Consider the following 99,209-nt stretch of genomic DNA (forward strand, 5'->3'; position numbering starts at 1 on the left):
TGGTCGATCAGCTCTTGGGGAATGGATGGAAGGTCTCGCGGGGCCTCACGGGCCGGTTTCTTTTTGGTCGGCATACATGCACCTCTATCAACATGTTATGCCCGAACACAAAATTTATGACAGTCCCGGCGATATCCAACATCATTGCGGCAGCCACTCATTACAACAAACGGGATACATTCATCAAAAATCTCTACGCTTCGATGGTCCCTCCACTCAGTGCCGACGAAATAGCCAGGTTGCGCGTGACAGACCCCGCCAAAGCCGCACGAGAACAAAGAAGAGCGGTCAATACGGTCAAGTTCCGTCAACAGTTGGAGGACTATCAGGGCATACTCGGTTCACAGTTCCATCTCGGCATGGAGTCCCGGCAAGTGACTCACACCGCAATCATTTCAGAGCTGGCCAGTGCTCAGACCTCAAAAACATTGTTAATCAATGGCCCTGACCACGGCATCACAGCCGGCGTTGTCGTATCCGGTCAGCACAAGGAATGGTTTTATTTCGATCCCAATTTTGGATTGGCGCTCTTTGCCGATGAAGCCGCGATGCGCAAGGGATTGGACAGCTTCTTGAACAGCGGCCGCACGAAGAGCTTGCTGAACCACTTTGGCCCGTCCACGAGTGCGCCTCAATACAAAATATCGGCTTTTGAACCCGGTCATCTCAACGCGGCGGTCAAATCGGTGCCCGGCAAGGTTGACGATTTGTTCATAAACGAGCTGTAAGTCGCTCAACAGGCGCAACGGATAGCGGCTTCAAGCCGTTGCGCTGTTCCGGCAGCAACTCAAATCCCCCCACGCCCCCCTGCGCGCTCGCTTAAAGGCTGCGCGCCTGGCGCGACATTTCCCCTCATTCCCTTCACAATGCCGCGCCAACGGAACTTGCAGAGATTGAAGCGACTCATTAGAAAGCAGCCCTTCAACCGCTAAAGACCTGCCCTCTCAATCCTCGGGAACCTTCATTATGTCCGCTACCCCCTCCACCATCCTTGTAGTAGAAGACGACAACATCGTGCGCATGCTGATCGTCGATGTACTCGAAGAGTTGGAGTTCACTGTGCTGGAGGCCGCTGACGCCGAGCAGGCACTGGCATTCGTGAAGAATAGCCAAGAGGTCATCAGCCTGATGATGACCGACGTCGGCCTGCCGGACATGGACGGCAAGCAACTGGCAAACAAAGTACGTGAATTGCGCCCTCAATTGCCTATCCTGTTTGCCAGTGGCTACGCCGACAACATCGATGTGCCCGATGGTATGCAGGTCATTGCCAAGCCATTCTCGATTGACCAACTGCGCGACAAGGTCAAGTCAATGCTGCCCGCTGCCTGATACCTGCCCCCACTTGCCTATCCCCACTTGCTCAGTTCAGCGTCCTGCAGGGATTAACGTGACGTTTGCCCAATAAAACGGGAAACTCGTCGCCTTCATCTCCCGTCAGTCAAAAGAACTTTGGAAGGACGCAACAACATGATCGGAAAACCCGCGCGCCTGGTGCTGGCGAGCCTCTCCCTCCTCATGAGTACCGGCGCATGGGCGGACTTCACGGCGACGCCGGCCCAAGCACGAGCGATCGCCAAGGAAGCCTACCTGTACGGTTTTCCGGTGGTGCAGATGTACAGGACGCTCTACACCCAGGCGGTCGACAAAGGCGGTGTCAACTACAAGGCACCGTTCAACCAGATCGGCAATACCACGCAGGTCCTGACGCCCAAGGACACCGTGTTCCCCAGCCCCAACGCGGACACGCCCTACTCCTTCGTGTGGATGGACCTGCGCAGAGAGCCCCTGGTGTTGACCCTGCCGAAAATCGAAGACGACCGCTATTACTCGGTGCAGTTGATCGACCTGTATACCCAGAATATCGCCTACCTGGGCACCCGCAGCACGGGCAACAACGGCGGTCACTACATGATCGCAGGGCCCGACTGGAAAGGTCAGCAGCCGGTGGACGTCGACCGGGTGGTCTACAGCGAGAGCAATATTGCCTACGCCCTGTACCGCACGCAGCTGTTTGATGAGAAGGACCTGAACAAGGTCAGGCAGATCCAGGACGGCTACAAGGTGCAGCCGCTGAGCGGCTATGTGAAACAGGCCGCACCGCCCAAGGTGGCGAAGATCGAATGGCCCAAGCCGATGGCGACCATGACCGAGGGCCCGCAACTGTTTCGTTACCTGAACTTCATGCTGGCCTTTGCCGCGCCCCAGGACAGTGAAAAGGAGCTGCTCGCGCGCTTTGCCACAATCGGCATTGCCCCGGGCGCGCCGTTCAAGGTTAAACAATTGACGGCAGAGCAACGCAAGGCGCTGGAAGACGGCATCGCCGACGCCAAGGCCGAATTCGCTGCATTGAAGAAAGACCGGATCGACACCCGTCAGGTCACCAGCGCAGACCTTTACGGCAGCCGCGACCACCTGCAGAACAATTACCTGTACCGCTACGCCGGTGCCGAAACGGGCATGTTCGGCAACTCAAGTGATGAAGCGGCCTACTTCAAATACCTCGTCGACAGCGAAGGGAAACCGGCCAATGGTGCACGCCACAGCTACACCGTGCATTTTGCCAAGGATCAATTGCCGCCGGCCGATGCGTTCTGGTCGCTGACGATGTATGACGCCAGGACCCGCTTGCTGGTGCCCAACCACAAGAAGCGCTACCTGATCAATTCCCGCATGCTGCCCGCCCTCAAGCGCGACGCCGACGGTGGCCTGACCTTGGCGCTGCAGCACCACGAGCCGCCCAAGGCCGAGCAGAGCAACTGGCTGCCGGCGCCCCCTGGCCCGTTCTATGCCGTGCTGCGGGTGTATCTGCCCAAGCCCGAGGTGGGTAATGGGCAATGGAAACTGCCACCGTTGACGCCGTTGAAGTAACGATTGAGCGCGTGCGCGCCGGGCCAATCAAGCTGAAGGGCGAAGGCGCGCCATGCTCAATGTGTCAACGAATACACCGTCACGCAGGGCATAGTCGCGCAAGCGCCCTTCCACCTCGAAGCCGAACTTGCGGTACAGGCAATGCGCGGCTTCGTTGTCGGCGTACACCGTCAATTCCACCCGGTGCAGGTTCATCCAGTTGTCGGCCACGTCCAGGGCGGCCGCGAGCAGGCGGGAGCCCACCCCTTTGCCCTGCCAGGCGGTGGCTACGCCCATACCCAATGAGCCGACATGGCTCTGGCGCACCCGCAGGTACTGCTCCAGGCCAAGTTGGCCGACCACTTCGCCGCCGTGCAGCGCAACCAATTGGAGTCGGCGCTCGTTATCCAGCACCAGGCGTTTGCGCCAGGCTTCGACTGACTGAAAGGGCATCTGCAGCACCTGCCTGCACACGGCAGGCTCGTTATAAAGCGCGGTGACGCCTTCCAGATGGACCTCGGTAAAGCGCTGGATCACGATGGGGGTCTCAGGCGCATGCATGTGTTCATCCTTTGAAAGGCATAGTGGCCATCCAGTGTAGAGGCGACGGCGACGTAAAAGAAAGCAACGTGCTTTCCCGGAGACCGCCAGTAAAAAGCGTCGTACTTTCCTACATTCACGGCCAGGCCGGCCTTGTAATACTCCCGGCCATCCAACCACAGGCCAGGTCTTCAAACAGTGAACAAGCAACGAGCAGTATTGTGCAGCCTTCTTATCATGGCGCTATTGGCGAGCGGGGCCTGCTCCACCAGAAAACAGGCAGAACCTATTCGATGGCTCCCCAACTGTGACGGACGGCCTATCAGCGGTCTGGACCCGGAAGTCGTTGCCAGAACACAGTGCGGGATTGTCCGCGTGCCGTTGAATCACTTGAAGCCCTCGCTCGGCACCCTCGACCTGGATATCACCCGGGTGACTGCGCGCCAGCCCGGCAAGCGAGAAGGCGCGATATTCACCAATCCGGGCGGACCCGGCGCTGAAGCCGATGGCTTTGCGGTGCTGCTGGCTTCCATCTGGAAAAACTATGGCGACAGGACCGGAGGCGAGGCGTATCGGCATCTGATAGACACCTATGACGTCATCGGTCTGACGCCGCGAGGACTGGGCAGCACGAAGGATTCTCAACTGGTGTGCCAGTCCGATGAACTGATCGTCGCGCAGAACGACATCACCGAGGACCGCAGCCCTGCCAACCTCATGGCCCTGCAACACAACGCCGCCGTGCTGGCCCGTGGTTGCGCCAGTCAGCGCCTGGCGCCCTACATCAATACCGACCAAACCGCACGCGACATGGAGTTCGTGCGTGGTTTACTCAAGGAGAAAAAACTCAATTACGTTGGAAACTCCTACGGCACCTGGCTGGGTGCCTGGTATGCAGGACTGTTCCCGGAGCACGTTGGCCGCATGGTGCTTGACTCGAACACGGACTGGACATCGACTTTTCAGGAAGCCTCACTCATCCAGGCGCCAGAGAAGGAAAGAATCTTCGAGCGTTTTGTCGCGCAGCCAGCCGCCAGTCGTCCACATGTCTATCAGCTGGGTAGCGACCCCAAAGCAGTGCGCGACATATTCCTGGGCCTGGTCCCCGAGGTTCGGGTAGCCCTGCGGTCCGACAACGAGCTTTACAGCTCTGCGACCTATTTAATGGCAGCACGCCTGCTCAGCCAATGGTTGCGTGAAACGCCCGACGAGAACGACGCCGCATTGCTGTCCAGGGCGCGCGCTTATCGATTCAGTCCCGACGCAGGGGTGGATCAGTCGGCTAAAAGCGCGTTCATGCACGTGCTCACGCTCATCCGTAACCCTGAACCCTGGAATGGCTTGGTACCCGGTCCGCTGAAGCTGACGCCGGCAGATTCCGTACGCAGCACCGTTCTATGCAATGACACGCCGGCGGCGGGCCAGGCATTCTGGACTGACAGGGAAAACCGGTATGCCACTCACTATCCGGTGGGTGGCAGCTTTTTTCAGGTTGCGCACTGCGCTGGGTGGAGCGCTCGACCCTTAACCGGCGTACCGCTGAAAAAGCTGAAACAAGTGGACAGCATTCTGATGGTCCAGGCCGAGTTCGACGACCAGACACCCGCAGCGGGCGCGTTAAAAGCCTTCAAAAGCCTGCCCAACACTCACATGACGTTGCTCAAGGGCGGTTATCAGCATGGTGTGTCTTTTTCTGATAGCAGCGCCTGCGTCAATCAGAGCGTCGGTGATTACCTGGCATATGGTCGTAAACCAGAGCGCTATCGGATCTGCTTCGTCACCGATTGAACCGAGGCCCCCAGCCGCCACACCCGCGCAATATCCGATGCGCGCTCACGCAAAAGGCGTGGCGCCTCGCTGCAGGCCTGCTCCAAAGTCATGGGCCCTGAAGGCAAGGCAAAGGCAGCGTGAACGCCATGGGCATACATCTGCTCATAGCCTTCACCCAGCGTGCCGGCGATCACAACCACCGGCACGCTGTGCCGTTGGGCGATGCGTGCCACGCCAAACGGTGTTTTACCGCGCAGGGTCTGGGCGTCAAAGCGACCCTCTCCGGTGATGACCAGATCGGCGCCGCGAACGGCCGCGTCCAGGCCGACCAGTTCGGCGACCACGTCCACACCCGCCCGAAACTGTGCGCCCAGGAATGCCTTGGCGGCAAAGCCCAGGCCGCCGGCGGCGCCGCTGCCGGGCTCGTCGCGCACATCCGTAGCCAGCACGCTGGCGCAGTGGTCGGCGAAATGCCCGAGCGCGGTATCAAGTTGCTCCACCTGCCGGGGATTGGCGCCTTTCTGCGGGCCGAAAATTGCCGAGGCGCCATGGGGACCGCACAGTGGGTTATTCACGTCGGCGGCGATTTCAAAGCGCACCTGCGCCAAACGCGGGTCGATGCCTTCGAGGCTGATGCGCGCCAGGTTCGTCAACGCCAGGCCACCCGGCGCCAACACCTGGCCGGCGGCATCGAACAGTTGCACGCCGAGGGCCTGCATCGCCCCGGCACCGCCATCATTGGTCGCACTGCCACCGATGGCCAGGATGATGCGTCGGGCGCCGAGATCCAGGGCCGCGCGGATCAGTTCACCCGTACCGTAAGTGCTGCTGGAACAGGCATCGCGTTGTCCCGGCGCGACCAGTTGCAGGCCGCTGGCCTCGGCCATTTCGATGATCGCCGTGTGGCTGTCGGCCAACCAGCCCCAACGTGCTTGAACCGTAACGCCCAATGGCCCTCGAACCGGCTGGCGGCGCAACTCGCCGTTGCACGCCGCCAGCACGGCATCGACCGTCCCTTCACCGCCGTCCGCCATCGGGCATTGCACCAGCTCGGCAGTTGGCCAGACCTGCGCCAGCCCGTCGGCGATGGCCTGAGCCACACCGGCGGCACTCAGGCTGTCCTTGAACGAGTCAGGGGCGATGATGATTTTCATGGGCGTTCTCCTTTTTTATGACGTCCATGCTGCCAGTTGCCACCTTCGATGACGCCTGTCCGATGCACAAGTACGGCGCGGGTTTGTTGTTCATTGTGACAATGGCTGGGGCAACAGCTGCACGCCCAGATACAGCGCGAGCATGCCGTCCAGGGTCAGCGGGTCGACGCCGCTGAGCTCGGCGATACGCTCCATGCGGTAGCGCAGGCTGTTGCGGTGGATGCCCAGGGCATCGGCACAGGCCTGGCTCTGACCATCGTGCTCGCACCAACTGCGCAGTGTCACCAGCAGTTGGCCGTTGGTGTCCCTGGCCATCACCTGGCGCAGCGGGGTGAGCAGTTCATTCAGAGCGTCTTCGTGGCGATGGCGCCAGAGCATTACCGGCAGGCGGCAGCGGTTGAGGGTCAGCACGCGCGATTGCGGCAACACATCGCGGCCGTAGGCGAGCAAGTCGCCGACGCGGCGGTAGCAACGGCGCAATGCGCTCAGTCCCTCGGCCTGCCCGCCAATGGCCACGCGCAGGACGCTCCAGCCCAGGCCGTCGAGTTTTTCCAGCAGCCGTGGATTGTCCACCGGCACCGTGGCGGGCCGGCACCACAGCAGAGACGATGGCGCCGAACTCACGCACCAGCTGTCCGGATAGCGTGAGGCCAGCCAAGCGCTCAGGTCCTGTGCAGATTGCCCAGGCCCCAGCTCAAACAGGTACGGCGTGCGCGCCATTTGCGGCTTGAGCCCCAAGCGTTGCGCTTCATCCACCAGGCGCGGCGAGTCGCCGTTGTCGGCCAACAGCAGCGCCAGCAGGTCATCGCAACGCTGGCGCCGCCATTGCTGTTCGGTTTGCTGATGGCGGTGGCTCACCAGCATTTCGGCGGTCATGCGCACCAGTTCGGCGTAGGTGCGCAATTCTTGCGGCTCGCCGGTGATGCCGAGCACGCCGATCAGACGCTGATCATGCAGCAGTGGCAGGTTGATGCCCGGTTGCACCCCTTTGAGGTGTTTGGCGGTCTGGCTGTCAATCTCGACCACGCGCCCATTGGCCAGCACCAGTTGCGCGCCTTCGTGACGGGTGTTGATGCGTCCCGGCTCGCCACTGCCAAGGATCAGGCCCTGGCTGTCCATGACATTGACGTTATTGGGCAGGATCGCCATGGTGCGATTGACGATATCCTGCGCCAGGTCATGATCAAGCTCGAACATGGGGCGGTTTTCCTTGAAAGCGAGGTTGTTCATCGGCACAGCGCAACGCATGACCGACTGTGCGCGGGCACAAAGACAATGGGCTGCCGGTTGGCCGAGACTCGTTGGGCGATCAACGTTACCTGTGCATCGCAAAAAATCATAATAAAGAGAGACCGCCATGTCCCAGAGCGCCGCTGCAACACCGGCCACCGATGACGCAAAAAACGCCATCTACAAGCGCATCACCTTGCGCCTGATCCCCTTTATCTTCATCTGCTACCTGTTCAACTACCTCGACCGGGTCAACGTCGGCTTTGCCAAGTTGCAGATGCTCGACGCGCTGAAGTTCAGTGAAACCGTGTACGGCCTGGGGGCCGGGATCTTCTTTATCGGCTACGTGCTGTGCGGCGTGCCGAGCAACCTGGCGCTGACCCGCTTCGGCCCGCGGCGATGGATCGCCCTGATGATGATCGTGTGGGGCACGTTGTCGACCTGCCTGCTGTTCGTCACCACGCCCACGCATTTCTACACCCTGCGCCTGTTTACCGGCGCCGCCGAAGCGGGCTTCTTTCCAGGCGTGGTGCTGTACCTTTCGCAGTGGTTCCCGACCTTTCGCCGGGGACGCATCATGGCCTTGTTCATGTCGGCGATCCCCGTGTCCGGCCTGCTTGGCAGCCCGTTTTCCGGGTGGATCCTCAACCATTTCGCCGCAGGCCAGGGCGGCCTGGCCGGCTGGCAGTGGATGTTCCTGTTGCAAGGCATTCCCACCGTGATCCTCGGCGCCCTCGCCTACTTCCTGCTCAGCGACAGCTTCGCTCATGCGAAGTGGCTCAAGCCCCACGAGCGTGCGGTGCTGGAGGCCGACCAGGCCACGGACCTGGCGAACAAGCCTAAGACCAGCACCGATTCGCTCGCTGAAGTGTTCAAGAACCCGGCCATCTGGGCGTTCGGCCTGATCTACTTCTGCATCCAGAGCGGTGTTTACGCGATCAACTTCTGGCTGCCGTCGATCATCAAAAACCTGGGGTTCACTGACAATCTGGTGATTGGCTGGCTCAGCGCAATTCCGTACCTGCTGGCGGCGGTGTTCATGCTGCTGGTGGGTCGCTCTGCCGACCTGCGCAAGGAGCGGCGCTGGCACCTGGTGGTGCCGATGCTGATGGGCGCCGTTGGCCTGGTGATCGCAGTGAATTTCGCGACCACGCCGGCAATTGCCATCCTCGGCCTGACCATCGCCACCATGGGCGCCCTCACCGGCCTGCCGATGTTCTGGCCGGTGCCTACCGCCCTGCTCAGCGCGGGAGCTGCGGCAGGTGGATTGGCGTTGATCAACTCCATGGGACAAATGGCCGGCTTTCTCAGCCCCTACATTGTGGGTTTTGTGAAGGACACCACAGGGTCTACGGATATGGCGTTGTACCTGCTGGCGGCGGTGATTGTGGCCGGTAGTGTGCTGGCGTTGCGGATGACCCGCAGCCTGAAGGACTGAGGCGCGCCAAACGATCAATACGGTGATCGGGCCGGGAGCCGTCAAAAAACGCCCCAAAATAGCGCGACGCTGCTTCGCTAAAACCACCATAATCTGCGCTTGGAATTGGATTAAACGGTTTGCGCGAGGGCAGCGTGTCTAAAGGTGTTGTGTTATCCGTCTCGGCTTCGGTGTTGTTTGCCGTCATGTACTACTTCACGTCGTTGCTGACGCCGTTGAGCGGCCTGGAAATTTTCGGCTGGCGCATGCTGCTGACCATGCCGTGCATGACCGTGTTCATGCTCGTTACCGGCGAATGGCGGCGTGCCTGGGCGTTGCTGCGCAGGCTCGCGGCCGAGCCGAAGTTGATCCTCGGGGCGATGCTGTCCTCGACCTTTCTGGGCTTGCAGTTGTGGCTGTTCATGTGGGCGCCGCTCAACGGGCGCAGCCTGGACGTGTCGGTGGGCTACTTCCTGCTGCCGCTGACCATGGTGCTCACCGGGCGCCTGGTGTGGGGCGAGCAGTTGTCTTATCTGCAGAAAGTCGCAGTATTCTTCGCCGGTCTCGGGGTGCTCAACGAGGTGCTCCAGGCCGGAGGCTTCTCCTGGGCGACGCTGGTGGTGATCATCGGCTACCCGCTGTATTTCATCATTCGCAAGTACCTCAAGACTGACCACCTGGGCGGGCTGTGGCTGGACATGGCGCTGATGCTGCCGGTCGCCTGGTGGTTCGTGCAGAGCGGCGAACAGGGATTTGCGGTGATGGAGACTCACCCGAAACTTTATGCGCTGATCCCGATACTCGGCCTGATCAGTGCCTCGGCGCTGGTGAGCTACATCATTGCCAGTCGACTGCTGGCGTTCAGCCTGTTCGGGCTGCTCAGCTACGTTGAGCCGGTATTGTTGCTGCTAGTGGCACTGCTGCTTGGCGAGGGCATCAAACCGGGCGAATGGCTGACTTACATCCCAATCTGGATCGCGGTGATGGTGCTGGTGTTCGAAGGCTTCAAGCATCTGGTGCGCCAGCGCCGGCCCTGAATGGCAGGTAATAAAAAGCCCGGCCGAAGCCGGGCTTTTTATTGGTCAGTCGGCGGTCAGCACACCGCGACGCACCTGGTCGCGCTCGATCGACTCGAACAGCGCCTTGAAGTTGCCTTCGCCAAACCCATCGTCGCCCTTGCGCTGGATGAATTCGAAGAACACCGGCCCCATCAGGGTTTCCGAGAAAATCTGCAGCAGCAGGCGCTTGTCACCTTCGATCGATGAACCGTCCAGCAGGATACCCCGCGCTTGCAACTGATCGACCGGCTCACCGTGGCTGGGCAGGCGGCCTTCGAGCATTTCATAGTAGGTGTCCGGTGGCGCAGTCATGAAGCGCATGCCGATTCGCTTCAATGCGTCCCAGGTCTGGATCAGGTCGTCGGTGAGGAACGCGACGTGCTGGATGCCCTCGCCATTGAACTGCATCAGGAACTCTTCGATCTGCCCTGCGCCCTTGGACGATTCCTCGTTGAGCGGGATGCGGATCATGCCGTCCGGCGCGCTCATGGCCTTGGACGTCAGGCCGGTGTACTCACCCTTGATATCGAAGTAGCGCGCCTCACGGAAGTTGAACAGCTTCTCGTAGAAGTTCGCCCAGTAGGCCATGCGGCCGCGATACACGTTGTGCGTGAGGTGGTCGATGACCTTCAGGCCCGCACCAACCGGGTTGCGTTCCACGCCGTCGAGGTACACGAAGTCGATGTCGTAGATCGAACTGCCCTCGCCGAAGCGGTCGATCAGGTACAGCGGCGCGCCGCCGATACCCTTGATGGCCGGGAGGTTGAGTTCCATGGGCCCGGTCTGGATATGAATCGGCTGGGCGCCCAGTTCCAGCGCGCGGGTGTAGGCCTTTTGCGAGTCCTTGACGCGAAACGCCATGCCGCACACCGACGGGCCGTGCTCGGCCGCAAAATAAGAGGCCAGGCTGTCGGGTTCGTTGTTGAGGATCAGGTTGATCTCGCCCTGGCGGAACAGGTGCACGTCCTTGGAGCGGTGGGTGGCAACCTTGGTGAAGCCCATGATCTCGAAGATCGGCTCCAGGGTGCCCGGGGTGGGTGATGCGAACTCGATAAATTCAAAGCCCATCAGGCCCATCGGGTTTTCGTAGTGGTCTGCCATGGTCGGCGCCTCATCATGCAAATGGTTGACGGTTGGTCAGTTGCGAGCAGGGATGAGGGTTGAGGGCGGCGCGCAGGAAAGGCCTCGCACGCTGCGGGCAAGGAAGTCACCAAAGATGAGGGGGGAACCGAGTAGCTTCATGGTGTCATCAGTCTCTGACGGCAGAGGCTTGCGTGAGCGCAAGTCCATATTCTTGTATGCGTAAATCGATTCTACACAGCGTAACCCTGTTTGTCCGCAGTGTTATCAGATCGCCAATGCACTGCCCGGCGCAAGGTGTTTGTGAAGAAAATCGAGCGTGCGTTGATCTGCTGCATTGCAAGCATATTTAAGCCCGGGCATCTATCATCGCTGTATTCGCGCCGGCCACCGGCCCGCCCACTCGCCTGACAGGCCGCCCATGCCCTTAACCATCAAAGGCCCCCGCAAGCCCCTGGCCCGCCATTCGATCAGCGTTTTCTGCGCGCTGGTGCCCATCGCGCTGGGTGTGGCCATTCTGCACTGGCAAGCCGAGCGCACCCTGGACCACAACACGTTGCAAGCCGCCCAGGAAGCCGTGCGTCAAGTCGATCTGATGCTCGACCACACCGCACTCGCCACCCAGGCTCTGTTGCCGCTGGCCGGCCAACCCTGCGACCAGGCCGCGCAGTTGGCGCTGCGTGAACAGGTGACACGGGGGCCGTTTGTGCGGGCGACGACCTTGTCCTGGCAGAGAAACATGTACTGCACGTCGCTGTTCGGCAGCGATCATGTGTCGCATATCAATCCGGCGGACTACGTGGGCGGACATCTGCTGTTGATGAAGGGCAACCCGGTGACTCCCGACACGGCCTTATTGGTGTACCGCCAGGTCGACGGTGACCGGGGCGCCTTTGCCTCAATCGATGGCTATCACCTGACCAACACGCTGCGCCTGCTCAGCCGTCACGCGCAACTGGTGCTGCAAGTGGGCGTCAATTGGCTGGGGAACGACGGCAAAGTACACGACACTGCAGTTCCGACGTTTGCCGTGGCCCATCATCACCTCGCTTCCGAACGCTATCAGTTCAACGTCGACGCCGGTATGCCGGCGGGTGAAGTCTGGCGCTACATGCAGGCGCGCTACCCCGCCTTGTTCAGCCTGGTGCTGTTCTTTGGCGTACTGGCGGGCCTGCTCGCACATGGTCTGCAAAAACGCGTGTCGCCGCCCACCCATGAACTGCGGCGCGCCCTGGGCGCCAATGAGTTTCTTGCGTATTTCCAGCCGGTGGTACGCGGCGATACCTGCGAATGGGCTGGCTGCGAAGTGCTGATGCGCTGGCAGCACCCCAAGGAAGGCTTGGTGCGGCCCGACCTGTTTATCCCACTGGCCGAGGATTGCGGCCTGATCGTACCGATGACCCGTGCCCTGCTGCGCCAGACTGCCGAACAATTGGCACCGCACGCTGGGCTTCTCAAACCCGGCTTTCACATTGCGGTGAACATCACCGCCCGGCATTGCCGGAGTCTGGAACTGGTGGAGGATTGCCGGGCGTTTCTCGCCGCCTTTCCCCCAGGCCACGTCACGCTGGTGCTGGAGCTCACCGAGCGTGAGTTGATCGAACCCACCGACATCACCCGTCGACTATTCAACGCACTGCATGAGCTGGGGGTGATGATTGCCATAGACGACTTTGGCACCGGGCATTCCAGCCTGGGTTACTTGCGCAACTTCCATGTTGACTACTTGAAGATCGATCAGAGTTTCGTCGCCATGATCGGCGTCGATGCGCTCTCCCGCCATATCCTCGACAGCATTATCGAACTGTCCGCAAAGCTCGACCTGGCGATCGTTGCCGAAGGCGTGGAAACGGTCGAACAATGCGAATACCTGGCCGCACACGGCGTGGATTTCCTGCAGGGTTACCTGTTCGGACGGCCGTTACCCGGCCCCGAATTCATTAAATCCCTGGTTCGCCATTGAATAGCCAGCGACTAGCAATGTGAAATAGTAGAGTTCAGACAAAAGACTTGATTTACTCAAGACGGATTAACTACTACAATTTTTCCTGCCTGTGCAGCACCCGCAGACGCCATTTTACTTAAGTCGTTTTAACGCTTTTGGCTTATAGCTTTGTCTGCAGTTGATGTCAGCCACTTACACTATTGGAGTAAAGATCTTGTCCAGACTCGCCGAATTTCGCGCAGCAGAAAAAGCCCTTCAAGAGCAGCTCGCCCAGCTGGAATCCCTGAAGAACGACGCCGGCCTGAAGAAAGAAATCGAATTCGAAGAAAAACTTCAGGCACTCATGAAGCACTACGGCAAAGGCCTGCGCGACATTATCTCCATCCTTGATCCTAACCCGGGCAAGGCCGGCGCTGCAGTCGCCGCCGCTCCCAAGCAGCGCCGTGCACGCGTGGTCAAGGTGTACCACAACCCGCACACCGGCGAACTGATCGAAACCAAGGGCGGCAACCATCGCGGCCTTAAGGCCTGGAAAGAACAGTATGGCGCTGCCACTGTAGACTCCTGGTTGCGCGGCTGATCGTGCTGCACTAATAAAAAGCCCCGCTTATGCGGGGCTTTTTATTGAAGGGTTCGAAATCGAACTTAAATATTATTTCATTTTGTTCAAAATCGATAAGTACCCCACACTTAAAGTTTGAGCGTGTCGCGCACTGAACTGACTTCACCCTTGCTTGCTTCATAAGCCTCGGCCTGCCCCGCGAATGAAAATACGTAGGCTTTATCGGCATCGACGGCACCGACTAATGTTTGTGAGAGTACATGCCTGCCATTCTCGGTAATCACGCAGGTGGATTCCAGCGCATCGAGACGACTTAATGTGCTGGCGTGAATTTTGGTGCACACACTTTGATAACCACCCTGCGCGAAATCCTTCTGGATGGATTTGCGCATCTCCAGCAACACGCCTTGCAGATTGACTTTATGCCCCGCCTCGATGGGCGTGGCGGTCAGCTCCATGACCATCAAGGTCGCACCATTTTCGTCGTTCTTGATTGCCCGTTGGCGCGACACGCTTGCGGCGACCGAGGGCGCCTGGGCATCAGGCGCCACGGCCTCTACCTGCCAGCCACTGGGCCAGTGAACTTGCGGGTCAGCCGCCCATGCCAGCGGGCTGGCCAACAATAAACACAAAGCACTCAACAGCGGTTTACGTGACTGGATCATTGCAAAAACGCCCAAGGTTCAAGCATTAAAGTTTGAGCCCCCACACCCGCGACTCGCAAGGGCTGCGTGACCTTTTCTTTTGGCGCTACCGGCGGGCCTTGCGTATCATGACCGCGCAGCACGGATGCTTGCCGCAAGCCAAGGGACCGCTTTGCCCCATTTTTTCTGGAGGGCCCATGAGCCTGCACGAACTGAACACCTTGCCGGGCGTCACCGCCCAACCTGACACCGCTACTTCGAACTTCGTGTTCAACCACACCATGCTGCGGGTCAAGGACATCACTCGGTCGCTGGACTTCTATACGCGCGTGATGGGATTTTCCCTGGTAGAAAAACGCGATTTCGCGGAAGCCGAATTCAGCCTCTATTTCCTCGCCCTTGTCGATAAAGCGCAGATTCCAGCGGACGCGGCCGCGCGTACCCAGTGGATGAAGTCGATTCCGGGCATTCTGGAACTGACCCACAACCACGGCACTGAAAACGACGCGAATTTTGCTTACCACAACGGCAATACCGACCCTCGCGGTTTTGGCCATATCTGCATCTCGGTGCCGGATATCGTGGCTGCCTGCGAACGTTTCGAAGCCCTGGGCTGCGACTTTCAAAAGCGTCTGACGGATGGTCGCATGAAGAGCCTGGCCTTTATCAAGGACCCGGACGGGTACTGGGTCGAGATCATTCAGCCCGCACCGCTGTAACGAAAAAACCCCATGATCGCTCATGGGGTTTTTCATTTACGGACCCTGTATCAAGCCGGAGCCGAAGAGCGGATCAAGTGATCGAAAGCACTCAGGGAGGCCTTCGCGCCCTCGCCCACCGCAATCACGATCTGCTTGTACGGCACGGTCGTCACGTCGCCTGCAGCGAACACACCAGGCAGTGACGTTTCGCCACGGGCGTCGACGATGATCTCACCGCGCGGTGTCAGCTCCACAGTGCCTTTGAGCCAGTCAGTATTAGGCAGCAAGCCGATCTGCACAAAGATGCCTTCCAGGTCGAGGGTGTTGAACTCGCCACTGTCGCGATCCTTGTACACCAGGCCAGTGACTTTCTGACCGTCACCTTTGACTTCGCTGGTCAACGCACTGGTGATCACGTCCACGTTCGGCAGGCTGTGCAACTTGCGCTGCAACACGGCGTCAGCGCGCAGTTTGCTGTCAAACTCGAGCAAAGTGACGTGGCTGACAATCCCGGCCAGGTCGATGGCCGCTTCCACGCCGGAGTTACCGCCGCCGATCACCGCCACGCGCTTGCCCTTGAACAGCGGACCGTCGCAGTGGGGGCAGAAGCACACACCCTTGGCCTTGTATTGCTGCTCGCCCGGCACACCCATTTCACGCCAGCGGGCACCAGTGGCGAGAATCACGGTTTTGGATTTGAGGGTCGCACCGCTTTCGAAGCGAATTTCGTGCAGGTCGCCGGCATTTTTTGCCGGGATCAGGCTGCTGGCGCGCTGCAGATTCATGATGTCAACGTCGTACTGACGCACATGGGCTTCCAGGGCACTGACCAGCTTCGGCCCTTCGGTTTCCTGCACCGAGATGAAGTTCTCGATGGACATGGTGTCCAGCACCTGGCCGCCAAAACGCTCGGCAGCCACACCGGTACGAATGCCTTTGCGGGCAGCGTAGATGGCGGCCGAAGAACCGGCCGGGCCACCGCCAACCACTAGGACATCAAAGGCGTCCTTGGCGCTGATTTTTTCGGCGGCTTTTTCGATGCCGCTGGTGTCGAGTTTGGCGAGGATTTCTTCCAGACCCATGCGGCCCTGGCCGAAGTTCACGCCGTTCAAGTAGACGCTGGGCACTGCCATGACCTGGCGCTCATCGACTTCTGCCTGGAACAGCGCGCCGTCGATGGCGACGTGACGGATGTTCGGGTTGAGCACCGCCATCAGGTTCAGCGCCTGGACCACATCCGGGCAGTTCTGGCAGGACAGCGAGAAGTAAGTCTCGAAGCTGAACTCGCCTTTAAGGGCGCGAATCTGTTCAATCACTTCGACACTGGCTTTGGAGGGGTGACCGCCGACTTGCAGCAGGGCCAGCACCAACGAAGTAAATTCATGGCCCATGGGGATGCCGGCAAAACGCAGGCTGATGTCGGCACCCGGGCGGTTGATGGAGAACGACGGCTTGCGCGCATCATTGCCATCGGTGTTCAGGGTGATCAGCGTGGTGAGACTGGTCACGTCCTGCAAAAGGGCAAGCATTTCCTGGGATTTCGCGCCGTCATCGAGGGAGGCGACGATCTCAATCGGCTGGGTGACCCGTTCCAGGTATGACTTCAACTGAGCTTTAAGAGTGGCGTCCAACATGAGGGCGATTTCCTTTAATTCTGGGTATAAAAAAACGCCCGAGCGAATCTCGCCCGGGCGTTTTTTGAGGGCGGTTGCGGCTTACTGTGTAGGTGCGGATACCCGCCCTGGGTGTTTCACAGACTTAGATCTTGCCGACCAGGTCCAGGGACGGAGCCAGAGTGGCCTCGCCTTCTTTCCACTTGGCTGGGCACACTTCGCCCGGGTGGGCAGCGACGTACTGAGCAGCCTTGATTTTGCGCAGCAGCTCGGAAGCGTCACGGCCAACACCGCCGTCGTTGAGCTCGACGATCTTGATCTGGCCTTCAGGGTTGATCACGAAGGTGCCACGGTCAGCCAAACCTGCTTCTTCGATCAGCACGTCGAAGTTGCGGGAGATGGTCAGGGTCGGGTCGCCGATCATGGTGTACTGGATCTTGCCGATGGCTGGCGAAGTGTTGTGCCAGGCAGCGTGGGCGAAGTGGGTGTCGGTGGAAACGCTGTAGATCTCGACGCCCAGTTTCTGGAATTCGGCGTAGTTGTCAGCCAGGTCTTCCAGTTCGGTTGGGCAAACGAAGGTGAAGTCGGCTGGGTAGAAGAACACAACGGACCATTTGCCTTTCAGGTCAGCGTCGGTCACATCTACGAAGCTGCCGTTTTTGAATGCGGTGGCTTTGAACGGTTTTACTTGGCTGTTGATGATAGGCATCGTTGACTCTCCGTCAGGGGTTATGAAGTTGATGGGGTGAATCCTAACCACTCTTTACGTCGATGGCTCATTGGCAAACCTGATGCTGGCGATTGGTTTTCCCTATCAGGTCACTGTATTAATAGAAGAAATCTCACAGCAACGGTTGGCTGGCCAGGGTCATGCCAGTAAAGGGCGTCGCCTCAACATAGCGCATGGCCGATTTCATGTCGCGCCAGCCGACGTAACTCATCAGCGATTTCAAGTCCCAGCCACTGCGGTGGGCCCAGGTCGCAAAGCCCCGGCGCAATGAGTGGCTGGTGTATTGCTCGGCGGCTATCCCCGCGCGCTGGAGCGCCTGACGCAACAACGGAATCACGCTGTTGGGGTGCAAGCCCTCCTCGCCCAGATTGCCCCAGCGGTCAATGCCGCGAAACACCGGGCCGCGCACCAGAGCCGAGGCGCTGAGCCATTCGCCGTAGGCCTGTACCGGGCACAGCCTCAAGAGCGCAGGCGTTTGGTAGGTCTTGCCGAGATTGTCGCGATCACTTTTGCTGCGCGCCAGATACAGGCTGATACCCGCGCCGGGCGTGGCCTGTACATGTTCGATCTGCAGGCGACACAGCTCATCACTGCGAAACCCGCGCCAGAATCCCAGCAGGATCAACGCCGTGTCGCGCCTTGCGCGCAGTAATCGCGGCTGATCCTGCTGCTCACTCGCGTCTTGCGCCTCTGCCTGCAGAGAGGCCACCACCCGCTCCAGGTGAATGAGTTGCAACGGCTCTGCCTGCTTCTCCTGAAGCGGGTGCACGGCCCGAATGCCCTTGAGTACCTTGCGCACCACCGGCGCCTTCGTCGGGTCGGGAAAGCCCTGGCTGATGTGCCACTGCGCCAGCGCCGACAGCCGCAGCTTTAACGTATTCACCGCCAGCACGCCTGCGTGCGCCACCAGATAGCGCGCCACGCTGTCGCTGGTGGCGGGCAGGAACCCACCCCAATTCACCTCGAAATGCTCGACGGCCGCGCTATAGCTGCGGCGCGTGTTATCGCGGGTGGCCGCGTTGAGATACCGCTCCAGATCGCTCATGGCAGGCCTTTTCGTACTGATGGCAGGGGTGTTCGCGCTCACAATGCGCATGACACGGGATAATACGCCAATATCCCATCTGTTAAATCATGAATTTAAAGGATTTTCGATTTGTGATACGGTATGTAAATACATACCCTGTACCACGGTACGAAATCGACGGAGACCCCATGGCTCGTGGCGGCATCAATAAAGCAGTAGTCCAGACGGCGCGCATGGCGATCATTGCCCGTGGCGAAAACCCCAGCATCGACGCGGTACGCATCGAGATGGGCAATACCGGTTCGAAGACCACTATTCATCGGTATCTAAAGGAGTTGGACGAAAGCGAAACTCGGGCAACCATCACCCAGGCGCCCATCGACGACGAACTCGGCGAACTGGTGTCACGGCTGGCCCAGCGCCTCAAAGAGAAGGCCCAAGAACCGATCGACCTGGCCCAGGCGCAGTTCGAACAGGACAAGGCCGCCCTGCTCGGCCAGCTGGAAGCGCTTGAGCTTGCCCATAGCCAGCTCAAGCAGCAGTTCGATATCCAAGCCGCAGCGCTTGCAGAAGAAAGCGCTGCGCTGCAAACCGCCAGCACCAGCCTGCAAACCGAGCAGACGCGCAACGCCGGGCTCAGCCAGGCGTGCAGCGATTACGCGTTGAGGATCAACGACAAGGACGAACAGATTCGTTCGCTGGAAGACAAGCACCTGCATGCCCGCGACGCGCTTGAGCATTACCGCAACGCGATCAAGGAACAGCGCGAGCAGGAACAGCGCCGACATGAGGGTCAGTTGCAGCAACTGCAGGCTGAACTGCGCCAGGCCCAGCAAAGCGCGATGGTGCGTCAGGACGAGATCACCCAGCTGCACCGAGACAACGAGCGCCTGCTGATCGAGCACCGCGTCACGGCCAAGGAGTTGAATGCGCTGCAGGAACAGACGCGCAAGGACCAAGCCCAGCAACTCGCATTGAGCGAACAGGCAAACCGAATTGAAAGCGAACGCACGCTGCTGCAGGAGCGTTTGCGCGTGGCCATGCTGGACAACCAGTCACGCCAGGAGGCGCTGGCCGAGCATCAACAGCAGAACAAGACGCTGGAACTGGACCTGATCAAGGCCCAGGCCAGCATTGAAGCGCTGCGCCTGGCGGCTGTCATTGCGACGACGCCAGAGGCAGCGCCTGACACCTGATCAGTCGGCTACCGGCGTGCGCATGGTGACGAACTCTTCCGCCGCCGTCGGGTGCACGCCGATGGTTTCATCGAAATGCTGCTTGGTCGCGCCCGCTTTGAGCGCGATCGCCAGCCCTTGCACGATTTCGCCGGCATCGGGGCCGACCATGTGGCAGCCCAGCACCCTATCGGTGTCGGCGTCGACCACTAGCTTCATCAAGGTCTTTTCCTGGCATTCGGTGAGGGTGAGTTTCATCGGCCGGAAGCGGCTTTCAAATACCTTCACCGTGTGGCCTTGCTCTTTTGCGTCTTCTTCGGTCAGGCCAACAGTGCCGATATTCGGCAGGCTGAACACCGCCGTCGGAATCATCGCGTAATCCACCGGGCGATACTGCTCGGGCTTGAACAGACGACGCGCTACCGCCATGCCCTCGGCCAGGGCAACCGGGGTCAGCTGCACACGGCCGATCACATCGCCAATCGCCAGGATCGATGCTTCAGCGGTCTGGTACAGGTCGTCCACTTCGACAAAGCCGCGCTTGTCCAGTTTGACGCCAGTATTTTCCAGGCCGAGATTGTCCAGCATCGGCCTACGGCCAGTCGCGTAGAACACACAATCGGCTTCCAGCACACGTCCATCCTTGAGCGTCGCCTTGAGGCTGCCGTCAGCCTGCTTGTCGATACGCGCGATATCGGCATTGAACTGCAGGTCCATGCCGCGCTTGGTCAGCTCTTCTTTCAAGTGCGTGCGCACCGAGCCGTCGAATCCGCGCAGAAACAGGTCACCGCGATACAACAGCGAGGTATTGGCGCCCAGGCCATGGAAGATCCCGGCAAACTCGACCGCAATGTAGCCGCCACCCACCACCAGTACGCGCTTGGGCAGATCCTTGAGGAAGAACGCCTCATTGGAGCCGATCGCGTGTTCGCGCCCCGGAATCTCCGGAATCTGCGGCCAGCCACCGGTAGCGATCAGAATGTGCTTGGCGGTGAACCGCTCGCCATTGATTTCCACCTGATGAGGGTCGACCAACCGCGCATGCCCTTCGTGCAGCGTGACGCCACTGTCGACAAGCAACTTGCGGTAGATACCATTGAGGCGGTTGATCTCACGATCCTTGTTGGCAATCAACGTCGCCCAATCGAAGTTCGCTTCGCCCAGGGACCAGCCAAAACCGCTGGCCTGCTCGAAGTCTTCGGCAAAATGCGCGCCGTACACCAACAGCTTTTTCGGCACGCAACCGACATTGACGCAGGTACCGCCCAGGTAGCGGCTCTCGGCCACGGCCACTTTGGCACCAAAGCCCGCGGCAAAGCGGGCCGCGCGAACACCGCCGGAACCGGCGCCAATTACGTACAGGTCAAAATCGTAGGCCATTTCACTCTCCTCGGCAGCGCATCAGCATACCGACTTAGATGGGGCGGAAAAACGAAAAAGCCACCCTAAGGTGGCCTTCTCTTTAAACATGACGACGCAGGCGTGAATCAGTAGGCCTTGCCAGTCTTGTAGAAGTGCTCGTAGCAGAAGTTGGTGGCTTCGATGTAGCCTTCAGCGCCGCCGCAGTCAAAGCGTTGGCCCTTGAATTTGTAGGCAATCACGCAACCGTCTTTGGCTTGCTTGAGCAGAGCGTCGGTGATCTGGATTTCGCCACCTTTGCCTGGCTCGGTTTCTTCGATCAATTTGAAGATGTCCGGCGTCAGGATGTAACGACCGATAATCGCCAGGTTCGAGGGTGCGTCTTCCGGCGCAGGCTTCTCGACCATGTCGCGGACGCGGATCAGGCCATCACCAATGTCGTCGCCGGCGATAACGCCGTACTTGTTGGTCTCGGCCGGGTTGACCTCCATCACCGCCACGATGGTGCAACGGTATTTCTGATAGAGCTTGACCATCTGGGTCAGCACACCGTCGCCTTCCAGGTTGACGCACAGGTCATCAGCCAGGACCACGGCGAAGGGCTCGTCGCCGATCAGTGGGCGGCCGGTGAGGATGGCATGGCCAAGGCCTTTCATCTGGGTTTGACGGGTGTAGGAGAAAGAGCACTCGTCCAGCAGCTTGCGGATACCGACCAGGTATTTTTCCTTGTCGGTGCCCTTGATCTGATTTTCCAGCTCGTAGCTGATGTCGAAGTGGTCTTCCAGCGCGCGCTTGCCGCGACCGGTGACGATGGAAATTTCATTCAGACCGGCATCCAGTGCCTCTTCGACGCCATACTGGATCAGTGGCTTGTTTACCACCGGCAGCATCTCTTTGGGCATGGCCTTGGTCGCTGGCAAGAAGCGAGTGCCGTAACCGGCTGCTGGGAACAAGCATTTCTTGATCATATGAGTCCTTACAAAGGGCTGTGCGTACGGAATTCGGCGCAGTCTAATGAGGCAGCAGTCACCTTACAATGGGTCCTGCTGGCGTTGCGATAGCAACATAGAGAAAAAATTTCTGTGTAAGTTCCACTTATCTTGCGACAAATGCCCTCACCCACTCCATGGGTATGCAATAACTTGGGCCGCAGCGCAACATTTGGCGCTATCATTGCGGCCTTGAATCACATCACGAGACGGTTAATAGATGTCAGAACCCAAAGGCGTAAATGGCTATCTGATCACGAAGCGAGCAGACGGCTGGCACTTGATCAACTTCCACGGTGACAGCGTCGCAGGCGTATTTGCCAGCGAAAGCATGGCAATTGCGGTTGCCGAAGTGTTCGTGGATGAGGCAGGCCATGCGTCCAGCAAGCGGCCCAAAGGCAAATAAGCCTACTGCCCTGCTCACACAGCCCCGATAATCGGGGCTTTTTTGTGTTTGTCTGTACCAAGATGGCAGATCGCTATAATCTTGCGCAAACGCCCCACGACAGTGTCAGCGCCCTTACATCTCCTTTGACGACGATCCCACCATGAACAAGATCCTGACACTGACTGCCGTACTGGCGCTGGCCGGTTGCACCACCACCTCTGACGTGGTCCTCAAAAATGGCGAACAGGGCCTGACCATCGATTGCTCAGGCGAAGTCAACTCCTGGGCCAGTTGCTACGAGAAGGCCGATGCCTCCTGCGCCGGCACCGGTTACCGCATTATCGGCACCGAGGGCACGCCCGCATTGAGCGAGGAAGACAAGACGCTCGGTAAGGACGTTGGCAATTTCAAAGGCCGCAGCGTTGTGGTGGTCTGCAAATAGGCGCCGCGCGCCTAAAGCTGAATATCGGCAAAACGGATGCCCAGGCCCCGCAGCGTCTCGATCAAGCTATCCAGACTCGCGAAGGACTCCACTTCATCCTGATCATCCACCAGGAAAAAACTGCGCCCGCCGCTTTTTTTGAAGAAGACGATCCATTCACCCAGGTCGGCGGGGTTCTGGATAATGTGGGTGGCCGAAATCAGACCCTCGGCCTGGCAGCTTGTGACATGTTCACGTTTCATGACGGCGTTCCAAAAACACACAAATGCCGCTTGGCCTCAAAGGCCGAGCGGCATTTTTATCGGATTCAAAAGGTTAGGCCTGTTAAAGCGCTCAACCGGAAATGCAATCTTCCCCGGCTTTCTTCACGTCACCTGGCCGGATCGGCACATTGGACATGCTCTCGTAGAGCTTGATGCTGCTGCCGCTGGAGCGGTCTTCAATCTCGAAAATCGCCGAAGGATCAGCCGAGAATTTCTGTGGCACGATCACCTGCACCCCATTCTTGTGCGGCTCTATCTGCGACGGCCGACGCGTACTGGACAACTTCTGCACAATGCACGCCGCATAATCCTGCGGCTTCTTTCCAGAAATGACCGCCAGTGTGGGCGGGGTCTGCTTGATGTCTGCAACCGAAGCACACCCGCCGATCGCCAACGCCAGAACCAACACACTCCACTTCATACAAAAACCTCCGATAAAGACCCTACGACAGCGGGCGTAGGAATTTTCTCCCGCAAAGTAGGATTTATCTCTGATAACTGGGTAGATAAACTGTTTTAAATTGTCGAAGTCGTCGAAGACGGCCCGATAATAAACGCGCTGGGGCTGATAAACTCCATCTTAACCTACGTATCGTTCTGATTTTTCAGAAAAAGCCCTTCTGGAGACACCTCATGAAATTCATCCACCAGCGTGAGCACCTCAATGAAGGAGACATCGTCGTCATCGAATGCTCGCAAACTTGTAATATCCGTCTGATGAGCGATGCGAACTTTCGCAGCTTCAAGAACGGCGGTCGCCACACTTACCACGGCGGCGCGTTCGATCAATTCCCGGCCAAAATCACCGCGCCCAGCACCGGTTTCTGGAACATCACCCTGGACGTGGTCACCCGCCGTGCCATCAGCGTTACCCGCAAACCGGCGCTGTCCCACAAGATCCGCATCGTCCGCCGTACCAGCAGCAAGCTGAGCTGACCCTCGCCTCGACAGGAATAAAGCTGTGATCACCACCACCAAATACGTCATCAAGTACAAGCTCAACGGCGAACGCCGCTTTGAATTCGCCCAGCTTGAGTCCAACAGCATTGAAGAGGCCAGGCAAGCGCTGGCCAAAATTCACGATTCCAGCGATGAAATCAGCGACATCACCGTGAGTAAGGCGCTGTAAACCCATGGCCGGCCCTACTGCCGATCTGTTTGCCGACGAGGCCTTGCGACAACCGGCGAGCCGCGAGCAGATCGGTGAACAATCCTTTGTACTCAGAGGCTTTGCCTTGCCGTGGATTGATCGCCTGCTGCCCGAGCTGAGAAGCGTGCTGGCCCGGTCCCCCTTTCGCAGAATGGTCACCCCCGGCGGCTTTACGATGTCGGCGGCGCTGAGCAGTTGCGGCGCATTGGGCTGGACCACCGACAGCACCGGTTACCGCTACAGCCCGACTGATCCGAATAACCAACAACCCTGGCCTGCCCTGCCCGACGCCTTGCGCCAACTGGCGGAGCAGGCTGCGGCGAATGCGGGGTTCAGTGACTTCGCGCCGGATGCGTGCCTGATCAACCGCTACGTGCCCGGCGCCAAGATGTCCCTGCACCAGGACAAAAACGAACGCCACTACGCTGCGCCAGTGGTGTCAGTGTCCCTCGGGCTGCCGGCGATCTTTCTGTTCGGCGGCCACGCGCGCAGTGACAAGCCGCAAAAAGTTTCGCTATTCCATGGCGACGTGGTGGTGTGGGGCGGCGTTGATCGCTTGCGCTTTCATGGCGTGATGCCGATCAAGGACGGCGAGCACCCGATCATGGGGCCACAACGCATCAACCTCACCTTGCGTACCGCCGGCTGATTTGACCGCAAGCTTCAGAGTGCCACGGCTCAACCGTGCAGCTAATCTGCCCGTGAACCGTCAAGAGTCCAGGCCATGAACACTGAACAAGACCCACGCTGGGCGGCTGTCCTCGCTCGAGACCCGAAGGCCGACAGCCTGTTTGTCTATGGCGTCAGAACCACCGGCGTCTACTGCCGGCCCAGCAGTAGCGCACGCCGGCCGCGCCCGGAGAACGTCGAGTTTTTTGACACGCCTCAACAAGCCGAAGCGGCCGGTTATCGACCGAATAAACGCGCCGAGGGCACCACACAACAGGCGCGACTCGTGGCAAGCGCTTGTCGCCAGATCGAACAGGCCGAAACCGAACCCAGCCTTGAAACCCTGGCCATGCAGGCCGGGCTGAGCCCCTTCCATTTTCACCGGGTATTCAAATCGATCACAGGCCTCACGCCCAAGGGCTACGCCCGCGCCGAGCGCTCACGCAGGGTGCGCGATGGGCTCACGCAGCCAGGCACCGTAACGGACGCGCTGTACGACGCAGGCTTCAACTCCAACAGCCGCTTTTATGAGTCGGCCGGGCAAATGCTGGGCATGAAACCCAGTGACTACAAGGCCGGCGGCACCAACAGCGAAATCCGTTTTGCCGTGGGTGAATGCTCGTTGGGTGCGATTCTGGTGGCGCAAAGTCTGCGAGGTGTGTGCGCGATCCTGCTGGGCGACGATCCAAACGCACTGGTACACGACCTGCAGGACAAGTTCCCCAAGGCCGAACTGGTGGGCGCGGATCACGACTTCGAACAGCTGATCGCTCAGGTGGTGGGTTTTATCGAAGCGCCTGGCCTGGGCCTGAACCTGCCGCTGGACCTGCGCGGCACGGCGTTTCAGGAACGGGTGTGGCAGGCCCTGCGCGATATTCCTGCGGGCAGCACCGCCAGCTACGCGCAGATCGCCCAGCGCATCGGCGCGCCCACCTCATCCCGTGCGGTGGCGCAAGCCTGTGGCGCCAACAGCCTGGCGGTGGCGATTCCCTGTCACCGCGTGGTGCGCAGCAATGGTGATTTGAGCGGTTATCGCTGGGGCGTAGAACGCAAGCGGCAGTTGCTGGAGCGAGAACGCGAGGGCTGAACGGACTGGCCTGATGACCATGGGCCTGTTAAAACAGCGAACCGTCTTACCCTTGCTGGAGACCTGTCCCATGAGCACCTGGCCAGACACTCGCATTCTTGACCTGCTGGGCATTGAAGTGCCCATCATTCAGGCCCCCATGGCCGGCGCTACAACCACTGCCATGGTGATCGCCGCCAACGAGGCCGGCGCGCTTGGCTCAATGCCCGCCGCAGCGCTGAGCATCGAGCAACTTCGTGAAGCGCTGACCACGATTCGTCAGGCCAGCAACCGGCCAATCAACGTCAACTTTTTCTGCCATCAAACGCCGGCCCCGGATGAGGCACGCGATACCCATTGGAAAGCGTTGCTCGAACCCTACTACCGCGAACTGGGTGCCGACTTTGACGCGCCAACGCCCATGTCCAACCGCGCACCGTTCAACGACGAAGCGTGTCGGGTGGTCGAAGAATTTCGTCCCGAAGTGGTGAGCTTTCACTTTGGCTTGCCGGAAAAGTCCCTGCTCGACCGAGTAAAAGCCAGCGGTGCCAAGGTGCTGTCCTCGGCCACCACCGTTGAGGAAGCGCTGTGGCTGGAGCAACACGGCTGCGACGCTATCATCGCCATGGGCATTGAGGCCGGCGGGCACCGGGGGATGTTCCTGAGTGAGGATATCCATAGCCAGATCGGCCTGTTTGCGCTGTTGCCGCAAGTGGTCGACGCCGTCAGCGTGCCGGTGATTGCCGCCGGTGGCATCGCTGACGCGCGGGGCATCGTCGCGGCCTTCGCCCTCGGCGCGTCAGCGGTGCAGATCGGCACGGCCTACCTGTTTACGCCACAGGCCACGGTGACGGCCTCCCATCACCATGCGCTGCGCCATGCCCAGGCCAGCGAGACCGCTCTCACCAACCTGTTCACAGGGCGGCCGGCGCGCGGCATTGTCAACCGGGTCATGCGCGAACTCGGCGCAATGAACCCGGCGACACCGGCCTTTCCCAGGGCCGGTGGTGCGTTGATGCCGCTCAAGGCCAGGGATGAAGCCGGCTTCAGCAACTTGTGGGCCGGCCAGGCAGTGCGCCTGGGCAAAGACATTTCAACCTACGCACTCACCTGTGAGCTGGCCGAACACGCCCTGGCAAAACTGCAGTAGAGACTTCGCGCTGTACCGACAATAGCCAAGCGCTATATATTTGCGTACACAGCGATTGCGCCATGACGCGCCGTCCACCCTCAAAGGAGCTGCTGCATGAAGATTCACGCCCCGCGCCTGGCCGTCCTGGTCGCGGCCCTCGCCTTCGGCTCAGCCCAGGCTGATGAAGTCCAGGTGGCCGTGGCCGCCAACTTCACCGCGCCGATCCAGGCGATTGCCGCCGACTTCGAGAAAGACACCGGCCACAAGCTGGTGGCGTCCTACGGGGCAACCGGGCAGTTCTACACCCAGATCAAGAACGGCGCGCCGTTCGAAGTGTTCCTGAGCGCCGACGACACCACCGCCAAAAAACTCGAGAACGAAGGCGACACCGTCAAGGGGTCGCGCTTCACCTACGCCGTGGGCACCCTCGCGCTGTGGTCGGCCAAGGACGGTTATGTGGACGCCAAGGGCGAGGTGTTGAAGGGCAACCAATTCAAACACCTGTCCATCGCCAACCCGAAAGCTGCGCCCTACGGCCTGGCCGCTACCCAGGTGCTGGCCAGACAAGGCCTGACCGAGCAGGTCAAGGACAAGCTCGTTGAAGGCCAGAACATCACCCAGACCTATCAGTTCGTGTCCACCGGCAACGCCGAATTGGGGTTTGTCGCCTTGTCGCAGATCTATAAGGACGGCAAGGTCACGCACGGTTCGGCGTGGATCGTTCCTGCCTCACTGCATGATCCGATCAAACAGGACGCGGTGATCCTCAACAAGGGTAAAGACAATGCGGCGGCCAAGGCCTTCATTGACTACCTCAAAGGGCCAAAAGCCGCAGCGGTCATCAAGTCCTACGGTTACGAGCTGTAAATGCCGCTGTCGAGTGCCGATTTTTCCGCGATCTGGTTGACCGTCAAACTGGCGTCACTGACCACCGTGATCCTGCTGCTGATCGGCACGCCGATTGCCCTGTGGCTGTCGCGCACGCGCTCATGGTGGCGCGGGCCCATCGGCGCGATCGTCGCACTGCCGTTGGTGCTGCCGCCCACGGTGATCGGCTTCTACCTGCTGCTGACCATGGGGCCCAACGGTTATGTGGGTCAGTTCACCCAATGGCTGGGGCTGGGCACCCTGACCTTCAGCTTCGCCGGGCTGGTGATTGGCTCGGTCATCTATTCCATGCCCTTCGTGGTGCAGCCGTTGCAGAACGCCTTTGCTGCCATTGGCACGCGTCCACTGGAAGTTGCTGCCACCTTGCGCGCCAATCCCTGGGATACGTTTTTCACCGTGACCCTGCCCCTCGCACGCCCGGGATTCATCACTGCCGCCATCCTCGGCTTTGCCCATACCGTGGGTGAGTTCGGCGTGGTACTGATGATCGGCGGCAATATTCCGGACAAGACCCGGGTAGTGTCGGTGCAGATCTACGATCATGTCGAAGCCATGGAATATGCCCAGGCCCATTGGCTGGCAGGCGCCATGGTGGTGTTTGCGTTCGTTGTGCTGCTGGCGCTGTACTCCAGCCGTAAAACCCGCATGGGCTGGAGCTGATATCGATGATCCAGGTGCGCCTGCACAGAAAGTACTCGGGGTTTGCGCTGAAGGTGGACCTGCACCTGCCCGGGCGTGGTGTGACGGCACTGTACGGACACTCCGGCTCCGGCAAGACCACCTGCCTGCGCTGCATCGCCGGGCTGGAGCGCGCCGAGGACGGATTTATCCAGGTCAACGACGAGGTCTGGCAGGACAGCCGCATCGGGCTGTTCGTACCGCCCCATAAACGCGCATTGGGTTATGTGTTTCAAGAAGCCAGCCTGTTTCCTCACCTGTCGGTACGGGCCAATCTCGAATTCGGCCTCAAGCGCATTCCGCGCTCGGCGCGCCGTGTGGATATGGACCAGGCCACACAATTACTTGGCATCGGTCATCTGCTCGAGCGTAATCCCGAGCATCTTTCCGGTGGCGAACGCCAGCGCATCGGCATCGCCCGCGCCTTGCTCACCAGCCCGAAGTTGTTGCTGATGGACGAACCGCTGGCCGCCCTCGACAGCCAGCGCAAGGGCGAAATCCTGCCGTATCTGGAACGTTTGCACGACGAACTGGATATTCCGCTGCTCTACGTCAGCCACGCCCAGGATGAGGTTGCGCGCCTGGCCGATCACATCGTGTTGCTCAGCGACGGCACGGCGCTGGCCAGCGGCCCGATCGGCGAAACCCTGGCGCGTCTGGACCTGCCTCTGGCGCGGGGCGACGATGCTGGCGTGGTGATCCATGGCACCGTCAGCGCCTATGACGCGGCCTACCAGCTGCTCACCCTGCAACTGCCTGACAGCGCCCTGCACATGCGTGTCGCCCATGCGCCGCTGGCACTGGGCCGTGCGCTGCGGGTGAAAGTACAGGCACGGGATGTGAGCCTGAGCCTGCAGGCGCAGGAGCACAGCAGCATCCTCAACCGCCTGCCGGTGACAGTCACCGAGGAAATCCCCGCGGACAACAACGCCCACGTGCTGGTGCGCCTGGACGCTGGCGGCACACCGTTGCTGGCACGGATCACGCGGTACTCCCGCGACCAGTTGCAACTGCACACCGGGCAGGCGTTATGGGCGCAGATCAAGGCGGTCGCGGTGCTGGCGTAACCATTTGGCACGACCGACCATCGCTGCGGTCAATCAGACATACGGCCTGATCTGTTGCCAAGGAAGTTGCCCATGCCCGATTCCGACCTGCCCCGCGATTTGCACTACGTCGATGACACCCAACCCGGCATCACCCGCAAAAAGCTGCGCGGCAAATTCCATTATTTCGATGCCAAAGGCGAGCGCATCACCGACGCCGACGACATCAAGCGCCTGAATGCCCTGGCTGTGCCGCCGGCGTACACGGATGTCTGGATCTGCGCCGACCCGCGCGGCCATCTGCAAGCCACCGGCCGCGATGCGCGTGGGCGCAAGCAATACCGCTACCACACCCGCTGGCGCGAGGTACGCGACACCGACAAGTACTCACGCCTGCAGGCCTTCGGCAAGGCTCTGCCCAAGTTGCGCAAACAGCTGGAGGCGCAACTGGCCGAGCCTGGCTTCACCCGCGAGAAGGTGCTGGCGACCGTAGTGATGTTGCTCGATGCCACCTTGATTCGCGTCGGCAATACGCAGTACGCACGCGACAACAAATCCTACGGACTGACGACGTTGCGTAACCGCCACGTAGACGTCAAAGGCAGCGAAATTAAGTTCCAGTTCCGTGGCAAAAGCGGCGTTGAGCACCAGATCAGCGTGAAGGACCGGCGCCTGGCTACCGTGGTCAAGCGCTGCATGGAATTACCGGGGCAAGACCTGTTCCAGTACCTGGACGAGGACGGCGAGCGCCATACCGTCAGCTCCCACGATGTGAACGCCTACCTGCACAGCCTCACCGGCGCAGACTTCACCGCCAAGGACTATCGCACCTGGGCCGGCACCGCGATGGCGCTGGCGGTGCTGCGCGAACTGGAGTGGCAGCCCGAATCCGACGCCAAGCGCCATGTGGTGACCATGGTCAAAGACGTGGCCAGGCAGTTGGGCAACACCCCGGCGGTGTGCCGCAAGTGCTACATCCACCCGGCGGTGCTTGAGCATTTCAGCCTGGGCGAACTGTCCAAATTGCCCCCGCCACGACTGCGCAAAGGGCTCAAGGCCGAGGAAGTGGCGTTGGCCATGTTCCTTGAACAACTGGCCGAGGCGAGCTAGGCTCCTGCCCCTTGACCACTGACCGGACGACTGCCGACGTGAATAACTGAGCCTTTCAAAAATGTATCTGCAACAGGCCACCTTGCGTGCCTGTTGGCCTGTTCGACATTTTCTGGAGGTGCCTGTGACTCACGTCAAGCGGCTACCCGTATTGGTTTCCCTGCAACACCTGTGTTTCCAGTTCGCCAACGGCGAAACCCTGCTGGAAGACCTCAACCTGTCCATCGATCACACCCCGACCGGCATCGTCGGCCGCAATGGCTGCGGCAAAAGCCTGCTGGCCAAACTGCTCGCCGGGTTGCTGACGCCGTCTTCCGGCAGCGTGAAAAGGTCTGTCAGCGTGAAGTACGTTGCGCAGACGGTGGACATTCAAGCGGGAGACACCGTCGCCCATCTCACCGCAACCGTATCCATCCTGGCGGCGCTTGAGCGCATGACTGCCGGCACAGCCGACGGCGCCGATGTCGAGTTGATCGATGATCGCTGGGACCTGGCCGAGCGCTTGCGCGCTGCGCTTGATGCCGCCGGCTTGCCTGACGTCGACGCTCAGACGCCGGCCGAACATCTGAGCGGCGGTCAGTTGGCGCGGGTTGCGATTATCGGTGCGTTGCTGGCGGCGCCACACTTGCTGATTCTCGATGAGCCGAGCAACCACCTCGACAGCGCAGGACGCGCCTGGCTGCTGCACGCGCTCCACCTCTGGCGAGGTGGACTGGTGGTGGTCAGTCATGATCGGCAGTTGCTCAATGCCATGGGCCGCATCATTGAGCTGTCACCCCTCGGCGCCCGGCTGTATGGCGGCAACTATGATGACTATCGCCAACAGCGCGAGGCGCAGCAGCACGCGGCGGTGGCCGAGCTGGAGCGCATGCGCCTCGAACGCAGCCGCGAACGACAGCGCCTGCAACGCCAGAACGATGACCTGCAACGCCACGCCGCCCGCTCGCGCCAGCATGCGCAGAATGCCAACGTTGACCGGTTTACCCGGTCGCGCTGGAAAGGTGCCGCCACCGAGGTGGTCAGTAAGGTGCGCGGTGCGCAGCAGGCCCACAAGGGCCAACTCGATGCGCAGGTGCGCCAGGCGTCCCAACACGTGGCGTCCGAGATGCCCACCCTGCTCGTCTTGCCGGCCTCGACAGTGCCCAACGGCCGCCAGGTGATGAGCCTGGCGCACGCGCAACTGCCGTGGCTTGATCCACTGGCACCCTCAACGTGGCTCACGCTCAACCTCGCCGGGCCCGTACGCGTTGCCGTAAAGGGACCCAACGGCTGCGGCAAATCCACGTTGCTCAAGCTGCTGGCCGGCCAATTGCAGGTCGCCAGTGGGGTCTGCTCGGTGCCTCTGCCGACCGCGTATATCGACCAGCATCTGGCGCTGCTGGATAACGGGCGTTCCGTGGTCGAACAGCTCAACCTGCTCGCCACGCCGCTGGCCGAAGCCGAACTGCGCACCCGCCTGGCGTTGCTGCAACTGGATGCTGCGCGAGTGACGCAACCGGCCGGGCAACTCAGCGGCGGCGAACGCCTGAAAGCCGCGATGGCGATCGCCTTGTGGCGTGGGACGCCGGCACAATTGCTGCTGTTGGACGAGCCGACCAATCACCTGGACCTGGAGTCGGTCGTGGCGTTTGAGCAAGCCTTGAAGCACTTCACCGGGGCAATGGTGGTGGTTTCCCATGACGACGCCTTCCTGCAGGCGATCCAGCCGACTCATCTGTTGATCTGGCAAGAGGAACGTTGGCAGCTAGTGCGTAGCTGAGCCCCACACCGCCCCTGTGGCGAGCAGGCTTGTCCTGCGTTGGGCTGCGCAGCAGCCCCAAAACCAGGCGCTGAGCCGTATCAGGTACACCGCGTTTTGCTGGATTGGGGGCGCTCCGCACCCCAACGCGGGGCAAGTGCCGTTCAGTTAAGCGCAGATTCCCTGTGGCGAGCAGGCTTGTCCTGCGTTGGGCTGCGCAGCAGCCCCAAAACCAGGCGCTGAGCCGTGTCAGGTACACCGCGTTTTGCTGGAGTGGGGGCGCTTCGCACCCCAACGCGGGGCAAGCCCGCTCGCCACGAGGGCGTGTTCAGTTGGAATGGACTGTGGGCTACCCGTGCATTGCGCCGCCGTGCAAAGCGATCTACGGTAATGGCCGATTAATCTCACCCAGGAGCCTCGCGCCATGCTGCCCTCATCCCGCAAACCTTACGCCAGTGCTGCGCTCGCCCATCGGCGGCTGTGGCGCGGGCGTGTGGGCCTGATGCTGGTGGCCGGGCTGTCGGTGCTGGCGGGGATGACCGATGCCATTGGTTTTATGGCCAGCGGCGATTTTGTGTCGTTCATGAGCGGTAACACAACGCGGCTGGCAGTGGCGATCAGCGCGGGTGACCTGGGTTTGACTGCGCGCCTGTCGCTGCTGGTGGCCACCTTTATTCTGGGTAATGCCCTGGGCGTGGTCGTCAGCCGGCTGGGCAAACGCCGCGCACTGCCGTTGCTGCTGTGCATCGCCGCCCTGCTCTGCGCCGCTGCGCTCTGGCCGTTGGCCGATACGCTGCCCGCGCTGCTGGCGGCAATTGTGGCCATGGGCATGCTCAACGCGGCCGTCGAAGAAGTGAACGGACTGCCGGTGGGGCTCACTTATGTGACGGGAGCGCTCTCGCGATTTGGTCGAGGGCTGGGTCGCTGGGTGCTGGGGGAACGCCGCAATGGCTGGCGCGTACAATTGATCCCGTGGGCGGGCATGTTTGTCGGCGCGGTGATCGGTGCGTTGCTGGAACAGCAGATGGGCATGCGCGCATTGTGGGTCAGCGGCGCGCTGGCGGGAGTGTTGGGGCTGGTGTCGCTGAAGATTCCACGGCGCTGGCAATTGAGCTTCATGCCACGTTGAACAGCCGTGAGTGCGAGACCCGCTCGACGTTCAGGCCTCGACATCCCTGTACCGGTAAAGAGCCGTTACGCCGAGCGGGCGGGTGAATCATAGGTCAATGCCCACCGGACCGTCCCGCAGGGCATTTCCGAAAACCGCTGAGGCAAGGATTACAGGCAGGTCGCCAGTGCGGCCAGGCGACGCTTGGCAGGCATGCTGTCGGAGGCGGCGTAATACTTGACGCTGGAGCCGGCCCCTGCGCTTTGCACGTCCACGAAGTAATCCCCGCCGGTGGTGTAGACCGTGAAGCCGCCCGCCCCGCTCGGCTCCTTGAAGCCGCCGGCATCCACGCCGAACACGCTTTCATCCTGCCAGCCGTACTGGATGCATTGGGCAACTACCAGCGTGGCCTTGTCCGACGCCAGTGTCTTGTAAGGGCTGCCCGTGCGCGCCTCTTTCATCTTCGAACCGGCGCACCCCGTCAGGGCTGTCAGTACCAATGCAGCTGCTACCACCTTGCGCATGCCATCGCTTCCTTGGAAAAAAGGCGACTCTACCATTGCAGCGGGCTTTTTTCGCCTGATCGGAGCGTTGTGCTGAAGGATCCCGCTCAAGCGAGCTTGACCGACACCAGTTCCACCGAGTCGCGCGCCACCCGCAAGTCGCAGGCATCCTGATTAAGCCGGTGAATGGTGTTGAGCAGGCGCTGGCGCAGCACTTCATCGCCAAGCTGTTCGACGGCGCGCATCAGCTCGTACGCCGCCGTTTCGTTGTTATCGGCGACGGCATCGAGGGTCTTGCGCAGGTTACGAGTGGCACGGGTCACACGGATTTTTCCTTCTTCAGCAATGGGCAGGCACTGTAGGACATGGATGTTTCATTTTAATTTCAAACAGTTGTGGCCCATTCGCCGACCTTTGATCCAGATCAATCGCAACAGGCTTTGTCAGAAATATCTGGCAATATGCTAGCGGTTGACGGCGCCGGCGAACTTTATGTTGGCGAACTGATCCATGCTCTGCACGTCAGGCCGCCGCAGGCCTGCGCATTGGCTGTTGGTCCCCTGGAGCGTTCATACATGCTTGTCGCAATTGGCATTTTTATCTTCACCATCGTGCTCGTCATCTGGCAGCCCAAGGGCCTCGGGGTCGGCTGGAGCGCGACGCTGGGCGCGATCATGGCCCTGGCCTTTGGTGTGATCAGCCTGGCGGATATTCCGGTGGTGTGGCACATCATCTGGAATGCCACCGGCACCTTCGTTGCCTTGATCGTGATCAGCCTGCTGCTGGACGAGGCCGGGTTCTTCGCCTGGGCCGCGCTGCACGTGGCACGCTGGGGCCGTGGTCGTGGCCGGCGGTTGTTTGCCTACATGGTGCTGCTGGGTGCGCTGGTGTCGGCGCTGTTCGCCAATGATGGCGCGGCGTTGATCCTCACGCCCATCGTGATGTCGATGCTGCTGGCTCTACGCTTTTCGCCGGCGGCGACCTTGGCGTTCGTAATGGGCGCCGGCTTTATCGCCGACACGGCGAGCTTGCCGCTGGTGGTGTCGAACCTGGTCAACATCGTCTCCGCCGACTACTTCAAAATCGGCTTCAACGAATATGCCGCCGTGATGGTGCCGGTGAACCTCGTCAGCGTGGCCGCAACCCTGGCGGTGCTGCTGTGGTTTTTCCGCCGCGACATCCCGCAGACCTACGACCCCGCCGACCTGGACGACCCGGCCAGCGCGATCCGTGACCGTGGCACGTTCCGCGCAGGCTGGTGGGTGCTGGGTATTCTTCTGGTCGGCTGTTTTGCCCTGGAACCCCTGGGCATTCCCATCAGCGCGATTTCCGCCGTGTGCGCGGTGCTTCTGCTGGTGATTGCTGCCAAGGGCCACACGATTTCCACGCGCAAGGTGTTGAAGGACGCGCCGTGGCAGATCGTGATCTTTTCCCTGGGCATGTACCTGGTGGTCTACGGCCTGCGTAACGCCGGGTTGACCGACTACCTGGCCACCTGGCTCGACACCTTCGCCACCCACGGCGTGTGGGGCGCGGCCATGGGCACCGGCGTGCTCACGGCGCTGCTGTCGTCGGTGATGAACAACCTGCCGACCGTGCTGATCGGCGCGCTGTCCATCGAGTCCAGCCATGCCGTGGGCGTGGTCAAGGACGCGATGATCTACGCCAACGTCATCGGCAGCGACCTCGGCCCGAAGATCACGCCCATTGGCAGCCTGGCCACTCTGCTGTGGCTGCATATCCTTGCGCGCAAAGGCATCACCATCAGTTGGGGCTACTACTTCAAGGTCGGCATCGTGCTGACCCTGCCGGTGTTGTTGATCACCCTCGCCGCCCTCGCCTTGCGCCTGAGTCTCTGACCGCTCTATGCTCTGCGCCTTTGTCAAAAGGACCTGGGCATGCTGTCGATCTTTGTCTACGCGCTGGTATTCGGCTTCGTGTTTTGCCTCTCGCCCGGCGCCGTGCTGGCAGAAACCCTGCGCCGTGGCCTGCTCCACGGCTTCACCCCGGCGCTGCTGGTGCAAGTCGGCTCGCTGGTGGGCGACGCGGTATGGGCCGTCATCGGCCTGACCGGCATCGCGCTGCTCATCCAGCACGACACTGTCCGCATCCCGCTGACCGTGGTTTGCGCGCTTTACCTGGCCTGGCTTGGCGTACGCAGCCTGATCGATGCCTGGCACCTGCCGGCAGCCGATAACGCCCCCGCCAGCTCTCGGCAAAATGCGCTCGCGGTGGGCGCGGCAATTTCCCTGGCCAACCCCAAGAACATCGTTTACTGGGGCGCCCTGGGCAGCGCGTTGTCCGGCATCGTCGGCGCCACACCCAGCCACGGGCAGACCCTGATGTTTTTTGCAGGCTTCATGGTCGCGTCGGTGCTGTCGTGCTTTCTGGTGGCGGGACTGGTGAACCTGCTGCGCCAAAATGCTTCGCCCACCTGGCAGCGCGTCAGCTATGCAGTGTGCGGGCTGGTACTGATTTATCTGGCCGTGCTCGCGGCGCAGGGTATATGACGCGATGTATACCAATCGTTATCTGAATGGACGCTGACCCATGAACCGTATCGAACAGATTGCGCTGATGGCGAACTACAACCAATGGATGAACCGCAAGGTCTACCACGCGGCCGCCCAACTGACCGATGAAGCCCTGCGCAAGGACCGCCAGGCGTTCTTTGCCTCGATCTTCGGCACCTTGAACCACCTGGCCCTGGGCGACATCGTCTGGCTCAAACGCTTTGCCATGCATCCAGCCGGGTTCTCGGCACTGGCCCCCTTGAATACCCTCGCCACCCCCGCCAATCTGAAACAGCTCGCGTTCGCCGACCTGCAGGAACTGACCGCCCTACGCGTGTGGCTGGACCAGATGATCATCGACTGGGCTGCGACCTTGCACGACAACAACCTCAACCAGCAATTGAGCTACCACACCATGGCGGGTGACGCAGCCAGCAAGCCGTTCTTCAGCCTGCTGGTGCACTTTTTCAATCACCAGACTCACCACCGCGGCCAGGTGACAACGTTGTTGAGCCAGGCCGGACAGGATGTGGGTGATACAGACCTGCTGGCGCTCATGGATTGAATCGTCGGATTTTTCTGTAGATAACTGATCTACCAAGGTTTTTAGCCCGCGCAGAGGATCGATAAAAGCCCCCTTCGACCTTGCATCGAAACGCCTGGGACTATATATTCCCAACCCTGCTGCACCGCGCTACCGCCCGAATGGCGAAACTGGTAGACGCATGGGACTTAAAATCCCCCGCTCGTAAGGGCGTCCCGGTTCGATTCCGGGTTCGGGCACCATAGATATCAAGGGCTTGCCGGGGAAACCTGGGCGGGCCCTTATCGTTTTTGCTCCGCAATTTTAAAGTCTGCTCCGCAATTTCCTTCCTCTGGCGTCCTGCCGCACAAACACATTAACCATAACCGCTCCAACTGCTACGCTGTTCACTTCACGGAGAAACAGCAATGCCAAATTCAGATCTGATCCCTTCCCTGCTTTCAAAACTCTACGAAAACCAGCTTGCCTTGGAAGCCTCCATCATGGAGCTTTCGAACTGGGTAGAGCAGCGCGGCTCGTCCGATGTCGCCGAGAACATCCGAGGCGCCTTGCACACCATTGATCAGAACGAAGACTTCATCAAGCTGACCCTCGCTGTGCTGATGGCTCCTGACTGATCGTCGAGCAGCACTGCATTTCGTCGGCAATCACCTCTCGCAATGCGCCGCCTCGATTACTGTACGCACATACAGTATTTGAGATTCCACCATGACCGTTGACGCAGATACCGATGATTGGCTCGGATGCCCCACGCCACTGGAAATGTACCAGCATCAGTGCGCGCTGCTCGAGGATGAGCTGAACAGCGCCTATCAGCTACTGACCAGGGCAAGGGCAAACATTGCCGGGCTTGTCCAGATGAATGACCTGCTGCTGGCCGGCAAGAGCAAGGCCGAGGCATCGCTAAAGCGGGCTCAGGCTCGCCTGTTGGAAATTGGCGACGAAACATCTGGCAACCACAGCTTTCGCCCCATCGATACGATCACAGGGCAGCGAGACCACCTGTTCAGGGAGAATCAGCGGCTTCTGCTCGAACTGAAAGTGTACCGGGGGCCACCGTCCTGACGTACGCCTGACAGGCCCGCAGCGCGATCAGTCCTTGGTCGCCGGCGTCGGTGATGGCGATAATTCTTTGAGCATGCGCTGGGTTAAGTTGGGCTCGACGGGCTGCATGAACCACGCTGACGGCGCCGGGGGCGGCAGGCACGTCGCAGCCACTGGCTGAATCCGTGGCGTCGAGAAGGACTGACAACCGCACATCAGCAGTGGCAAGGCGATCACGCAGAGCAGCCTGATTACGTTGGGCATCGGATAATTCCTTGATGTGTTGTTGGTCCTGGGTGGCGATTTGTTTCTCGATGGCCAGGCGCTTGTCCTGCTCAGCTCGTACCTGCGCGGCGGCGGAATTGCTGATAGCGGCCAGGTCATCCTTGTGCAGGCCGGCCTGCTCGGAGAGCTTCTTGCCCAAGCGCCAGTCCTGCACCTGCCAGGTGACGCCGGCAGCGGCGGCCATCAGCAACATGATCAGCACCGCCAGTCCGGCCAGCTTCTGCACCGGCGTCATGCCAGCACCTTCAGCGCCTTTTCGTACAGCGCCTGGCGGTCGGCCAACCCGTTCACGCCCCCGTTGATGCGCCGAGTGATCTTCACGAACTCCCCTTGATCCGCAAGCGTGTTCAGTCCGCGCGTCGACCAGAACCAGGCAGCCGACATGGCCGCGTGCTGCGGCAACTCCAGCAGCTCCGGCTTGTTGATCAGGTCCAGGCCAAGGGCCTCGCCGCAGGCGTTGTAGTTCGCCCGGCCAGTGACCTGGATCAGACCCCGCCCACGGTACTTGGAGCCATCACCCTTCTCGGTATTGCCCAGGTCGGCACGGCCTTCGTACGTGAGCTGCTGCGCGGTGGGGCCCCAGATCTCGCGCACCCAGCGCAACTGCCCGGACTCATGACCGATCTGAGCGATGAACGCCGCAACGCGCGCGGCACCCACAATGCCGTAGTGGCTCATGGCCGTATTCAGGGCGGGAACAAAAACGCCGGCATTGCGGCCGGCGTTCGGGAGGATCTGCAGCAGTTGCTGCTCAGTGATGGGCATGGCTTTCTCCAGGCGAAAAAAAGCCCGCTCAGTGGCGGGCATCTGTATTCGGCGGGCTATCAGGCGTCAGTGACTGCTTCCGGCTCGGCTACAGGTGCAGGTGCAGGTGCAGGTGCAGGTATAGAAACCACCGGCGCATCCGGCACCAGGATGTGCAGAGTGATCATGTGCTTGAGGTCGTACGGCTTACCGTCCTTGGTCACCGTAACGGTCAGAACGCCGTCGGCAAAATCCACATCCACGTCGGCGCGACTGTCCACCCGGTTAACGGTGTAGCCCCAGCCATCATCCAACGGCGGAAAAGGAACCATGCCCAGGGATCCGACGATCAAATAAACGCCAGTAGACTTGCGCGAAGAGGTGACAGTACCTGCACCATTCGTTACAAAGTCGTAGGTGTCGCCAGTCGCGCCCAATACGTTAATTGCTGCTCTTGCCATGTTTAGATCGCCTTGAGGGTGCCGTCAGAAGCACGGGTGGTATTGCCTGTGTGGTAAAGCTCAATTTCAGGGGTTACAGCTCCGTTGTAGACGGATCGCATCTTGATGGTCCCCGTGTTACCAGTCAGGCCGTAAGGCCATGCAATCATGAGCCTGTTGCCAGTGGTGCCGAATTGAATGGTCTGCCGGTAATAAAGACCAGTGCCGCCTTGTGGATTCAGGCCAGACGCGGCCGATGAGAAAACCTTGTTATCAATTCCCGCGTAGTTTTCCGCTGTCCACGGAACCGTCGACTCGGAACTGGCGATGCCTATCATCTCCATAGTCGGCACATTTCCGGCTGAGCGGCCCGTATTCAGAGTGGCGGCGGTGCCCAAGCCGAGCGCCACCTGGGCCGCAGCTTGCGTCGAACCTCCAGTACCACCTCTATTCACCGGCAGCGCGGCAGGAATTGCCCCGCTTGAAGGAGCACCCAAGGCAGCATAGAGCTCAGCAGTCATGGCGTTGATTTTGAAACCAGTACTTCTTGTGGTATCGCCGCCAGCTCCTGTTGGAGCTGTGCCAAGGTTGATATCTTGCCTTGCCATAAAATGAACCTCTTAAGTCGTTTATATTTTAACTACGCTACAGGCTTAGCAAAAACAACCGGCATATAAAAAGCACTTGGAAGATCGGCGCCTACAGCCTGCATTACAACTCTGTCGTTTTGGTATTCCCAAACGGCGTACATATTCCCCTGCCTTGATACGACGCCAGCCATATCCATGGCTACATTATTCAGCATCATGTAATCGCCACTAGACAAACTTGACGGTGCGGTCCAACTGTATCTATATACCCCTTGACTGGTTTGTGCTGCGCCAAGATAAGTCCACGAAGTAATGGATCTTGTAAATTGTGCGCAGGGCGTACCATTATCGAATAAAAGCTTTGTAGAGCCATCCCACAATCGCATTCCATATGTCGCGGTAGGGAAAGACATGAACGCAGCGGAAAACCATGCTCCGGAAGTTGCAGTGCCTACAATTCCTCGAAAGGAAAACCCGGTCCAGCCACCTGGAGCGCCCTGTATTACACAGAAACACAAGGTGTTCGACTGAGCAGGCCTTACAAATACCAGGGGAGGCTCACTAGTTGTTACCGTTTTTGCAAACGCTACAGAAACTCCTGAGCCGGTTCCGTTCCAGCTTCCTTTCTCGAGAACAACTAGCCTTGAGAACTCCGTATCAATGGTCACGATATCGCTGTTATTTTTAAACGACGCTCCATAAGCCATTATCTGAACCTCATTACTAAAAGCCTCTGATTGCTAGTTCCTAATGGCCCTGTATTTGCTGCGGGGCTACCAAAATAAATGGTCACGCCTCCAGAGTTAACTATTGCAGTGTATTGAATAGAGGCGTAGTTCTGCCCGCCCGTGTCATATGCGGCGATTGGGACACATACTGCTGAGTGCGTTGCAGGATCTACCCCCGATATTGATATAAACTGAGTCCTGCCAGCCGAACCTGACCTTGAGACTATTGCCGAATAGGTAACGCCAACAGTGAAAGACGTTTCATCAAGTTCAAGCAGGCCGGTAGGTCCCCATATTCGGATACCCTCTGTCATTCAGTGAGATCTCCGATTTGAACTCGCTTGACCCCGTTCACGTCCCAGAAGCGCAATGATCGGTTTGTCATGACAGAGCGCCCCTGCCCTGGCACCACACCGTTCATCTCGAAGGTCCCGTCAAAGAACAACTTCCACCCCGTCTGGCCTGCGACATAATTGTTCGACTGGATGTAGTTGCCGATCTTGGCGTTTGTGATCGAGGCGTCCTGAATGAAGGCAGCCTTGATGAATGTTTGCCCGCCGGTGACAGCGAACGGCACGGTGCCGGCCTGCCCGATGGCGAACCTGTCGGCATCAATGATGAACTGCGATTGCAGGCCGCCCGGTCCATTCTCCAATCCAAGACCGATCCCAGCGTACTTGTAGAGGCCGGTGGCGGATTCGTACTGCATCCGCACAGACCAGTTCGCCGTGACCTTGCCATTCACCGTCTGGATCGCGGTGCTGTTGGTTTGGATGGCCAGCGAGTTCCCGCCCACCGTCGTTTGAACCGTGTCAATGCGCTGGCCGAGCGCCTGATCAGCATTCGTCCTTGCAGTGATTTCTCCCTGAACTGCTGAGGCATTGCTGGCAGTCTGCGCCGTGACGGTGTCGATCCGACTGGAAAGAGCCCCGTCAGCATTTACCCGCGCGGTCTGCTCTGCCACTACCGCTGCAGTGTTGCTGGCAACTTTGACCTCGACAAGGTCTGTACGCTGCCCCTGCACCAGGTCGCCCTCAATCAGGGCGGACTGGGTCGACCAAACACCGACGTAGCTCGCCTCCGATCCCATCAAAGCACTGTCGTCACCCTGAAGCGGCGGATTGACCTGCAGGTATATGCCGTCGACCCGCTGAGCTGTGGTGGTGACCTTGCCGTCGAGCGTGGTCACCGAGGCATTGAGCGTGCTGAGCACGTTGGCCGTAGCCGTAACGCCGGTGACAGGATCGTTCACCGTTGCCTTCACCGCGTTCAACTGCTGGGCCTGGGCAGAGATGTCCTGGCCGTGCTGGTTGATGGTGGCCGAGTTCTGTTGAACCTGAGTCACCAGCGCGTTGACCGTCTGCACCACTGTGCCGATGTCGGTCCAGTAGGTCGCGTTCGGAGGCGGGTTGTTCGCCGGTACCTGGCCGTTGGCCTGGTACAGGTGCTGCCCAACCCGCACTATCTCGCCCTGGGCATAGGCCTTGGTCGGCACGTACTCCAGCGCGTCGACAACCTCGCCGATCAGTTGCTCCAGCTCTTCCTTCGCGGCGTCGATACGGCCGTTTACCGAGCCAGGACCATTTCCGTCGATGAGATCAATGCGATCCTTCAGCAGTTGGCCCAGCGCGGTCTCGTCGATTTGCCCCTTGATCTGCTCGAGGATCGGGCCTGCATTGGAACTGGACTGACCCATCACCCCATTGACCACCGGATAGAACGGGCCGACGTTGCCGGTGCGGTCCACTAGACGCGCCCAGAAAAACAGGGTTGTGCCGGCCAGCAGCGACTGCATGCGGTAGTCGGCCTGCGGATAGGCCAGGTCGGCCAGCTTCGTCGCCGCACTCAGGTCGTTGACCGGGCCATACCACACCTCGGTGCGCTGCGTGTCTTCGGCGCCTGGCGGGAAGGCCCACTTGATGCTGATCCCAAACAGCTCGCCTGTGGTGGTCAGTGACGATACCGCCGGCGGCAGACCGGTTTTCCCTTCCAGGTTGGTCAGGTTCGAGCTTTTCCAGATAGACGAGATCTCGAAGGCGCTCACTGAGCGCACCCGTGCCAGGTAGGCGCCCGAATAGATCCCAGTGACGTCGACGCTGGTCGATCCAGTGCGCTGCACCTTGATCCAGTTGCCGCTGTCCTTGCGCCACTCCACGTCATAGGCGACGGCACCGTTCACGGCAGGCCATGAGATATTCATGGTGCTGATGGCCAGGCCCTGGTCGATCGACACGTTCGATGTGATCGTGACGCTGGCGGGTGCCGGAACCACGGTAATCGGGATAACGCTGATCGGCCGTTCTTCCAGGCGCGCGCCGGTGTCAATGTGCGCAAACTTGCTCGGGTCGTACTGAACGGCCGATATCTCAAACACGCCTGGCTCTGGCCGGGCCACACTCACCACGCGGTAAAGTGGAATGGCAAGGTCATCAGCATCCAGAGCCCACACCAGTTCACGCTCAGGCGGCACGGAATAGGCGACGGTCACGGTGACCTGCCGGCCGCTGACAAGCTGAACCGTGCGCCCCTCACACTTGCCGTCAGGCAGGTTGAGGATCAACCGGTCGCCGGGCTTGGCCTGGGTGTCGCGATCCAAAGTGATGACTTTGCCATTCACCGCCGAGATGCGCCCACCCACCGGACGACCGGCCAGCAGCTCGTCAGCGATCGGGATCACGTAGCCAGGCAGCGGAATGCGCCCGTCCAAGCCTACCTTGAAGGTGACGGCCCGATCCTTGGAGTTGGTGAGCAACGCCCACTTGCCGCGGCGCTGGGCCTCGGATTCGCGGGTACAGCCGATGGCACTGATCTCCAGCGGGTTGTCGCCGTAGCGCCGCTGCAGCTTCTGGTCGGTCACCGCAGTGACGTCAGTATCGTAGTTGTTCAGCGGGTTGTCGTAGCTGATCAGCGCCCGGGTGTACCGGGTGCGCTCCGACGCGCTCGAGTAGGTGAACTTGCCGTCGATGACGTTCGCCCGGGTGTAGGCAAAGTCAAAGTCGGCCGCGCGCGGCATATCCGCCAGCGTGAATACCTGGCCCTGAGCCCAGTAGGTCATGCCACGGTAGATGGTCGAGATATCCTGAAGCAGCGACCAGGCGTCAGCCTTGCTCTGCAGGTTCAGATTGCAGATGAAGCGCGGCTCCTGGCCCCCCTTCCCGTCCGGCACTAACTGATCGCAGTACTGGGAGATGCGGTAGAGCTCCCACTTGTCCACCATCCACGGCTTGATGCGACGGCCCAGGCCGAAGCGGTCGGCCGTGGTGATGTCGTAGGTCATCCAGACCGCATTATCGGTCCAAGCCAGCTTAAATGTGCCGTCCCAAATGCCCGAGTAGGTGCGAGACGCGGTGTCATAATTGCTCGGCACCTGCATCTTCTTCAGCTTGGTCTCGACGGTGACCGCTGGAATACTGCGGAACTGTTCAGCAGAAAACTCGATGTAAAGCAGCGCTGTGTTCGGGTAACGAATCTTGGCGTCAATCACCTCAGTGAAGCCGGCGATCTGCATGGTGTCGGAGATTTTGTTGTTGTTCTGATTGATGGTCAGCCGGGTGATTTTCATCAGCCAGCCAGTGGTGGCCTTTGGCAGATCGATACGGCGCGTGCGCTCGTAAAGGCTGGTGGTCTTGCCATCTACAGCCTCGCTCAGCACCTGCTGATAGGCGCCGCCATCGGTAGCTAGCTCAACCTTGTATTCGATCCGGTAGCCATTGACGTTGCCGCCAGAGTCCACGGACTGAAGCGACGGCCACGCGAAGCGAACGCGCACGGCGGAAAGCTGGGTATTGCTGATGGCCCGCACCCATGGCGTCCCGCTGCGCAGCTCGGTGCTGATGGTGGTCTCGTTCTCGACTGAAGGGATGCCCTGGATATAGCTTTGGTCAACTGCACCGGTGCGCCACTCCCACTTCACGTTCGGAAAGTTCATGTTGCCCTGCGGGTCTTGCAGCGGCGTGTTGTCGAGGTAGATATCCTTGGCGGTTGGCGTCCCTTCGAACTCGCCCTCACCAATGGCAATGAGCATCTTGGCAATGGCGACAGAACGAAGACTGTCTGGCGCTTCGGTCGGCGTTTTTGGTTTATCTTCGCCGCCCTTGGCGCCGTGGATGTCAATCTTGCGTGCTGCGCCCATGCTTTTCTCCAGGCAATAAAAAACCGCCTCATGGGCGGCAGCGGTGTTTCAGGTGTTCGCTACATCTGATCTTCGGCATAGATCGCGGCGCTGATGATCGCGCCGCCCACCCGGCGTTTGCCGTAGCAGAGCGGGACCGGATTACCCGACGCCGTGGTGTTCTTGGCGCTGCCGAAGGCGTAGCCGGGCGTGTTCTCTGGCGCGGCGCTGGTTTTTAGGCCGCCAGCCTGAGGGCTGAGCATCTGGATCACGCCGCCGGCGACAAGGCCGATGCCTGCCCCAATTAACGGGGTACCGAACGGTGTTGCCGAGAAAATAACCCCCACGACAATCAAGATCGCGCCGACGATGGTCTGAAGGATACCGCCGCGCTTGCTGCCTACGACCACGGGCGCAATGCGGATGTCTCCGACACCGTTGTAGCTCAGCTCCTTCTCCCCGATATTGCGCTTATCGCGAAACACCGCGAACTCAAGGCCGCGCGACTTGGCGTTCGAAAGAAACCGCTCGAATCCAGGGATCTGCACGCATAGTGCTTTGATCGCCTCCGCCGCCGATTTCACCGCGAGCCTGAAGGACTTTCCGAACTGTCGGAGTTGCCCATGCAGGCGAATTGTCGTCATGGGTTGGTAGTTGATCGCTGATGCCTGCATCACTTTCTCCGGGCAACAAAAAACCGCCCGGAGGCGGCTTCAAGGTTTTATTGATTCAGTTGTAATCGACATAAGGCCCTATGTAGAACCCAGCCATGTCGCCGCTGATACGGTACAGGCTTTCCTTGCCTGGCTGCACCGTCGCTGCGATGGTTCGAATTGCAGCGCCTGCGCACAAGCCAGAGCCTGCCAGGCCTGCGCCGAGATTGGGCGCCCCAGGCGGAAGGTAGAACGTCACCCGCTGACCAGTCCCGATTTTTGCTGCCCTGCGGCCGTCGACATAAACAACGATGTCGCAGCCAGAACCGACCGCGCCGGAGTCGCGCACCACGGTGATTTTCCCGCTCTCGCCAGCTGGTTTAGTCTGGAAGGCATACACCTCGTCCGACGGGACCGGATTCGCATCTCGCACCGAGATTGCCGATGAGGCACACCCCGCCAGCATCGCCACCGCTACCGCCGCTATCAAAATCCGCATGATCGATCCTCGTCCTGAAAGTAGCGACTGTACCCCGGACCTGTCCGGGCATCCAGCGTGGATGGAATGCCAGTAACGCCCAGGCCGCTATCAGTAGTAGCGTCTGGCCTCCAACCCAGAAGGAACTGTGCAATGGCCAAGCAACCACCAAAGGGCGGATCAGCCTGGAGTGCAGCGGATGTTGCACTGTTACGCAAGCTGGCCGCAGGTAACACCCCAACCCGCGTAATCGGCATCAAGCTTGGCCGTTCTGAGGCGTCAATCTACAGCAAGGCCGCCGAGCTGGGCATCAGCCTCAAGCCGACGAATCAGTCACCTTACAATCGCAAGCTTTGAGGATTTCCGTGGCGCGCTCGTAGGAAGCTCTCAGCTCATCACTCCAGATGTGCCCGTGATCAGCCAACGCTACCGCGAGCGCATCCATCGTGCGCGCGATGTCGCTACGTTCGATTTGAGTCATTTCAAATACTCGAATGAGTGAAGAAAGGATTTCCCAGTCCTACGCCTGCAAGCCCAAGGACTGGGGTAGCGCCAATATCGGCGCGTTTATGAACTGGAGGTCAAATGCAAACTGTAGATCAACGCCTAGTAGCGCTTGAGCAATCGGCAAATACCATGGCGGCTGCAACACTGAATGCCTTGGGATCAATTATCAAGGTTGTATCCAAGCTGGACTCTGTCGACAGACAGGCTCTTTGGGATGATTTAGAGGGCGCAAAATCCGTTCAAGTCGAGAACGGCCATCAAGCCAACTACCTACAGATTATGTCTATCCTGCAATCCAACATCTCCTGACTTATTGCCGGGTGTCGAGTGCTCACACACCGGTGCCCGTGCTTCGCCCAGCCCAATGCCGGCAATAGCAATACATCCATCCTTAGTCTTTACAAGAACGAGTTTCATATAGCGCCCCAGCGGCCCTGCCGCGTCATGTTGGTTGTCTTGCGTCTTTGTGCCTGAGGATCAGGCGTGTCCGGTCATGCCAGGGGCCGCCGTAGACGATGATCTCCGACGGCCTGCCGTAAAGGTGGTGCAGCAAAAAAGGCCCGGGGCCGAACACGCCCGAATCTTCGCCAGGCAGCGACGGATCTGTGCCGAGGTAAATCCCAGCGTGGTTCGGGTGAACTGTCCGGCCCACATGCATAACGATCAGATCGCCGCGCTGCGGCCGGTCGACTCGCACAAAGCCGGCCGCGTCGTAATGTTGCTCGTACAGGCTCGCGCTCTCCGCACTCTCCCACCAGCCGTCGGTGCGCTGGAAGGCTTCGAACTCAAGCCCCCATTCACGCTGGTACCAGTCAGCGCAGACCTGCCAGCAATCCCATGCGCCGTGCACGAAGGGCCGCTTGAGCAGCGGCGTGCAGCCCGTGGGCGTGATCGTGCGCAAATCTCCCTCGGGCCAGGACAGAATGTGCCAGGGCAGCGCCGTGGCTTCGCACATGGCCAAATCATGCGGTGACGGCCTGCTGGTTGCGTCCGGGTGGGAGTGAACGATGCCCATCACTTCGCCCAAGTCTTCCGCCGCTGCGTAGTCCTCGGGATCGAGACGAAACTCCTCGCTCGGCTCCGTGGCGATATTCCGGCACGGGAAGTACTTCTGCTTGCGACCAATGGCCAGCAGCAGGCCGCAGCACTCTCGCGGATACTCGGCTGCCGCATGCGCCTGGATGGCGTCAATGACGTGCTTGCGCATGGTCAGCTCCGTGCTATCAGGGAAACGGCGGGGAATCCACCGAAGGAAAGTTCGTTGTTCTCGCCGAAGCGCAGCTTGCAGGACGACAGGCAGCCCTTGCACTGGTCCAGGGCTGGGTCATCGGTGGGGTTGTCCTCGTCATCGAGCATCGCCGCTCCGGTGTACCCGCAGTCCGGCCCCCGGTAACCATTGGTCATGGCCCAATGGCAGAAGGTGGTCATCTGCCGGCCGGGAAGACCGTGGTTATCGATCTCGCCCGGTGAAGACAACTCCCAGACCACAGCCTCGCCGTCCTCGCTGGTTTTTTGGTCGATGTACCAAATTTCCAGCGCTTCCTGTGTCGGGTCAGCAGTTGGGTTGCCATCGGGGAAGTTGGCCGCATCCAGGTACTGGGCCAGGGTCTCGCGAACCGTCAGCTTGAACTTCAGCATGTCCTCGAAGGCCAAGCACAGCGCCGTGACGCGACCGTTGACGTTGCCGGCGGCAAAGGTTGGTCGAGAGGCGGTGCCGTCGCTGCTCGAGGAAATACCCTCGATCTGCACCGGCCAGGCTGCGTATTCCTGGCCCTGCCAGATAATCGACTTGGCCGGCAGGTCTTCTTCCGAATGCTCATAGGCCAGCAGCTCCTCTGGCGTATGCGGTATGGCGTGCCCGTGAAACCGCAGGTAATCGGCACCGTACTCAGTCCCGTCAATTTCGAATAGGCGAATCTCGCCACCCGGCTCCAGTTTCTGGATGTCCGTGATCAATGCCATGGGCGGTTATCTCAGGGGTGGAAGGTTTGCTGGAAGGTGGCAGTGATGGCGTAGACCTGGCCGCCGCGGTGAATCGGCTGGTAGCCGTTGCACTTGTAGAGGCCAAGCTCCCCCAGAGGCGGCTCCCAGAGGAAGCCCTTCGCCCCTTTGTGCCGGTCGATAAAATCCATGATGTCTTTGATACGAGGCTTCAGGCCGGTAAAGGTCACCGGCCAGGATTGCGACCGGTTGTTGATGCCATCTTCGACCGACTGCTCGTAGCCATCGCCAAACTGCTTGGAGCGGACACGCTGGGCAATATCGCCCTCCGCGCCCTTCTCTGTCGCCCAGGTGAATCGTTCGATAGCCATCATCGCCCCTTAATTGCTTTGTTGATGACGCCGCCTTGGCGCATGTCCCTGCTCCGCAGCTCCTGATACTTCTGCTCCACGAAGGTCGCCAGCTCTTTACCGAACAGGTCGTAACCAGGTGCGTCAGCGGTGGAAGAAGCGTTGCCGTCACCATCGATATGCACTTCGACATTGATCTGAGTGCCGCCGCCTCCACCCATTGTCATTACGCCAAGCTTGCCGCTCGACGTGCGAGTCAGCGGCATAATCGCCTCCTCCCCAGCCTCACCCATTACGCCCATCTTGCCGTTGGCCATGCCGAACGCCGTTGGCTTGCTGACGATGGAATTCGTGAATGCACCGCCGTCGGCGAACATCTGCACTCCACCAGACCAGGCGCCGCCCATGGCTTGCGGAAAGTAGGTGCTAGAGTAGCCCGCTGCCGATGCGCCGAGGTTCGACGAAGTCGCCCCAGCAGAGCCAGCAGCCAGTCCGTTCCCACCGCCCGCAGCGCTGCCGCCGAAGTAGCTGGCCGCTGCGCCCACCAGGCTGCCCAACAATGCAGAGCTTGCCTGTCGGGTGGCGATTCGCGCCATATCGGCCAGGATCGATTTGGCGAAGTCCGAGAACGACGCCTTGCTGGTCATAGCAAAGTTGACGATGGAATCCTCCATGGAGCTGAAGGCATTACCGAACAGGCTCTTGGTCTGGCCGGCAATGTCCTTTGCCGAGTCCAGGTAGTTTTCCCAGGCCGCCGTTGCGCCCTTCGTCCAATCGCCCTGGGCACTCTCCACATCCACGTAGTTCTGCCGGATCTGGTCAGTGGCGGCCTTGTTCGCGTCGGCGAGCGCCTGAGATTTCCTCTTGAACTCTTCCTCCGACATGTTGCGCGACGGATCGGACTTTTGGTTCGCAAGCTCCAGCGTCTGCTGAGAAAACCGATCTTGCTGGCTGTTCAGCTCGCCGCTGAGAGCGTTTTGCCGGTCGCCACGGCCCACGCCAAGCACTGCGCGCTGGCCTGCCAGCTCCAAGGCCCGCTGCTGCTGCCCCAGCGCCTGCACGTATGTGCTGATCGAACGCTCCTGCTTGGCAAGGCGGCCGGTCTCGTTGGTCGCCAACACCTCCAGCTGGCTATCGGCATCCTTCTGCGCCTTGACCATCCCTGCGCGCGCGTCAGCGATCTTCTGGTCCAGCTGGATGATTTGCGCGGCCGACGTGGTCTTCTTGCCCTTGGCGGCTTCCAGCGCGGCAATCTCAGCCTCGTAGGCAGCCTTGGTTTGGTCGAGCTGATTGCCGATCAGCGCCTGGCGCCGCAGCAGATAGTCTTCCTCGGACAGCAGGCCTGCCTTCTGCGCCGCTTCCAGTTCCTTCTGGTAGTTTTTGTAGGTGTCGGTGATGGCTGCCAGATCGTTCTTGGCGTTGTTGAAGCTGGTGAGGTCGACCTGCGTTCCGGCGGCTTTGGGATCCTTGAACTTGGCGTTGATGTTGGCAATGTTTTTGTCGACCGTTGCCTGGGCAAGTCGAGGATCGTTCGGCGCTACCTTGCGGATGTCGTCGAGCTGTTGCTTATAGTCCTCAAGCTCCTTGGTCCGCTTCTGCTCATTGGTCAGCGACGACTTGGTCAATGCGTCGACCTTCGTCATTGCCGTGACAGCCGCGCCTTGAGCCTTGGCCTGCTCACCCTCCCACTTGGCGATGTCGGCCTGGGCGGCTTTCTCGTCCTCCAGCATGTTCAGGCGGTTCTGCCGGAACTCGATCAGTGCATCCTTGGACTTTTGGTTCTGAAACAAACCGTCCATGTTCTGGGCTTCGAGCAGGTCCGACCTGGCATTCTCGATGTCCGAATTGATGTCACGCCGCCCGGCGTTTTTGAGACCGTCAGCTGCCTTGGCGACAGCGTTGTATGCGCGCTCCCAAAAGCTAAGGTTTTCCAGAATCTTCGGCGTACGCTCATTGATCGCATCGGCGTACTGCTCGGTGGCCAGCTTCACCGCGCCGGCATGGTCGCCCTGCTCTTCCAGTGCGGCGATCTGCGAGTAAACCGACGCCGTCAGGTAGTGGTACTGATCATTCAGCGCAGCAGACGCCTTGACCGGGTCGTCGGCCAGCTTGGAGAACTCAGCAACTGTCTCGCCCACCGCCTTGCCCGTGGCCTCCCGCATGGACACTGCAGCCTGGGCGATGCCGGTAAAGCTCTCGCCAGCGATCTTGCCGTTGCCAGCCAGCAGGGCCAAGACTTCGGCGGCCTGGCCAGTGGTGCCCACGGTAGCGCTGACCTGCCGCGCCATGTCGCCCAACTGGCCCGCACTCACGCCGGCGTAGTTGCCAGTGAGGATCAGTGACTTGTTGTAGCGGTCCTGCTCTTCGCTGCCCCTGTAGTACGCAACAGCCAGGCCGCCCACAGCAGCAGTGGCCAAAGCCAGCGGCGCCAGGATGGCGAGCAGGCCGGCAGCACCAGCACCGGCACCGGCGCCCAACTGAGCTACTGCGCGAACGCCGCTACCCCAGTCGCCCGACGATAACGCGTTACCAAGCTGTACAACGTTTTCCTGGGCTTGGCGGGTGCCGAGACGCAGCTTGTCGAAGCCAGTGGTGGTCTTTTCAAGCTTGGCGTAATCCTTGTCGATTTTACCCAGGGCGCTGTTGTACTGGTCCTGGCTAATTCGCCCGGCATCCAGATGCTTGCCAAGTTGCTCGACTTGGGTGTCCAGCTTGGCCAGTGCAGCCCGAGCCGGGTCGATGGCACCCAGCAGGCTGTTCAGGGCCTTCTGTTCGTCCAGGGCTGACTTGGCGAGGGCAATCTGCTGCTTGTCCAACTGAGCGGAGATCTTCGCCGCCTCGGCCTCGCCATAGGCGCCGGTCTTGGTCAGCTTGGCGAGAGCGTCACGCTGCTTCGCCAGGTCCTGGGTAGTTTTGGCACTGGTGGACAGCGACTTTTCCAGGGCCTGCATTTCGTTCATCAGCGAAACGGCGGACTGCTCGGCCCTGCCGCCGGCCTTCGCCATTTCATCCAGGCTCGTTTTCGCCTGGATTGCATCGGCCGAGTCGATTTTGACGCCGAGTTCTGCAATGTTCATCGACTCACCTTGAATAAGTGCCCGTGGTTACGGGCTGTTTTCCCTTTCCTCCGCCATGACGCGCAGGGCTTCGCCTTCCAGCACCTGAAGGTCAGGGAAGATTTCAGCGAGTTTCTTTTTCTTGATGCCGAGGAATCCGGCCACGTCGCGGATGCAGCTGTAGTCGAGACCGATCGCGCCGCCGGCGCCTGCTCGCCACTGGGTGGACATTCGGTTAAAAAGAAGGAAGGCCGGCCAGTTGCAGGGCCAGACCTCCACTTCTTCAACCAGGTCGCCAGGGGCAAGGCCAAACATCCCGATAATCGCGTCGGGCACGCTCGGCGAGTACATGGCGCGGGCAGCGTCGGTCAGTTTCCCAGTCGGGCCTGGCTGTAAGCGCCTTCGTAGGCCTTAACGACCGCCTCGGCGGCACCCTGGCAGGACTTCACGAATGCGACGATGTTGTCGTCGTTGTATTCGTCGTCGAAACCCCAGCCGATTACCAGGTCCTTGATTTGCTGGGTTTGCTGCTCGGTGTCCACGGCAACCACTTCAGACCAAGAAGGTTTGTCGCCCAGCGCGGCCCGCGCCTTGTTCCGCGCCTCGTTCCATTCATCGAACAGAGCGGCAAGCTCGGTGCGATCCCGGTACTTGAAGGTGAATTCGACCTTCTCGGGTTCGCTGCCGACGATCGGGATCAGCACGGGCGCATTGAACGTAGCCTTTTGCGCAATACGGATCTTAGCCATGGGTTACACCGCCGCAGTCAGGTAGCGGGTCGGCTCGGCCTGCAACGCCAAACTAACGGTTCGGGTCAGCAGGTTGTTGCGGGACACCGCTGGCTGCTTGGAGAACGACGTGTAGGTGCCGTACAGCAGAGTGTCGTTGCCGGGCAGGTTGAGACGCGCGGCTTCGATCTGCTTGCCGGCGTCAGCCTTCAGCAGCACCCCGTTGAACGCCTGGGCCGGATCGTCGGCGATGGTGAGCACCATGCTTGCCGCTGATTTGTCGGTGGGGATCTGCTTGCCCTGGTCGTCCTCGAGGAACACCACATCCAGATAGTTCTGTTCGCCGCCGGAGAAGGCCATGTCGGAGATTTGCGGGATCTGCACCCAAGTCAGCACCTTGCGCATCGTGCCCGCGCCGCCAGCGACCGGATAGACCTGCGTGTCGGTAGTGTCGATGCCTTCCAGGGTAATCGCCGTCGCGGTGGCCGCCTTCACGCGCACCACCTTGCTATCCAGCTTGCTCCAGCCAGACGTCAACAGAACAATATCGCCGGCAGCGATGGTGCTGCCGACAACAGTGGCAACAGCCTCGGCGGCATTGCTGATAGCAGTGAACGCCAGTGCGGTCGCGTAGGTTGCGGCGTGCTGGAAGGTGCCGCCGTTCGGGAGTTTGTAGCCCATGGGGTATTTCCTCTTTGCAGATGTAAAAAAAACCGCTCGATGGCGGGTCTCTGGGTTTGCCCAATGGGCGGGATCAGTTGGTGTCGGCTCGGTACAAGAACGAGACTGGAACGGTATAAGTTGAATCGCCTGTGATGCCGGGCCCTGGGTCAACTGGCGACATGGTCACCACGGTGACCGCGCCCTTCGCGTCCCTGGCGTATAGCGGGAACAGGTCAACAAGTTCGGTGGTGATTGGGTTGGTCTTGATCTTGCCGGTGCCCGCCGGCGCGATGATGCTGACCTGGAACACTCCAGTGAACAGCCGGTGATCACCGCCGAGCGTGTTGCTCGCGGTGTCGCCCGGGATAGTGAAGGCCCGAAGGTACGTCTCGCCCTCAGCCGGCGCGTAGGCCGTGTTCTCGAAAACGATCTTGAACTTGTCCGACCTGGCAGCGTTCCAGGCGATGAGCTTGGCCTCGTAAATCGAGGCGATAATTGCGTGACTCATACCTGGTTGTTCCTGATGGCCTCCAGCACGATCTGCTGGAAGCGAGCCACGGTTACCCGGACCATACCGCCAGGGGCCTGGGTGGAATGGCCGAACTCCAGCGGGATCGCATAGGGCAAGTTGTTAACGATGAAAGCTGTCTGCCCCGCCTTGAACTCAATAGCGCCCGCCACAAGCCTTGCGGTTGCTTCGGTTCCTGTCGGGTCTGGGTGAATGCGGAAGCTGTTGTCGACAGAGCCGATGGAGAAATTCCAGTTCGCCCGAAAGCGCCCGCCAACATAGTCCCGGCCAGCCACCAAACCATTCACGCTGAAGTTCTGGTCGCGCTCGGTCTTCGTTAGCGGTTTGGCATATTTCACGCCGCGCTTGAGGTTGCCCGCCTTCGTGAAGTTCGATTCGTTCAGGTTGATGAGCGTGTTGCGTACAGCGACTTTGAAGTCGTAGTCATCGGCAGCGCGGGAGTTGGCCTCGCGATGAGCAACGTTGGCAGCCCATATCTCAGGGTTGCCCACCGGCGACATGCGAATGATGCTGCTGCCGATCTCGATAATGACTTCGCGCAAGCTCGCGTCGATTGCCTCACTGGCCTGGGCGGCGAACTCGGCCAGGCTCAGGGCGAAGCTGCCGGACTGTCCGGCGCCTGCGCGGCTCACGACCGCACCTGCAGCTCGTACAGGATCGGCGTGCCGGCGGGATTGATCTCTTTCAGCGTAGGGACGATTGACCAGGTGCGGCCTTGGGCAACCACCTTGTCGAGCAGGCCGGGCACCCAGGCCAAGCCCTGCGCGGCGATCTTAAGCTTCTTGTCGCCCTGCCTGATGAGGCTGTTGTTCTGGAATTCGAGGCCGGTGAAGTCAAGCAGGATGCCCTGGGCGGTTTGCTCGACGGTCGCGCCCGGCGCTTCGCCACCCGTCTCGGGGTCGTACTCGCCCGGTTCAGTCTTGCTGATGGTCACAGGCTGGCCGAACTCTGTGATCATCTCCAGAGCCATCACGGCCATTTCGTCGTAAAAGGCCATTATGGTCTCCATTACAGCTATGCGCGCACTGCGAACAGCCCACGCTTTTGAAGGTAGTCGGCAAACTGCGTAGCGCTCGGCCGGTCCGGTGCCGCCGGCAACAGCCGACCACTGGTGTTGGAGATCGTCGCGTACTCGCGAGTTACCGCGCCTTCGACGCGCTCCAGCGTTACCGCGCCTTTGCGCTTCTCCACCGGGTCGATATCGTCCTGATGGATCTCGGCGGCCAGGGCCATCTGCCCGTACTGGATTCGCGCGGGCAGGTAGTTGTCTGGCTTGATCTGGAAGTCCAGCTCAACACCCCGGCGCGGCCAGGCCAGTGCCTGCTCGCTGCTCATCTTGCGGCCTTTCCAGGTCTTGCCATCCATCGCCAAGGCAGCCCGTCGCAGCAGCGCTTCCTGCTCGGGAGCGCCTGCGGGGATGACCGTGCCGAATTTAAAGGCATACAGGGCCAGGTCCTCGGCGCTCGCATAGCTTTCGGCGTCAGGCTTGCCGGTGCCGTCCTCGATGATGAGTGTCATGCGTCAACTCGCTGGAATGGTTTGAGATCGGCCACCGGGTCACCGGCAGCCAGCAGTATTACTCCTTGGGCAGCTCAGCTACGAGCTTTTCCAGGGATTCTTTGGAGGCGTTGGCCCGGTATGGCACCTTCGCTTGGTCGAGCTTAGCCTTCAGTTCGGCGATTTCCTTCGCCTCAGCATCCACCTGACCGGCTTTCTCGACCTGCTGGAGAAGGTCATCTACCTGCAGTTGCAGGGTTTTCACCTTCTCCACTTCACCATCACGCTCGCGGATGAGGCTTTCAACGCCCGCATTTACCGCCTCGAATACCTGAAATAGGCGATCAGCGATAGGGCCAAGTTCGCCTTCGGGGCGCACCAGCGCCTGATCAGCGAATGACTCGACGATCAGGCCGACAGATTCGAGTTCGGCACGGAATGCATCGATATTGACGCTGGAGTTACCACCATCGATCAGCAGCACCTTCGGCACCTCCTTGACCGTCACGTCAGGCACATCGTCGGCAGCATTCTCGCGGCTTTCGGTAACGCTTGCGTCGACAATACGCAGGCCATTCGCTTTGGCCAACGCCTTTACGTCCTCCTGATACTGGTGGAATGGACCAGGCAGATACCAGATGTTCTTGTTACTCATGATCGTGTCCTCGCCAAGCCGGGCACTGGGCCCGACTCAGCTATCAGGGTTACTTGGAGGCGTCACCGATCAGAGCCACACCGGCGGTGTGCTTGATGCTGGTGGCGGTCTTGTCCCAGTTGGTACCGGTCGCCAGCTCGGCGTCGGTTGGCGACTTGCCGCCGGTGGTGGTGTCCCAGGTGTAGCCCTTCAGGCCCAGGCCAAAGGTGTAGTCGGTCTGGAGCGTGGTTTCGATACGCTCCTTGCCGTTGGTGGTCTGGACGTTGCTGATGATGTCGCGGCCGTCGTGGACCAGCGCAGCGCCTTGCACCAGGGACAGGATGATTTCCTTGTTCGGGGTACCGGCCTGCATCAGTGCCGGGGCATCCGTCACCACGGAGATCTTGCCCAGAATGTCGATCACGCGGACGTTACCGGCCTGGAACAGTTGGTTCTGGTTCGCCAGGTTCTGGCCGACCAACTTGTGGTAGCTGGTGCCCTGCATCACCTGGGTTACCAGGTTCTGGCTGGCTTCGCCGAACTTCGCGTGGGAGTTGTTCAGGCCGGCGTAGGTGATGCCAGCGGTAGCCGACACATCGTTTACCGCGGCGGCCTGTGCGGTGATCGCGGCAACCAGGGCGGCGATCGCGGTGTTCAGTTGGTCCTTCAGCAGGATTTCAGCGAACGCGCGACTGGCGACTTCAATGCCTTGCGCGGTTGGGCGCTCCAGCCAGGTCATCTGCGACGGCTCGTAGCGGATCGGGCCGAAACCGCCGGCTACCTTCACCGAAGTGTTCTTCAGCTCGGTCAGATCGGTTGCAGCAACCGCGGCGTTCGCGCTGTAGCGATCCACGCGGCGCTGGGCGGCGGCCAGGGTCTGGAAGAACGACTCTTGGAGGAAGTCACCAGTGAAGCCGTCCGGAGACAGCACGATTGCTCCGCGGCTGGCGGCGTTGAACGCGGCGAGATACTGATCCAGCGTCTCGAGAGTCGCCGGCATGATGTATTCGTTGAAAACCTGCATTTGCGACAGGGGCATGAGTTATTTCCTTACGATTGAGGGAGATCTGGGAACCGGCTTGCGATAGCAGCCGTCCGTTCCTCTTTGGTGCCGCCGATTTTTCCTTTTGCGGCCCCGCCGCCACCTCCAGCACCAGCAGCCCCGCCGCCAGATGCCTTGCTACCCGCGATCAACGGCGCGAAGGCCGTGTCGTTTGCGAATTCTGCTTTCAGCTCATCCAGCGTTGCCGCCGAGAGCTTGCCCTGCTGGTCGAGGACGACCACAACAGGCTTCCCGTCGCGCTGCTCGACGCTCAGACGGCGCTCGATGTGCGGCAACAGGGCTTTGGCGCTGCCTGGAATTGCCAGGGCAGACGCGATGTCAGTAGCGGTACGGCCCACGGTCAGATCCCGGATCTGAGTGCTCAGCGTTCCACGCTCCTGTTCCAGCATGCCGTTCAGCTCAGCTTCGCGGCGGTTGTACTTTTCAGACCAGGACTTTTCGAGCTCCTCGACGTTGCCGGACTTGCGGGCGGCTTCTTCACGCTCCAGTCGGGCCTGCTCTTCTGCGTCCTTGCGGGCCTTCTCGGCGGCTTTTTTCTCGCCAAGCAGCTCGTCGACCTTGGCCTTCAGGCCAGATACGTCTTCTTGCTGCGGCAGACCTTCAATGCCGAGTACGAACTTGCCGTCCTTCTCGGTGTAAAGAGCGCGCACGGCTTCATCTACCCCTTCCAGGGTATCCAGTTGGAATTTCAACATTTGGTGTCTCCCAGAGACGTAGGTGCAGGCCCTGCCTGCGGGCATAAAAAAACCCGCTGTTGAGGCGGGTTTTTCAGAGATGGGATGCTCTTACACTTCTACCGGCCCTTTTGCACTGACCAGTTGGTGAGAGCCTTTAATCTTTAGGTGAATCAAATTTTCGCCGTTAATGCGCACCGGCCTCCCCAGAACCATGGGTTCCGTGAACGTCAAGCCAGTCCCCTCTAATACCCTGCATATTTCATCGCGCTGTTCGTCACTCAGCTCATAGGTATTTTGAGATGTCACTGCATAGTTTTTTTCGAGCTGTTCATCTGTTTGCTGTTTTAGATCTACAGACACTGGCAACAAAACATGGGGATAGTCGTATGGCGCGGTCACTGCTCAAGTCCTTTGATTTGCAAACCGTCATTGGTCTGCTCATGACATGCTACTTTTCACACGCCCGACAATCCAGATCTCTCAAAAGCCAAAGGCTCTAAAGCACGCATTTGAGTAAGCGTCAACGGGGCGAAATTGCGATCGAGTTGCAGCTCAGCGAAGCGCTCGACGCTCAGACCTCCTTCACGGAATAACTTGGCACGAACCGGGCCAATGGCCTTGTCCTGAAACGCCGCAGGCTGCTGCTTGAGCCAGTCGTAATAGCTGAGGTCAGCCCTAACCTGCTGGGCACCGCCGTCACCTATGGATGCCCGCGTGGCGTCCTTGGCAAACAAGGCGCTGAAGCGAGTCACCGCAACCACCGTCGAGCGACAGTTGATATGGATCGGTGGCCTAGGCCCCTCAGTCAGCTTGAACCGTTGCTTATCCAGCGTCCGGCACTGGCTGGTGGTCTTCGAATCTAGGGTGCTGACCCACTCCACCGACTGCACGACATCGGCGTTCTCCTTCAGCGTCTCCATTCGCGCCTGGGTGGCGACGTGCTGCACCGCCGTCCGCACGATGGCGCCGGCGTTGCGGTTTGTCGTGGCCAGGATGCCGTCGTTGTACTGGAGCGCCTTGGTGCCGCGAATGTTCTTAATGATCTGGAAGTTGGTTTGGCCTTCGAAGAAGCCCTGCCTGATCGCCCCTGTGAGGCGTTGTCGCTCGGTGGCGGTGAAGCCATCAATGAACGACTTGAGCAGCTTCCCGCCGTCGGCACCGCGCACACTGAGCGGGTTGGCGAGGATTGCCGCGCGGATCGCAGCAGCACCTGGCACCGCCGCGTCGAAGGTGACACCCACCGGTGCCGCCCGGGTCAGGCTGGTTGCTTCAAACTCGGCTTCGTAGTTGGCGATATTCACCAGGTCGAGGTTCAGCTTCTCGCTGTACCGATCGAAGATGCCCAGCAGCAGGCTGTCGACCTCGCTCAGCAGCCGCTCCAGGCGGGCAACGGTGTAGTCCGTCAGGTCTGTCCGAGTCAGCCGCTCACGAATCGAGCGGTCGATCTCCTTGAGGAAGGGTGCGAACTTCTTCACCTCTCCCGACTTCAGCTGCTCCAGGAACACCGCGTGCCGGATGGTGGCGTCAAGGATTGCTTGGTTTGCCGCCATTCGGAATTACCTCGTCGTCATCCAGGTCAGGCCCAGTGCTTTGCGCTTCCAGTTCACCGCGGATGTCGTCGTCGGTCTTCTCCGGGTTGATCACGCCACGGTCACGCAGGTATTGCCAGAAGTCGCCTTCGGGTAGCTTGCCGCCCTGAACTGCGTTGAACAGCGCCGCAAGGATCGTTGCATCCAGAGTGATCTGGCTGAAGTCTTGGTTGAGTTTGTAGACCACTTCGCCGGGGGCATTCACGAACTCGGCCATCCACGTAAGGCACTGGCTGTACGCCTCGCTGACGTTGCTCACCACCAGGGAGAGAACGCTGTGTTCGGCGGCGCTGTCGTTGTCGGCCTGGGTTGCGGTCTTCACCGCACTGCCGCGCTCAATCAGTCGGGCGCCCAGGGACACCATGTCCTGCTTCTTGGCGTCCATGGCCTCTTTCACAAGCGTATTCGGCTCAGGTTGAGCAAAGCCGCACGATCCGCTGGCGGGAAGCGTCAGCGGCGCCCTGGAGCCGACATAAATGCCATTTGCCTCAAGGTGATCGCGCCAGGCCTCGTCCAGCCCCGAAATCCAGAACTGCGGCTGGCCCGAGAACCAGACTGAGTCCTCATAGTCAGCGCTGTTGCAGTAATGGCCGATGTTCAGCACGGCCATGTCGTACAACGGCGAGTCATCGATGCTGGTGTCGTTGTTCTCGCTGCCGAGAAATTGAAAGGGAATCACGCGCCATGGTTGCCCAGCGCCATTGAGCGGCGTGAATGGCGGGATGACCATTGCCGTCTCGCTTGAGCTTTCCTGCCACAGCTCCTGGGTATACACGCCGGCGACATCCAGACGCAGCACGCGGTACTGCACAACCTTTTCGCTACCAAAGCCATCATCAGTGTCGATGTCTGCCTCTTCGCGCAGCACCACCAGGCTCAGCAGGTGCTGACCGCCGACCTTGCGGGTCTTCCAGTTCCGGATTGATTCGGCCGGGTAGCTCGCAACGTTCGCACGGGCGCGCCCTGCCTGCTCATCTGCCTTGCTCACTGTGCCGGCCTGCACCGCAGCGTAATCCACCAGCAGACCGTGACGGCCTACCTCGAGCAGATGCCCGATGACCGACTGCGACTGCTGGTAAACGCTCACTCCCTGCCCGTCGACGTCCGTGGACACGTAATCGAGCGCGCCGGGAACGGTCAGCGTCGGCCACGTACGAAATACGGCACCTACCAAACTGTGTTTCGTACGGCCTGTGGCGTTGTAGAACACAGCGCGTTGCTTATAGGACTTGTACCGCTCGATGTTCTCAGGACTGGTGTCGTGATGGTTGGGCTTGGGCAAATACACATCGCCGCGCCCCTTTACCGTCTCGGAGCCCTTGCACACGTCGCGCACCAGCCGCCAACGGGACTGTGCCGCGTCGTACTCCGGGCGGGTGTATGTGACGTCTGCCATTAGCGTGCGAATCCCATTTTGATTGATTTGACCGGCTTCTTTGCGCTCTTGGCGACAGCGAAGTACCGGAATGCATCGGAGCCGTGAGACGTCCAGTCATGCAGCGGCTTGTCTTTCCAGCAGCCCTTCTTGTCGTCCCACTCCTTGCGATAGTTCTCGAGGCAGGCAATGCCCTCTTCGCACTTGGATTCGTCGAAGGCACACTTGGATAGAATTTCCCGAGCCTGCTCGATGCCGTCGTCCACCCCGATTTTCGGGACGACCTGGAACGTCATCCGATAAACCTGCCCGTCGATTTCGTAACCTTCTCGGGCGATGTCTTTGCGCGTCTTCGCATCACTGCCGAACTCACGGTTCTCGATGTCATGCGGCCCCCAGTGCTCGGAATAGGTGTAACCCTTGTCCTTGAGCACCTTCATGTAATGCCGCAGGCCTTCGCCTGAGTTCTCGTAGTAATCGATGATGTGGTACTGCTCGCCAACCTGGCGCACGAACCAAATGGCGGTGGAGTCGCTCACGCCGATGTCCCAAATGGTCATCACCGGCAGGTGGCTGTTGTCGGGCAGAGTGCCGATGCGCTGAGCGGCATACAGCTTGGTGAACTGCTGGGCGTAGTAAGCGCCCTCGACCGATTGCTGGAAGGCCTCAACCGGGATTGAGGGGTACTCCCGCTTCATGTCGTCGCCGAGTGTCTTCTCCTTGGCCGCATACCACGCACGCTGGCCGTCGTTGGTGACGATCCCGTGCTTGGCGTGCAGTTCGTTGAAGTAGTCGGTCAGGCGCTGCGGCAGCACTACGTCAGCAGAATCGAGGCTGTAGGCCTTGTTATTCCACCAACTGAAGAAAAAGAACTTCCAGTCCAGCAGGCCCAGTGGCACACCAGCCAGTTGCTGGCGCTCTGCTGACTGACTGTAATCAAAGAAATACCCGGCCCTGCCCTCTGCCGTCGACTCGATGGTGACAAAACACTCAGCAGCGACAGCCTCGAAAGCACCAGTGACAATCTCCCGCGCCTTATGCGGGAACTTGGCGCAGATCTTCCCGAACTCAGATACATGCAGGTAGCGCAGCGTCCCGCCCCGGAACGATGTAGAGACGTAAAGCGAGCCGCCCTTACTGAACACCAGTTCACCGGCAGCGTCGTTTCTCGCAGGGTTGGCAGCGCGCAGCTCCTTCGGCAAGTTGTCGTAGGCGTACTTGACCTTTTCACGAAACAGGCGCTTCGCGTCGTTCAGCGTGTGAGCAATCAAGGCGCACTTGGCAGCCTCGAACAACGCTGCATCCAACTGGACGATGCACACCAGCGTTGTAAAGCCCAGCTGGCGGGCCTTCAGGATGATGTTCCGGGTATGCATCCCCTGGAAGTAATCAATCTGCTCCTGCGTCATGCGGAAGCGAACCTTCTTGCCCTGCTTGTCGGTGATGAAGTAGAGGTTATTCAGTCGCCAAAACCGATCCCGAAGCAGCTTCATGTGCTCGGGCTTCATGTCAGGCGTCCTGTGTTAATTCATCCATCATCTTCGAGATCTCGTCGGCGTCGTCCGTCTTCTCCTTCTCGTCCAGGCTGAATGCCTGACGCTCCAGAACTTGCAGGTTCTTCATTGCAGAGGAAAGCTGGAACAGGGTTTTGGAATTGCTGGGTAGTGCGACAGCAGCGAGCATCGAGGCCCGGCGCATCCCGTTATTGTCCTCGTCAGTCTCGTCGATGATCGCTTCTTCGATCTCTTCGCGGCGCTGGATGGTATTGAGCAAGTCATCCATCAGCAGGTTCGCAAGGTTCGTGGCCTTGCGAATGTCTCGGCGATGGCTGCGAACCACCCGAGCCCCTTCTTCTGCGGCCTCTTCGATGATCTCGGCGTCAAGTTCGCAGTTCGCGCCTTGGTCGTTGCGAACCTCTCCGCGAACCAGCTTGCTGCGAACCTCTTTGCGCACCTGGTCGGAGAGGTCTCTCGCCCATCCTTGAACCTTGGCTTTCTTCCGGATTGCCGTGTCGCTCACGCCTTGGCGCTCTGCGATAGTCCTGATGGAAAGCGAACCGGCCCGGTAGGCACGTTCGATTGCCTCCCAGTCGGGTTGCTTGGTTGTCATAAATTGTCTCAGCTAAACCTAAAGGCGGGATTGAAATATTAGGGGTTTGCCGGTATTGGTGAGGATCAATCAATCCAAGGAAGTTGATATGTCTACTACCATCCACGCGGCAATGGACAACAGCATGAACAAGGCTTTCGATGAAAAACAGAAAAGAGCTTATGCAGTTGCGACTGCCCTAGAAGTTATTGCGGCTAGCGTTTCGCACTCCAGTGACGCAAATCAACTCACAGCCGCAATGGGCAACCTTTCTGCCTATGCCGACGAGATTCAAAAGGCCTTAGGGGCGAAGTGAGCTACTCAGTGCCGCACTCACCTGCGGCACACCTACCCTTCCCCGATATCCAGCAGCACATCAATCAGCTTCTGCTCACCCAGGCGCATCGCACCCAGGCACTGAAGGTCGTCACACTTAGGGCCGAGGCCGAACACGGTCACCTCTCCCTTCGCGCCGATCAGCGTCAGGGCGCCTACGGTGCATTCGGGATGCTCGCCAGCGTCGAGGTCGTCGGCAATCTTTCGCAGGGTCTTGGCGGCATCGCGCCAGTCTTCCCGCTTGAACTCCAGAACCTTGCCGCTCATTCGGTCACCTTCTGCAGCCACTCTTCAATGATCCGGCGAACCACTGGCCCGGTCAGAATGGACGAAGGCTTGTCGCCATCAATCACTGACTGCACCAGGGCGTACGGGAGTACGTGCACACCGTCGCTCGCTACTACCATCAGGTGCGGGCACTGGTCGGCGATGTCGTGAACGGTCGCGGTCATGCCCTACTCCATTGCGCGCCACGATTTGGCGCATTCGAAAACGTGGCGCGGATTAGGGCGCCTGCCGCTCTACCGCTTCACTGACCTTCTCGGCCGCCTTGCTTGCTGTGTCAGCAGCCTGGACCGCCGAGTGCGATGCCTCTTGCACCTTCACTGCGGCGTCCTGCGTCTTCTCGGCCAGGTTGCTAAGGCGGAGGTCACGCTTACCCAAAGCGGCATCATAAGCGGCGCGCACTTCGGCAAGCTGCTTGGTCTGTTCGGTGCCGGCCGACCACACGCCGGCCTGGTATCCAAGTATCGACCCGCCAGCTACCAGCAGCAGCGCGATAACCCAGACCTCTGCTCGCCTCCACCAGTGGCGGGCGATGAAGTTGATTGCGCATCTGTCCATCAGTTGACGCCTCCCAGCTTGGTTCGTAGGCGAGCAATCTCGTCGCTCTGCGAGGTAACCGTTGCGGTGAGCTGTGCAACCTGGCTTGAAAGGGCTTCGATTTTCCCTTCCATCCGCCCTACTGCTGCGGCGAGCTCGTTGCGCTCCTTGGCGAACTGGTCGGCGCGGGCCTCGGCGGCATTCGCCCGGGCTCGCTCAGTGTCGAGCAGCTCGTTGAGCCGGCGGACTGTGCCGATGTCGGCGTTATCCATGGCTCGGTCGGTCGCGTCTTTCGAGAGGAATTTCCTCAGCCACAACAGACCACCGAGCAACACAGTGCCGGTACCGCCAAGCCACGCAAACGTGCCAGGGCCCAGGTCGTTAGGATCCATCGCCACTCCATAGAGAAAGGTGGCCGAGGTACGACCTGTACAAATAAGTCAGCTCCAGCAGCACTCCCAGCTCGGAGCAATGGGTGTGGTGGAGCCGAAGACGAAAAGGCCTCGCGCGATGGCGAGGCCTGAAGAGATGCGCGGCCTGAGCCGCGCGGTATTACTTGAGGCCGCACTCACGCGGACCTGCATTCAGGTCGACTTAAGCGACGGTACCGTCCGCGTTCAGATAGTCCCAAGTGACATTGACCATCTGGTTGAAATCGTTACGAAGACCGATATAAACACCCAGACCCGCCGGAACTTGAAATGGCTCAGTGCGGCCATTGACATCAGGAGTGAAAGCCCTAATTTTAGTGATATCACCACTGACCGGAGGCGTGGCACTAAGTACAACGGTGCCCGCACTCAAATTCAAAGTGCGCAAAATCAATCCGTGTACGTTTTGCTCTGGGCCCACAACTTTATAAGGACCAAGAGCACCGTTCACGCTTACGCCTACGAAGTTTTTACCGATAGTTTGCATAGTCATTTTTTCACCTATTGAGTCGAATGATTTGTCGCGGAGGATTCCGCTTTCATGTCGCTCAAAGGCGATTGCTCGGGGCTCGTGGCCTTCGCATGATTCAACGTCCCGCATCGGGAACATTTGATCTGGAGCTCTGTAAACCCACCCGTACGGGCGAGAAGTCTTTTGCAGTTACCGCATCTGAATTCTTTCAACATCTGCAAATTCCTTTTGCTGAATCACCCTTCCAGTGGGCAATAAAAACCCGGCACATTGGCCGGGCTCCGTGACGTAACTTGTATTTTCTGAATGCTATTTCGCGCCGCCGTTCCCGCGATCGGTCTGAGCGTCTTGGTCTGAACCTGGATTACCCGGCGGCGGGTTCCAGTCCTCTGGCTTCTCACCAGTACCCTGCTTTGGCTCTGACTCGGCCTGCTCAAGGCCAGAGTCATGACCTTTACCAGTGTCAGGCGCTTCCTTTCCTGGTCCTGGGTATGGCGCTGCAGGACCGTTATTGTCTTCCACCATGAATCACCTCCTGTCTGAAGCGCGATATGTGCGCCTACTTCTGAGAGCGGCCGATTTGATGGGAAGTGCTGTCCACTCGACGAATGGAAAATGAATCCTAGGCCAGAAAGCAGAGATAATTGCAGGCAATAAAAAGCCCAACACAGTGGTCGGGCTTCTGATCCAATCCTACACACGCAGGAACAACAGGATGAATGGATAATGGCTCATTGGCTCACCGCCCGTCAAGCGACTTCTGTTGCAATAAGGCCTTCTCGCTCGAGAATGTGTTGAGCCTCAATCAGTGCCAAGTCTAAGCTGCTCTCCAGCGCCTTCCGAATGTCACGTCTCCATCGCTCCTGCGTCTTGATCGGGTGCGGCTCGTTCGACCAGTTATCCATCTCGTACCAGCCGGCCGGCAGGACGTTGGTGGAGCGCTTGCCGTCGACGCCCGGGAGGCGAGGCAAGGCCCAGGTCACCACGGCGCAGTGCAGGAACCTTTCCGGCGCCGGGGAGCGCATCACGCGGGTCAGTTCTGCAATTGCTGCGTGCTTGCGCTCCGTGTGGGTGGAGAACTTCGCCACTAGGGCGCGCCAGTGCTCGACCGACAGAGACTTGTGCAGCCGGCCGAACACCCAGCAATCGGTGAGAAATGCAGCCTCCCTGCCGACAATCTCCCCCTTCTGCTTGGCGCACTGAACCTTCGGCTCAAAGTCGCAGCCGCCGGCGGAACTGATGGTCTCGGCCGCAAGGGCGCGAACTACTGCTGAAACAACGTTGCGATAGGTCATGCGGCTTCCCCTTTTTTCAGTTCTCTGGTCATTGCTCGATATTTGGCCTTGATGGCCTTGATCTCTTCCACGGTGCACTTGCAAGGCGCGTGCAGGCCTTCCAGCCATGCCACCTTCTCGGCGCCGATGCGCAGCACCAGGCGAATGCGGTACTCCACGGCGTTGCCGGATAGGTTGCGGTTGCACTTCACACACTGCCGGTGAATGTTCAGCGGCTCGAAGCGCAGCTCCGGGCAGGCGCCAACGGATCGGTAATGCCCAGCGTCCCACCGGCTGCCGGTCATGAGGTCGTTGTCGTTCGGCGTCGAGTCGCAGCTGATGCAAGGCAGGTGGGCGTCACGCAGGCGCACGTATTCGTTCACTGCCGCCTGGGCTTCGCGCAGATGGTCCGCCCTGCTCTTCAGCTTCTCCTTGCGGACCTTGATGTCCTTGCGCTCGATGTCGGCAAGCGCCTTTCGGGCCTTCGGCTCATGCCTGGGCGCGTCGATGATTGCGCACGCCGGGCTGCACACCGCCTGCCCCATCCGCGAAGGGACGAATGAGGCCCCGCACGCAGTGACACGGCATTTCTTCGGTCTGGGTTGCTTCCGTTCAATAGTCATGCTGCCTCCTGGCTAAGCAGATCAGAGAAGTACACGCCCTGCGGAGCAAAGCGCGCGACGATACGGTCGGTGTAGGCGATGCCCTGGGCGCGGTTAAAAAGGCTGGTCACCGGGAAGCCGTCCGGCCCGAACAGGTGGCACTCCCCCATCATGTCCAGCTTGGTTTCGTACGGTAGGTGACGCATCACGCGGTACCACTCAGCTTGGAAGCCGGCATCCTCGTTCAGCAGGATTTGAACGCCGATGTGCAGCTTGCAGTACTTGCGCGCCTCGGCTGGGTCGCCCAACTGAGTCATCTCGGCGATGCGCTTGTACATGGCGAACCACAAGCGGTTCTGGTCAAGCGTGCGGTCCTTGCCCGGGCGAAGGCTCACCACCACGAAGTGCTTGTCCTCGAACATCCTGGACATCCGGGTGATGGCCTCGGTGAGCATGGAGCGGCAGTTGACGCTGATCTTGTCTGTCATGTCCACACCCTCCGCGAGAGCAGGAGAATGGCGCCAGATACCACCAGAGCGGCGAACGCATATCCATGATGACCGGAAAGCCCAAGTGCAGCGCCAACGGCAGAGAAGACCAGCCCGCAAATTCCAACTGTGCGCCTCATGACTGCTCACCCTTGCCCATGGCGGCGTCAATACGCTGATCAGCGTGACGACAGACCTTCGCACCCATATCACGCAGGATTCTTCCAGCACACTCACTGTCCCGCAGCCACCGATACCTTTCAGCATGCTTGCGCAGCGCTTCGTTCTCAGCTTTCAGCTCAGCATTCACCCGCTCGTAGGCTTCGTAGCCGGTGCGTAGGCCGGCGACTTCGGCGCGGAGCCTGGCGATCTCAATCTGTTGTGCGTCGTCGCCATTGATGACCTCGCCGTGCAGGTCGATCGCGCTGCGCAGCGAAATCTTCGCGATGCGGCCGGCCTTCATGTTGATGAACACCGACTCAGGGGTAGAAATAGCCGCCAGGACCCGCTCGTTCTCGGCGATAAGGGCCAGGAGTACGGATGGTTTTGCTACCGTGTAGGCATGCCCAAGCGAAAGATGATGCTCGGCCATCCGCTTCAGTTCGCTGTAGTCAGCCATGGAAAGTGTCCTCTTGCTCAAAGTCGGCAAGGTGGTCAAGGAACTCTTCTTGCTCCTTGACTTGCTTTTTCAGCAGCGCTGCGTGGGAGGCTTTCCAAGCCCACCATGCGAAGTGGAGGGTGCTGGTGCTGTAGGTGTCGTCACGTCGGCTCAGGTACACCGCCAGCACGGGCTCTTTAGCTTCCAAAGCAACAGCGGTCTCAAACTCTTCACGCATTTTGTCGCTCATGCCCGCTTCTCCCCTGCTTCTGCGATCAATGCCATGCGCTCTAGGCGCTCTTCGGCTTGACTGGCGAGATTGGCTAAGTCCGCCTCATCCACCACCGGCATGCACACGAAACGAATGCCGTGCCTGACGATGGTGTTAGCCATCTCAAGGGATTGGCGTAGCTGTGCTGGGTTTGGTCGTTTCATCAGAAGCCCTCCTTGCCGCGTTGCGATTCCCATTCGAACGGTATGACGATCACCCCGCCCTCCCGCAGCCGATCAATGCAGCGCTCGCCAATGGCAGCCGGCAGCGACTGCCCGTCCAGGTTGGAAACGATCACCGTAGGGCGCAGTTCTTCGTACCGGCCGTTGATGATTGCGAACAGGGTCGTCAGCTCGAAATCGCTGGGCTTCTCCTTGCTGACGCCGATCTCGTCCAGGATGAGCAGCGAGGGGCTGATCAGGCTCGACAGGATCTGGCTTTCGCTCTGGTCGATGGAGTGGTCGTAGGTCGCACGGATGGCCTGCAGCACGGCGCCGATGGTGCGGTACACCGCCGTCGCACTGGACTTGGCCATGATCTCGTTGGCGATCGCAACGGACAGGTGCGTCTTGCCGGTACCGGGTTTTCCCAGCAACAACAGGCAGCGGCCACTCTCGGCGATCTCCGAGAACTCGGCGGCATACCTGCGACAGGTGTTCAGCGCCTTGCGTTGTTCTGCAGTGGTGGCGACGTACCCGTCCAGGGTCTTGCTGGCGAAGCGCTTGGGGATCAGCGCAGCGCCAAGCTTGCGCTCCATCGACATGCGCAGTTCCATTGCCTTGTTGGCTTGCTGCGCAGCTTCTGCCTTCTCCTGGATGATCCGTCCACACTCAGGGCAGCCGCTTTTCAACTCTCGGCCCAGCACAGGGAAAACCTTCTGGTCGTAGTCGCCATGGGTTTCACATTGGGCGGGCTGAGTGCGGGCGCCTGGCGGCAACTCCGGGGTTGGTTGGATGGGTTCAGATCGCATAGGTGCCATCCTCCCGCTGAGTCAGGCCGGCGGTGTAGTCGCGATCAGAGAAACCGGTGTGGCGAGATTGCGGGAACTGGTGGACGTTGCTGGTAGGCTTCACCTCGTCTTCCCAGCGCTTGCCATTCAGCCAAGTCGCAGGGTGCGGGATGAATTGCCCGCCGTCCTTGGTCCAGGCCGGGCAGACCACCTGCTTGGACAGGCCCTCGGCGATCAGGGCGAATAGGTCATCAGTCACCTTGAGCCTCTTCCACGCCTTCTCGGCTGCCGCCTTGCCCTTCTTGTTCGGGTACAGCTTCCAGAACTTCGGGAACAGGTCGTCACTCGGCAATGCCGGAGGCGTTGACGGGGTGAGGGAATCAGGGATCAGGGATCCGGAATCAGGAATCAGAGAATCAGCCGGAGCGCTTCCGACAATGGCAGAAGTAGTTCCGCCAAAATCGGTAGTGATACAACCCTCTGACACAGAAGGGATAACTGACTCCGGTTCATTACGATGCGGGTTCTGATGTTTGTCGAAGTTCTCGACCTGGATAAATCGCTTCGTGCCGACCGTGTACCGAGTGATGAAACCTTCCGATGCGAGCCAGAGCAAAAGCCCTTCGGTATCGATGCAGTCGCGATAGGGGAACAACTCACCCTTGATGCGCAGAGGTCGATCCTCAAGACGACCCGCCTTGTCAGCGAGCAACCAGAGACCTTCAAACAGCAGGGTCAGCATTGGATCGGCCACGCCCAAGACTTCATTTTTGAACAGGGCTGGCTTTATGTTGCGTGCGCGGGCCATTACTTGGCTCCTTTGCCGACAAGGCCGGCCAATTCAAGGAAGCGATCCACGTACCAGTGAGGTTGCGTCTCGCGGGGGCATTGAGGGCTGGTGAGGTTCTTGCCATAGGCCAGGCCCTTCTCGGTCACGGACCAGAAGTCCACCATTTCCTGCTTGGAGTTTTTGCGCTGGAGGACCTTGATGAAGCCGTGAACCTCCAATGCAAGGTTGAAGGCGCGGCCTGTGCTGGCGATGGCGTGATCTTTGATCAGGGCGGTGATTGCCTTGGTAGGCATCGAAGAGCCGCCAGCGGCATCTGGTGCCTCGTCCACGGCATAGCCCGGGAGGAATTTGGCGTCCAGACCGTTGTTGGCGGCGATCTTGGCCAGCATCATCATCTTGCTGGAGTTCGCAGGCTTCAGCAGCCGGTCGAAGCATTCCAGAATCGCGAGCTCGCCGACGATCTTGGAGTTGTTCGGGCCTTGGGCAGAAAAGGTGCCGGTCTTGCGAATGCTCGGCAGGACCTGGCCCACGACCCACTCTTCGAACTTCTCGGCGGCCGGCAGCTTGGACTTCATCACCAGCCGGTACAGGTCTCGCTCCGGGATGATGGTCATGAAACCACCACCCTGTTTCGGGGTAGTGGTCGCGGCCTTGCAGTGACGGGCTACGGCATTCTCGGGTTTGGAGTAACCGAGGGCATCAGCGACGTCCCGGGCAACAAACCACGGATCACCGAGCTTGTCGGTAATGACTCGGATGGCGGCGCCGTCGAAGTCGAACGGAATCACTGCTGAATTGCGCGCCACGTTTTCAGATTGCGAAAAACGTGGCGCGAGATTTGTGGGGCTATTGATCGATTCGGTGTGTTCGTGCATGATTCGCTCCAGTTGTTTACTGCTGTAGAAAAAGCCGACCTCGTACGTCGGCTTTTTTGTGTCTGTAATTCAGGCGATGGATTTCAGTGCAGGCTTACCGTTGATCAGTGCCTCAGCCTTGCGGCGCAACTCCCCCGCCTTCGCCTCAACCTGACGGCACTGCTTGGCAAAAGCTGGCAAGTGCGGCAGGTCCTGCTCGCACATCACTTGGTCGTCAAACACTTCGCTGCCGGTGTCGATCACATCGCCCAGGGCGCGGATCAGTGCGCCGAAGCTTTTGTTCGCGCATTGGTCGCTGGTCATCTGGCGGGCGCCGGTCAAGCCGTGGCGGCTCGCCAGCTCGTTCAAGCAGTGATCGCGGTATTCAGGTTCAAGGGCATTGACCCACGACTCTTCAAGCCAGGACGGCATTTCCTGATCGCCGGACAGCCAGCGCTGAACACGCTTGAGCCAACGACCCGTGGCCTTAATGAACTCGCCCACATCGTTCAGGCGTGCCAGCTCTACGAAGTCCGGGACTTTCGCGTCGTTGATCTTCGCGGCAGGCACGGTCAGGTAGATCTCGCGGCTCAGCGCTTGGGCGAAGTCGTCCTGGCTCAAGCTGGTGCGGGCGATCTGGTTTTGGGCATGGGCGACCAGCACCTGATCACGGGTTTCTACGGTGTGTCTGGAACTGGACGTTTGCATGGGGACAGCTCTCTTCTAATCTGGCTTCAATGGAACGGCGGACAGGGATGTCGCTTACGCTGCCTGCGGCCTTTTCACCCTTGGCGGGTAAAGGTCTGGGCGCAGCTCAGAGCGATGAACCCCGGTTAATTTCTCGATCTCCAGCACTCGCTCAGCAGGAACGCGCCCGGTGGCGCACATCTTCTGCACTGCTTGTGGCGTGACCTTCAGTGACCGGGCTAAGGCGGATTGGCCGCCGGCAGCTTTCGCGGCCTTCTGGATTGCTGTCTGCGTCATACGCACCTCAAAGTTACAGCTACAACCTAAGGTTAACCCATGGACGTATTTATCTACAACTCAAATTCGCAATTACATCTACAACCGTTGTTTGTATGATTCGGCGATGAAAAATATCGGTGAGCGCATCGCGCAAAAAAGAGAGGCGGCAGGCCTTAGCCAGTCGGAGTTGGCCCGTCGTTTGGGGCTGAGCCCTCAGGCTGTCCAGAAGTGGGAGGCTGGCGTCTCTACGCCGCGCAACAGCAAGCTGGGCGACCTGGCTGAGGCGCTTGGGACTTCGATGGGCTATCTGATAGATGGTGGTCCCGGTGAAGCAGGCAGAAACGCACCCGACTCGAATGCCAGCTCCATGAAGCCCATTGATGGTTGGGACGAGAAAACCCCGCTCGACGATGACGAGGTTGAGGTTCCGTTTCTGCGAGAAGTCGAACTGGCTGCAGGATCGGGCCGGTTCGTGATCCAGGAGGACGAAGGGGAAAGCCTTCGCTTCCGCAAGAAGAACCTTCGCGAAAACGGCGTTCAGTTCAGCAACGCCAAGTGCGTGACGGTCCGTGGCAACAGCATGACCCCAGTGCTGCGCGATGGCGCAACGGTGGGCATCGACTTGGGCAAAACGAGCCTGGGCGACATCATTGATGGAGACCTATATGCCATCAACCACAACGGCCAGATGCGTGTTAAGCAGGTTTTCCGGCTCCCGTCAGGAATTAGGTTGCGGAGCTTCAACCGCGACGATCACCCGGATGAGGACTATAGCTTCCAGCAGATGCAGGATGAGCAGATCGGCATCCTGGGGCACGTTTTCTGGTGGGGTATGTACGCCCGCTAACCAAAAGGAGTCGGCTATGTCCCTGACCAAGCCAAACCAAGACCTCAAGCGCGACCTGCAAGGCGTCGCCTCCGACCTAAAATGGTCAGCCGTAGAGCTGATGAGGATTGCGGAGCGGCTGAGCTTGGCAGGGAATGAGGCAGACGCCCAGGCCGTGCTGAAGATGTGCACCGTGTTTCATGCGGACGAGGATCGGCTGGCGGGTTATGCGGATGAGGTGAAAGCTGGTCGGATAAAACGAGAAGCGGAATAACGCCTATGATTGCTTGGCGAGAGCAGAGCTTTTGGAGCAAGATTTGGGTCTGGGCTTGGTTAGCATTCATGGTCGTCTTTACCAGCTGCACCGGCGCGTTCTGGCTGGGTGATGGTTCATCTAATCGCAAGCGAGTCTTCAGCCCTGGCTTCGTTGTGCTCTGCGCCATCGTGGCTGTGGTTGAGCTGATTGCGCTGAACCACTTCTACGGCGCGGGCGGATGAGGTGAAGACGCGGAAGATAAATCGAAGCAAGCCCTCGTAGGCGCGTGGCTTGGAGTGGCGGGAAGCTATAGCTGTATTGCACTAGACATTCGCTTGATACAAGCACAACTCTGGACAAAGCCATGATGGGCAACTCCGGCCAATGGAAAACAATGAGAAGGGATCGTCATGTCTGATTTTGTGCTTCTAGTCGAGCATTCTGTAAAATATACGAACAAGCAGCCGCTAGCGGTAAAGGATGTAATAGACTCACTTTCTGCCCTAGAAAAGGTATCGGTTTACTTTCTTCCTGAGGCGCTTTCAGAGCTAACCGGTGCGGGTGTGATGTCAGCAGAATTGCTGATTGAGGGTTTCCAGCACGGATCGTTTATTGAGGACACGCTTATCAAGCTGGTCTTCAAGAACAAGGAAGAGATGGACAAGTTCTTGGACAGGGTTCGTGAGGGCGGAAAGAATGTGTACAGAAATTTACCCGGCAACGGAAGCCCGGTCTTGAAAGGCGCGGTAGCCGTGACATGTGTAGTTGGCGCACTAGTCGCTGCTGGTGCTGGCTGGGCTATCATCAACAAAGCGCCTCCATCCCCCTCCCCTGTATCCCTAAATATCACCGACAGCACTTTCGTCGTTATAGGCGCGGAATCGTATTCCATGTCGCCTGAAAAATTCGCGGAAGTCATCGAGAAAGTCGGTTCCACCGACAAGAAGAAGCTCGCTCAGGCGGCGGTGAAAATTATTGCGCCCGCCAAAAAAGAGGAAGGCGCTACGGTCGTGATGGGTCAGGAAGACAGCCTTTCTATCCCGGTCGAAACTGTTGAACAAACACCAGACGCCATTGATTTTGAGCCATTTGAGATCGATGAGCCTCACCCCGACGCAGACGTAGAAATTCGGGCGACTGACCTGGACTCTTCGAGCAAGGGTTGGGCCGCCATAATTCGCGGCCTTGTGGATCGAAGAGTTAAGCTGGTTTTGGAAGACGGGGTTGACCCTCAGAGCCTGGCTGGAAAATTTAAAGTCCGCGCTGACGTTATAGTAAAATTCCGCATGTCTGCTAAAACAAAAAAGATGGAGCCAGTATCTATTACGATTCAAAGAATGATCGAAGACTAGAATTTTGTTGAATCACCCAAAAGCCCGGCCCTGCGCCAGGCTTCTTGTATCTGGCATCTGAACTGATAAAATCTTCGCCCCTCTCGAACGGACTCGTTTTCATGCACCTATCCTCGATGCCACTGGCCTTCTGCGCCCTCTTCACCTGCATTTCCTTCACCGCCCAAGCCGAAACCCAAAAAGAGAGAGACCTCCACTGCGCGGCCTACTACGAAGTGCTTTCAGTAGCTGGTGACCAGCCAGACATAAGCCGCAGTCAGTCCTCAAGAGCCTCCTATGTACTATTGGTGCATGCTGGCTATACCCCGGAGGCTCAGGAAGAAGTTGCGCAAAAAATGGTGGAATTGCACAAAGAGACACCAGGGCGGATGACGCCAGCTAGCACTGCCAAGCTGCGTGAAAAATACGACGCCGAATGCAAAGTCCTTCTGAAGGCCGCCATGTGAAGATCCTGGTGCTTGTGAGAGCTGTTACCTTGGCGGTAGCAGCATAAGCAGCCATCATCGAGCCCGGCCCAGCGCGGGCCTTCCTGTATCTGCCCTTCCCTACCTGCCAATGGTGGCTGTACGCCACGAATGGTAAAGTGCGCGATCAATTCAATGGATCAGGTTTACGATATGGATAGTGGGAGCCCTTGGGCTGGCTTTGTTCTTCTTGTGGCTGCCTTTGTCATCTATTTCCTGCCTACGTTCGTTGCTTCGAATCGCAAGCACGTCAACTTCACCTCGATCTTTCTGGTGAACCTGCTCTTGGGGTGGACATTCCTGGGCTGGGTTGCAGCCTTGGTGTGGGCATCCTCAGCAAACACGGAGAAACCTGCAGAAAAATGTGCGCCAGGCCTTACCGTATCCGGTGATCGCTCCTGCCCTTACTGTGCCGAGACGATCAAATGTGCGGCGATCAAATGCAAGCACTGCGGCACCGATGTCGAGCCAGTAGCCGCCCCGCGCCTTAAAAATGGATGGGTCGCATCAACTGCCTGTCGTGACGAAGAAGAGCAGCTGCGGACAATAGAAGCCATTCACGGCGCCGGGCTTCCGGCTGTTTCGATGATCGGCCTGGCCGTAGGTGCCGGCCCATTCGAAACGAAAGAAGAAGCCAAGCAAGCCCTGGCCACGATGCGCGACGGGCCCAGGCTATTCAGCGAGATCGTTTATAGGGACGCGGTGAGCGGCAAGTATCCCCCCATTACCGACTGACAGCCGAGAGTCACCAGAGCCCGCCCAGTGCGGGCTTTTTCATGCCTGCGATTCGGACCTACAACCATGACAAACCCCATCGACAACTTTAAATCGAAAAATCTACAACCAAAAAGCTTGCAAGCTGTAACTTATGGTTGTAGATTTAACCCATCGCAGCGACACACAGCCACTGCGAAGGGCCTCCGCCCGCCGCTCTTTGGTTTCACCCCTTGCCGGATCACCACCGGCCCAGATTCAAAGGCAGCGATGAACCGGCCTAAACGGTTCAGAGGGTTGGCAACTGACCCGGGCGTGCAGCGTAAAGCGCCAAGAACAGTTATCCAGCGGGAGAACAAGCCGAAAGGCCCGCGGCTGGAAGAACAATCGAATCAGGTCGGCGACTGACGCCAGTAGCGGGAAGCCGACCAGCAGAAGATTTCACGTCAGCGCCTGAATCGGGCGCTTTCGGAAGCCAACTGAAAAGCTGCTATCGACGCTTACCCATGCCCGGCGCTCCCCCGCTAACAATCTGAACCCATCCTTTAGGCATGGATCGATGCGGAGCGGAACTTAGATGAGTTTCGTCTATGTCTTTGGTGCACACGGGGCAGAGAGTAGGCGGTTTTTGCCATTCGATATGAATTGAAAACTTGCTTTGACATCGCCAACAGACCTTTCTGACCCATTTCGATTCGGGCTCCTTGATAGAAGGCTTCGTTCGCTTTGGTGGTGAAACAGACTTTTCTTTTTTAGCTGTCTTGCTGGCTTTTTTTGCCTCTTTGATCGCCGATTGAGCGGCCTTGCGACTCTGCTTAGTGCCCTTTTGCTTTGCGACTTCTCGAAGCTCGATAATTTTGTTGAGTCGCGCAAATTCCAATCGAAGTTCTCTGGTTAGGTCATCAAGATCATAGTCAGCCTTATATGCCAGAGACCGGACTACATCTTCTTCGATCTCCTTACGCTTGCTGGCAGCGCGATCAGAAAAATATTGCTCAGACTCTTTGCTGAATGCATCCCGAGACATGTGCGGCGCAGTCTCGCCCTCGCCGGATTTTCTTATGAGCTTCAATCGCTCGATCTTATCGCCATCCATGTGGAACCCCGATCCCTGACCATGCGGGCAGAGTAGCAATTAGCTGGCACTGAGCGCCAGGTGAGTAATTCCAATGTCGAAAAACCCACAGATTTACTGATGCCGCTTCTATGAGGCGGCATTGGAAATCAACGGAGGACGTGAAATGAACCTGACTCTTGAATCCGCAGTGCAAGCCATTGCCCAGGTGCAAGCTGCCTACAACTGCTCTGACCTGGAGGCGATCACCAAGATGCAAGGCGCCGCCGCTAAGTCTGGTGACGAGGCATCGTTGGAATTTCTTTGCCAGATCAAAGCAAATCTTCTTTGCCTGTGACAGGGCTCCACCACGCTTAAGCAGCCAACATCTGAATCGACTAAGGGACAGATCATGACAATCAATGAACTAAAAAAAGCCGTTCGCGAATTTTACTCCGACACATCACGCAGCCGACCAGAGACAAAGGAGGCGCTTGAAGAGTTGTACGACGATATCGAGTGCTACATCGAAAGCCTTGATGACTGAACAACCAGCGCCACGACAGCCTGTCGTTAACTGCCCGATCCTCTCTAAGAGAGCGCATCGGGGTGTGATTTGGAGTTTGCCTCGGTGGAACAGGGGCGCCCTGCGTGCGGGGTGGTGTCGACTAGGTAGCGCTGCCGAAATCGACGTAATTCTTTTGGGTTCGAATCCCTACCAAATCACACCCCGATGCGGACGAAACTGCGGCCTATAACCGCCCACCTGCATCACCGCAACAAGCAGATGAATGCCCAGGCTGATGGGCAAGTGTAAGACCTGAGGGATCGCGGGAATCGTGGCCGGTAGAGTGAGTAAGCGCCCAGATGGCCACGGCGAGTCCAAGAATAAGCGGCTGAAACCTTCGCCCCGGTGAAACTCCGGTGTCACTAAGGCCGCTAATAGTCATGCCGGGATCAGCTCCGGTCATCTGCCCCCTTCCCCATCTCTACCCGTCAGCACTCCTCCCCCGCGCCCATCGGCAAACAGCGGGAGGCAAGAGTGTTGACGAATAAAGCTGAATCCACCACTGGAGAAAGTCATGAGCAAATACACGGAGGCGATCACGGAGGCGGTAAAGGCTCTGGAGTCTGCCGAAAAATCCCATCAGATCGCGTCCGAACGACTTTCAACCGTTCGCGGTCACGCCGGGCAGCAAGGCTATTCGGTCACCGTCAACGGCGTGACTGTGGCGGTATCGAGCTGCGACAGCCGCACTTATCAGGGAACGCTGATCCGCGGCCGGGAAATGATTCACCTGGGCGCCCTCAAGGCTCTTGGTGCAGAGCTTCAAACAGCCGCAGACCGCGTCCGGGACTGCCGGGCGCATTTGGCGGCAATCGTTACCGCCTAACCCCAAACACTGGAGGTCGTGATGAGCGATTTCGGATATTGCGAAGGCGATACCTGCCGCCGCAACGGCTGCAAAGGCGTCATCCAAATGCGCAAAGCAGAAAACTGCAGCTGCCATATCAGCCCGCCCTGCTCCGCCTGTACGGCGCCGCGTCACTTCTGTGATGCATGCGAATGGGATGAGGCGGACGACGAGATTATCAATGACTTCATCGTCAACGTGGATAAGACCACCGGCAACTATCGGAGCTGGGAGCCAAGGCCACTTGACCCGACAAAAATCGACTACCGGATCAAATCACACACCAATTCATCGCAGATCTGCGAGGGCGTTTATCCCGAAGGTACCCCCCGGGAAGAAGTGCAAAAGCTGGTGATTGGCACCTTCGGTGGTCGCTTCGAGCACTTCGGGAAAGGGAAATTCAAGTACATCGCTTACACCGACTAACGCCACCCTGGAGGCGACCATGTCTGCATTACGCAAGACTCAGTTTCTGCACGACGAATTACTGCCGCCTCCGGTGAGCGAAGACGACCTGGCGGAAGTCGAGTGGATCGACGCGAACGCCGAGCGCCTGATGCTGGGCTATCGGGTGGAATGGGGGTTCAGCAAGTCCGACAAGGGCGAAGTGACCCAGGCCATGTTCGCCAAAGCGGTACAGGACCACGTCAACCAGCGCCAGATTGACGGTGCGGACAAGATCGACGCACTGGGCCAGCTGGTGATCCACGCTATGGGATTCGGCAGCGCCGGCCTGATGCTGGACCTGGCGATTTACCTGCTGGGGTCTAAAACGGCCCTCAAGCAGATTTCGGTTGACCTGCTTGAGCCTCACGCAGCGATAGCTGTCCAGCTGCAGGAAGAGCAGGACGAGCTGGAGCGGAGGGTCGGCTTTTGAGCCCCCACATCCTGATCGACGAGGCTCTCGAAGCCTTGGAGCATCCCAGCAGCGAGCAAGGCGCCCAGCGCGCCGTCCTGGCGATGATCACCAGGATGATGGAAGGCGAAAACATTTCCGTCGAAGAGTTCAACCACTACTGCAAGCGCCTGCTCAGGATCAGCCAGCGGCGCAAGGAGACTGCATGAAAACCATGACCCTGGCCTTTACCCACAAATCCTGGCTCGGCGCCCTATCGCTTGCATACGACGCTGGTATCGAAAACGTCCACGCCTGGAGTCGCCGAGCGTGCATCTGCAATGAGTGGACTGTCGCATATGAGGTGAAGGCATGAAGCTCAACAGGTTCGACGCAACAGACACCGCGCGCATTCGTGCAGCGCAAAGCAAACGCAACAATCGCATCGAGCTCAACTATCGTAACGAGGCCGCCCAGGGGCGGGAGCCCGATGGTTTGCAGCGAATCGGCAACGCTTGGAAAGCAGAGTGCAGATCGTGCGGGAATGACTACGTGTTCGACTGCGATGCGCGTGAGTTCAACCCCGAATACAGCTACTGCGGTGGTAGCGAGCGGTGCATACCATGACGCCCCGCCAAGCAATCCGCATCACCTCGGCCATCGTTGGCCTGACCTTCATCACGGTCGTTTTCCTGGGCCCCGCCATCGGCGGCCTGATCACTCAATAAATCATTTCGCACAGCGCCCACCGCAAGGATGGCGCGGGAGATAGTCATGCTCGCAGCAATCGCAGACCGCATCCGTTCCAAATCCTATGAACTTCCGCTTTCGCGGGATTACGTGCGCCACTGGGGCCTGAAAGAGGCGGTGCGCGAGCTGATCCAGAACGCCCTGGACAGTGAATCCCCGTTTGAATATGCCTTTGCACAAGGCCAGTTGTTCATCACCAGCCGATTCGCGCGGTTGGAGGCCAGCACCCTGGTGCTGGGCAGCACTTCCAAGTCCGACCGCGACGACGCGATTGGCAGTTTTGGCGAGGGCTACAAAATCGCCATGTTGGTGCTGACCCGCAACGGCTTCGGCGTAACAGTCCTCAACGGCAACAAGCAGTGGGTTCCCGAGTTCCGGCACAGCGACCAATTCGATGCCGAGGTGCTTTGCATCAACGAGACGCCGGCGCACCGGCCGAATCAGGGCGTTGAGTTCATCATTTCCGGTATCACCTCAGAACATGAGGAGCAGATCCGCGGCATGTGCCTGCGGATGCAGCCTGCGATGAGCGACGTGATCGGCAGCAAATACGGCCACATCCTGCCATCGCGTCCGGGGAAACTGTACGTAGGCTCGCTCTACGTGTGTGACACCGAGCTGACCTACGGCTACGACATTTTGCCTGAGCATTTGAAGCTTGAGCGGGACCGGCAGACGGTCTGCGGATGGGACCTGAAACAGGTTTCGAAAAATGCCTGGATCGACACCGGCCGGCTCGACGAGGTGGCAGAAAAGATTGAACAGGGCGTGCCGGATGTTGAGTACGTCGAGTACGGCAGCACCGAACTGGTCAAGGAGGCGTGCTACCGGCTCTTCCAGAAGAAGCACCCCGGCGCGATTGCCGTGAAGTCTCAGGAAGAGCTCACGGCCCTGGTGAAAAAAGGGATGACCAACACCGTGGTCGTTCGCAGCGCCTTCCACTCGCAAGTTGCCAACTCAACATCCTATCGCGAGCAGATCACCCACATTGTGGCGATCCAGACCCCACGGGAGGCTCTCGAAGAGTGGTACCGCGACAACAAAAAATACATGAGTAGGCTGCCGGCCGTGTCCTTCAAAGACCTGGTTAAGCGCTCCGAAGATTGGAGAACCAAGTGATGACCGACAACACCAGAATTTGGGATCAGGTCGAAACTACTGACCCCGAAGTGACCAAGAAATTTACCGGCGCAGGCGGGTTTAAGGGCACCGCTATCAGGCCCACGTACCTGATGCACCGAGCCACAGAGCTGTTCGGGCCCTGCGGTGAAGGCTGGGGCTGGACTGTTCTTGAAGATCGCTTCGACGAAGGCGCCCCGCTCCAGGCCCCCACGAAAGAGTGGCCCGGCGCGCCGATGATCTGCGCGAAGGTGCACACCGTAAAGGTTGAGCTCTGGTACACGGGCAAAGACGGCCAGAAATGCACCATCCAGCAATACGGCCACACGCCTTTCGTATACCTGCAGCAGGGGAAAATCCTGACTGACTGGGACACCGCTAAAAAGTCCCTCACCGACGGCATCGGTAAGTGCCTGCAAGCATTGGGCTTCGCGGCTGACATTTACCTGGGCATGTTCGATGACCCCAGCTACGTCGACACCATCACCGAGGTGTTCGCACTCGAAAAAGCGGAAGACAAGGACGCTGAGCAGCTGCGCCAGAAGCAGGAACGCGTGGACTGGCTCGCATCGGCCGTCGAAACCATAGGCAAAGCCGTATCACTTCACGAATTGAATCTGGTCAACGTGAAGTATCTCCGCGAAGCAACACGCCGGAACGAAGCGGCTTTTATCAAACGTATTACGAAGGCTTTCGAAGATCGAAAGGCGCAACTCGAAAAGCCCGATGAGGAAGCAGCATGACCAATTTATACAAGCTCACCGGCCAGCTCGCTGAGCTGCAAGCCATGTCCGACACAGATGATGAGGGCCTCAAGGAGGCCTTGCAGCACGCCATGGACGAGATTCAAGGCGACTTCAACCTCAAGGCCGACAACATCGTCATGCTGCGCCGCAACATTGAAAGCGATGTAACGGCCATCGAAACGGAAATTGAGCGCCTCACCGAGCTGAAGCGCATCAAATCCAACGTCATTTCCCAGGTCAGCGATTTCCTGCGCCGCAACATGGAAGCCGCCAACATCAAGTCGATCAAGCGGCCGCTATTCACCATCACCCTGGCGGTGGGCAGCGAGCGGGTAATCGTCGACAACGAAGATGCAGTGCCTGATGAACTGACGACAGCAACATCGAGCATCGCCCCAAACAAAAAAGCCATCGCCGCCAAGCTAAAGGAGATCCGCGATCACAACGCGGTTGTGCGCAAGCGAATGGACGCCGGGGAGGATGCAGAACACGAACTGCTCGAGGAGCCGAAGTGGGCGCACCTTGAGCGAGGCGAAAGCTCGATCCGCATTAAGTGAGGCCATCATGATCAGCATCCATCTGGGCATGTTCGAGCAACAGCAACAGCACGCCAAATCAATATCCGAGCAGGTCGCTCAGCACCTGGCGGCCGGGGGCCGCATAGAACACTTGAAGAGCCCGCCGGACAACCCGAAGCCGCCTCGGCGGTCTGAAAAATAGACCCTGAAACGGTCCTCAAGCGAAAGCCAAAGGGCCTCACAGCTGCGGATCGCAAAGCGCTGCGGCTGATGGCGAATTCGCTATGAGCAAGCGCAAACCGCACAACCTCAAGGCCCGCATTGAACGCTCGTGCCGCGCCCTCCTCGCCACAAATCACGTCGCGGTGGTGAACATCGACCCGAGCGGCCGCCAGGGCATGGTCAATTACAAGTCGCTGAAAAACATCCCGCCCGGGAAGATAGGCCAGGCCGTTTGCGGAATTCCTCACCGATGGACGATCTACCTCAGCGCCCTGTGTATCGACGCCCGCGGCGACCGCTACAGCAAGTCGGTGGAAGTCGCTCCGGATGGCAACTACCTCTCCGATCACCTGGAAGACGTGATCGAGCATTGCTACAAGAAGCTCCGCGACGAAGCCAACCAGAGCCAGATGGTAGCCTCGGGCTGGATCGCCATCCCTGAAGCGATATCGTTGGACGAGGCGCACGCCGCGCGGATATTTGAAGCGGTCGGCGCCTGGAACCAGGTGAAGGTCGAGCCATGCGCCGCGTAGCCCCCACCGATCAGAACGAACGAACGGCCAGGCTCGCAGAGAAGCGTAAGGAACTGGGCGAACAGGAAATACGGCACACAGTTCAGTGCGGCACCCGGGCCATGCTCAGCGAGTTGATGAACTGGCACAAGCTCAAGGAAATCAGCGAGGCCGTCCAGTTGCTGGTTTTAAATGCAAAGCCCAAGGAACTGCCGCCGGCGTCGCCGAAAGTTTCCGGCCCGTCGGAGATCATCCGGCACTACTTCAGGCAGGGCATGCGCGACAGGCTGGACAGTCTCACCGCAGACCTGGGGGAGGCAAAGCACTCGCGCACGATCCAACGCCTCATAGCGCATGCCCACTCGCTGGGCCCCAAAAAATCTGCTCCGCTGCTGGAAATTAAGCGCCACAAAATCGACGTATCTGAAAACGTGGCGCGCAAACTGAGGCAGGCAGGCTTCGCCGAATCGCTCCAAATGAACGCCGATGACGACGGCGAGAACGATTGATCAGCCCAAAAACTCGCGGCATCCAGGAACGGCGTTTGGCTAAAGAGCCATTACCCGGTCAACTATTTCACGGCCTCTGGCAAGGGCGGCGCTTTCCGCCTTGTTCATATCGGTGTACTGCTCTTGAAGCAATTCACGAGTCCCCTTGACCTCTGAGCCAGACTCAAAAATCGCTAATTTGGCGACATAGTGTGTCATTGAGCAGTTAGCGTCTTGGCGATTTGTCTTCACTGGACCGAACACTTCGATTCTTATCTCGTGATTGAGGTAGTCCTCGTAGTTGGTGCGCAGAGTTGGCTCGATGGACATAAAAGCTCTCACAAAAATTCCGGCCCGATGCCGGTGACGTGTAATACCCCACCCCAAACTAAATTGCCACCACCGGATACGGAGGGCGGCGCCTATCTGAGGTAAATACAATGCCCGTACGCCACAGTGCAATCCACAAAATCGACAAGAAGCCCGACGGCAACCCGGCGGTGCTGCATTTGGCCTCAACTGAGCAGGTTGAAAGCCAGGCCCGTGATGATCTGATGCAGCAGTTCAACGAAAACTACAACGCCACCGCCGGCAAGGCCTGGGGGTTCTTTCACGCCGAGTCGGGCGCCCATCCGCTGAGCGGCTGGCTCAGCGAATACCTGGCAGGCGGCTCCACCTTCTTGGAGTTCAGCACCACCGCGGTGGAACACCTGACCAAGCTGATGGAAGAATCGAACCTTTCCACCGGTGGGCACGCGCTCTTCTGCCATTACCAGCAAGGTATGACCGATTACCTGGTCATCGCCCTGGTGCAGGAAACCGAAGCGGTGACGATGACCGAAGAGCTCGCACTGATGACGGTGAAGCGCCTTGACCTGGACCATATCTGCCTGGCTGTACGCATCAACATCAGCGAATGGCAGAACAACAAGCAGTCGAAGCAGTACATCTCGTACCTGAAGGGTAAGCAGGGCCGCAAACTCAACGACTATTTCCGCGATTTCATCGGCTGCCAGGAAGGGATCGACGGCCCAAGCGAAACCCGGACCTTGCTCAAGGCGTTCAGCGATTTTGTTGAAAGCGAGGATCTGCCGGAAGAGTCGGCGCGCGAGAAGACACACACGCTTGTGAGCTACTCCATGGCCCAGGCCAAGCTGGGCGAGCCGATCACCCTTGGCGAGCTGTCGGAGTTGATCGACGAGGACCGCCCGAAGCACTTCTACGACTTCATCAAGACCAAGGACTACGGCCTGTCTGATGCCCTGCCACCGGACAAGAAGACCCTCAACAAATTCCGGCGATTCACCGGCCGGGCCGAGGGCCTGTCGATTAGCTTCGAAGCGCACCTACTGGGCGACAAGATCGAGTTCGACGAAGCCGGCGGCACGCTGACGCTGCGCGGGCTTCCAACTCAACTTACCGAACAGCTCAAGCGTGCCTCGTCCTGAAACCACACTTAGCGCCGCGCTCTCGTGGAGTCGGCGCCCGTTAGAGAAATACGGTCAGCGCATCATTACTTGTACTTCGTAGCCTTTACCGGTTGGCCAGTCTTCACGAATCACGTCGACTACACCCTTGCCCACCTTCGCAGAGCCATGCTCTCCCCGCTTTATTAGGGCTATGACAGGCTCGGGCAATGGAGCTCCAAGCGCTCGCTGAGACAATTTACTGGCGGCTGCAAGTAGGGCTTTCGTTGCGGGCCCGGACTGAGACGGCTGGTTATAGTTGAGCACCAGCTTCATCTCCATCACGTACTGGCTAACCCCGGTGACATAGAAAGCCAGGTTATTTGCCAGGCCTGTCGCCGAACCGATTTCCTTATAGTCACTTGCACAGCCAGAAGAACCATCTCCGTAATCGTCCACCCATTTGCGGCCCTTCAGTCCTACATCAGCAAGCAATGAGCATGCTTTTGCCGGTGTCGGTTCAATAATTTCCGCAAAGGCTGAAGAGGCGAAAACTGCAGCGGCAAGAAACAAAAGCGTTTTTTTCAAGATGAACCCCTTTTTCGGCTCCATGCCGGTCACCCGTAATACCCCATATCAGCGAACTGCGCCAGCAGGGTCAGTAGCAGGCAGGCCGGCCAGGTCGCGCCACTTCGCCAGGTCAGCGATCAGCTTAAGGCCTGGGCGCACCTCAGCTTCGAGCTCTTCATCAGCAAGGCTCAGCAGGCGGACAACCTCAGCGCCGATCAGGCGTATCGCTTCCACATCGGTTTTCGTGCTCATCGCAGTCACCGTCAGGTTTTTGCTGAGTGCAAATCATCAACCCAATTTACGAATCACGCCAGCCGGCGAGGCAGGCGCACGCTTGGAATTCAATATGACCATAACCTCCCCGGTCATCCGGTACCACGGCGCGAAGTTCCGGCTTGCGCCTTGGGTGCTACAACACTTCCCACCGCACACCTGTTATGTCGAGTCGTTCGGCGGCGCCGCGGGCGTGCTTATGCAAAAGCCACGGTCATATGCAGAGGTTTACAACGACTTGGACGGAGACATCGTGAACCTGTTCCGGGTTTTGCAGGACCAGGACTCACGATCAGGACTGGTCGAGCGCCTGGTATTCACGCCCTACTCCCGCGAAGAGTTCGAACTTTCCTGGGAACCGAGCGCCGAGCCGATCGAGCGTGCGAGGCGAACAATCATCAGGGCGCAAATGGGGTTCGGTTCCGCCGGCGCCACCAAGGGCGTCACCGGCTTCCGCATAGATACGAAGCGCCAGTACGGCACCGCCCAATCTCTTTGGGCAACCTATCCCGAACAGCTCGCCGAGGTTGGCCAGCGTCTGACCGGCGTGCTGATCGAAAACCGTCCGGCGATCGAGGTCATCAAAGCGCACGACGGACCGCAAACACTGCACTACGTCGATCCACCCTACGTGCACGACACCAGGTACAAGGGCGCATCCAGCGGGCGCTACTACAAGCATGAGATGGACGACAGCGCCCACCGCGAACTTCTCGCCATCCTGCTCGAGCTAGAAGGAATGGTCGTTCTTTCTGGATACCCCAGCGACCTCTACGCGGAGCTGCTGCCAGGCTGGGCCAGTTACAGCACATCCGCTCGCATCAGCGCCGCGCGCGGAACAGCAAGCCGAACCGAATGCATCTGGCTGAACCCTGCCTGTGTCGATCGCGTAAGCCAGATAGGCCTGGATCTAAGCTGAAATAACAGACCGTCAAATCACAGCTAATAACGTATCGACTATCGGAGTGAAATGACCAACAGAATCTCTAGCCGTTGAAATATGCGCTCCTGTTAATCCGTCAGCGCCGGTGCAATCATAAATCGGTTTCCTGGCGTCTTGAGAGTAAGGAATCAAGCTGTGAAGGTTGGGAATTCCGCCTAAGTCGAAGTTTCCATCTGACCAATGAAAAACCTGCCCTAACGGATCTAACTTGGCAACTATGTTCGCTTGAACAGCGCCCTCGATTTGTGAACCAAAAATATTCCATCCTCGCGTCATGCCAGTAGCATTTGCTCGGATATTATGTTGCTGTTTAACATAACCCAGAAAAGCAGGACGACCGGCAGGAAGTTGGATTCCGTGTGCAACATTATTCATATTGCATTGATCCCAACCCGCTCGCCATATTTCCAACTTACTACCGAGGTTTTCTGTACCTCTGATTGAGAACAAGTCGGGAGAAACCGGCACTACGAAATAATCACTGGCAGCCAATACAGCTCGATTCAGCGATCCTAGATTAGGACCAAGATCCATCAAGACAACGTCAGCGTTTACGGCGTGCGCACACCACAAGATATAACGATAAATGGCAGATTGAACGCGGAGAGAAAGTGGGTCGCCACCTCGAGCACTACTCCAGGTGTCACCAAGTCGATCTTCATACGAACTAAGTAGTACGTCACCTGGTATTAGGTATAAATTCTGATACGTGCCACCGGCGTAGGCTTTGTTCAGCCAAGTTGGTTGGCGCTGCCGGATGTCACCTAAGCCGCTATAAACCCTCTCAATTGCGTTCCAAATACTATTGCCGCGATCTGGCCTCCAACTCTTCTCAAGATCTACATCGCTAAGACAATAAGCAGAGAGATTGCATTGGCTATCCAGATCAACAAGCAAAACAGTTTTACCTTTGCGCTCCAATAGATGAGCGATATGGTAAATATAAGTGGTCTTTCCGACGCCACCCTTATTATTGAAAACACTAATAATTTTCATCGCCGCTCCCTGTATATCGCATTTTCCGAACGCAAAATGATCGCACATAGCCATCAAAATGTGTAGTTGGTTGCGAATTAAAGTGGACTCCATGTAACCAATTTCCCGGCCCTGTAAAGGCTTCTAATCTGCCTGGGCATAGCCCGGCAAGGACTCCCCGTGAAACGGATTTATCTCAGCGGCCCCATGACCGGCCTGCCCGGCCTCAACTTCGCCGCCTTCTACGCCATGACCACCAACCTGCGCGCCGGCGGACACACCGTCACCAACCCCGCCGAACTCAACCCGGACGGCGGCACCTGGAACGACTGCATGCGACGCGACATTGCCGCCCTGATGGACTGCGACACCGTGGCCACCCTGCCCGGCTGGGAGCATTCAAAGGGTGCCCGCCTGGAAGTCCTGATCGCCGAACGCCTCGGCATGACCGTTGTGGATGCCCATGATCTGGTAACGAGGGAGGCTGTATGAGCGAGGTAAAAAGCTTCTGGTGCCACGAGGCATCCAACGTCTTGTGCGTGCGGGCGTCAGACTTCGACAACTTGACCCGCCTGTTTCTGGACGCCGCCGAGCGTGCCGTTGCCTCGGAGCGCCGCGAGAAGGAACTGCAACAGCGCCTGACCGAAGCCGATGAGCGAGAGGACCAACGGGCAGCGTTGACCAATGATGACCTAGTAGCGATTGCAAGAAACGCAGCACTCAACAGCGTGGATCGCTACAACTACATGCCATGCCTTCCAGAGGAAGCCTTCGCATGGAAGCCGCACTATTGGGTTATCGAGGCGATGCGCGCCGCACTCAAGCCGGCAGACGGCAGCAAGCCATCCACCTGCACCTGGTCTGAAGGCGGCTTCTCCTGGCATACCGGCTGCGGCAAGGAATGGCAGTTCACCGATGGTGGGTTGCCAAGTGAGAACGGCATGCACTTCTGCCACTCCTGCGGGAAGACGCTGGTTGTGGAGTCAGCAGACCCCTCATAGGAGTACATCCGTACTCCACCCGCAAAACCTGTAACCCCTCCCCCTTCAAAGTCAGCCGCTATAGCGGCAAGGACGACCAATGTCTCAAATAAAGGAACGCCCCATCCTGTTCTCGGCGCCGATGGTGCGCGCCATCCTGGAAGGCCGGAAGACGGTAACGCGCCGAGCAATCAGCGTGAATCTGACCAACCGTTTCGATGAGCCGCGCGGGCAAGCCGATGTTGCGGCAGGCTATCCCTTTGTGGAATGCGACGAGGGCTATTGGCCGGCCATCAACTTCTGTCCCTACGGTAAGCCAGGAGACCGGCTGTGGGTGCGCGAGACATGGGGCGTCATCAGTCACGACTTCGATGAGCGTGGAAGCATGATTGATTGGGAGCCTGATCGACCGGCCTCGCCAATTCGCGAAATGCGCTTCGGTCAGGGCTACTACTCAGGGCACGTAATCTACCGTGCCGACGGCGAAGCGGTATGGGCCGGTGACGATGACGGCGGCGGGGATGATCGCTCCGCCTGGAAGCCAAGCATCCACATGCCCCGTGTCGCCAGCCGCCTCCAGCTGGAGATCACCGACGTGCGCGTCGAGCGACTGCAGGACATCACCGAGGACCAAGCAAGGGCCGAAGGCGTGCGCCTCTACACCGATCATGCTGAACTGGGTAATTGGTGGCACGTCGAGGGGATCGAGACATATAGCGCTGATCCGCGCAAATCGTTCGAGCTGCTCTGGTCATCCGTAGGAGGTGACTGGGCTGCCAACCCGTGGGTCTGGGTGGTCGAGTTCAAGCGGGTCACGCCATGAAGACGCACTTCTTTGCAGGGCCTGGGTCGGGCGACATCGAGCGGGCACCTTGCGGAACCTGGCTAGGCGAGGGATCGGGGCTTTCTGGAATGTGGGAGCGAGTGGATTGCCGCCGTTGCCAGTCCCTCAAAGAAAAAATCATTGATACGGCCGCGACCGAAGAGCGCGCCATTGTCGAGCAGATGGGCGACATGGCGGCATTCATGCGGGCGGAAGACGGAAAGCAAGAGGTGACGCCATGATCGCCACCCTCTGGTTCGCCTACGTCTTCATCTACCGAGGGCCCAGGCCAGCGCATCACTCGCACACCTACTCAAGCGCGGCTTGTGCTTGGTAACAGGCGCGCTCTCAACGCGACAAATAAAGTCGCAGAAACTAGGGCAGATGTTATTACCGAAGCTGACTGAACCACCCTGAGAAAATCACCAAAGGTCGCGGTCCCCGGATCAGCCGAAAAGAGATAAAACATAATGGGGCCAAGGTAGGAGCCTATAGCACCTGCAAAAAACCATTTCATTTCTACACGTACAAAAGCGCCTGTGCGGTGATAAATCACAGCGGCACTACGGCGGGCACTTATTAGCGATTCATTCAAGTTCATAGGCTGGATCCGTCCATCAATTTTTGGCCGAAGATAGTAATTCAACCCAGACCAAATCCCAATCCCCTACATGCCTGCCGGTGAGCGGCGGGCGGGATCACGGAAGCTGACTATCAATCCAGCGTTCAGCTGCCGCCATGGCTTCATCAAGCGCTGCCGGATAGTCAGGCCAAGGGCCTTCCAACTTTGCTGCAACCTCACCCAAGCCATTGATAGGTGCTGGCTCAATGATCTTTGCGGCAACAGGGCTCTGGTCGTTCGGGCGGCGTCAGTCGAACTTGAGAAACATCACGTGGCCCCGGTAAGCGTGCGCTATCGGAGCATCGAAGTTGTGTGACACGTCCATGCCTCATCACGAACTTTATTGAACCCTTTTGTACACCGCTTCAGGCCTGTTTGAAAGATAGGCAGAAAGCTATCACTCCAATCCCCTATATGCCGCCCAGCGCGGCTAGGACGCACCCCCATGTTCGCTATGAAACTCACCCTGATTGTACTGGGCGCTTTGCTGTACCTGGCTGGAACGTTCGGCTGGATCTTCTGGGCCGGGCCCGAACTGCTGGCCACCGGCACCATAGAGGCGCTGATCTACGCCTTCGCCGGCTCATGCGCCTGGATGCTGATCACCTTCGGCCTGGCAATCCACATCATCAAGACAGCGCGGCCCACGGCCGGCGGGAGGTAGGTATGGAAATTCACTTTCTTTCACATGAGGAGGTATGCACGCTCACTGGCGCAAGGACAAAAGCCGGGCAGGTGCAAGTGCTCAGGCAAAACGGGATTCGCCACACCATCAAGCGCAGCGGCTGGCCTTGCGTCATCGCCAACGCCCTCACCGGCGAACCGGTTGCAGCATCAGCAGAAAAACCAAAATGGCAGCCACGCCTGGTGAGTTAAATGGGAAGGAAGCCAACAAACCCTGACAGCGTCACACGCCTCAGGAAGCGCAGGCAACGCAGCGGGACAATCTATTACTACTACGACCTCGGAGGCACACCCAGAAAAGAGATCGCCCTGGGCAGCGACTACGGAATGGCGATCGTAGAGTACGCGAAGCTCGAGAAGAGCCGCGCGTCATCGGCCTTGGTACAGGACGTGCTCACCTTTGCCTATGTTGCGAACATTTATATGCTCGAAGTCGTTCCGACCAAGGGCGTGGCCACGCAAAAGGACAACACTCGGGAGCTGAAGCAATTGCTGAAATTCTTCGATGATCCGCCGGCACCGCTGGAGGCGATCGAGCCTCAACACGTCGTCCAATATCTGCGGCAGCGCGGCAAGACAGCTCCGGTACGCGCAAACCGTGAGAAAGCTTTACTCAGCGCCATCTGGAATTTTGCCCGCAGCAGCGGCTATACGGCCTTGGCCAACCCGTGCGCCGGCGTGAAGGGTCACAAGGAGTCTGGCCGAGATCAATACATCGAGGACGAGATGTTCGCACTGGTTTACCAGCACGCTGAGCAGCCGCTGCGGGATGCACTTGATCTGTTCTATCTGACCGGCCAACGCATCGCGGACACCCTGAAGATGGATGAGCGAGATATCCGCGACGATAGGCTGGCAGTGAAGCAAGGCAAAACGAATGCAAAAAGGAGGATTGAGATAACGGGCGAGCTGAAGGTTGTTATTGATCGAATCATGGCCAGGAAGGACGGGCACAAGATACGGACAAGTAGGCTCATCGTTATGGATAACGGACAGCCCATGACCAGCAGCATGTTGCGAGGAAGGTTTGACGCGGCGCGTGAGGCGGCCGGTGTAGAGAAAGGAGACTTTCAGATGCGCGATCTGCGCGCCAAAGCCGGTACCGACAAAGCAGAATCCAGCGGTGACATCCTGCAGGCTCGCGACCAACTTGGGCATACAACCGTCGTCATGACGGAGAACTACATCCGTAAGAGGATCGGCAAAAAGGTCACGCCGACCAAGTGAATTCTGCACCGCAATAGTTTTAACCCCCTTGAAAACAAAGGGCTGCAAGCGAGGTAAAAACTACTCGTAGCGGTGCAGAATAGACGCTAACTTGTTGTATTTTAAAGAATACTTTGCGGACTTAAAATCCCCCGCTCGTAAGGGCGTCCCGGTTCGATTCCGGGTTCGGGCACCATAGATATCAAAGGGCTTGCCGGGGAAACCTGGGCAGGCCCTTGTCTTTTTTGTTCCGTAATTTCCCTCCAGCGGCATTCTGCCGGACGAACATTAGGTAGTTGCTCTCATGTCAGAACCGCGTATTCGAGCACTTGCTCTATGTGTTTTTCATCATCACGGAAAAATACTGGTCAATCAGTTCCACGACGCTATTGAAGCACGAACCTTCTTTCGCCCCATTGGTGGGGGTATTGAGTTCGGCGAGAGAGGTGTGGATGCCATCGCCCGTGAAGTGAAGGAAGAGCTGGGACTTTCGATCAGCGACATCCGATTGATTGGCACGCTGGAAAGTATTTTCACCTACGCAGGCAAGCCAGGACACGAAATAGTCTTCGTCTACGATGCAAGGTTCGACGACGCAGATGTCTATGAGAAACCCTGGCTGGAGGGCCATGAAAGCGATGGGGCAGCGTTTCAAGCCACATGGTGTTTTGGCTCAAGCTTCAATGCTGGATCTCAGTTAGTACCTGAAGGGCTCTCCGAGCTGCTGGGGTGGGTGCAGAAGTAGAACGGAGCCCCATGGAAGACAGCCACCGCCTCGGCGCTACCGCATGGCCGGCTGTCGAGCGCTAATCCACGGAAAGACCTGCCACCTTCAACCCATCTGCTCGAACCGCCGCCGCTTTAGGAACAACCCCATCCCCAGAGCAACGGCAAAGATCGACAGCAACCCCAAGTCAAAGCCGGACAAGCGGATTTGGCTCGCGGCAACGCAACCGGCCGCGCCTATCGCTACCAGTAATACCCCTAACCATTTGCGAAGCGGATACGACTTAAGAAACCGATCGAGCAGAAAGAACAGCACCAGAGCAGCGGCCAGTTGGGTAATGTCAGACATGGGTTTCTTCCGTCAGGTCTTGATGATCAGTGTCGAGGCGGTACGTTGCGGGCCGATGCCGCCATTCACCTGAGCCTCAATACTCACCAGTATGTCGCCTGCATGATAGGTGGGCAGGGTTTCATTCACATACATGCGCACACCGGCGCCGACAGGGGCACCCACATAGGGGGAGGCAACATAAGAGGTGGCGCCAGCGAACGCCGAGGCCGCCAGATTGGCGATTTTGGTGCGTTGGGCGTTGAGCACATCGCCCTGCTGCCGCGTCAGCGGCTTGGAGATGCCGATCATCATCAGGCACGGCAGGTTCTTGGCCAACATCTTGTCATATACCTCGACGACCTTACGGTTGACCTCGTAGTGCGCGTTTTGCGCCTCTCCAAAATGCAGCTCGCGCAGGCCCCCGCGTTCGCTGTCGGTGAGGGTGATCTGCGAGACGCTGAACACGATCCCGTGATTGCCGATGTATTGGAAAGTCCCTTCGAACTTCATTGCTCGCCTCCTTTCGAATCAAGGGTGAGATTGTCTAGAAGGCGTGCGTTGAATTCAAATTAATTCACCTGGAGGGCAAGGTGCGTTGTGTCGTGGTCAACTAATCCCGGAGACGACGTTAAGTTTTCCCCGCGCCAACCCATCGTTGAATTGGTGAAGCCGAATCCAGTTGTAACGATGCATCAAAAAAGGCTGATATCGTGCGGTGCTTCCTTAAACGTGGCGCGCAAATTACGACAAGCGGGATTCGCCGAGTCGCTCCAGATGAACGCCGAAGACGACGAATAACGCACAATCTGAGTGAAGCTTTGTCCAGACTCAAACCTTTGTGGACTGCGTGAAAGCCCACCCAAATGCGATCGCTGCGATGATCGGTCGAATCAGATCTGTCGCCGGCGCCATGCCGGTAAAAATTTGCAGGCTAGCAAATACGAAGACAACAACTGCCGCAAGGATGCCTAGCATCGAAATCCAGCGAAAATATCGTGGAAACATCAAATTACTCTCATGTGAAGGACACGATCATAATTGCAATACGCCACTAGCTCAATCTACTTGCTGCAGCGGGCAACCGGAGGGCTGCGCTTTTCCGGAGCAAAACCATGAGCAACTACATGTACAAGAGCACTGCACTGGCCAGGGTTGCAGCTGTTAGCGCTTGGGACACCAAGCGCACGGCGTGGAATGCCCTGCATGCCAAGCTAGCTGACCAGCTTCTCGTTGGTTCGATTTTGGGATTTTTCAGCTCAATAATTTTTTAAGGATTTCCGGCGACCCAATAGACACAAAACCCCAATCGTGATCATCAAACTCACCAACCTGCTTAAAAAGCAATCCCTTCTCTTCGCAGATACGACCACAAAGACTAAAATCCTCAGCCAAACTTCCAGACCACCCCACATCAAGAATCGGTTCAACATCAAAATTTTTGGGTGTCGCGACAATATATGAACAGCGTTCGTCAATGATTACGTCAACTACAGTATCGATAGATAACTCTGAAAGATGTAAGGCGCAGAAAAAATTTAATTTCCCATGAGACGCTACAATAGATTCTCGCGGATCACTACCGCCCAAAATTTCACTTCCTCGAAATTTCAGCGCCCCCCCCCCCACAATTTTCGATAGCGTACAACCCTAGTATCTGATTGCCAAGCGGAGTTACCCACTAATAACAAAACATTATACTCAGGCAGCGATTTAACAATCAGACTGAAAATAAAGCGTAGCACGCCTGCAACTGAAGTGTTTGACGCGTAATCGACTAAAAAACTAGCCGCTGACAGTGCTGATCGATGATTCTCTCCAGCCCGATGGAGATTAATCACATCGTTAGCAACTGAAATATCAGGTGCGCTCACGATTTTAATATCAATAGTCATAATGATTTCAGTCACCATCAACATAGAACTTCCATTTCCAAATCAAAGACGCGATAGTTTCACTACCAAACCACGCCGAGCTAGCACACGAGAACATAATCACGAAATTTTCCACTAAACATAATTGATACTTAAAATACTTGCACTCGCGGAATACAACCACCCCAACGCGAGTTTCTAGCCCGTCACTGCATGCCCAAGACGACCAAACCAACCAACAACAAAAAGCCGCTGGAGTTTTCGGTGGCGAAGCCATCGGGCGGCCCAAGGGCAAACAAGCGCAGAGCGTTAGGCGTCAAGGGTGCAAAAAACCGAGATCAAGCCCACGTCAATGCTGATCGGAATACCAATAACCTTTAACTCTTTGAGAGCAACTACACTCCTACCCTCTTATAGCAAAGCTAATCATTTGGCCACCTTATATCGCCCCGAAACTCATCATACCAGTAACATCTTGAATAAAAATCGTCTCTATCTAAATGACACACAAAACTCTCAAGCTTACTACCCAAAGGATAGCTAAATTTATATTTTGCAGTAGACAGCCTGCGCTGTACTGCATGCAATGATTCAAAATATCCTTGAGCAGCCTCGAAAGAAGAACATTCAGATATCTGCTCGATCAAAATCTCACATTCTTTCTCATAGACATCCAAGTACTGCTGAATTAATGAATGGCTCGACCGATAACGCTCCAGCTCACACTCTAACTGGTTCCAGATATCCATTTAAATTACTTAACCCTTATAGGTTGAATATATCCTACCTGGCCTGTAGCCGGATTATAAATCATTTCCGGCCAGCCCCCTTTGTACTTGAAATATCCTTGGAGCGAGCACCGATTGCTGAGTCATTGCAATCACGGGCACGCGAACTCATACCTGCATTCTCATCAACCTACTTGACCCTAGTTGACGCAATATCATCTACCTTTCCGGCAGCGGCACCAGTAGCTTTTTCCCAGTCTAAAAATCACACGAACATCTAATCCATTGCTACGCTTAAAGCGATCAATTACGTCTTTCAAACCGTACTCAGTAAACCCTGCGGCGGTATCAATATTTCCTTTGATTGATGAATAAATCTGGTTCGGATTGGCCATTTTAACCGCAGTGGTCGTATCAAGTGTTTTTGCACTAGTCGCAACACCGGTCGTTCTATCAAAAAAGTCAAATGTCTTAAAGCTTGGGGGGAATCGAGAGCCCGCTGGCAGATGCGTCTCAAGGTAATCCTCCCAAGGCATGCACTGTCCTTGGGTACCCTAACCCACTCAACCCCAGTAGTAGCACGGTCTACCGCTCCGCCAGTTGCTTTTGCATCAAGAAAAATCTATGAAATTAAGTGTTACCTAAATAAACGGCCCCATTCGAGAACTCTATCAGCCAAGGTTCAGTTGATGACGAACAAAATGTATTCAAAACGCGGCCGTCAGATAATTTAAAAAATGGATCGATTGGCTGAGCATCAATAAGCCAGCCCACCTCAATAATGGATAAACCTAAAAGCTCAGAAACATGGTCAAGAGCGGACTCATCCCAACAAGCGAACAGCAGCTCCCTTCCCTTAGACACACGCCACGCACTCTCAGTCCGAAAGTTCCAACCCGCCGAAAAAAGCATTAAAGTATCGCCATCCCAAAATACTCTTTCAATTTTCATAGGCAACAAAAGAGCCATAGTTTGCATGAATGTATTCATTATTTAGTCCACTTGCTCAATATGCGTACGCTCTCTAATCCACTGCTTCCGTTCAGCCTTCGATAAACCCTGCGGGGGCTGCGGTGGCTTTCCAGTAGTAGGATCAACAGGTCCGCCTTTAGCGTTCTCGAATGATGCGCGCTGGGGACTTAGACCATCCGCCTGCATCACCCGAACTCGCGAACCATCAGGCAAGATGTATTGAATTCCGACCACATTTCCGCTGGTCGGAGAAACTACTGGTTTTGTTGGATACCCTGCTGCTTCAAAATCAGCAATCATCTTGGACTGACTTTTAGGAAGATTCACTCCAGAAATATGACTAATTGATCCCACATTTGCTTTTGCACCATCCTCCTTTACCGGGTGGGTATACGGCATGCCAGCCTCAGCATCCGGCGAGACAGTCGAGGTGTATGGCGCCTTTCCTGTGCCCGCCCCTTTTGCACCGCCGAAAGCCTGAGCCAGCGCTTTCTTAGCAGCTATCGCTGCCACACCACCCGCAGCCACCAATACCAGATTATCAGCAACTATCTTGGTTTGCTCGTCCGACAGCCCCCATTTTTGCTGCACGGCCTCTGCGATAGCACCTGCAGTATGGCCTGCGGTAAACGTAGCAAGCATTTCTTGGAAACCCAAATTGGATTGCCGCAAGTCTTCCCATTCTTGTGCGGGGCCATCGCCGAGTGTTTGGTGAATATCATCCAGATTGGCCATTGTATTGGCCACTTCCCTCGAATATTTTGCGCAAACTGTCACATCAGCCGAACACGCAGCTGCCGCTTCCAAATCTTGAGCAAAACTCAATTCCTTGTAGCGAGTGAACACCGCTTTCCGACACTCATCATCTCCACATGCGAGCAGCATCTTTGCCGCTCGCTTGAGTTGATCGTGGTTGAGGTAATTATATTGAGTAGCATTCTTCGCAACCCACCCACCCTGCTCGATGGATTTCGCATCCGCATCCTTCTGCGACGCAGCCGCCAGCACGCCCACGATCTGGGAACTCATCGACAGCAGGTCTTTATCGCCTTTAACCAATGTATCGAGCTGAACGACTAGCGCTTCGTTAATACCCGCCGCCAGCGCACCGGTCTTGAAATCGCCGCCTGTGGCTTTGGAAAGCAATCCTCCCACCATGGCGTGCACGATCACCTTGGGCGGATACCCTTCCGTCAGCACGCCTTGGGTATAGTCGCCAATAGCGTTAAAGCTTGCCGCCGCCAGTGTGTTGAACAGCGCGCCCTTGAGCGCATCACCCAGATCTCCGCCTTGCCCCAATGCCTTGCCCAACAGCGTTGAAGTGGTATTTTGCAAGACTTGGTTCGCGGCGAACTGTCCAACCCCGGCCCAGGTTCCAAGGGCGCCAGGCACGGTAACAATTTTGCCAGTGGCATTGACGGTTTCGGTTCCGGTCCAGCCATCGAACAGGCCTGCCGTCAAACCTGCCGTCACGCCCGAAATGAAGTAACCCTTGATCGCATCCGAAGACGTCACATCTTTGAATACTGCCCCCAGGTTGCCACGGTTGTTAATGACACTGACCGTGGCGTTGGTCGCCGCACCCGCGGCAACAGCGCCTGTCGCGGCTGATATCCCGGCAGCGGTTCCTGCCGATAGCGTTCCTGCAGTAACCAGCCCTTCCGTGGCAGTGCCCATCGCACCGGCAGCCAATGGCCCAAGCACAGTCGCCATGACGATCGCGATAATCAGCTGCGAAGCCGGCCCCAGCCCTGAGTTGCTGTACTTGAAGCTATCGTGGATCTCCTTGACCTGCCTCCAGTCAACATCTCCTCGCTGTTCCGCGTCCTTAAGCCAGGCCAACTGCGGGTCAGCCTTTACCATTGCATTAATCGACTGGCTTACGGTCTGTTGAGTGACTTGAGTAACGTCGATTTTCAGCCCGTTGACTGCGTGAATGGCGAATCTTCGATAATTACATCTACAGCTTGCCCCTTGATAGCTACTCGCCCCCAGTCGCCGGTCAGTTCATAGCCACCATCACAACCAACAAAGCTGTCTATATTTCCATAATCGAACTCGCCCGATGCATCTGCATATACCATAAACCTCCTATCAAACCATTCGAAAGAATCTACATTTAGAAAGCACAAAAAAATGTTTCTATAGCAATACATCTCTCCTTCTTGTGGCTTTTTATATTTCGGATGATTTTCAGTAAGAACTGCCTCTAATTCAAAGACTAGAGAGCCCTCCCTCTCACGAATAGATAAAACATAGCTATCTTCGAAATAAATATTTGAAAGCGAGGGAATTTCATAGTAATTCATATTCATCCTCACAAATCAAAGTCAATTGACGTGTGATTATCCGGACTTTTTCTTGTTACCGGATTACCAAAGGCGTCTGTTCTTTGACCTGTCGCGCTTTTAAACTCAACATGTGGATCAGCACTTCCTGGCGCCCGCGAACTGCCTTGTTTGATTGTCACACGAGGAATGCCATTCGCGTCAAGATATTTGAGAGGGCCACCGTCAGTCTCAGTAGGCTTCCAACCTTGAGCTTCCGCATTGGACTTGCCCCTACAAAACCGGACACCAACTCCCCGTCAAATTGATGCTGCTGCCAAGCGCCTGAACTCCCTCGGTGAGCGATAGTTCAAGGCGCTGTGCGGATGCTGCTCGTTGTAATGCTCGAAGGCAATTGCCAGGTTGCGCAGCGCCGTTTCTCGATCCGGCTTGGGCATGTGCGCAACGTAGTCACGTTTGATCGTCTTCACGAAGCTCTCGGCCATGCCGTTGCTCTGCGGGCTGCGCACCGGGGTGGTCACCGGCTGCAAACCGATCTGTCGAGCAAACAGGCGTGTCTGTTCGGCGGTGTACGCCGAGCCGTTGTCGCTTAGCCATTGAACCGGCGTTGCAGGCAGTTGATCACCGAAGCGTTTCTCTACGCTCTCCAGCATCAAGTCGCGGATGTCATCGCCGCTGTACCCGGTCGGACTCGCGACCCAGCCGATGGCTTCGCGGTCACAGCAATCCAGGGCGAAGGTCACGCTCAGTTTGGCGCCGTCCTCACAGCGGAACTCAAAGCCGTCCGAGCACCAACGCGTATCACTGGTTTGCACCGCAATACGACCCTCGTGCG

The 99,209-nt window shown here is 58.5% G+C and carries 135 protein-coding genes, 1 tRNA gene and 2 pseudogenes; 64 read left to right on the forward strand and 74 right to left on the reverse strand.

What is annotated here, in order from left to right; genetic code table 11:
- The 3 genes and pseudogenes from TU75_RS22180 to TU75_RS22190 form a co-directional block, all read left to right on the forward strand.
- A pseudogene (locus TU75_RS22180) lies at nt 1-728 on the forward strand (hypothetical protein); the annotation flags it as partial.
- A 238-nt stretch (nt 729-966) separates the two neighbouring features.
- Nucleotides 967-1,332, forward strand: coding sequence for a response regulator (locus tag TU75_RS22185; protein WP_003230721.1), 366 nt, complete (start codon nt 967-969; stop codon nt 1,330-1,332).
- A gap of 138 nt (nt 1,333-1,470) precedes the next feature.
- Nucleotides 1,471-2,871, forward strand: a complete 1,401-nt coding sequence (locus TU75_RS22190) for a DUF1254 domain-containing protein (RefSeq protein WP_060550125.1) — start codon at nt 1,471-1,473, stop codon at nt 2,869-2,871.
- 27 nt (nt 2,872-2,898) lie between these two features.
- Here TU75_RS22190 and TU75_RS22195 read toward each other — a convergent pair whose 3' ends face one another.
- The gene (locus tag TU75_RS22195) at nt 2,899-3,411 is read right to left on the reverse strand and encodes a GNAT family N-acetyltransferase (protein ID WP_003230724.1); all 513 of its coding nucleotides are present in this window, start codon (nt 3,409-3,411) and stop codon (nt 2,899-2,901) included.
- A gap of 354 nt (nt 3,412-3,765) precedes the next feature.
- Here TU75_RS22195 and TU75_RS22200 point away from each other — a divergent pair, with 354 nt between their 5' ends.
- Nucleotides 3,766-5,178 (forward strand): alpha/beta fold hydrolase, encoded by a 1,413-nt coding sequence (locus tag TU75_RS22200; protein ID WP_060550126.1) that lies wholly within the window; start codon nt 3,766-3,768, stop codon nt 5,176-5,178.
- On the opposite strand, the gene TU75_RS22205 is transcribed toward TU75_RS22200, so the two are convergent.
- Entirely contained in the window at nt 5,151-6,314 is a 1,164-nt protein-coding gene (locus TU75_RS22205; protein WP_060550127.1) for a glycerate kinase, read from the reverse strand. The two genes, TU75_RS22200 and TU75_RS22205, sit on opposite strands and share 28 nt — an antisense overlap.
- Before the next feature lie 90 nt (nt 6,315-6,404).
- Nucleotides 6,405-7,511 carry a sugar diacid recognition domain-containing protein gene (locus TU75_RS22210; protein WP_060550223.1) on the reverse strand — a complete coding sequence of 369 codons (1,107 nt, stop codon included), beginning with the start codon at nt 7,509-7,511 and terminating at the stop codon, nt 6,405-6,407.
- A gap of 160 nt (nt 7,512-7,671) precedes the next feature.
- On the opposite strand from TU75_RS22210, the gene TU75_RS22215 reads away from it, so the two are divergent.
- Nucleotides 7,672-8,982 carry an MFS transporter gene (locus tag TU75_RS22215; protein WP_060550128.1) on the forward strand — a complete coding sequence of 437 codons (1,311 nt, stop codon included), beginning with the start codon at nt 7,672-7,674 and terminating at the stop codon, nt 8,980-8,982.
- A gap of 134 nt (nt 8,983-9,116) precedes the next feature.
- Complete coding sequence (gene rarD / locus TU75_RS22220) at nt 9,117-9,998, forward strand: EamA family transporter RarD (protein WP_015372050.1); 882 nt, start codon at nt 9,117-9,119, stop codon at nt 9,996-9,998.
- Nucleotides 9,999-10,043: 45 nt separating this feature from the next.
- On the opposite strand, the gene hppD is transcribed toward rarD, so the two are convergent.
- Nucleotides 10,044-11,120 (reverse strand): 4-hydroxyphenylpyruvate dioxygenase, encoded by a 1,077-nt coding sequence (gene hppD, locus TU75_RS22225; protein WP_060550129.1) that lies wholly within the window; start codon nt 11,118-11,120, stop codon nt 10,044-10,046.
- Nucleotides 11,121-11,520: 400 nt separating this feature from the next.
- Here hppD and TU75_RS22230 point away from each other — a divergent pair, with 400 nt between their 5' ends.
- Together TU75_RS22230 and TU75_RS22235 are read left to right on the forward strand one after the other, a co-directional pair.
- A complete protein-coding gene (locus tag TU75_RS22230) occupies nt 11,521-13,062 on the forward strand; it encodes an EAL domain-containing protein (protein WP_060550130.1) in 1,542 nt (513 codons plus the stop codon).
- Nucleotides 13,063-13,258: 196 nt separating this feature from the next.
- A complete protein-coding gene (locus TU75_RS22235) occupies nt 13,259-13,624 on the forward strand; it encodes a histone-like nucleoid-structuring protein, MvaT/MvaU family (protein WP_003230735.1) in 366 nt (121 codons plus the stop codon).
- A gap of 110 nt (nt 13,625-13,734) precedes the next feature.
- On the opposite strand, the gene TU75_RS22240 is transcribed toward TU75_RS22235, so the two are convergent.
- Nucleotides 13,735-14,271 carry a DUF4946 domain-containing protein gene (locus TU75_RS22240; protein WP_060550131.1) on the reverse strand — a complete coding sequence of 179 codons (537 nt, stop codon included), beginning with the start codon at nt 14,269-14,271 and terminating at the stop codon, nt 13,735-13,737.
- Between the two features lie 176 nt (nt 14,272-14,447).
- Here TU75_RS22240 and gloA point away from each other — a divergent pair, with 176 nt between their 5' ends.
- The gene (gene gloA, locus TU75_RS22245) at nt 14,448-14,969 is read left to right on the forward strand and encodes a lactoylglutathione lyase (RefSeq protein WP_003230738.1); all 522 of its coding nucleotides are present in this window, start codon (nt 14,448-14,450) and stop codon (nt 14,967-14,969) included.
- A 50-nt stretch (nt 14,970-15,019) separates the two neighbouring features.
- Here gloA and ahpF read toward each other — a convergent pair whose 3' ends face one another.
- From ahpF to TU75_RS22260, 3 genes are all read right to left on the reverse strand, one after another.
- Nucleotides 15,020-16,585 carry an alkyl hydroperoxide reductase subunit F gene (gene ahpF, locus TU75_RS22250; protein ID WP_003230739.1) on the reverse strand — a complete coding sequence of 522 codons (1,566 nt, stop codon included), beginning with the start codon at nt 16,583-16,585 and terminating at the stop codon, nt 15,020-15,022.
- Nucleotides 16,586-16,709: 124 nt separating this feature from the next.
- A complete protein-coding gene (ahpC, locus tag TU75_RS22255; RefSeq protein ID WP_003191303.1) occupies nt 16,710-17,273 on the reverse strand; it encodes an alkyl hydroperoxide reductase subunit C in 564 nt (187 codons plus the stop codon).
- 133 nt (nt 17,274-17,406) lie between these two features.
- Nucleotides 17,407-18,339 carry a site-specific integrase gene (locus tag TU75_RS22260; RefSeq protein WP_060550132.1) on the reverse strand — a complete coding sequence of 311 codons (933 nt, stop codon included), beginning with the start codon at nt 18,337-18,339 and terminating at the stop codon, nt 17,407-17,409.
- A gap of 170 nt (nt 18,340-18,509) precedes the next feature.
- Here TU75_RS22260 and TU75_RS22265 point away from each other — a divergent pair, with 170 nt between their 5' ends.
- Complete coding sequence (locus TU75_RS22265) at nt 18,510-19,517, forward strand: DNA-binding protein (RefSeq protein ID WP_060550133.1); 1,008 nt, start codon at nt 18,510-18,512, stop codon at nt 19,515-19,517.
- On the opposite strand, the gene gorA is transcribed toward TU75_RS22265, so the two are convergent.
- Both gorA and galU read right to left on the reverse strand, forming a co-directional pair.
- Nucleotides 19,518-20,876, reverse strand: a complete 1,359-nt coding sequence (gene gorA / locus TU75_RS22270) for a glutathione-disulfide reductase (RefSeq protein ID WP_060550134.1) — start codon at nt 20,874-20,876, stop codon at nt 19,518-19,520.
- A gap of 107 nt (nt 20,877-20,983) precedes the next feature.
- Complete coding sequence (gene galU / locus TU75_RS22275; protein WP_003230743.1) at nt 20,984-21,823, reverse strand: UTP--glucose-1-phosphate uridylyltransferase GalU; 840 nt, start codon at nt 21,821-21,823, stop codon at nt 20,984-20,986.
- Between the two features lie 241 nt (nt 21,824-22,064).
- Between galU and TU75_RS22280 the strand changes: the two genes are divergently transcribed.
- Nucleotides 22,065-22,250: a hypothetical protein gene (locus TU75_RS22280; RefSeq protein ID WP_003230745.1), complete on the forward strand. Its 186-nt coding sequence runs from the start codon at nt 22,065-22,067 to the stop codon at nt 22,248-22,250.
- A gap of 142 nt (nt 22,251-22,392) precedes the next feature.
- Nucleotides 22,393-22,674 (forward strand): YgdI/YgdR family lipoprotein, encoded by a 282-nt coding sequence (locus tag TU75_RS22285; protein WP_003230746.1) that lies wholly within the window; start codon nt 22,393-22,395, stop codon nt 22,672-22,674.
- 11 nt (nt 22,675-22,685) lie between these two features.
- On the opposite strand, the gene TU75_RS22290 is transcribed toward TU75_RS22285, so the two are convergent.
- Together TU75_RS22290 and TU75_RS22295 are read right to left on the reverse strand one after the other, a co-directional pair.
- Nucleotides 22,686-22,916, reverse strand: coding sequence for a hypothetical protein (locus tag TU75_RS22290; RefSeq protein WP_003230747.1), 231 nt, complete (start codon nt 22,914-22,916; stop codon nt 22,686-22,688).
- Between the two features lie 91 nt (nt 22,917-23,007).
- Nucleotides 23,008-23,358 (reverse strand): hypothetical protein, encoded by a 351-nt coding sequence (locus TU75_RS22295; protein WP_003230749.1) that lies wholly within the window; start codon nt 23,356-23,358, stop codon nt 23,008-23,010.
- 212 nt (nt 23,359-23,570) lie between these two features.
- Between TU75_RS22295 and TU75_RS22300 the strand changes: the two genes are divergently transcribed.
- The 11 genes from TU75_RS22300 (at nt 23,571) to TU75_RS22345 (ending at nt 33,543) form a co-directional block, all read left to right on the forward strand.
- Nucleotides 23,571-23,873 (forward strand): DUF1883 domain-containing protein, encoded by a 303-nt coding sequence (locus tag TU75_RS22300; RefSeq protein ID WP_003230751.1) that lies wholly within the window; start codon nt 23,571-23,573, stop codon nt 23,871-23,873.
- Between the two features lie 25 nt (nt 23,874-23,898).
- Nucleotides 23,899-24,066, forward strand: a complete 168-nt coding sequence (locus TU75_RS27810) for a hypothetical protein (protein ID WP_015372040.1) — start codon at nt 23,899-23,901, stop codon at nt 24,064-24,066.
- Nucleotides 24,067-24,070: 4 nt separating this feature from the next.
- Entirely contained in the window at nt 24,071-24,736 is a 666-nt protein-coding gene (gene alkB, locus TU75_RS22305; protein WP_060550135.1) for a DNA oxidative demethylase AlkB, read from the forward strand.
- A 75-nt stretch (nt 24,737-24,811) separates the two neighbouring features.
- Nucleotides 24,812-25,843, forward strand: coding sequence for a bifunctional DNA-binding transcriptional regulator/O6-methylguanine-DNA methyltransferase Ada (gene ada, locus TU75_RS22310; RefSeq protein ID WP_060550136.1), 1,032 nt, complete (start codon nt 24,812-24,814; stop codon nt 25,841-25,843).
- Nucleotides 25,844-25,913: 70 nt separating this feature from the next.
- Nucleotides 25,914-26,972 carry an NAD(P)H-dependent flavin oxidoreductase gene (locus tag TU75_RS22315; protein WP_060550137.1) on the forward strand — a complete coding sequence of 353 codons (1,059 nt, stop codon included), beginning with the start codon at nt 25,914-25,916 and terminating at the stop codon, nt 26,970-26,972.
- 96 nt (nt 26,973-27,068) lie between these two features.
- The gene (gene modA / locus TU75_RS22320) at nt 27,069-27,821 is read left to right on the forward strand and encodes a molybdate ABC transporter substrate-binding protein (protein ID WP_060550138.1); all 753 of its coding nucleotides are present in this window, start codon (nt 27,069-27,071) and stop codon (nt 27,819-27,821) included.
- A complete protein-coding gene (gene modB, locus TU75_RS22325) occupies nt 27,822-28,502 on the forward strand; it encodes a molybdate ABC transporter permease subunit (protein ID WP_060550139.1) in 681 nt (226 codons plus the stop codon).
- 5 nt (nt 28,503-28,507) lie between these two features.
- Nucleotides 28,508-29,587 (forward strand): molybdenum ABC transporter ATP-binding protein, encoded by a 1,080-nt coding sequence (gene modC, locus TU75_RS22330; RefSeq protein ID WP_060550140.1) that lies wholly within the window; start codon nt 28,508-28,510, stop codon nt 29,585-29,587.
- Between the two features lie 72 nt (nt 29,588-29,659).
- Complete coding sequence (locus TU75_RS22335; protein WP_060550141.1) at nt 29,660-30,676, forward strand: DNA topoisomerase IB; 1,017 nt, start codon at nt 29,660-29,662, stop codon at nt 30,674-30,676.
- A gap of 124 nt (nt 30,677-30,800) precedes the next feature.
- Nucleotides 30,801-32,435 carry an ABC-F family ATP-binding cassette domain-containing protein gene (locus tag TU75_RS22340; protein WP_060550224.1) on the forward strand — a complete coding sequence of 545 codons (1,635 nt, stop codon included), beginning with the start codon at nt 30,801-30,803 and terminating at the stop codon, nt 32,433-32,435.
- Nucleotides 32,436-32,838: 403 nt separating this feature from the next.
- Nucleotides 32,839-33,543 carry a YoaK family protein gene (locus TU75_RS22345; RefSeq protein ID WP_060550142.1) on the forward strand — a complete coding sequence of 235 codons (705 nt, stop codon included), beginning with the start codon at nt 32,839-32,841 and terminating at the stop codon, nt 33,541-33,543.
- A gap of 149 nt (nt 33,544-33,692) precedes the next feature.
- Here TU75_RS22345 and TU75_RS22350 read toward each other — a convergent pair whose 3' ends face one another.
- Nucleotides 33,693-34,046 (reverse strand): hypothetical protein, encoded by a 354-nt coding sequence (locus TU75_RS22350; protein WP_060550143.1) that lies wholly within the window; start codon nt 34,044-34,046, stop codon nt 33,693-33,695.
- A gap of 86 nt (nt 34,047-34,132) precedes the next feature.
- Complete coding sequence (locus tag TU75_RS22355; protein ID WP_003230775.1) at nt 34,133-34,348, reverse strand: hypothetical protein; 216 nt, start codon at nt 34,346-34,348, stop codon at nt 34,133-34,135.
- 252 nt (nt 34,349-34,600) lie between these two features.
- Between TU75_RS22355 and TU75_RS22360 the strand changes: the two genes are divergently transcribed.
- The 6 genes from TU75_RS22360 (at nt 34,601) to TU75_RS22385 (ending at nt 38,147) form a co-directional block, all read left to right on the forward strand.
- Nucleotides 34,601-35,884, forward strand: a complete 1,284-nt coding sequence (locus TU75_RS22360) for an arsenic transporter (protein ID WP_060550144.1) — start codon at nt 34,601-34,603, stop codon at nt 35,882-35,884.
- A gap of 39 nt (nt 35,885-35,923) precedes the next feature.
- Nucleotides 35,924-36,535: a LysE family transporter gene (locus TU75_RS22365; RefSeq protein ID WP_060550145.1), complete on the forward strand. Its 612-nt coding sequence runs from the start codon at nt 35,924-35,926 to the stop codon at nt 36,533-36,535.
- Nucleotides 36,536-36,575: 40 nt separating this feature from the next.
- Nucleotides 36,576-37,103, forward strand: coding sequence for a DinB family protein (locus TU75_RS22370; RefSeq protein WP_060550146.1), 528 nt, complete (start codon nt 36,576-36,578; stop codon nt 37,101-37,103).
- A 134-nt stretch (nt 37,104-37,237) separates the two neighbouring features.
- Nucleotides 37,238-37,324, forward strand: a tRNA-Leu gene (locus TU75_RS22375).
- A gap of 165 nt (nt 37,325-37,489) precedes the next feature.
- Nucleotides 37,490-37,699 carry a hypothetical protein gene (locus tag TU75_RS22380; protein ID WP_060550147.1) on the forward strand — a complete coding sequence of 70 codons (210 nt, stop codon included), beginning with the start codon at nt 37,490-37,492 and terminating at the stop codon, nt 37,697-37,699.
- 91 nt (nt 37,700-37,790) lie between these two features.
- The gene (locus TU75_RS22385) at nt 37,791-38,147 is read left to right on the forward strand and encodes a hypothetical protein (protein ID WP_060550148.1); all 357 of its coding nucleotides are present in this window, start codon (nt 37,791-37,793) and stop codon (nt 38,145-38,147) included.
- Here TU75_RS22385 and TU75_RS22390 read toward each other — a convergent pair.
- The 8 genes from TU75_RS22390 to TU75_RS22425 form a co-directional block, all read right to left on the reverse strand.
- The gene (locus tag TU75_RS22390) at nt 38,089-38,646 is read right to left on the reverse strand and encodes a lysis system i-spanin subunit Rz (RefSeq protein WP_060550149.1); all 558 of its coding nucleotides are present in this window, start codon (nt 38,644-38,646) and stop codon (nt 38,089-38,091) included. The two genes, TU75_RS22385 and TU75_RS22390, sit on opposite strands and share 59 nt — an antisense overlap.
- Nucleotides 38,643-39,176 carry a glycoside hydrolase family 19 protein gene (locus TU75_RS22395; RefSeq protein ID WP_060550150.1) on the reverse strand — a complete coding sequence of 178 codons (534 nt, stop codon included), beginning with the start codon at nt 39,174-39,176 and terminating at the stop codon, nt 38,643-38,645. Before TU75_RS22395 ends, TU75_RS22390 begins: the two co-directional genes overlap by 4 nt.
- A 59-nt stretch (nt 39,177-39,235) precedes the next feature.
- On the reverse strand, nt 39,236-39,487 hold the full coding sequence (locus TU75_RS22400) for a frataxin family protein (RefSeq protein WP_141719204.1): 252 nt from the start codon (nt 39,485-39,487) through the stop codon (nt 39,236-39,238).
- A gap of 131 nt (nt 39,488-39,618) precedes the next feature.
- Nucleotides 39,619-40,203, reverse strand: coding sequence for a hypothetical protein (locus TU75_RS22405; RefSeq protein WP_060550152.1), 585 nt, complete (start codon nt 40,201-40,203; stop codon nt 39,619-39,621).
- Nucleotides 40,204-40,235: 32 nt separating this feature from the next.
- Nucleotides 40,236-40,892 carry a hypothetical protein gene (locus tag TU75_RS22410; protein ID WP_060550153.1) on the reverse strand — a complete coding sequence of 219 codons (657 nt, stop codon included), beginning with the start codon at nt 40,890-40,892 and terminating at the stop codon, nt 40,236-40,238.
- Nucleotides 40,893-41,223: 331 nt separating this feature from the next.
- A complete protein-coding gene (locus TU75_RS22415; protein ID WP_060550154.1) occupies nt 41,224-45,045 on the reverse strand; it encodes a TipJ family phage tail tip protein in 3,822 nt (1,273 codons plus the stop codon).
- Nucleotides 45,046-45,104: 59 nt separating this feature from the next.
- Entirely contained in the window at nt 45,105-45,698 is a 594-nt protein-coding gene (locus TU75_RS22420) for a tail assembly protein (protein ID WP_060550155.1), read from the reverse strand.
- 55 nt (nt 45,699-45,753) lie between these two features.
- A complete protein-coding gene (locus TU75_RS22425; RefSeq protein WP_060550156.1) occupies nt 45,754-46,176 on the reverse strand; it encodes a hypothetical protein in 423 nt (140 codons plus the stop codon).
- Between the two features lie 132 nt (nt 46,177-46,308).
- Here TU75_RS22425 and TU75_RS22430 point away from each other — a divergent pair, with 132 nt between their 5' ends.
- Both TU75_RS22430 and TU75_RS22435 read left to right on the forward strand, forming a co-directional pair.
- Nucleotides 46,309-46,512: a hypothetical protein gene (locus TU75_RS22430; RefSeq protein WP_060550157.1), complete on the forward strand. Its 204-nt coding sequence runs from the start codon at nt 46,309-46,311 to the stop codon at nt 46,510-46,512.
- A 228-nt stretch (nt 46,513-46,740) separates the two neighbouring features.
- A complete protein-coding gene (locus TU75_RS22435) occupies nt 46,741-46,971 on the forward strand; it encodes a hypothetical protein (RefSeq protein ID WP_060550158.1) in 231 nt (76 codons plus the stop codon).
- Nucleotides 46,972-47,104: 133 nt separating this feature from the next.
- Here TU75_RS22435 and TU75_RS22440 read toward each other — a convergent pair whose 3' ends face one another.
- The 19 genes from TU75_RS22440 to TU75_RS22530 all read right to left on the reverse strand — a co-directional run bounded on the left by TU75_RS22440 (nt 47,105) and on the right by TU75_RS22530 (nt 62,873).
- Entirely contained in the window at nt 47,105-47,869 is a 765-nt protein-coding gene (locus TU75_RS22440) for a C40 family peptidase (protein ID WP_060550159.1), read from the reverse strand.
- Between the two features lie 2 nt (nt 47,870-47,871).
- Nucleotides 47,872-48,624 (reverse strand): phage minor tail protein L, encoded by a 753-nt coding sequence (locus TU75_RS22445; RefSeq protein ID WP_060550160.1) that lies wholly within the window; start codon nt 48,622-48,624, stop codon nt 47,872-47,874.
- 11 nt (nt 48,625-48,635) lie between these two features.
- Nucleotides 48,636-48,974 (reverse strand): phage tail protein, encoded by a 339-nt coding sequence (locus tag TU75_RS22450; protein ID WP_060550225.1) that lies wholly within the window; start codon nt 48,972-48,974, stop codon nt 48,636-48,638.
- A complete protein-coding gene (locus tag TU75_RS22455) occupies nt 48,974-52,030 on the reverse strand; it encodes a phage tail tape measure protein (protein ID WP_060550161.1) in 3,057 nt (1,018 codons plus the stop codon). Before TU75_RS22455 ends, TU75_RS22450 begins: the two co-directional genes overlap by 1 nt.
- Before the next feature lie 27 nt (nt 52,031-52,057).
- Entirely contained in the window at nt 52,058-52,360 is a 303-nt protein-coding gene (locus TU75_RS22460) for a DUF1799 domain-containing protein (protein ID WP_012724063.1), read from the reverse strand.
- Between the two features lie 17 nt (nt 52,361-52,377).
- A complete protein-coding gene (locus TU75_RS22465) occupies nt 52,378-52,758 on the reverse strand; it encodes a phage tail assembly chaperone (RefSeq protein WP_019816779.1) in 381 nt (126 codons plus the stop codon).
- A 3-nt stretch (nt 52,759-52,761) separates the two neighbouring features.
- The gene (locus TU75_RS22470) at nt 52,762-53,418 is read right to left on the reverse strand and encodes a phage tail protein (protein WP_060550162.1); all 657 of its coding nucleotides are present in this window, start codon (nt 53,416-53,418) and stop codon (nt 52,762-52,764) included.
- 73 nt (nt 53,419-53,491) lie between these two features.
- Complete coding sequence (locus TU75_RS22475) at nt 53,492-53,908, reverse strand: phage tail terminator-like protein (protein WP_060550163.1); 417 nt, start codon at nt 53,906-53,908, stop codon at nt 53,492-53,494.
- Nucleotides 53,905-54,561 (reverse strand): hypothetical protein, encoded by a 657-nt coding sequence (locus TU75_RS22480; protein ID WP_060550164.1) that lies wholly within the window; start codon nt 54,559-54,561, stop codon nt 53,905-53,907. Before TU75_RS22480 ends, TU75_RS22475 begins: the two co-directional genes overlap by 4 nt.
- Nucleotides 54,558-54,926 carry a hypothetical protein gene (locus tag TU75_RS22485; protein ID WP_060550165.1) on the reverse strand — a complete coding sequence of 123 codons (369 nt, stop codon included), beginning with the start codon at nt 54,924-54,926 and terminating at the stop codon, nt 54,558-54,560. The genes TU75_RS22480 and TU75_RS22485 overlap by 4 nt, the downstream gene beginning before the upstream one ends.
- A 17-nt stretch (nt 54,927-54,943) precedes the next feature.
- Nucleotides 54,944-55,447 carry a DnaT-like ssDNA-binding protein gene (locus TU75_RS22490; RefSeq protein WP_060550166.1) on the reverse strand — a complete coding sequence of 168 codons (504 nt, stop codon included), beginning with the start codon at nt 55,445-55,447 and terminating at the stop codon, nt 54,944-54,946.
- A gap of 58 nt (nt 55,448-55,505) precedes the next feature.
- A complete protein-coding gene (locus TU75_RS22495; RefSeq protein ID WP_060550167.1) occupies nt 55,506-56,081 on the reverse strand; it encodes a hypothetical protein in 576 nt (191 codons plus the stop codon).
- Nucleotides 56,082-56,130: 49 nt separating this feature from the next.
- Entirely contained in the window at nt 56,131-57,099 is a 969-nt protein-coding gene (locus tag TU75_RS22500; RefSeq protein WP_060550168.1) for a major capsid protein, read from the reverse strand.
- An 11-nt stretch (nt 57,100-57,110) separates the two neighbouring features.
- Nucleotides 57,111-57,818, reverse strand: a complete 708-nt coding sequence (locus TU75_RS22505) for a hypothetical protein (protein WP_060550169.1) — start codon at nt 57,816-57,818, stop codon at nt 57,111-57,113.
- Nucleotides 57,819-57,908: 90 nt separating this feature from the next.
- Nucleotides 57,909-58,199: a hypothetical protein gene (locus TU75_RS22510; protein WP_060550170.1), complete on the reverse strand. Its 291-nt coding sequence runs from the start codon at nt 58,197-58,199 to the stop codon at nt 57,909-57,911.
- Between the two features lie 56 nt (nt 58,200-58,255).
- Nucleotides 58,256-59,350, reverse strand: a complete 1,095-nt coding sequence (locus TU75_RS22515) for a minor capsid protein (protein WP_060550171.1) — start codon at nt 59,348-59,350, stop codon at nt 58,256-58,258.
- Nucleotides 59,325-60,785, reverse strand: a complete 1,461-nt coding sequence (locus tag TU75_RS22520; RefSeq protein WP_060550172.1) for a DUF4055 domain-containing protein — start codon at nt 60,783-60,785, stop codon at nt 59,325-59,327. The genes TU75_RS22515 and TU75_RS22520 overlap by 26 nt, the downstream gene beginning before the upstream one ends.
- Nucleotides 60,785-62,272, reverse strand: coding sequence for a terminase large subunit (locus tag TU75_RS22525; RefSeq protein ID WP_017736502.1), 1,488 nt, complete (start codon nt 62,270-62,272; stop codon nt 60,785-60,787). The genes TU75_RS22520 and TU75_RS22525 overlap by 1 nt, the downstream gene beginning before the upstream one ends.
- A gap of 1 nt (nt 62,273) precedes the next feature.
- Nucleotides 62,274-62,873, reverse strand: coding sequence for a hypothetical protein (locus TU75_RS22530; RefSeq protein WP_060550173.1), 600 nt, complete (start codon nt 62,871-62,873; stop codon nt 62,274-62,276).
- Between the two features lie 88 nt (nt 62,874-62,961).
- On the opposite strand from TU75_RS22530, the gene TU75_RS22535 reads away from it, so the two are divergent.
- The gene (locus tag TU75_RS22535; protein WP_060550174.1) at nt 62,962-63,168 is read left to right on the forward strand and encodes a hypothetical protein; all 207 of its coding nucleotides are present in this window, start codon (nt 62,962-62,964) and stop codon (nt 63,166-63,168) included.
- A gap of 32 nt (nt 63,169-63,200) precedes the next feature.
- Here the strand turns inward: TU75_RS22535 and TU75_RS22540 are convergent, their stop codons facing one another.
- From TU75_RS22540 to TU75_RS22615, 17 genes are all read right to left on the reverse strand, one after another.
- Entirely contained in the window at nt 63,201-63,455 is a 255-nt protein-coding gene (locus tag TU75_RS22540; RefSeq protein ID WP_060550175.1) for a hypothetical protein, read from the reverse strand.
- Nucleotides 63,452-63,640 carry a hypothetical protein gene (locus tag TU75_RS22545; RefSeq protein ID WP_060550176.1) on the reverse strand — a complete coding sequence of 63 codons (189 nt, stop codon included), beginning with the start codon at nt 63,638-63,640 and terminating at the stop codon, nt 63,452-63,454. Before TU75_RS22545 ends, TU75_RS22540 begins: the two co-directional genes overlap by 4 nt.
- 52 nt (nt 63,641-63,692) lie before the next feature.
- The gene (locus TU75_RS22550; RefSeq protein ID WP_060550177.1) at nt 63,693-64,031 is read right to left on the reverse strand and encodes a hypothetical protein; all 339 of its coding nucleotides are present in this window, start codon (nt 64,029-64,031) and stop codon (nt 63,693-63,695) included.
- Nucleotides 64,031-64,402 (reverse strand): DUF3450 domain-containing protein, encoded by a 372-nt coding sequence (locus TU75_RS22555; RefSeq protein ID WP_060550178.1) that lies wholly within the window; start codon nt 64,400-64,402, stop codon nt 64,031-64,033. Before TU75_RS22555 ends, TU75_RS22550 begins: the two co-directional genes overlap by 1 nt.
- 202 nt (nt 64,403-64,604) lie before the next feature.
- Nucleotides 64,605-64,934 carry a hypothetical protein gene (locus tag TU75_RS27475; RefSeq protein WP_141719203.1) on the reverse strand — a complete coding sequence of 110 codons (330 nt, stop codon included), beginning with the start codon at nt 64,932-64,934 and terminating at the stop codon, nt 64,605-64,607.
- 8 nt (nt 64,935-64,942) lie between these two features.
- Complete coding sequence (locus TU75_RS27045; RefSeq protein WP_082630531.1) at nt 64,943-65,128, reverse strand: Com family DNA-binding transcriptional regulator; 186 nt, start codon at nt 65,126-65,128, stop codon at nt 64,943-64,945.
- Between the two features lie 534 nt (nt 65,129-65,662).
- On the reverse strand, nt 65,663-66,208 hold the full coding sequence (locus TU75_RS22565; protein WP_060550180.1) for a hypothetical protein: 546 nt from the start codon (nt 66,206-66,208) through the stop codon (nt 65,663-65,665).
- Nucleotides 66,205-66,810, reverse strand: coding sequence for a recombination protein NinG (locus TU75_RS22570; protein WP_060550181.1), 606 nt, complete (start codon nt 66,808-66,810; stop codon nt 66,205-66,207). The genes TU75_RS22565 and TU75_RS22570 overlap by 4 nt, the downstream gene beginning before the upstream one ends.
- Nucleotides 66,807-67,277: a hypothetical protein gene (locus TU75_RS22575; protein WP_060550182.1), complete on the reverse strand. Its 471-nt coding sequence runs from the start codon at nt 67,275-67,277 to the stop codon at nt 66,807-66,809. The genes TU75_RS22570 and TU75_RS22575 overlap by 4 nt, the downstream gene beginning before the upstream one ends.
- 136 nt (nt 67,278-67,413) lie before the next feature.
- Nucleotides 67,414-67,896: a hypothetical protein gene (locus TU75_RS22580; RefSeq protein ID WP_060550183.1), complete on the reverse strand. Its 483-nt coding sequence runs from the start codon at nt 67,894-67,896 to the stop codon at nt 67,414-67,416.
- A complete protein-coding gene (locus TU75_RS22585; protein ID WP_060550184.1) occupies nt 67,889-68,125 on the reverse strand; it encodes a phiTE_015 family protein in 237 nt (78 codons plus the stop codon). Before TU75_RS22585 ends, TU75_RS22580 begins: the two co-directional genes overlap by 8 nt.
- Entirely contained in the window at nt 68,122-68,310 is a 189-nt protein-coding gene (locus TU75_RS22590) for a DUF1382 family protein (RefSeq protein WP_060550185.1), read from the reverse strand. The genes TU75_RS22585 and TU75_RS22590 overlap by 4 nt, the downstream gene beginning before the upstream one ends.
- Nucleotides 68,310-69,116, reverse strand: a complete 807-nt coding sequence (locus TU75_RS22595) for an ATP-binding protein (RefSeq protein ID WP_060550186.1) — start codon at nt 69,114-69,116, stop codon at nt 68,310-68,312. The genes TU75_RS22590 and TU75_RS22595 overlap by 1 nt, the downstream gene beginning before the upstream one ends.
- On the reverse strand, nt 69,106-69,903 hold the full coding sequence (locus tag TU75_RS22600; RefSeq protein WP_060550187.1) for a hypothetical protein: 798 nt from the start codon (nt 69,901-69,903) through the stop codon (nt 69,106-69,108). Before TU75_RS22600 ends, TU75_RS22595 begins: the two co-directional genes overlap by 11 nt.
- Nucleotides 69,903-70,760: a BRO-N domain-containing protein gene (locus tag TU75_RS22605; RefSeq protein ID WP_060550188.1), complete on the reverse strand. Its 858-nt coding sequence runs from the start codon at nt 70,758-70,760 to the stop codon at nt 69,903-69,905. The genes TU75_RS22600 and TU75_RS22605 overlap by 1 nt, the downstream gene beginning before the upstream one ends.
- A 69-nt stretch (nt 70,761-70,829) precedes the next feature.
- Nucleotides 70,830-71,447, reverse strand: a complete 618-nt coding sequence (locus TU75_RS22610; protein WP_060550189.1) for a hypothetical protein — start codon at nt 71,445-71,447, stop codon at nt 70,830-70,832.
- Nucleotides 71,448-71,501: 54 nt separating this feature from the next.
- A complete protein-coding gene (locus TU75_RS22615; RefSeq protein ID WP_021491160.1) occupies nt 71,502-71,723 on the reverse strand; it encodes a transcriptional regulator in 222 nt (73 codons plus the stop codon).
- Here TU75_RS22615 and TU75_RS22620 point away from each other — a divergent pair.
- The 7 genes from TU75_RS22620 (at nt 71,617) to TU75_RS28190 (ending at nt 75,725) form a co-directional block, all read left to right on the forward strand.
- Entirely contained in the window at nt 71,617-72,552 is a 936-nt protein-coding gene (locus tag TU75_RS22620; protein WP_231981969.1) for an XRE family transcriptional regulator, read from the forward strand. The two genes, TU75_RS22615 and TU75_RS22620, sit on opposite strands and share 107 nt — an antisense overlap.
- 16 nt (nt 72,553-72,568) lie before the next feature.
- Nucleotides 72,569-72,805, forward strand: a complete 237-nt coding sequence (locus tag TU75_RS22625) for a hypothetical protein (RefSeq protein WP_060550191.1) — start codon at nt 72,569-72,571, stop codon at nt 72,803-72,805.
- 5 nt (nt 72,806-72,810) lie between these two features.
- The gene (locus tag TU75_RS22630; protein WP_060550192.1) at nt 72,811-73,029 is read left to right on the forward strand and encodes a hypothetical protein; all 219 of its coding nucleotides are present in this window, start codon (nt 72,811-72,813) and stop codon (nt 73,027-73,029) included.
- A gap of 168 nt (nt 73,030-73,197) precedes the next feature.
- Nucleotides 73,198-74,139: a hypothetical protein gene (locus TU75_RS22635; RefSeq protein WP_060550193.1), complete on the forward strand. Its 942-nt coding sequence runs from the start codon at nt 73,198-73,200 to the stop codon at nt 74,137-74,139.
- Between the two features lie 101 nt (nt 74,140-74,240).
- A complete protein-coding gene (locus TU75_RS22640; protein ID WP_060550194.1) occupies nt 74,241-74,585 on the forward strand; it encodes a hypothetical protein in 345 nt (114 codons plus the stop codon).
- Nucleotides 74,586-74,738: 153 nt separating this feature from the next.
- Nucleotides 74,739-75,338 carry a superinfection immunity protein gene (locus tag TU75_RS28185; protein WP_231981971.1) on the forward strand — a complete coding sequence of 200 codons (600 nt, stop codon included), beginning with the start codon at nt 74,739-74,741 and terminating at the stop codon, nt 75,336-75,338.
- A 66-nt stretch (nt 75,339-75,404) separates the two neighbouring features.
- Entirely contained in the window at nt 75,405-75,725 is a 321-nt protein-coding gene (locus TU75_RS28190; protein WP_141719202.1) for a hypothetical protein, read from the forward strand.
- A gap of 82 nt (nt 75,726-75,807) precedes the next feature.
- On the opposite strand, the gene TU75_RS22655 is transcribed toward TU75_RS28190, so the two are convergent.
- Nucleotides 75,808-76,413 carry a hypothetical protein gene (locus tag TU75_RS22655; RefSeq protein WP_060550195.1) on the reverse strand — a complete coding sequence of 202 codons (606 nt, stop codon included), beginning with the start codon at nt 76,411-76,413 and terminating at the stop codon, nt 75,808-75,810.
- 145 nt (nt 76,414-76,558) lie between these two features.
- On the opposite strand from TU75_RS22655, the gene TU75_RS27815 reads away from it, so the two are divergent.
- The 14 genes from TU75_RS27815 (at nt 76,559) to TU75_RS22710 (ending at nt 82,997) form a co-directional block, all read left to right on the forward strand.
- A complete protein-coding gene (locus TU75_RS27815; RefSeq protein ID WP_169794364.1) occupies nt 76,559-76,729 on the forward strand; it encodes a hypothetical protein in 171 nt (56 codons plus the stop codon).
- 54 nt (nt 76,730-76,783) lie between these two features.
- Nucleotides 76,784-76,918, forward strand: coding sequence for a hypothetical protein (locus TU75_RS28350; RefSeq protein WP_256097820.1), 135 nt, complete (start codon nt 76,784-76,786; stop codon nt 76,916-76,918).
- Nucleotides 76,919-77,453: 535 nt separating this feature from the next.
- Entirely contained in the window at nt 77,454-77,765 is a 312-nt protein-coding gene (locus TU75_RS22660; protein ID WP_060550196.1) for a hypothetical protein, read from the forward strand.
- Between the two features lie 21 nt (nt 77,766-77,786).
- Entirely contained in the window at nt 77,787-78,212 is a 426-nt protein-coding gene (locus TU75_RS22665) for a hypothetical protein (protein WP_060550197.1), read from the forward strand.
- Between the two features lie 19 nt (nt 78,213-78,231).
- On the forward strand, nt 78,232-78,663 hold the full coding sequence (locus TU75_RS22670; protein WP_060550198.1) for a hypothetical protein: 432 nt from the start codon (nt 78,232-78,234) through the stop codon (nt 78,661-78,663).
- A complete protein-coding gene (locus TU75_RS22675) occupies nt 78,660-78,851 on the forward strand; it encodes a hypothetical protein (RefSeq protein WP_060550199.1) in 192 nt (63 codons plus the stop codon). Before TU75_RS22670 ends, TU75_RS22675 begins: the two co-directional genes overlap by 4 nt.
- The gene (locus TU75_RS27490; RefSeq protein ID WP_156422792.1) at nt 78,848-78,997 is read left to right on the forward strand and encodes a hypothetical protein; all 150 of its coding nucleotides are present in this window, start codon (nt 78,848-78,850) and stop codon (nt 78,995-78,997) included. Before TU75_RS22675 ends, TU75_RS27490 begins: the two co-directional genes overlap by 4 nt.
- On the forward strand, nt 78,994-79,248 hold the full coding sequence (locus TU75_RS22680; protein ID WP_060550200.1) for a hypothetical protein: 255 nt from the start codon (nt 78,994-78,996) through the stop codon (nt 79,246-79,248). The genes TU75_RS27490 and TU75_RS22680 overlap by 4 nt, the downstream gene beginning before the upstream one ends.
- A 147-nt stretch (nt 79,249-79,395) precedes the next feature.
- Entirely contained in the window at nt 79,396-80,490 is a 1,095-nt protein-coding gene (locus TU75_RS22685) for a hypothetical protein (RefSeq protein ID WP_060550201.1), read from the forward strand.
- Complete coding sequence (locus tag TU75_RS22690) at nt 80,490-81,233, forward strand: hypothetical protein (RefSeq protein ID WP_060550202.1); 744 nt, start codon at nt 80,490-80,492, stop codon at nt 81,231-81,233. The genes TU75_RS22685 and TU75_RS22690 overlap by 1 nt, the downstream gene beginning before the upstream one ends.
- Complete coding sequence (locus TU75_RS22695; RefSeq protein ID WP_060550203.1) at nt 81,230-81,793, forward strand: siphovirus Gp157 family protein; 564 nt, start codon at nt 81,230-81,232, stop codon at nt 81,791-81,793. The genes TU75_RS22690 and TU75_RS22695 overlap by 4 nt, the downstream gene beginning before the upstream one ends.
- Nucleotides 81,794-81,800: 7 nt before the next feature.
- Nucleotides 81,801-81,956 carry a hypothetical protein gene (locus tag TU75_RS28375; RefSeq protein ID WP_331716356.1) on the forward strand — a complete coding sequence of 52 codons (156 nt, stop codon included), beginning with the start codon at nt 81,801-81,803 and terminating at the stop codon, nt 81,954-81,956.
- 82 nt (nt 81,957-82,038) lie between these two features.
- The gene (locus tag TU75_RS22705) at nt 82,039-82,509 is read left to right on the forward strand and encodes a hypothetical protein (RefSeq protein ID WP_060550204.1); all 471 of its coding nucleotides are present in this window, start codon (nt 82,039-82,041) and stop codon (nt 82,507-82,509) included.
- On the forward strand, nt 82,497-82,997 hold the full coding sequence (locus tag TU75_RS22710) for a hypothetical protein (RefSeq protein ID WP_060550205.1): 501 nt from the start codon (nt 82,497-82,499) through the stop codon (nt 82,995-82,997). The genes TU75_RS22705 and TU75_RS22710 overlap by 13 nt, the downstream gene beginning before the upstream one ends.
- Before the next feature lie 39 nt (nt 82,998-83,036).
- Here the strand turns inward: TU75_RS22710 and TU75_RS22715 are convergent, their stop codons facing one another.
- Nucleotides 83,037-83,306 (reverse strand): hypothetical protein, encoded by a 270-nt coding sequence (locus TU75_RS22715; RefSeq protein WP_060550206.1) that lies wholly within the window; start codon nt 83,304-83,306, stop codon nt 83,037-83,039.
- A gap of 110 nt (nt 83,307-83,416) precedes the next feature.
- On the opposite strand from TU75_RS22715, the gene yejK reads away from it, so the two are divergent.
- The gene (gene yejK / locus TU75_RS22720; protein WP_060550207.1) at nt 83,417-84,424 is read left to right on the forward strand and encodes a nucleoid-associated protein YejK; all 1,008 of its coding nucleotides are present in this window, start codon (nt 83,417-83,419) and stop codon (nt 84,422-84,424) included.
- A 54-nt stretch (nt 84,425-84,478) separates the two neighbouring features.
- On the opposite strand, the gene TU75_RS22725 is transcribed toward yejK, so the two are convergent.
- Complete coding sequence (locus tag TU75_RS22725) at nt 84,479-84,994, reverse strand: hypothetical protein (protein ID WP_060550208.1); 516 nt, start codon at nt 84,992-84,994, stop codon at nt 84,479-84,481.
- 24 nt (nt 84,995-85,018) lie between these two features.
- The gene (locus tag TU75_RS22730) at nt 85,019-85,204 is read right to left on the reverse strand and encodes a hypothetical protein (protein WP_060550209.1); all 186 of its coding nucleotides are present in this window, start codon (nt 85,202-85,204) and stop codon (nt 85,019-85,021) included.
- A gap of 94 nt (nt 85,205-85,298) precedes the next feature.
- On the opposite strand from TU75_RS22730, the gene TU75_RS22735 reads away from it, so the two are divergent.
- Nucleotides 85,299-86,144, forward strand: coding sequence for a DNA adenine methylase (locus TU75_RS22735; RefSeq protein ID WP_060550210.1), 846 nt, complete (start codon nt 85,299-85,301; stop codon nt 86,142-86,144).
- A 12-nt stretch (nt 86,145-86,156) separates the two neighbouring features.
- Here TU75_RS22735 and TU75_RS27060 read toward each other — a convergent pair whose 3' ends face one another.
- A complete protein-coding gene (locus TU75_RS27060; protein ID WP_231981973.1) occupies nt 86,157-87,257 on the reverse strand; it encodes a ParA family protein in 1,101 nt (366 codons plus the stop codon).
- Between the two features lie 66 nt (nt 87,258-87,323).
- On the opposite strand from TU75_RS27060, the gene TU75_RS22740 reads away from it, so the two are divergent.
- From TU75_RS22740 to TU75_RS22755, 4 genes are all read left to right on the forward strand, one after another.
- Nucleotides 87,324-87,635 carry a DUF4406 domain-containing protein gene (locus TU75_RS22740; protein ID WP_060550211.1) on the forward strand — a complete coding sequence of 104 codons (312 nt, stop codon included), beginning with the start codon at nt 87,324-87,326 and terminating at the stop codon, nt 87,633-87,635.
- The gene (locus TU75_RS22745) at nt 87,632-88,144 is read left to right on the forward strand and encodes a hypothetical protein (RefSeq protein ID WP_060550212.1); all 513 of its coding nucleotides are present in this window, start codon (nt 87,632-87,634) and stop codon (nt 88,142-88,144) included. The genes TU75_RS22740 and TU75_RS22745 overlap by 4 nt, the downstream gene beginning before the upstream one ends.
- 79 nt (nt 88,145-88,223) lie before the next feature.
- Nucleotides 88,224-88,946 (forward strand): hypothetical protein, encoded by a 723-nt coding sequence (locus TU75_RS22750; RefSeq protein ID WP_060550213.1) that lies wholly within the window; start codon nt 88,224-88,226, stop codon nt 88,944-88,946.
- A complete protein-coding gene (locus tag TU75_RS22755; protein ID WP_060550214.1) occupies nt 88,943-89,188 on the forward strand; it encodes a hypothetical protein in 246 nt (81 codons plus the stop codon). The genes TU75_RS22750 and TU75_RS22755 overlap by 4 nt, the downstream gene beginning before the upstream one ends.
- A gap of 71 nt (nt 89,189-89,259) precedes the next feature.
- Here the strand turns inward: TU75_RS22755 and TU75_RS27495 are convergent, their stop codons facing one another.
- Nucleotides 89,260-89,547, reverse strand: coding sequence for a hypothetical protein (locus TU75_RS27495; RefSeq protein WP_141719201.1), 288 nt, complete (start codon nt 89,545-89,547; stop codon nt 89,260-89,262).
- A 466-nt stretch (nt 89,548-90,013) separates the two neighbouring features.
- Here TU75_RS27495 and TU75_RS22760 point away from each other — a divergent pair, with 466 nt between their 5' ends.
- From TU75_RS22760 to TU75_RS22775, 4 genes are all read left to right on the forward strand, one after another.
- Complete coding sequence (locus tag TU75_RS22760; RefSeq protein ID WP_060550215.1) at nt 90,014-90,232, forward strand: hypothetical protein; 219 nt, start codon at nt 90,014-90,016, stop codon at nt 90,230-90,232.
- 2 nt (nt 90,233-90,234) lie between these two features.
- The gene (locus TU75_RS22765) at nt 90,235-90,444 is read left to right on the forward strand and encodes a DUF4224 domain-containing protein (protein WP_060550216.1); all 210 of its coding nucleotides are present in this window, start codon (nt 90,235-90,237) and stop codon (nt 90,442-90,444) included.
- Entirely contained in the window at nt 90,445-91,479 is a 1,035-nt protein-coding gene (locus TU75_RS22770; RefSeq protein ID WP_060550217.1) for a site-specific integrase, read from the forward strand. It abuts the gene before it with no gap.
- Between the two features lie 283 nt (nt 91,480-91,762).
- Nucleotides 91,763-92,203, forward strand: a complete 441-nt coding sequence (locus tag TU75_RS22775) for an NUDIX hydrolase (RefSeq protein WP_060550218.1) — start codon at nt 91,763-91,765, stop codon at nt 92,201-92,203.
- Nucleotides 92,204-92,290: 87 nt separating this feature from the next.
- On the opposite strand, the gene TU75_RS22780 is transcribed toward TU75_RS22775, so the two are convergent.
- The 3 genes and pseudogenes from TU75_RS22780 to TU75_RS27500 all read right to left on the reverse strand — a co-directional run.
- Nucleotides 92,291-92,533 (reverse strand): hypothetical protein, encoded by a 243-nt coding sequence (locus TU75_RS22780; RefSeq protein ID WP_060550219.1) that lies wholly within the window; start codon nt 92,531-92,533, stop codon nt 92,291-92,293.
- A 12-nt stretch (nt 92,534-92,545) separates the two neighbouring features.
- On the reverse strand, nt 92,546-93,025 hold the full coding sequence (locus tag TU75_RS22785) for a hypothetical protein (protein WP_060550220.1): 480 nt from the start codon (nt 93,023-93,025) through the stop codon (nt 92,546-92,548).
- Between the two features lie 96 nt (nt 93,026-93,121).
- Nucleotides 93,122-93,246 (reverse strand): annotated as a pseudogene (locus TU75_RS27500) (IS3 family transposase); the annotation flags it as partial.
- A gap of 381 nt (nt 93,247-93,627) precedes the next feature.
- Between TU75_RS27500 and TU75_RS27505 the strand changes: the two are divergent.
- Entirely contained in the window at nt 93,628-93,786 is a 159-nt protein-coding gene (locus TU75_RS27505) for a hypothetical protein (protein ID WP_156422793.1), read from the forward strand.
- Here TU75_RS27505 and TU75_RS28195 read toward each other — a convergent pair.
- The 7 genes from TU75_RS28195 to TU75_RS22800 all read right to left on the reverse strand — a co-directional run.
- Nucleotides 93,767-94,102 (reverse strand): hypothetical protein, encoded by a 336-nt coding sequence (locus tag TU75_RS28195; RefSeq protein ID WP_231981974.1) that lies wholly within the window; start codon nt 94,100-94,102, stop codon nt 93,767-93,769. The two genes, TU75_RS27505 and TU75_RS28195, sit on opposite strands and share 20 nt — an antisense overlap.
- 20 nt (nt 94,103-94,122) lie before the next feature.
- A complete protein-coding gene (locus TU75_RS28200; RefSeq protein ID WP_231981976.1) occupies nt 94,123-94,431 on the reverse strand; it encodes a hypothetical protein in 309 nt (102 codons plus the stop codon).
- Between the two features lie 898 nt (nt 94,432-95,329).
- A complete protein-coding gene (locus TU75_RS27075) occupies nt 95,330-95,650 on the reverse strand; it encodes an endonuclease toxin domain-containing protein (RefSeq protein WP_175581355.1) in 321 nt (106 codons plus the stop codon).
- A gap of 94 nt (nt 95,651-95,744) precedes the next feature.
- Nucleotides 95,745-96,104, reverse strand: coding sequence for a hypothetical protein (locus tag TU75_RS22790; RefSeq protein WP_141719199.1), 360 nt, complete (start codon nt 96,102-96,104; stop codon nt 95,745-95,747).
- Nucleotides 96,105-96,107: 3 nt separating this feature from the next.
- Nucleotides 96,108-97,949 carry a DUF637 domain-containing protein gene (locus TU75_RS28380; RefSeq protein WP_060550222.1) on the reverse strand — a complete coding sequence of 614 codons (1,842 nt, stop codon included), beginning with the start codon at nt 97,947-97,949 and terminating at the stop codon, nt 96,108-96,110.
- A 53-nt stretch (nt 97,950-98,002) separates the two neighbouring features.
- Complete coding sequence (locus TU75_RS27080) at nt 98,003-98,395, reverse strand: hypothetical protein (protein ID WP_069665460.1); 393 nt, start codon at nt 98,393-98,395, stop codon at nt 98,003-98,005.
- Nucleotides 98,396-98,673: 278 nt separating this feature from the next.
- Nucleotides 98,674-99,209, reverse strand: a 536-nt coding sequence (locus tag TU75_RS22800) for an integrase core domain-containing protein (RefSeq protein ID WP_156422780.1), incomplete at its 5' end; no start/stop codon positions are given.

Origin of the sequence: Pseudomonas poae (genome assembly GCF_001439785.1) — a bacterium.
GTDB lineage: Bacteria > Pseudomonadota > Gammaproteobacteria > Pseudomonadales > Pseudomonadaceae > Aquipseudomonas > Aquipseudomonas poae.

Excerpts from the sequence above, each read along its gene's own strand:
- TU75_RS22185 (WP_003230721.1), top strand. The coding sequence starts at position 967 with ATGTCCGCTACCCCCTCCACCATCCTTGTAGTAGAAGACGACAACATC.
- TU75_RS22190 (WP_060550125.1), top strand. The coding sequence starts at position 1,471 with ATGATCGGAAAACCCGCGCGCCTGGTGCTGGCGAGCCTCTCCCTCCTC.
- TU75_RS22195 (WP_003230724.1), bottom strand. The coding sequence starts at position 3,411 with ATGCATGCGCCTGAGACCCCCATCGTGATCCAGCGCTTTACCGAGGTC.
- TU75_RS22205 (WP_060550127.1), bottom strand. The coding sequence starts at position 6,314 with ATGAAAATCATCATCGCCCCTGACTCGTTCAAGGACAGCCTGAGTGCC.
- TU75_RS22210 (WP_060550223.1), bottom strand. The coding sequence starts at position 7,511 with ATGTTCGAGCTTGATCATGACCTGGCGCAGGATATCGTCAATCGCACC.
- TU75_RS22215 (WP_060550128.1), top strand. The coding sequence starts at position 7,672 with ATGTCCCAGAGCGCCGCTGCAACACCGGCCACCGATGACGCAAAAAAC.
- hppD (WP_060550129.1), bottom strand. The coding sequence starts at position 11,120 with ATGGCAGACCACTACGAAAACCCGATGGGCCTGATGGGCTTTGAATTT.
- TU75_RS22230 (WP_060550130.1), top strand. The coding sequence starts at position 11,521 with ATGCCCTTAACCATCAAAGGCCCCCGCAAGCCCCTGGCCCGCCATTCG.
- TU75_RS22240 (WP_060550131.1), bottom strand. The coding sequence starts at position 14,271 with ATGATCCAGTCACGTAAACCGCTGTTGAGTGCTTTGTGTTTATTGTTG.
- gloA (WP_003230738.1), top strand. The coding sequence starts at position 14,448 with ATGAGCCTGCACGAACTGAACACCTTGCCGGGCGTCACCGCCCAACCT.
- ahpF (WP_003230739.1), bottom strand. The coding sequence starts at position 16,585 with ATGTTGGACGCCACTCTTAAAGCTCAGTTGAAGTCATACCTGGAACGG.
- ahpC (WP_003191303.1), bottom strand. The coding sequence starts at position 17,273 with ATGCCTATCATCAACAGCCAAGTAAAACCGTTCAAAGCCACCGCATTC.
- TU75_RS22260 (WP_060550132.1), bottom strand. The coding sequence starts at position 18,339 with ATGAGCGATCTGGAGCGGTATCTCAACGCGGCCACCCGCGATAACACG.
- TU75_RS22265 (WP_060550133.1), top strand. The coding sequence starts at position 18,510 with ATGGCTCGTGGCGGCATCAATAAAGCAGTAGTCCAGACGGCGCGCATG.
- gorA (WP_060550134.1), bottom strand. The coding sequence starts at position 20,876 with ATGGCCTACGATTTTGACCTGTACGTAATTGGCGCCGGTTCCGGCGGT.
- galU (WP_003230743.1), bottom strand. The coding sequence starts at position 21,823 with ATGATCAAGAAATGCTTGTTCCCAGCAGCCGGTTACGGCACTCGCTTC.
- TU75_RS22280 (WP_003230745.1), top strand. The coding sequence starts at position 22,065 with ATGTCAGAACCCAAAGGCGTAAATGGCTATCTGATCACGAAGCGAGCA.
- TU75_RS22285 (WP_003230746.1), top strand. The coding sequence starts at position 22,393 with ATGAACAAGATCCTGACACTGACTGCCGTACTGGCGCTGGCCGGTTGC.
- TU75_RS22290 (WP_003230747.1), bottom strand. The coding sequence starts at position 22,916 with ATGAAACGTGAACATGTCACAAGCTGCCAGGCCGAGGGTCTGATTTCG.
- TU75_RS22295 (WP_003230749.1), bottom strand. The coding sequence starts at position 23,358 with ATGAAGTGGAGTGTGTTGGTTCTGGCGTTGGCGATCGGCGGGTGTGCT.
- TU75_RS22300 (WP_003230751.1), top strand. The coding sequence starts at position 23,571 with ATGAAATTCATCCACCAGCGTGAGCACCTCAATGAAGGAGACATCGTC.
- alkB (WP_060550135.1), top strand. The coding sequence starts at position 24,071 with ATGGCCGGCCCTACTGCCGATCTGTTTGCCGACGAGGCCTTGCGACAA.
- ada (WP_060550136.1), top strand. The coding sequence starts at position 24,812 with ATGAACACTGAACAAGACCCACGCTGGGCGGCTGTCCTCGCTCGAGAC.
- TU75_RS22315 (WP_060550137.1), top strand. The coding sequence starts at position 25,914 with ATGAGCACCTGGCCAGACACTCGCATTCTTGACCTGCTGGGCATTGAA.
- modA (WP_060550138.1), top strand. The coding sequence starts at position 27,069 with ATGAAGATTCACGCCCCGCGCCTGGCCGTCCTGGTCGCGGCCCTCGCC.
- modB (WP_060550139.1), top strand. The coding sequence starts at position 27,822 with ATGCCGCTGTCGAGTGCCGATTTTTCCGCGATCTGGTTGACCGTCAAA.
- modC (WP_060550140.1), top strand. The coding sequence starts at position 28,508 with ATGATCCAGGTGCGCCTGCACAGAAAGTACTCGGGGTTTGCGCTGAAG.
- TU75_RS22335 (WP_060550141.1), top strand. The coding sequence starts at position 29,660 with ATGCCCGATTCCGACCTGCCCCGCGATTTGCACTACGTCGATGACACC.
- TU75_RS22345 (WP_060550142.1), top strand. The coding sequence starts at position 32,839 with ATGCTGCCCTCATCCCGCAAACCTTACGCCAGTGCTGCGCTCGCCCAT.
- TU75_RS22350 (WP_060550143.1), bottom strand. The coding sequence starts at position 34,046 with ATGCGCAAGGTGGTAGCAGCTGCATTGGTACTGACAGCCCTGACGGGG.
- TU75_RS22360 (WP_060550144.1), top strand. The coding sequence starts at position 34,601 with ATGCTTGTCGCAATTGGCATTTTTATCTTCACCATCGTGCTCGTCATC.
- TU75_RS22365 (WP_060550145.1), top strand. The coding sequence starts at position 35,924 with ATGCTGTCGATCTTTGTCTACGCGCTGGTATTCGGCTTCGTGTTTTGC.
- TU75_RS22370 (WP_060550146.1), top strand. The coding sequence starts at position 36,576 with ATGAACCGTATCGAACAGATTGCGCTGATGGCGAACTACAACCAATGG.
- TU75_RS22380 (WP_060550147.1), top strand. The coding sequence starts at position 37,490 with ATGCCAAATTCAGATCTGATCCCTTCCCTGCTTTCAAAACTCTACGAA.
- TU75_RS22385 (WP_060550148.1), top strand. The coding sequence starts at position 37,791 with ATGACCGTTGACGCAGATACCGATGATTGGCTCGGATGCCCCACGCCA.
- TU75_RS22390 (WP_060550149.1), bottom strand. The coding sequence starts at position 38,646 with ATGACGCCGGTGCAGAAGCTGGCCGGACTGGCGGTGCTGATCATGTTG.
- TU75_RS22395 (WP_060550150.1), bottom strand. The coding sequence starts at position 39,176 with ATGCCCATCACTGAGCAGCAACTGCTGCAGATCCTCCCGAACGCCGGC.
- TU75_RS22400 (WP_141719204.1), bottom strand. The coding sequence starts at position 39,487 with ATGGTTCCTTTTCCGCCGTTGGATGATGGCTGGGGCTACACCGTTAAC.
- TU75_RS22405 (WP_060550152.1), bottom strand. The coding sequence starts at position 40,203 with ATGGCAAGGCAAGATATCAACCTTGGCACAGCTCCAACAGGAGCTGGC.
- TU75_RS22410 (WP_060550153.1), bottom strand. The coding sequence starts at position 40,892 with ATGGCTTATGGAGCGTCGTTTAAAAATAACAGCGATATCGTGACCATT.
- TU75_RS22415 (WP_060550154.1), bottom strand. The coding sequence starts at position 45,045 with ATGGGCGCAGCACGCAAGATTGACATCCACGGCGCCAAGGGCGGCGAA.
- TU75_RS22420 (WP_060550155.1), bottom strand. The coding sequence starts at position 45,698 with ATGCAGGCATCAGCGATCAACTACCAACCCATGACGACAATTCGCCTG.
- TU75_RS22425 (WP_060550156.1), bottom strand. The coding sequence starts at position 46,176 with ATGCGGATTTTGATAGCGGCGGTAGCGGTGGCGATGCTGGCGGGGTGT.
- TU75_RS22430 (WP_060550157.1), top strand. The coding sequence starts at position 46,309 with ATGGCCAAGCAACCACCAAAGGGCGGATCAGCCTGGAGTGCAGCGGAT.
- TU75_RS22435 (WP_060550158.1), top strand. The coding sequence starts at position 46,741 with ATGCAAACTGTAGATCAACGCCTAGTAGCGCTTGAGCAATCGGCAAAT.
- TU75_RS22440 (WP_060550159.1), bottom strand. The coding sequence starts at position 47,869 with ATGCGCAAGCACGTCATTGACGCCATCCAGGCGCATGCGGCAGCCGAG.
- TU75_RS22445 (WP_060550160.1), bottom strand. The coding sequence starts at position 48,624 with ATGGCATTGATCACGGACATCCAGAAACTGGAGCCGGGTGGCGAGATT.
- TU75_RS22450 (WP_060550225.1), bottom strand. The coding sequence starts at position 48,974 with ATGGCTATCGAACGATTCACCTGGGCGACAGAGAAGGGCGCGGAGGGC.
- TU75_RS22455 (WP_060550161.1), bottom strand. The coding sequence starts at position 52,030 with ATGAACATTGCAGAACTCGGCGTCAAAATCGACTCGGCCGATGCAATC.
- TU75_RS22460 (WP_012724063.1), bottom strand. The coding sequence starts at position 52,360 with ATGTACTCGCCGAGCGTGCCCGACGCGATTATCGGGATGTTTGGCCTT.
- TU75_RS22465 (WP_019816779.1), bottom strand. The coding sequence starts at position 52,758 with ATGGCTAAGATCCGTATTGCGCAAAAGGCTACGTTCAATGCGCCCGTG.
- TU75_RS22470 (WP_060550162.1), bottom strand. The coding sequence starts at position 53,418 with ATGGGCTACAAACTCCCGAACGGCGGCACCTTCCAGCACGCCGCAACC.
- TU75_RS22475 (WP_060550163.1), bottom strand. The coding sequence starts at position 53,908 with ATGAGTCACGCAATTATCGCCTCGATTTACGAGGCCAAGCTCATCGCC.
- TU75_RS22485 (WP_060550165.1), bottom strand. The coding sequence starts at position 54,926 with ATGGCCTTTTACGACGAAATGGCCGTGATGGCTCTGGAGATGATCACA.
- TU75_RS22490 (WP_060550166.1), bottom strand. The coding sequence starts at position 55,447 with ATGACACTCATCATCGAGGACGGCACCGGCAAGCCTGACGCCGAAAGC.
- TU75_RS22495 (WP_060550167.1), bottom strand. The coding sequence starts at position 56,081 with ATGAGTAACAAGAACATCTGGTATCTGCCTGGTCCATTCCACCAGTAT.
- TU75_RS22500 (WP_060550168.1), bottom strand. The coding sequence starts at position 57,099 with ATGCCCCTGTCGCAAATGCAGGTTTTCAACGAATACATCATGCCGGCG.
- TU75_RS22505 (WP_060550169.1), bottom strand. The coding sequence starts at position 57,818 with ATGTTGAAATTCCAACTGGATACCCTGGAAGGGGTAGATGAAGCCGTG.
- TU75_RS22515 (WP_060550171.1), bottom strand. The coding sequence starts at position 59,350 with ATGGCGGCAAACCAAGCAATCCTTGACGCCACCATCCGGCACGCGGTG.
- TU75_RS22520 (WP_060550172.1), bottom strand. The coding sequence starts at position 60,785 with ATGGCAGACGTCACATACACCCGCCCGGAGTACGACGCGGCACAGTCC.
- TU75_RS22525 (WP_017736502.1), bottom strand. The coding sequence starts at position 62,272 with ATGAAGCCCGAGCACATGAAGCTGCTTCGGGATCGGTTTTGGCGACTG.
- TU75_RS22530 (WP_060550173.1), bottom strand. The coding sequence starts at position 62,873 with ATGACAACCAAGCAACCCGACTGGGAGGCAATCGAACGTGCCTACCGG.
- TU75_RS22535 (WP_060550174.1), top strand. The coding sequence starts at position 62,962 with ATGTCTACTACCATCCACGCGGCAATGGACAACAGCATGAACAAGGCT.
- TU75_RS22540 (WP_060550175.1), bottom strand. The coding sequence starts at position 63,455 with ATGAGCGGCAAGGTTCTGGAGTTCAAGCGGGAAGACTGGCGCGATGCC.
- TU75_RS22545 (WP_060550176.1), bottom strand. The coding sequence starts at position 63,640 with ATGACCGCGACCGTTCACGACATCGCCGACCAGTGCCCGCACCTGATG.
- TU75_RS22550 (WP_060550177.1), bottom strand. The coding sequence starts at position 64,031 with ATGGACAGATGCGCAATCAACTTCATCGCCCGCCACTGGTGGAGGCGA.
- TU75_RS22555 (WP_060550178.1), bottom strand. The coding sequence starts at position 64,402 with ATGGATCCTAACGACCTGGGCCCTGGCACGTTTGCGTGGCTTGGCGGT.
- TU75_RS27475 (WP_141719203.1), bottom strand. The coding sequence starts at position 64,934 with ATGACTATGCAAACTATCGGTAAAAACTTCGTAGGCGTAAGCGTGAAC.
- TU75_RS27045 (WP_082630531.1), bottom strand. The coding sequence starts at position 65,128 with ATGTTGAAAGAATTCAGATGCGGTAACTGCAAAAGACTTCTCGCCCGT.
- TU75_RS22565 (WP_060550180.1), bottom strand. The coding sequence starts at position 66,208 with ATGACCTATCGCAACGTTGTTTCAGCAGTAGTTCGCGCCCTTGCGGCC.
- TU75_RS22570 (WP_060550181.1), bottom strand. The coding sequence starts at position 66,810 with ATGACTATTGAACGGAAGCAACCCAGACCGAAGAAATGCCGTGTCACT.
- TU75_RS22575 (WP_060550182.1), bottom strand. The coding sequence starts at position 67,277 with ATGACAGACAAGATCAGCGTCAACTGCCGCTCCATGCTCACCGAGGCC.
- TU75_RS22580 (WP_060550183.1), bottom strand. The coding sequence starts at position 67,896 with ATGGCTGACTACAGCGAACTGAAGCGGATGGCCGAGCATCATCTTTCG.
- TU75_RS22585 (WP_060550184.1), bottom strand. The coding sequence starts at position 68,125 with ATGAGCGACAAAATGCGTGAAGAGTTTGAGACCGCTGTTGCTTTGGAA.
- TU75_RS22590 (WP_060550185.1), bottom strand. The coding sequence starts at position 68,310 with ATGAAACGACCAAACCCAGCACAGCTACGCCAATCCCTTGAGATGGCT.
- TU75_RS22595 (WP_060550186.1), bottom strand. The coding sequence starts at position 69,116 with ATGCGATCTGAACCCATCCAACCAACCCCGGAGTTGCCGCCAGGCGCC.
- TU75_RS22600 (WP_060550187.1), bottom strand. The coding sequence starts at position 69,903 with ATGGCCCGCGCACGCAACATAAAGCCAGCCCTGTTCAAAAATGAAGTC.
- TU75_RS22605 (WP_060550188.1), bottom strand. The coding sequence starts at position 70,760 with ATGCACGAACACACCGAATCGATCAATAGCCCCACAAATCTCGCGCCA.
- TU75_RS22610 (WP_060550189.1), bottom strand. The coding sequence starts at position 71,447 with ATGCAAACGTCCAGTTCCAGACACACCGTAGAAACCCGTGATCAGGTG.
- TU75_RS22615 (WP_021491160.1), bottom strand. The coding sequence starts at position 71,723 with ATGACGCAGACAGCAATCCAGAAGGCCGCGAAAGCTGCCGGCGGCCAA.
- TU75_RS22625 (WP_060550191.1), top strand. The coding sequence starts at position 72,569 with ATGTCCCTGACCAAGCCAAACCAAGACCTCAAGCGCGACCTGCAAGGC.
- TU75_RS22630 (WP_060550192.1), top strand. The coding sequence starts at position 72,811 with ATGATTGCTTGGCGAGAGCAGAGCTTTTGGAGCAAGATTTGGGTCTGG.
- TU75_RS22635 (WP_060550193.1), top strand. The coding sequence starts at position 73,198 with ATGTCTGATTTTGTGCTTCTAGTCGAGCATTCTGTAAAATATACGAAC.
- TU75_RS22640 (WP_060550194.1), top strand. The coding sequence starts at position 74,241 with ATGCACCTATCCTCGATGCCACTGGCCTTCTGCGCCCTCTTCACCTGC.
- TU75_RS28185 (WP_231981971.1), top strand. The coding sequence starts at position 74,739 with ATGGATCAGGTTTACGATATGGATAGTGGGAGCCCTTGGGCTGGCTTT.
- TU75_RS28190 (WP_141719202.1), top strand. The coding sequence starts at position 75,405 with ATGACAAACCCCATCGACAACTTTAAATCGAAAAATCTACAACCAAAA.
- TU75_RS22655 (WP_060550195.1), bottom strand. The coding sequence starts at position 76,413 with ATGGATGGCGATAAGATCGAGCGATTGAAGCTCATAAGAAAATCCGGC.
- TU75_RS27815 (WP_169794364.1), top strand. The coding sequence starts at position 76,559 with ATGAACCTGACTCTTGAATCCGCAGTGCAAGCCATTGCCCAGGTGCAA.
- TU75_RS28350 (WP_256097820.1), top strand. The coding sequence starts at position 76,784 with ATGACAATCAATGAACTAAAAAAAGCCGTTCGCGAATTTTACTCCGAC.
- TU75_RS22660 (WP_060550196.1), top strand. The coding sequence starts at position 77,454 with ATGAGCAAATACACGGAGGCGATCACGGAGGCGGTAAAGGCTCTGGAG.
- TU75_RS22665 (WP_060550197.1), top strand. The coding sequence starts at position 77,787 with ATGAGCGATTTCGGATATTGCGAAGGCGATACCTGCCGCCGCAACGGC.
- TU75_RS22670 (WP_060550198.1), top strand. The coding sequence starts at position 78,232 with ATGTCTGCATTACGCAAGACTCAGTTTCTGCACGACGAATTACTGCCG.
- TU75_RS27490 (WP_156422792.1), top strand. The coding sequence starts at position 78,848 with ATGAAAACCATGACCCTGGCCTTTACCCACAAATCCTGGCTCGGCGCC.
- TU75_RS22680 (WP_060550200.1), top strand. The coding sequence starts at position 78,994 with ATGAAGCTCAACAGGTTCGACGCAACAGACACCGCGCGCATTCGTGCA.
- TU75_RS22685 (WP_060550201.1), top strand. The coding sequence starts at position 79,396 with ATGCTCGCAGCAATCGCAGACCGCATCCGTTCCAAATCCTATGAACTT.
- TU75_RS22690 (WP_060550202.1), top strand. The coding sequence starts at position 80,490 with ATGACCGACAACACCAGAATTTGGGATCAGGTCGAAACTACTGACCCC.
- TU75_RS22695 (WP_060550203.1), top strand. The coding sequence starts at position 81,230 with ATGACCAATTTATACAAGCTCACCGGCCAGCTCGCTGAGCTGCAAGCC.
- TU75_RS28375 (WP_331716356.1), top strand. The coding sequence starts at position 81,801 with ATGATCAGCATCCATCTGGGCATGTTCGAGCAACAGCAACAGCACGCC.
- TU75_RS22705 (WP_060550204.1), top strand. The coding sequence starts at position 82,039 with ATGAGCAAGCGCAAACCGCACAACCTCAAGGCCCGCATTGAACGCTCG.
- TU75_RS22710 (WP_060550205.1), top strand. The coding sequence starts at position 82,497 with ATGCGCCGCGTAGCCCCCACCGATCAGAACGAACGAACGGCCAGGCTC.
- TU75_RS22715 (WP_060550206.1), bottom strand. The coding sequence starts at position 83,306 with ATGTCCATCGAGCCAACTCTGCGCACCAACTACGAGGACTACCTCAAT.
- yejK (WP_060550207.1), top strand. The coding sequence starts at position 83,417 with ATGCCCGTACGCCACAGTGCAATCCACAAAATCGACAAGAAGCCCGAC.
- TU75_RS22725 (WP_060550208.1), bottom strand. The coding sequence starts at position 84,994 with ATGGAGCCGAAAAAGGGGTTCATCTTGAAAAAAACGCTTTTGTTTCTT.
- TU75_RS22730 (WP_060550209.1), bottom strand. The coding sequence starts at position 85,204 with ATGAGCACGAAAACCGATGTGGAAGCGATACGCCTGATCGGCGCTGAG.
- TU75_RS22735 (WP_060550210.1), top strand. The coding sequence starts at position 85,299 with ATGACCATAACCTCCCCGGTCATCCGGTACCACGGCGCGAAGTTCCGG.
- TU75_RS27060 (WP_231981973.1), bottom strand. The coding sequence starts at position 87,257 with ATGGAGTCCACTTTAATTCGCAACCAACTACACATTTTGATGGCTATG.
- TU75_RS22745 (WP_060550212.1), top strand. The coding sequence starts at position 87,632 with ATGAGCGAGGTAAAAAGCTTCTGGTGCCACGAGGCATCCAACGTCTTG.
- TU75_RS22750 (WP_060550213.1), top strand. The coding sequence starts at position 88,224 with ATGTCTCAAATAAAGGAACGCCCCATCCTGTTCTCGGCGCCGATGGTG.
- TU75_RS22755 (WP_060550214.1), top strand. The coding sequence starts at position 88,943 with ATGAAGACGCACTTCTTTGCAGGGCCTGGGTCGGGCGACATCGAGCGG.
- TU75_RS27495 (WP_141719201.1), bottom strand. The coding sequence starts at position 89,547 with ATGAACTTGAATGAATCGCTAATAAGTGCCCGCCGTAGTGCCGCTGTG.
- TU75_RS22760 (WP_060550215.1), top strand. The coding sequence starts at position 90,014 with ATGTTCGCTATGAAACTCACCCTGATTGTACTGGGCGCTTTGCTGTAC.
- TU75_RS22765 (WP_060550216.1), top strand. The coding sequence starts at position 90,235 with ATGGAAATTCACTTTCTTTCACATGAGGAGGTATGCACGCTCACTGGC.
- TU75_RS22770 (WP_060550217.1), top strand. The coding sequence starts at position 90,445 with ATGGGAAGGAAGCCAACAAACCCTGACAGCGTCACACGCCTCAGGAAG.
- TU75_RS22775 (WP_060550218.1), top strand. The coding sequence starts at position 91,763 with ATGTCAGAACCGCGTATTCGAGCACTTGCTCTATGTGTTTTTCATCAT.
- TU75_RS22780 (WP_060550219.1), bottom strand. The coding sequence starts at position 92,533 with ATGTCTGACATTACCCAACTGGCCGCTGCTCTGGTGCTGTTCTTTCTG.
- TU75_RS22785 (WP_060550220.1), bottom strand. The coding sequence starts at position 93,025 with ATGAAGTTCGAAGGGACTTTCCAATACATCGGCAATCACGGGATCGTG.
- TU75_RS27505 (WP_156422793.1), top strand. The coding sequence starts at position 93,628 with ATGAGCAACTACATGTACAAGAGCACTGCACTGGCCAGGGTTGCAGCT.
- TU75_RS28200 (WP_231981976.1), bottom strand. The coding sequence starts at position 94,431 with ATGTTGATGGTGACTGAAATCATTATGACTATTGATATTAAAATCGTG.
- TU75_RS27075 (WP_175581355.1), bottom strand. The coding sequence starts at position 95,650 with ATGCCTTGGGAGGATTACCTTGAGACGCATCTGCCAGCGGGCTCTCGA.
- TU75_RS22790 (WP_141719199.1), bottom strand. The coding sequence starts at position 96,104 with ATGAATACATTCATGCAAACTATGGCTCTTTTGTTGCCTATGAAAATT.
- TU75_RS28380 (WP_060550222.1), bottom strand. The coding sequence starts at position 97,949 with ATGGTAAAGGCTGACCCGCAGTTGGCCTGGCTTAAGGACGCGGAACAG.
- TU75_RS27080 (WP_069665460.1), bottom strand. The coding sequence starts at position 98,395 with ATGAATTACTATGAAATTCCCTCGCTTTCAAATATTTATTTCGAAGAT.